The organism is Nocardia blacklockiae (genome assembly GCF_015477355.1).
GTDB classification, from domain to species: Bacteria; Actinomycetota; Actinomycetes; order Mycobacteriales; family Mycobacteriaceae; genus Nocardia; species Nocardia blacklockiae.
On the sequence record NZ_JADLRJ010000016.1, the window covers coordinates 1 to 115343 of the forward strand.

General features: G+C 68.8%; 107 protein-coding genes, 1 tRNA gene and 2 pseudogenes (1 of these 110 running past the window's edge). 36 read left to right on the forward strand and 74 right to left on the reverse strand.

Going from position 1 to position 115343, the window contains the following annotated elements:
- Both IU476_RS31425 and IU476_RS31430 read left to right on the forward strand, forming a co-directional pair.
- Positions 1–187 (forward strand): annotated as a pseudogene (locus tag IU476_RS31425) (TetR/AcrR family transcriptional regulator); the annotation flags it as partial.
- Positions 188–357: 170 nt separating this feature from the next.
- Complete coding sequence (locus IU476_RS31430; RefSeq protein WP_228824625.1) at positions 358–828, forward strand: recombinase family protein; 471 nt, start codon at positions 358–360, stop codon at positions 826–828.
- A gap of 124 nt (positions 829–952) precedes the next feature.
- Here IU476_RS31430 and IU476_RS31435 read toward each other — a convergent pair whose 3' ends face one another.
- Positions 953–1270 (reverse strand): hypothetical protein, encoded by a 318-nt coding sequence (locus tag IU476_RS31435; RefSeq protein ID WP_195105947.1) that lies wholly within the window; start codon positions 1268–1270, stop codon positions 953–955.
- Between the two features lie 80 nt (positions 1271–1350).
- Between IU476_RS31435 and IU476_RS31440 the strand changes: the two genes are divergently transcribed.
- Positions 1351–1518: a hypothetical protein gene (locus IU476_RS31440; protein WP_228824626.1), complete on the forward strand. Its 168-nt coding sequence runs from the start codon at positions 1351–1353 to the stop codon at positions 1516–1518.
- Between the two features lie 429 nt (positions 1519–1947).
- The gene (locus tag IU476_RS31445) at positions 1948–2391 is read left to right on the forward strand and encodes an NUDIX domain-containing protein (RefSeq protein WP_324194473.1); all 444 of its coding nucleotides are present in this window, start codon (positions 1948–1950) and stop codon (positions 2389–2391) included.
- Here IU476_RS31445 and IU476_RS37175 read toward each other — a convergent pair.
- The 6 genes from IU476_RS37175 to folE are packed head-to-tail and all read right to left on the reverse strand — an operon-like array spanning position 2379 to position 7026.
- Positions 2379–3641, reverse strand: coding sequence for a glycosyltransferase family 4 protein (locus tag IU476_RS37175; RefSeq protein WP_195105949.1), 1263 nt, complete (start codon positions 3639–3641; stop codon positions 2379–2381). The two genes, IU476_RS31445 and IU476_RS37175, sit on opposite strands and share 13 nt — an antisense overlap.
- Positions 3638–4306, reverse strand: a complete 669-nt coding sequence (locus IU476_RS36910; RefSeq protein ID WP_195105950.1) for an AAA family ATPase — start codon at positions 4304–4306, stop codon at positions 3638–3640. Before IU476_RS36910 ends, IU476_RS37175 begins: the two co-directional genes overlap by 4 nt.
- Positions 4275–5198, reverse strand: a complete 924-nt coding sequence (locus IU476_RS31460; protein ID WP_195105951.1) for a DUF2797 domain-containing protein — start codon at positions 5196–5198, stop codon at positions 4275–4277. The genes IU476_RS36910 and IU476_RS31460 overlap by 32 nt, the downstream gene beginning before the upstream one ends.
- On the reverse strand, positions 5122–5949 hold the full coding sequence (locus tag IU476_RS31465; RefSeq protein ID WP_195105952.1) for a hypothetical protein: 828 nt from the start codon (positions 5947–5949) through the stop codon (positions 5122–5124). The genes IU476_RS31460 and IU476_RS31465 overlap by 77 nt, the downstream gene beginning before the upstream one ends.
- The gene (locus IU476_RS31470) at positions 5946–6470 is read right to left on the reverse strand and encodes a 6-pyruvoyl trahydropterin synthase family protein (protein ID WP_195105953.1); all 525 of its coding nucleotides are present in this window, start codon (positions 6468–6470) and stop codon (positions 5946–5948) included. Before IU476_RS31470 ends, IU476_RS31465 begins: the two co-directional genes overlap by 4 nt.
- A gap of 10 nt (positions 6471–6480) precedes the next feature.
- Positions 6481–7026, reverse strand: a complete 546-nt coding sequence (gene folE / locus IU476_RS31475) for a GTP cyclohydrolase I (protein WP_228824640.1) — start codon at positions 7024–7026, stop codon at positions 6481–6483.
- A gap of 224 nt (positions 7027–7250) precedes the next feature.
- On the opposite strand from folE, the gene IU476_RS31480 reads away from it, so the two are divergent.
- Positions 7251–8183 carry a helix-turn-helix domain-containing protein gene (locus IU476_RS31480; protein WP_195105955.1) on the forward strand — a complete coding sequence of 311 codons (933 nt, stop codon included), beginning with the start codon at positions 7251–7253 and terminating at the stop codon, positions 8181–8183.
- Positions 8184–8214: 31 nt separating this feature from the next.
- On the forward strand, positions 8215–8784 hold the full coding sequence (locus IU476_RS31485) for a peptide deformylase (RefSeq protein WP_195105956.1): 570 nt from the start codon (positions 8215–8217) through the stop codon (positions 8782–8784).
- 33 nt (positions 8785–8817) lie between these two features.
- Here IU476_RS31485 and IU476_RS31490 read toward each other — a convergent pair whose 3' ends face one another.
- The gene (locus IU476_RS31490) at positions 8818–8958 is read right to left on the reverse strand and encodes a hypothetical protein (protein WP_195105957.1); all 141 of its coding nucleotides are present in this window, start codon (positions 8956–8958) and stop codon (positions 8818–8820) included.
- 156 nt (positions 8959–9114) lie between these two features.
- A complete protein-coding gene (locus IU476_RS31495) occupies positions 9115–9357 on the reverse strand; it encodes a hypothetical protein (RefSeq protein ID WP_195105958.1) in 243 nt (80 codons plus the stop codon).
- Positions 9358–9619: 262 nt separating this feature from the next.
- Here IU476_RS31495 and IU476_RS31500 point away from each other — a divergent pair, with 262 nt between their 5' ends.
- Together IU476_RS31500 and IU476_RS31505 are read left to right on the forward strand one after the other, a co-directional pair.
- Positions 9620–14833: an AAA family ATPase gene (locus IU476_RS31500; RefSeq protein WP_195105959.1), complete on the forward strand. Its 5214-nt coding sequence runs from the start codon at positions 9620–9622 to the stop codon at positions 14831–14833.
- Positions 14830–15912, forward strand: a complete 1083-nt coding sequence (locus IU476_RS31505) for a hypothetical protein (protein WP_195105960.1) — start codon at positions 14830–14832, stop codon at positions 15910–15912. The genes IU476_RS31500 and IU476_RS31505 overlap by 4 nt, the downstream gene beginning before the upstream one ends.
- Before the next feature lie 252 nt (positions 15913–16164).
- Here the strand turns inward: IU476_RS31505 and IU476_RS31510 are convergent, their stop codons facing one another.
- Complete coding sequence (locus IU476_RS31510) at positions 16165–16425, reverse strand: hypothetical protein (RefSeq protein WP_195105961.1); 261 nt, start codon at positions 16423–16425, stop codon at positions 16165–16167.
- A 105-nt stretch (positions 16426–16530) separates the two neighbouring features.
- Between IU476_RS31510 and IU476_RS31515 the strand changes: the two genes are divergently transcribed.
- Positions 16531–16692, forward strand: coding sequence for a hypothetical protein (locus IU476_RS31515; RefSeq protein ID WP_195105962.1), 162 nt, complete (start codon positions 16531–16533; stop codon positions 16690–16692).
- A gap of 510 nt (positions 16693–17202) precedes the next feature.
- On the opposite strand, the gene IU476_RS31520 is transcribed toward IU476_RS31515, so the two are convergent.
- The 11 genes from IU476_RS31520 to IU476_RS31570 all read right to left on the reverse strand — a co-directional run bounded on the left by IU476_RS31520 (position 17203) and on the right by IU476_RS31570 (position 27309).
- On the reverse strand, positions 17203–18024 hold the full coding sequence (locus IU476_RS31520) for a hypothetical protein (RefSeq protein ID WP_195105963.1): 822 nt from the start codon (positions 18022–18024) through the stop codon (positions 17203–17205).
- A 496-nt stretch (positions 18025–18520) separates the two neighbouring features.
- A complete protein-coding gene (locus IU476_RS31525) occupies positions 18521–19543 on the reverse strand; it encodes a nucleoside hydrolase (protein WP_228824643.1) in 1023 nt (340 codons plus the stop codon).
- Between the two features lie 2 nt (positions 19544–19545).
- Positions 19546–20298: a helix-turn-helix domain-containing protein gene (locus IU476_RS31530; protein WP_195105965.1), complete on the reverse strand. Its 753-nt coding sequence runs from the start codon at positions 20296–20298 to the stop codon at positions 19546–19548.
- Positions 20289–21197, reverse strand: a complete 909-nt coding sequence (locus IU476_RS31535; RefSeq protein ID WP_195105966.1) for a hypothetical protein — start codon at positions 21195–21197, stop codon at positions 20289–20291. The genes IU476_RS31530 and IU476_RS31535 overlap by 10 nt, the downstream gene beginning before the upstream one ends.
- Positions 21194–21577, reverse strand: coding sequence for a hypothetical protein (locus IU476_RS31540; RefSeq protein WP_195105967.1), 384 nt, complete (start codon positions 21575–21577; stop codon positions 21194–21196). The genes IU476_RS31535 and IU476_RS31540 overlap by 4 nt, the downstream gene beginning before the upstream one ends.
- Before the next feature lie 125 nt (positions 21578–21702).
- On the reverse strand, positions 21703–22326 hold the full coding sequence (locus IU476_RS31545; RefSeq protein ID WP_195105968.1) for a hypothetical protein: 624 nt from the start codon (positions 22324–22326) through the stop codon (positions 21703–21705).
- 1 nt (position 22327) lies between these two features.
- On the reverse strand, positions 22328–22822 hold the full coding sequence (locus IU476_RS31550; RefSeq protein WP_195105969.1) for a hypothetical protein: 495 nt from the start codon (positions 22820–22822) through the stop codon (positions 22328–22330).
- A 239-nt stretch (positions 22823–23061) separates the two neighbouring features.
- Positions 23062–23280, reverse strand: a complete 219-nt coding sequence (locus IU476_RS31555) for a hypothetical protein (protein WP_195105970.1) — start codon at positions 23278–23280, stop codon at positions 23062–23064.
- Positions 23281–23286: 6 nt separating this feature from the next.
- Positions 23287–24288, reverse strand: a complete 1002-nt coding sequence (locus IU476_RS31560) for an SAM-dependent methyltransferase (protein WP_195105971.1) — start codon at positions 24286–24288, stop codon at positions 23287–23289.
- Positions 24289–24332: 44 nt separating this feature from the next.
- Positions 24333–25631 (reverse strand): cytochrome P450 family protein, encoded by a 1299-nt coding sequence (locus tag IU476_RS31565; RefSeq protein WP_195105972.1) that lies wholly within the window; start codon positions 25629–25631, stop codon positions 24333–24335.
- 76 nt (positions 25632–25707) lie between these two features.
- Positions 25708–27309, reverse strand: coding sequence for an FAD-dependent monooxygenase (locus IU476_RS31570; RefSeq protein WP_228824627.1), 1602 nt, complete (start codon positions 27307–27309; stop codon positions 25708–25710).
- A gap of 473 nt (positions 27310–27782) precedes the next feature.
- Here IU476_RS31570 and IU476_RS31575 point away from each other — a divergent pair, with 473 nt between their 5' ends.
- Entirely contained in the window at positions 27783–29111 is a 1329-nt protein-coding gene (locus IU476_RS31575; protein WP_195105974.1) for an NsdA family TPR-like regulatory protein, read from the forward strand.
- A 76-nt stretch (positions 29112–29187) separates the two neighbouring features.
- A complete protein-coding gene (locus IU476_RS31580; RefSeq protein WP_195105975.1) occupies positions 29188–29487 on the forward strand; it encodes an MTH1187 family thiamine-binding protein in 300 nt (99 codons plus the stop codon).
- Between the two features lie 173 nt (positions 29488–29660).
- Here IU476_RS31580 and IU476_RS31585 read toward each other — a convergent pair whose 3' ends face one another.
- Positions 29661–29999 carry a DUF397 domain-containing protein gene (locus tag IU476_RS31585; RefSeq protein ID WP_195105976.1) on the reverse strand — a complete coding sequence of 113 codons (339 nt, stop codon included), beginning with the start codon at positions 29997–29999 and terminating at the stop codon, positions 29661–29663.
- Positions 30000–30004: 5 nt separating this feature from the next.
- Complete coding sequence (locus IU476_RS31590; RefSeq protein ID WP_228824628.1) at positions 30005–30832, reverse strand: helix-turn-helix domain-containing protein; 828 nt, start codon at positions 30830–30832, stop codon at positions 30005–30007.
- 203 nt (positions 30833–31035) lie between these two features.
- Here IU476_RS31590 and IU476_RS31595 point away from each other — a divergent pair, with 203 nt between their 5' ends.
- The 8 genes from IU476_RS31595 to IU476_RS31630 all read left to right on the forward strand — a co-directional run bounded on the left by IU476_RS31595 (position 31036) and on the right by IU476_RS31630 (position 36410).
- Positions 31036–31521, forward strand: coding sequence for a DNA-directed RNA polymerase subunit beta (locus tag IU476_RS31595; RefSeq protein WP_195105978.1), 486 nt, complete (start codon positions 31036–31038; stop codon positions 31519–31521).
- Positions 31522–31585: 64 nt separating this feature from the next.
- On the forward strand, positions 31586–31864 hold the full coding sequence (locus IU476_RS31600; protein WP_195105979.1) for a hypothetical protein: 279 nt from the start codon (positions 31586–31588) through the stop codon (positions 31862–31864).
- Between the two features lie 279 nt (positions 31865–32143).
- Positions 32144–32794, forward strand: a complete 651-nt coding sequence (locus IU476_RS31605) for a hypothetical protein (protein ID WP_195105980.1) — start codon at positions 32144–32146, stop codon at positions 32792–32794.
- Positions 32795–32808: 14 nt separating this feature from the next.
- Positions 32809–33057 (forward strand): hypothetical protein, encoded by a 249-nt coding sequence (locus tag IU476_RS31610; RefSeq protein ID WP_195105981.1) that lies wholly within the window; start codon positions 32809–32811, stop codon positions 33055–33057.
- 368 nt (positions 33058–33425) lie between these two features.
- On the forward strand, positions 33426–33854 hold the full coding sequence (locus IU476_RS31615) for a hypothetical protein (protein WP_195105982.1): 429 nt from the start codon (positions 33426–33428) through the stop codon (positions 33852–33854).
- Between the two features lie 93 nt (positions 33855–33947).
- Entirely contained in the window at positions 33948–35090 is a 1143-nt protein-coding gene (locus tag IU476_RS31620; RefSeq protein ID WP_195105983.1) for a TetR/AcrR family transcriptional regulator, read from the forward strand.
- A 124-nt stretch (positions 35091–35214) separates the two neighbouring features.
- Positions 35215–35469, forward strand: a complete 255-nt coding sequence (locus IU476_RS31625) for a hypothetical protein (RefSeq protein ID WP_195105984.1) — start codon at positions 35215–35217, stop codon at positions 35467–35469.
- A 149-nt stretch (positions 35470–35618) separates the two neighbouring features.
- Complete coding sequence (locus tag IU476_RS31630) at positions 35619–36410, forward strand: hypothetical protein (protein ID WP_195105985.1); 792 nt, start codon at positions 35619–35621, stop codon at positions 36408–36410.
- 89 nt (positions 36411–36499) lie between these two features.
- Here the strand turns inward: IU476_RS31630 and IU476_RS31635 are convergent, their stop codons facing one another.
- The gene (locus IU476_RS31635) at positions 36500–37708 is read right to left on the reverse strand and encodes a M20 family metallopeptidase (RefSeq protein ID WP_324194477.1); all 1209 of its coding nucleotides are present in this window, start codon (positions 37706–37708) and stop codon (positions 36500–36502) included.
- A 226-nt stretch (positions 37709–37934) separates the two neighbouring features.
- Here IU476_RS31635 and IU476_RS31640 point away from each other — a divergent pair, with 226 nt between their 5' ends.
- Positions 37935–38363: a hypothetical protein gene (locus IU476_RS31640; protein ID WP_195105986.1), complete on the forward strand. Its 429-nt coding sequence runs from the start codon at positions 37935–37937 to the stop codon at positions 38361–38363.
- A 362-nt stretch (positions 38364–38725) separates the two neighbouring features.
- Here IU476_RS31640 and IU476_RS31645 read toward each other — a convergent pair whose 3' ends face one another.
- The 30 genes from IU476_RS31645 to IU476_RS31790 all read right to left on the reverse strand — a co-directional run bounded on the left by IU476_RS31645 (position 38726) and on the right by IU476_RS31790 (position 69013).
- Positions 38726–39415, reverse strand: coding sequence for a GNAT family N-acetyltransferase (locus tag IU476_RS31645; protein ID WP_195105987.1), 690 nt, complete (start codon positions 39413–39415; stop codon positions 38726–38728).
- A gap of 86 nt (positions 39416–39501) precedes the next feature.
- On the reverse strand, positions 39502–40413 hold the full coding sequence (locus IU476_RS37180; RefSeq protein WP_195105988.1) for a DUF4913 domain-containing protein: 912 nt from the start codon (positions 40411–40413) through the stop codon (positions 39502–39504).
- Complete coding sequence (locus IU476_RS31655) at positions 40410–42281, reverse strand: type IV secretory system conjugative DNA transfer family protein (RefSeq protein ID WP_195105989.1); 1872 nt, start codon at positions 42279–42281, stop codon at positions 40410–40412. Before IU476_RS31655 ends, IU476_RS37180 begins: the two co-directional genes overlap by 4 nt.
- 75 nt (positions 42282–42356) lie before the next feature.
- Positions 42357–43646: a hypothetical protein gene (locus IU476_RS31660; RefSeq protein WP_195105990.1), complete on the reverse strand. Its 1290-nt coding sequence runs from the start codon at positions 43644–43646 to the stop codon at positions 42357–42359.
- A complete protein-coding gene (locus IU476_RS31665) occupies positions 43643–44311 on the reverse strand; it encodes a hypothetical protein (RefSeq protein ID WP_195105991.1) in 669 nt (222 codons plus the stop codon). The genes IU476_RS31660 and IU476_RS31665 overlap by 4 nt, the downstream gene beginning before the upstream one ends.
- A gap of 369 nt (positions 44312–44680) precedes the next feature.
- Positions 44681–45481, reverse strand: a complete 801-nt coding sequence (locus tag IU476_RS31670) for a hypothetical protein (protein ID WP_195105992.1) — start codon at positions 45479–45481, stop codon at positions 44681–44683.
- 80 nt (positions 45482–45561) lie between these two features.
- A complete protein-coding gene (locus IU476_RS31675) occupies positions 45562–46506 on the reverse strand; it encodes a hypothetical protein (RefSeq protein WP_195105993.1) in 945 nt (314 codons plus the stop codon).
- Positions 46507–46565: 59 nt separating this feature from the next.
- Positions 46566–47516 carry a hypothetical protein gene (locus tag IU476_RS31680; protein WP_195105994.1) on the reverse strand — a complete coding sequence of 317 codons (951 nt, stop codon included), beginning with the start codon at positions 47514–47516 and terminating at the stop codon, positions 46566–46568.
- Complete coding sequence (locus IU476_RS31685; RefSeq protein ID WP_195105995.1) at positions 47510–48418, reverse strand: hypothetical protein; 909 nt, start codon at positions 48416–48418, stop codon at positions 47510–47512. Before IU476_RS31685 ends, IU476_RS31680 begins: the two co-directional genes overlap by 7 nt.
- Positions 48415–49347 carry a hypothetical protein gene (locus IU476_RS31690; RefSeq protein ID WP_195105996.1) on the reverse strand — a complete coding sequence of 311 codons (933 nt, stop codon included), beginning with the start codon at positions 49345–49347 and terminating at the stop codon, positions 48415–48417. Before IU476_RS31690 ends, IU476_RS31685 begins: the two co-directional genes overlap by 4 nt.
- Before the next feature lie 63 nt (positions 49348–49410).
- Positions 49411–50346 carry a hypothetical protein gene (locus IU476_RS31695; protein ID WP_195105997.1) on the reverse strand — a complete coding sequence of 312 codons (936 nt, stop codon included), beginning with the start codon at positions 50344–50346 and terminating at the stop codon, positions 49411–49413.
- Entirely contained in the window at positions 50343–51428 is a 1086-nt protein-coding gene (locus IU476_RS31700) for a KIAA2012 family protein (RefSeq protein ID WP_195105998.1), read from the reverse strand. The genes IU476_RS31695 and IU476_RS31700 overlap by 4 nt, the downstream gene beginning before the upstream one ends.
- Positions 51425–51790 carry a hypothetical protein gene (locus IU476_RS31705; protein WP_195105999.1) on the reverse strand — a complete coding sequence of 122 codons (366 nt, stop codon included), beginning with the start codon at positions 51788–51790 and terminating at the stop codon, positions 51425–51427. Before IU476_RS31705 ends, IU476_RS31700 begins: the two co-directional genes overlap by 4 nt.
- Positions 51791–51963: 173 nt before the next feature.
- Positions 51964–52533 (reverse strand): hypothetical protein, encoded by a 570-nt coding sequence (locus tag IU476_RS31710; protein ID WP_195106000.1) that lies wholly within the window; start codon positions 52531–52533, stop codon positions 51964–51966.
- A 116-nt stretch (positions 52534–52649) separates the two neighbouring features.
- Positions 52650–53519 (reverse strand): hypothetical protein, encoded by an 870-nt coding sequence (locus tag IU476_RS31715; RefSeq protein ID WP_195106001.1) that lies wholly within the window; start codon positions 53517–53519, stop codon positions 52650–52652.
- A gap of 82 nt (positions 53520–53601) precedes the next feature.
- The gene (locus IU476_RS31720; protein ID WP_228824629.1) at positions 53602–54702 is read right to left on the reverse strand and encodes a C40 family peptidase; all 1101 of its coding nucleotides are present in this window, start codon (positions 54700–54702) and stop codon (positions 53602–53604) included.
- 428 nt (positions 54703–55130) lie between these two features.
- Complete coding sequence (locus IU476_RS31725) at positions 55131–56876, reverse strand: putative type IV secretion/conjugal transfer ATPase (RefSeq protein WP_195106002.1); 1746 nt, start codon at positions 56874–56876, stop codon at positions 55131–55133.
- Positions 56873–58348: an SCO6880 family protein gene (locus IU476_RS31730; protein ID WP_195106003.1), complete on the reverse strand. Its 1476-nt coding sequence runs from the start codon at positions 58346–58348 to the stop codon at positions 56873–56875. Before IU476_RS31730 ends, IU476_RS31725 begins: the two co-directional genes overlap by 4 nt.
- Positions 58345–59808, reverse strand: a complete 1464-nt coding sequence (locus IU476_RS31735) for a hypothetical protein (protein ID WP_195106004.1) — start codon at positions 59806–59808, stop codon at positions 58345–58347. The genes IU476_RS31730 and IU476_RS31735 overlap by 4 nt, the downstream gene beginning before the upstream one ends.
- Positions 59793–60578: a DUF8175 domain-containg protein gene (locus IU476_RS31740; RefSeq protein WP_195106005.1), complete on the reverse strand. Its 786-nt coding sequence runs from the start codon at positions 60576–60578 to the stop codon at positions 59793–59795. The genes IU476_RS31735 and IU476_RS31740 overlap by 16 nt, the downstream gene beginning before the upstream one ends.
- 15 nt (positions 60579–60593) lie before the next feature.
- A complete protein-coding gene (locus tag IU476_RS31745) occupies positions 60594–61223 on the reverse strand; it encodes a DUF8175 domain-containg protein (protein ID WP_195106006.1) in 630 nt (209 codons plus the stop codon).
- Positions 61224–61248: 25 nt separating this feature from the next.
- The gene (locus IU476_RS31750; protein ID WP_195106007.1) at positions 61249–61482 is read right to left on the reverse strand and encodes a hypothetical protein; all 234 of its coding nucleotides are present in this window, start codon (positions 61480–61482) and stop codon (positions 61249–61251) included.
- Positions 61479–62390 carry an alpha/beta fold hydrolase gene (locus tag IU476_RS31755; RefSeq protein ID WP_195106008.1) on the reverse strand — a complete coding sequence of 304 codons (912 nt, stop codon included), beginning with the start codon at positions 62388–62390 and terminating at the stop codon, positions 61479–61481. Before IU476_RS31755 ends, IU476_RS31750 begins: the two co-directional genes overlap by 4 nt.
- Positions 62391–62515: 125 nt before the next feature.
- Positions 62516–62818 (reverse strand): hypothetical protein, encoded by a 303-nt coding sequence (locus tag IU476_RS31760; RefSeq protein WP_195106009.1) that lies wholly within the window; start codon positions 62816–62818, stop codon positions 62516–62518.
- Positions 62815–63477 (reverse strand): hypothetical protein, encoded by a 663-nt coding sequence (locus IU476_RS31765; protein WP_195106010.1) that lies wholly within the window; start codon positions 63475–63477, stop codon positions 62815–62817. Before IU476_RS31765 ends, IU476_RS31760 begins: the two co-directional genes overlap by 4 nt.
- Before the next feature lies 1 nt (position 63478).
- The gene (locus IU476_RS31770) at positions 63479–64162 is read right to left on the reverse strand and encodes a DUF8176 domain-containing protein (protein WP_195106011.1); all 684 of its coding nucleotides are present in this window, start codon (positions 64160–64162) and stop codon (positions 63479–63481) included.
- A gap of 126 nt (positions 64163–64288) precedes the next feature.
- Positions 64289–65827 carry a cutinase family protein gene (locus tag IU476_RS31775; RefSeq protein ID WP_195106012.1) on the reverse strand — a complete coding sequence of 513 codons (1539 nt, stop codon included), beginning with the start codon at positions 65825–65827 and terminating at the stop codon, positions 64289–64291.
- Positions 65828–65832: 5 nt separating this feature from the next.
- Positions 65833–66975: a lipase family protein gene (locus tag IU476_RS31780; RefSeq protein WP_195106013.1), complete on the reverse strand. Its 1143-nt coding sequence runs from the start codon at positions 66973–66975 to the stop codon at positions 65833–65835.
- Positions 66972–68195 (reverse strand): cutinase family protein, encoded by a 1224-nt coding sequence (locus IU476_RS31785; protein ID WP_228824631.1) that lies wholly within the window; start codon positions 68193–68195, stop codon positions 66972–66974. The genes IU476_RS31780 and IU476_RS31785 overlap by 4 nt, the downstream gene beginning before the upstream one ends.
- Positions 68196–68212: 17 nt before the next feature.
- A complete protein-coding gene (locus IU476_RS31790; protein WP_195106014.1) occupies positions 68213–69013 on the reverse strand; it encodes a hypothetical protein in 801 nt (266 codons plus the stop codon).
- A gap of 853 nt (positions 69014–69866) precedes the next feature.
- On the opposite strand from IU476_RS31790, the gene IU476_RS31795 reads away from it, so the two are divergent.
- The gene (locus IU476_RS31795; RefSeq protein WP_195106015.1) at positions 69867–70676 is read left to right on the forward strand and encodes a helix-turn-helix domain-containing protein; all 810 of its coding nucleotides are present in this window, start codon (positions 69867–69869) and stop codon (positions 70674–70676) included.
- A 754-nt stretch (positions 70677–71430) separates the two neighbouring features.
- Here the strand turns inward: IU476_RS31795 and IU476_RS31800 are convergent.
- From IU476_RS31800 to dnaA, 10 genes are all read right to left on the reverse strand, one after another.
- A complete protein-coding gene (locus IU476_RS31800; RefSeq protein ID WP_195106016.1) occupies positions 71431–72396 on the reverse strand; it encodes a coiled-coil domain-containing protein in 966 nt (321 codons plus the stop codon).
- A 100-nt stretch (positions 72397–72496) separates the two neighbouring features.
- Positions 72497–73798, reverse strand: a complete 1302-nt coding sequence (locus IU476_RS31805) for a tyrosine-type recombinase/integrase (protein ID WP_195106017.1) — start codon at positions 73796–73798, stop codon at positions 72497–72499.
- A gap of 114 nt (positions 73799–73912) precedes the next feature.
- A tRNA-Ile gene (locus IU476_RS31810) sits at positions 73913–73986 on the reverse strand.
- Between the two features lie 145 nt (positions 73987–74131).
- Complete coding sequence (locus tag IU476_RS31815) at positions 74132–75064, reverse strand: DUF3566 domain-containing protein (RefSeq protein ID WP_195106018.1); 933 nt, start codon at positions 75062–75064, stop codon at positions 74132–74134.
- 57 nt (positions 75065–75121) lie between these two features.
- Entirely contained in the window at positions 75122–77632 is a 2511-nt protein-coding gene (gene gyrA, locus IU476_RS31820; RefSeq protein WP_195106019.1) for a DNA gyrase subunit A, read from the reverse strand.
- Positions 77633–77728: 96 nt separating this feature from the next.
- A complete protein-coding gene (gyrB, locus tag IU476_RS31825) occupies positions 77729–79768 on the reverse strand; it encodes a DNA topoisomerase (ATP-hydrolyzing) subunit B (protein WP_195106020.1) in 2040 nt (679 codons plus the stop codon).
- Positions 79769–80229: 461 nt separating this feature from the next.
- On the reverse strand, positions 80230–80793 hold the full coding sequence (locus IU476_RS31830; RefSeq protein WP_324194478.1) for a DUF721 family protein: 564 nt from the start codon (positions 80791–80793) through the stop codon (positions 80230–80232).
- A gap of 132 nt (positions 80794–80925) precedes the next feature.
- Complete coding sequence (gene recF / locus IU476_RS31835) at positions 80926–82149, reverse strand: DNA replication/repair protein RecF (protein WP_195106022.1); 1224 nt, start codon at positions 82147–82149, stop codon at positions 80926–80928.
- Positions 82150–82321: 172 nt separating this feature from the next.
- A complete protein-coding gene (gene dnaN / locus IU476_RS31840) occupies positions 82322–83491 on the reverse strand; it encodes a DNA polymerase III subunit beta (RefSeq protein WP_195106023.1) in 1170 nt (389 codons plus the stop codon).
- Between the two features lie 802 nt (positions 83492–84293).
- Entirely contained in the window at positions 84294–86093 is a 1800-nt protein-coding gene (dnaA, locus tag IU476_RS31845) for a chromosomal replication initiator protein DnaA (RefSeq protein WP_195106024.1), read from the reverse strand.
- Positions 86094–86645: 552 nt separating this feature from the next.
- On the opposite strand from dnaA, the gene rpmH reads away from it, so the two are divergent.
- The 9 genes from rpmH to IU476_RS31890 all read left to right on the forward strand — a co-directional run bounded on the left by rpmH (position 86646) and on the right by IU476_RS31890 (position 94220).
- The gene (rpmH, locus tag IU476_RS31850; RefSeq protein ID WP_003936647.1) at positions 86646–86789 is read left to right on the forward strand and encodes a 50S ribosomal protein L34; all 144 of its coding nucleotides are present in this window, start codon (positions 86646–86648) and stop codon (positions 86787–86789) included.
- Positions 86790–86874: 85 nt separating this feature from the next.
- Positions 86875–87288: a ribonuclease P protein component gene (gene rnpA / locus IU476_RS31855; protein WP_195106025.1), complete on the forward strand. Its 414-nt coding sequence runs from the start codon at positions 86875–86877 to the stop codon at positions 87286–87288.
- Positions 87285–87695 carry a membrane protein insertion efficiency factor YidD gene (gene yidD, locus IU476_RS31860; protein WP_195106026.1) on the forward strand — a complete coding sequence of 137 codons (411 nt, stop codon included), beginning with the start codon at positions 87285–87287 and terminating at the stop codon, positions 87693–87695. The genes rnpA and yidD overlap by 4 nt, the downstream gene beginning before the upstream one ends.
- Positions 87696–87699: 4 nt before the next feature.
- Positions 87700–88818 carry a membrane protein insertase YidC gene (gene yidC / locus IU476_RS31865; protein ID WP_195106027.1) on the forward strand — a complete coding sequence of 373 codons (1119 nt, stop codon included), beginning with the start codon at positions 87700–87702 and terminating at the stop codon, positions 88816–88818.
- 81 nt (positions 88819–88899) lie between these two features.
- Entirely contained in the window at positions 88900–89499 is a 600-nt protein-coding gene (locus tag IU476_RS31870) for a Jag family protein (RefSeq protein WP_228824634.1), read from the forward strand.
- A gap of 95 nt (positions 89500–89594) precedes the next feature.
- Entirely contained in the window at positions 89595–90338 is a 744-nt protein-coding gene (gene rsmG, locus IU476_RS31875) for a 16S rRNA (guanine(527)-N(7))-methyltransferase RsmG (protein WP_195106028.1), read from the forward strand.
- A 945-nt stretch (positions 90339–91283) separates the two neighbouring features.
- Positions 91284–92246: a ParA family protein gene (locus tag IU476_RS31880; protein ID WP_228824635.1), complete on the forward strand. Its 963-nt coding sequence runs from the start codon at positions 91284–91286 to the stop codon at positions 92244–92246.
- 4 nt (positions 92247–92250) lie between these two features.
- Positions 92251–93252, forward strand: a complete 1002-nt coding sequence (locus IU476_RS31885) for a ParB/RepB/Spo0J family partition protein (protein ID WP_195106029.1) — start codon at positions 92251–92253, stop codon at positions 93250–93252.
- 227 nt (positions 93253–93479) lie between these two features.
- Positions 93480–94220 (forward strand): GNAT family N-acetyltransferase, encoded by a 741-nt coding sequence (locus IU476_RS31890; protein ID WP_195106030.1) that lies wholly within the window; start codon positions 93480–93482, stop codon positions 94218–94220.
- Between the two features lie 94 nt (positions 94221–94314).
- Here IU476_RS31890 and IU476_RS31895 read toward each other — a convergent pair whose 3' ends face one another.
- The 8 genes from IU476_RS31895 to IU476_RS31930 form a co-directional block, all read right to left on the reverse strand.
- Positions 94315–95514 carry an N-acetylmuramoyl-L-alanine amidase gene (locus IU476_RS31895; RefSeq protein ID WP_195106031.1) on the reverse strand — a complete coding sequence of 400 codons (1200 nt, stop codon included), beginning with the start codon at positions 95512–95514 and terminating at the stop codon, positions 94315–94317.
- A gap of 259 nt (positions 95515–95773) precedes the next feature.
- Entirely contained in the window at positions 95774–96103 is a 330-nt protein-coding gene (trxA, locus tag IU476_RS31900; protein WP_195106032.1) for a thioredoxin, read from the reverse strand.
- Positions 96104–96137: 34 nt separating this feature from the next.
- On the reverse strand, positions 96138–97124 hold the full coding sequence (gene trxB / locus IU476_RS31905; RefSeq protein WP_195106033.1) for a thioredoxin-disulfide reductase: 987 nt from the start codon (positions 97122–97124) through the stop codon (positions 96138–96140).
- A gap of 111 nt (positions 97125–97235) precedes the next feature.
- Positions 97236–98075 carry an RsmA family anti-sigma factor gene (locus IU476_RS31910; RefSeq protein ID WP_195106034.1) on the reverse strand — a complete coding sequence of 280 codons (840 nt, stop codon included), beginning with the start codon at positions 98073–98075 and terminating at the stop codon, positions 97236–97238.
- Positions 98076–98185: 110 nt separating this feature from the next.
- Positions 98186–98782: an RNA polymerase sigma factor SigM gene (gene sigM / locus IU476_RS31915; protein ID WP_195106035.1), complete on the reverse strand. Its 597-nt coding sequence runs from the start codon at positions 98780–98782 to the stop codon at positions 98186–98188.
- Between the two features lie 283 nt (positions 98783–99065).
- Positions 99066–103448, reverse strand: a complete 4383-nt coding sequence (locus IU476_RS31920; RefSeq protein WP_324194481.1) for a murein biosynthesis integral membrane protein MurJ — start codon at positions 103446–103448, stop codon at positions 99066–99068.
- A gap of 538 nt (positions 103449–103986) precedes the next feature.
- On the reverse strand, positions 103987–106542 hold the full coding sequence (locus IU476_RS31925) for a DUF6049 family protein (protein WP_228824636.1): 2556 nt from the start codon (positions 106540–106542) through the stop codon (positions 103987–103989).
- Positions 106539–107090 (reverse strand): NUDIX hydrolase, encoded by a 552-nt coding sequence (locus IU476_RS31930; RefSeq protein ID WP_195106036.1) that lies wholly within the window; start codon positions 107088–107090, stop codon positions 106539–106541. Before IU476_RS31930 ends, IU476_RS31925 begins: the two co-directional genes overlap by 4 nt.
- 221 nt (positions 107091–107311) lie before the next feature.
- Between IU476_RS31930 and IU476_RS31935 the strand changes: the two genes are divergently transcribed.
- Positions 107312–108760: a CCA tRNA nucleotidyltransferase gene (locus IU476_RS31935; RefSeq protein ID WP_195106037.1), complete on the forward strand. Its 1449-nt coding sequence runs from the start codon at positions 107312–107314 to the stop codon at positions 108758–108760.
- A gap of 6 nt (positions 108761–108766) precedes the next feature.
- Here IU476_RS31935 and IU476_RS31940 read toward each other — a convergent pair whose 3' ends face one another.
- Positions 108767–109585 carry a hypothetical protein gene (locus tag IU476_RS31940; protein WP_195106038.1) on the reverse strand — a complete coding sequence of 273 codons (819 nt, stop codon included), beginning with the start codon at positions 109583–109585 and terminating at the stop codon, positions 108767–108769.
- A 138-nt stretch (positions 109586–109723) separates the two neighbouring features.
- Here IU476_RS31940 and IU476_RS31945 point away from each other — a divergent pair, with 138 nt between their 5' ends.
- The 4 genes and pseudogenes from IU476_RS31945 to IU476_RS31960 all read left to right on the forward strand — a co-directional run bounded on the left by IU476_RS31945 (position 109724) and on the right by IU476_RS31960 (position 113179).
- Complete coding sequence (locus tag IU476_RS31945; protein WP_324194482.1) at positions 109724–110128, forward strand: TOBE domain-containing protein; 405 nt, start codon at positions 109724–109726, stop codon at positions 110126–110128.
- A 20-nt stretch (positions 110129–110148) separates the two neighbouring features.
- Positions 110149–110892: a molybdate ABC transporter substrate-binding protein gene (gene modA, locus IU476_RS31950; protein WP_324194483.1), complete on the forward strand. Its 744-nt coding sequence runs from the start codon at positions 110149–110151 to the stop codon at positions 110890–110892.
- A gap of 74 nt (positions 110893–110966) precedes the next feature.
- Positions 110967–111776 (forward strand): annotated as a pseudogene (locus IU476_RS31955) (ABC transporter permease); the annotation flags it as partial.
- Positions 111777–111973: 197 nt separating this feature from the next.
- Positions 111974–113179: a sulfate/molybdate ABC transporter ATP-binding protein gene (locus IU476_RS31960; protein WP_195106040.1), complete on the forward strand. Its 1206-nt coding sequence runs from the start codon at positions 111974–111976 to the stop codon at positions 113177–113179.
- A gap of 113 nt (positions 113180–113292) precedes the next feature.
- On the opposite strand, the gene IU476_RS31965 is transcribed toward IU476_RS31960, so the two are convergent.
- Positions 113293–114963 (reverse strand): glycoside hydrolase family 183 protein, encoded by a 1671-nt coding sequence (locus tag IU476_RS31965; protein WP_195106041.1) that lies wholly within the window; start codon positions 114961–114963, stop codon positions 113293–113295.
- Between the two features lie 167 nt (positions 114964–115130).
- On the opposite strand from IU476_RS31965, the gene IU476_RS31970 reads away from it, so the two are divergent.
- Positions 115131–115343: the 5' portion of a hypothetical protein gene (locus tag IU476_RS31970; protein WP_195106042.1), read on the forward strand. 69 nt of this gene lie beyond the right edge of the window; the window shows 213 of its 282 coding nt (coding positions 1–213); it begins with the start codon at positions 115131–115133; its stop codon lies beyond the right edge, outside the window.

Here is a 115343-nt window from a genome sequence, read left to right on the forward strand (position 1 = left end):
CGGGCGACGCACCGACCACGGCACCGGGGACGAGGCGGCGGTCAGCATGCCGCCGGAAATGGCGATCGTGCTCATCGGCGGCCTGCGGGAACTGATCGCCGTCCAGGTCGAAAGCGGACGCCCGCTCACCGACCTCACCGACGCCGCGGTGGCGATCACCACCGCGCTGCTCACCACCACCGCCTGAAGCCCGCCGAATCGCCTCGCGAGGACTGAGAGCGTTCGGAAAACGAGCTTGATCTCAACCGGGTCGGCGCGGGTATCCGCGCAGGACGCGATGTTCGGAAACCCGCTCGTTTACCGGTACCCTCACACCAGGTTGTCGAACACGTGTGCCGAACGCTCGGGGGACCGGAGATGGCGCTCGTCGGGCTCGTGCGGGTGAGCACCAGTAAGCAGGAGACCGCGCGTCAGCACGACGACCTCGATCCGATCTGCGTGCGAGTGTTCGAGGAGAAGCTCAGCGGCGCACTGAAGCTGGCCGACCGGCCCGGGCTGCAGGCCGCGCTGGACTTCATGCGGCCCGGCGACATGCTCACCGTCCAGGAAGCCGACCGGCTCGGCCGCAACCTCCTCGAAGGGCTGATCGTGCTCAACGATCTGTTCCAGCAGGGCGTGGCCGTGAAGATCCTGCACGGCATCGCCGCCGGGGAGCACACCGAGCGGAGCCTGATCCTTGACCTGGCGCTCGCGCTCGCCGAGGACCGGCGCCTCGACATCGCGCAAGACCCGCGACGGCCTGGACGCCGCCGCGCGCAGCGGTCGCAAGGGGGCCCCGGCCACGCGTGGTCGACGACGACAACGCCGCGCGATCCTCGCCCGCCATGACGAAGGCCAGTCGCTGCGGGAGATCGCGCGCGGTGTCGGCGTCAGCCTCGCGGTCGTGCACGCCGAGGTGAAGGCCGCCGCCAGCGGCGCGGCGGAGGTCGTCTCGTGAACGAGCGGGGCCTGGTCATTCCACCGGGTCGTAGGGAATCGCGAACTCGAAGTCGCGATGGCCGTAAGGGACGAGCTTCTTACCAGCTTGAGCCTTCCGCAGGTACTCGCGGACCTCGGCGGCGTCGCCAGCCCCGAGTCCGGCGCTCAGGCACTGCTCCTCGAAGGTCTCCGGGGTGACCCGCAACCGAGTCCACCGCTGCGGCTCGTTCATCAAGGTCGCCTTCATCTTCGCGAGTTCGTGAATCGACAGTTCGCCACCGGACATCTCCGCATTGCGGGCAAGGAACTCGGCGATACTCACGATGTCCGCGGGAAGTTCCGAAACGTCCATGATCACAGTGTCGCAGCCCCAGGTCAGCGCGACCGCGAATCCGCTCGGCTACTGACATCTCCCGGAAAAACCCTACTGACATGCCGTGGAAACGCGTGGGAACTCGCAACAAACGCCGCGCGATCCGGGGCCGCCACACCGAGGGCCAATCGCTGCGCGAGATCGCCCGCGGCGTGGGCGTCAGCCTGGCGGTAGTACACAGCGAGGTGAAGGCCGAGCAGGCAGCGGAATCCGCAGGTCAGCCCTGACCCCTCACGTTGCATCCACTGAGTTTTCGTGCGGCCTACCGCTGGCATCTGCTGCGGTTTCCCCAGCTCAAGTCATTGACATTCTCGTGCGGCCTCGCACCTGACCGATGCGAAACATACTTGTTTCGCATGGCGTCCATCTCCTCCGAATTGCTTCGGGGATACGCCCGTTAATGGAGAGAAACGGACGCATACAGTGCGCCTTGGCCACACGAGGCCGAGCCATGGCCGTCCGTGAGCGGCGTCGATCCTTTCTCAATTCACAAGCCGGGTCCTGGAATTGCCCGTTCGTTAGGCACGGAGATCGTGGTCCTCGCCGTTCCGGACTGTGTGGCGGCGCGTGTAGCGGCAGTGAGCGTGGTTGGGTGTGCTGCTGTGACAGTCGAGATTTTCCGGTGGGTTCGCGGTCCTGTTCCGGACGGTATGACGGTGGCGCAGGTGTACGGGTGGTTGTTCGACGACACGGGCGCTGTGTTGATCCAAAATGTCGGCGACGGCTACAACCTGCCGGGCGGTTCCCCCGAGCCGCTCGATCAGGGTGATCCGGTGCGAACGCTGCGGCGGGAAGCGTTGGAGGAGTCGCAGGTCACGGTCGCTGACGTCGCGTATTTGGGTTTCGAGCTCGTCGAGCGGGGCGGGTCGATGGTGGCGTTGGTGCGGATGGCCGGCCGGATCGGTGAGTTTCTGCGACGCCATCCTGATCCTGATGGCGGTCGGTTGTTCGGGCGGCTGATGGTGCCGCTCGACGACGCGCCAGGGTTGCTGGGGTGGGGTTTGTCGGGGCGTGAGCAGGCGTCGGCCGCGGAGCGGGTCGCGGTGGCGCGGTGGGATTTGCCGGTGTCGTCGCCGGGCGTGGTCGTCTACAGGGAGTGATCGGCGAGGGGTGTGAGCCAGGGCGCTTGGTCAGTGAGCAGGCGGCGGACCGCGCGACGGTGGTCGAACCGGTCTCGAGCGAATTGTCGTGCGCGGTGGAGCATCTCGGTGCGGGCACCGGGCTCGAGAGTGAGCGCGGTGGTGAGGGTTTCGGCGAGGGCGGCGGGGTGTCGAGGTGGTGTGGTGAATCCGGTGTGGCCGTTGAGGACTTGTTCGGCGAGTCCTCCGGCGGTGGTGGCAATGACGGGGCCGGCGCCGGCGGCGTAGGCCTCGATCGGTATGCGTCCGAAGGGTTCCGCGCGGGAGGGGACGATGACGCCGCGCAGGTCGGGGTGTGTGAGCAGGGTGCGGAGGGCGGGTGTGAATCGGGTGAGCAGGGTAGCGTCGAAGGATTGGGTGGTGATGCGATCGGCGAGGTGGCGCTGGTAGCGGTTGAGTTCCGGGTTGTCGGTGACGGCGGCCAGGACCAGGTGCGGGATGCCGGTGCTGGTGCGGCGCAGGATCGCGAGGGCGTCGAGGAGGTCGTCGAAGCCTTTGTAGGGGTGAGCGCGCCCCATGGCCAGGAGGAAGCCGCCGCGGGCCGCGTCGGGCAGCAGCCGGTCGTCGGCCGATCCGAGTGTCCAGTCGCGGGGTCCCAGGCCGTCGGGGAAGTCGATCAGGGTGTCGTGGGGGATCCAGTAGTGGCTGGTGAGGTGGTGTCGCATGTAGTGGGAGATGGCGGCGATCCGGCCGCCGTGGGTGCTGGTGGCGTGCAGGCCGTAGGACTCCCAGGCGCGGCGTTCGCGGTCGGCGGGTGCGTGGATGGCGGCGGTGGAGCGGGGCACGACCACCATGGTCGACACGACCTCGGCGGGCAGCAGTGCCGCGAGGCCGACGAACGGGACGTCGAAGGCGAGCACCAGCGAGGGCCTGCTGCCGGTGGGCGTGAGCCGCTGCAAGATGTCGGCGGTGTCGGTGACGAGCCGCCGGAACTGCGGTAGTCCGCCGAACCGGGTGCGGCCGCTGGTGCCGTTGTCGACGGGCACCACCTCGGTATGTGCTCGGGCGAGCAGTCGTTCGGTGTCGGCATGCCAGGCGCTGTCGTATTCGGGACTCGATACCGACAGCGACACCGGCAGGACGACGAGCTTCACCTCGGGCGGCAGCAGGTCGATGAGGATGTCGAGGAAGACCCGGTTGGCGTGCCCGGCACCGGACCCGCATCCGTAGAAGCCGTCGTGCAGAGCGACGGTGAGCATCGGCCGGGTCACCGCGGCACCTTCCGGTCGTCGCGACGACACCGCGTCTGGTCGAGTGCCTGGATGACGGTTTCGATCTCGGGGTGGTGCAGGTGGTGCCAGCTCGTGGTCGTCAGGCGTGCGGCCAGGGCGGGGTGGGTGGCGCGGAGGGCGGTGGCGGGGTCGGCGTAGAAGGCGGCCAGCCGGTGCAGGGCCGGCGTGGTGCTCCACGGGTGTGCTGTGGTGAGGCGGTGGCGGCGGCGCCGGAGGCTGGTGTCCACGCTGGTGGTCAGCACGAGGTAGGCGTCGGCGAGTGCCAGGACACCCGCGTCGAGGTGCGCGCAGATCCAGTCGGCCCGGCGTCTCAGGAGGGCCGGGTCGGCGATGCTGTGGGCGTAGGCCAGGATCGACAGCCAGTCGCGGTCGAGATACACGGGGCGGCCGGTGGCGGCGAGCGTGCGGGCCTGCTGGTGTTTGAGCAGGTAGTTGCGGGTGTGGGCGGTGTCGTCGTCGACGCCGGGGTGCTCGGCGAGCGGTACGACCGTTCCGGTGGGGGTGGTGTATTCGCCGATGACGTGACGGCCTTGGGCGGCAAGGAGCTTCGCGGTGGTGGTCTTGCCGGTGCCGGGCATGCCTTCGAGGACGAGCAGCGGTCCGGCCGGGTGGTCAGAACAATGCGGATTGGCCGGTGTCGGCATCGTCGCTCCTGGACAGATCGAGACTGGTGCGCGGTGTCCCGGACGTGCGGGTGGCGGTGGCCCGCTGGATGGGCCAGCCGGCCAGCAGGCGCGTGTTCAGCAGGACCGGGCCGTCGTCGGTGTCCAGCAGCAGCTCCCGGCCGATCAGGCAGCGGACCGATCCGGCGATCCGGGCGCCCGGCCGCAGCTCGGTGATCTCGTCGACGCGGCCGGTGGGCAGGTGGTCGAGGCCGAACAGCGCGGTGTGGTCGACCGGTGTGCACGGCTGCCGTAGGAGGCCGCCCGGCCAGGGGATCACCGCGCCGATCCGGGCGTAGGCGTCACGCAGCTCGGTGAGGTGCTGACCGGGGTCGCTCAGTCGTCCCCAGGCGGCGAGTTTGGTGGGTCGTCGGTAGCGTTCGGCGGCGATCCCGCTGTCGGCGATGGCTTTCTCCATCGCGCGGACCGCCGTCAGTCCTGCGCGGGTCAGCCAGGTGTAGGCCAGGGCGCCTTGTTCGGCGAGGCGGTCGCTGCCGCGGTCGGTGGCGGTGAGGCCGACCTTGAGCAGGCCCGGCCCGAGCCACGCCAGGTACAGGCCGTATTCGCGGCCGTCGTCGACCATCTGGTCACGGGCCAGCCGGTGCCCGGTGTCGGCGTCCGCGCACGCCGAGCATTGGGCGGTGGTCGCGGTGGCGGGGATCGAGGTGGTGAACGGGCACGGCTGGCGGCGGCCGGAGCCGGGCTTCCAGATGCCGACGCAGTGCCGTCGCCCGCCGGCCTCGAGGCCGATCGGTGCGCCGAGGTACAGGGGGCGGGAGCGTTGCGTGCCGGACGGGTCAACCGCGGTGAGGGCCGGTTGGTTGCGGGTCCAGGAGATGCCGGTGGCGGTCCATGCGGTCGGCGGCGTGGTCATGCTCGTACCTCTCATACAGCGCGGTGAGGGTGTCGGGGCCGAACAGGTGCGCGATGTCGCACCAGGCGTCGCCGGGGTTGTCCGGCATGTGCAGGTGGTTGCGCAAGATATCGGTGCCGCCCAGCCGCCGCCGGATACCGGTTTTGATGTCCTTGGCGCTGGCCCGGCCGTCCGGATCGGCGAGGAGCAAAAACGCCCGGACCGGGCCGGAGGTGAGGTAGTCGTCCTGCGCGAGGGTGTATTCTGCGCCGTAGGCGTCGGGATACAGGCGGCGGGCGTCGCTGGGCCGCAGCCGCATCGGTCTGCTGTCGACCATCTGATAGGAGCGCGCCAGCAGCGTGCGCACGGCGTCGCTGTCCGCGCCGGGTTTGGTCAGCGCGCACGACAGCCGCCACGCCGGCCAGATGATCTCGGGCGCCGCGGCGCGCATCGACTGCGCCCACTCCTGCAGGCACTCGCAGGCGCGCGGGCCGAGGATTTCGGGATGTCCGGGAGGCTCCATCGCGCCCAGTTCGGCGGCATCCCGGCGGCACACCGAGCATCCGCTCCGCGCCGGGAGGGAGCCGATTCCCAGGATCCGGGTGCTGGTCGCGGCACGGTAGGACACCCACCAGCTATCCCACACGCTGTCCATCACCACGCCCGGCAGCTGCTCGGTGCGGGCGCAGAGCCGGCGCTCGACGGTCCACGCCAGCAGCGCCTTCACCCGGTCGCGGTGGCCTGCCCGGGCGGGGTCGACCTGGGTGCTCACCGGTGCGCCCTCCTCGTCTCGGCAAGGATGAAGTCTGCTCGCGCGGTCGCCGCCGTGCCCGGAGCTTCCGACAACTCCAGTTCGACACCGTCGACGCCGTGCTCGGCCACGACCGGCAGCAGCTGTTCGAGCAGGTAGGTGGCGAGCAGTTCGGTCGAGGTGTTGGTGATCGGCAGCACCACCGTATCCCCCGCCGGGAACACATACCGTTTGCCCGGGCTCGCGACCCGCACGCTGTCACCCTCGTGTTCGATCACCACGCCCGGACAGTCCGCAGCGAGCAGCACGCGCCGGCGCAGCGGGGTGATCGCGTGGCGCAGCGCCGCTTTCACCGCGCTGAAATCCGCCACCATCCCGGCCTTGCCCATCCCGCCGCGCAACCGCAGGACGGGAATGTAGGTGTGCCCGTGCAACGGCTCGAATTCGCCGTCGTGCCAGCCGGTGTGCGCGGCCGGGAACCGGAACTCCCCGCCACCGATCTCGATACTCGTTGTGCCGCTTACTGTTTCGCTGAGGTTCACGACGTGTCCTTCAGTGCGGGGAGAAGGCGAGGGTGAAGAATTCGCTGCGCGCTCGCGGGTCGCCCAGGAGCCGGCCCAGCAGCGCGGAGGTGACGGTGGCGGTGCCGGGTGCCTGCGCGCCGCGCAGGGTCATGCACAAGTGTTCCGCGCGGACCACCACACCGACCCCTTCCGGGACGAGGTGGTCGGCCAGCCACTGCGCGATCTGCTGGGTCATGCGCTCTTGGGTTTGCGGGCGGCAGGCGAACAGCTCGACCACACGGGCGAGTTTGGAGATGCCGATGATTTGCCCGGCGGGCAGATAACCGACGTGCGCGGTGCCGATGAACGGCAGCCCGTGATGCTCACACACCGACCGGAAACCGATGTCCTGCACCAGCACCAGCTGCTCGTAATGCTCGTCGTTGTCGAACACCGTCAGATCGAACTCCCGCGGTGTCAGCAACTCCGCGTAGGCGCGGGCCATCCGGCCCGGCGTCTCCCGCAACGACGGACCGGCCAGATCGACCCCGAGCGCCCGCAGGAACGCGGCCGCGGCCACCTCCGCCTCGCTCATGTCCCGGTGCGCGGCGTCGGCGCTCACCCGCTGCCGGGCTCGCGGACGGTGCGGGGAGGTCGGGCCGGTCACCAGCGTGTCACTCATGGCGGTCCTCATTTCGTTTACCTTGCGGGCCAACGCGTGTGAGACCAGTGAACCGGTGGCGAGCCCGGTGAAGGAATGATGAACTGGACCTCATTCACGCTTCACTCAACTCACGCCGAAGCCGGGGGAACAGGGCTGTGAACACGCCGTCGGGAACCAGCACCACCGCCGCGCAAGCCGCCGGCGCCTTCGGCGCCGAGGTGGCCTACTGGCGCGAAGTGCGCGGGCTGTCGAAACGGGCCCTCGCCGCACAGATGGGTTTCGATCCCTCCTACATCAGCCACATCGAAGCCGGCCGCCACAAGCCGACCGAGGACTTCGCCCGCAAAGCCGACGCGGCACTCGACACCGGCCACGCCATCTTGAAACGCTGGCGCGACTACGAAACCGCCAAAGCCCACACCCCGCGCACGACCGCCGCCCTCCCCTCGGCGCCGGTATCCGGCTACGCCGGCACCGAGCTGGTCGTCGAACACGACGCCGCGCGCCTGGACTACGACGGCACCGCCTACCGGCTCACCATGCGACGGCTGCTCCGCAACACCGGCACCGACCCGGTCACCCGCTACCTCATCCGCATCAGCGTCAACCGCTACCCCGAGGACCCCGAACGATCGAAACAGCACTACCGCCACCACCCCCTCACCCTCGACGAACTGGCACTCACCGCGACCTGCCGCGACGAACCCATGCGGTGGGAAGTGAAACACGACCAGGACGCGTTCAAAGAGATCTGGCTGCAGTTCGAAAACCAGCACGGACGATTCCCGCTGTATCCGGGCCAATCGGTGTGGATCTGCTACGACTACACCGTGAGCGACGACAAATGGGGCCGCTGGTTCCAGCGCGCCGTCCGGCTACCCACCGAACGGCTGGAAGTGCAACTCGCCTTCCCCACCCACCTCGAGCCCACCGTCTGGGGCACCGAAACCTCCATGACCGCCGATGCCCGCCCGATCCCCACCCCACCGATCCGCCACGACGACCACGACACAGCGGTCTTCACCTGGAACACCCACCGGCCCCCGCTGCACTCCCGCTACCGGCTCGAATGGCGCTTCGGCTCCTGACTCCCCACCACCACGCACGGAAGGAACCACCGTGATCGAGGCCAACCCCAGCGACACCATGCGCGATCTCGGCATCATCCAATCCGGCGCCACCATCCTCACCCGGCCGGCCACCCCCTTCGACCTGCCCGCCGAGGCCGACACCGCCCGCGCGATCGTCGATGACCTGCGATCCGCGATGGACCGCGTGCAACGTGTCCACCCCTTCGCCAAAGGCATGGGCATCGCCGCACCCCAGATCGGCGTCGGCCGCCGCGCCGCCGTCGTCCAGCCCCCCGGTGACAACACCGAGCCGATCATCCTGCTCAACCCGCGCATCGTGGCCCACTCCGACGACGAGGACGAACAGTACGAAGGCTGCCTCAGCTTCTTCGACGTCCGCGGAATAGTCCCGCGCCCGCTGTCCCTCACCATCGAAACCACCACTCTCACAGGCGCACTCACCACCACCGAATACCGCAACGGCCTCGCCCGCCTCATCCACCACGAACTCGACCACCTCGACGGCATCCTCTACACCGCCCGCATGCGCCCCGACCTCAAACCGATCCCGCTCTCCGAGTACCGCCACACCGGACGAGCCTGGAGCTACCAGCAGTAAGCCACTATCGCCCGCCCTCGACACTGGCGGCGGTCACTCAGGTTCGGCGAGCCAGCGCAGCACCGTGCCGAACTTGCCGACCGCCGCGGCGTTGCTCACGACGCCGTCCGCTGATGTCCGGGCCGCTTTGGTGATGGTTCCTCGCGCCGTCGAGTACCGCAGTTCAACGACCACACCCCGGCGTTCTACAACCAGGCGTCCCTCGCCGGTGTCACGGCTGCGCCAGCCCCGATACACGGCCTCCGCGCGTTCCCTATTGAATCGGCATGTTGATACAGGTTGGTGAGCGAGGACGAGTGGGAAGGTGACGTGTGTACTGGGTCGTACAGATCAATGTGCGGCGGCGCTCGCGCGCTTCCATGGGCGAGCGGCCAGGACCCAGGCGGTGGCGTACCCGTACTTCTGAACGTGCCAGTGCCCGCCGAGCCCGGCGGCCGGGGAGGTCAGAAACTTCGCCGATCCGAAGTCATCGTCGAGGCTCATGACCGGCGTGCGGTAATCGCCGGCGGCGGCCTGGGCGGTGATTTTGTGCAGCGCGGCGAGGATCGCGGCCCGGAAATTGGTAGAGGACATGCTGTCCTTCCTTTCACTATTCAATTTTGCATTTCAGTTGTGGTGCACCCCGGGTAGGACCGGCGCCTGTTGTCTCGATGTGGTGTGCGGGGACAGTCAGCACGAGTATCAGGTCGACCCGTCGGTCTCGGCGTAGCGCACGAGCGGCCACTGTGCTGAATGTATTGACATCCCCTTGAGATGGAGGCGAACACGTCGGACCTCCATGCGATCATCGGCCTTGGGTCTCGAACTGACAGAACCGGACGAGTTGAGGATGTGAATGAACCTGAGGGTCACCCATCAGGGGTATGCGTACCAAGATCTCATCACCGGCATCGCTCTTGTCGACCTGATGCTCGGCACGGCCGTCGCTGTCACGGTGGATACCAAAGGATTTGACGGTGACCGGTTCGACGACTTGAACATTGTTTACCGGGCAGGTCGACGTGTCCGTATCCAGATCAAGCACACAGCCCAAGATCGCAAACTCAGCAAGGATACGTTCTCTGCCGACCGGCGAAGCTTGAAACTCGACAAGCTCTTCGACTCGTTACTGCATGACCTCGCGCAGGAACCTGGAACCACGTACCGCGTCGTCGTCCGCGATAACAGCCCCGAAGGAGATCTCGCCGAAGTTCTGAAAACTGTTGACCCCGTTGATGATCCGGGGGACCCGTTGCCCGGCGTCATCACACACAGGTTCAGGTTCGACCCTGAGTCGCTCCGCAGCAGCAATCCGTGGAAAAAGCTAATCGCGCACCTGACAGATGATCAGGTTCAGGCAGCATGTGACCATCTGACGGTCGACACAGGCGCTCCGGCATCGACGTTGGATTTCTCTGCTCCCGGACCTGCGGAGCGTGTGCTTCTTCGCCGTGTTACTGAAGAACTCGGAGCTGGCCGCGCACCCAACGCTGATATCACACCCGAACACGCGGCACTCGCCCTCGCGTACGCGGCCACAGGTGCGCGTGCCCTCGACGGGAGCGTGGAGCGGAAAAGGCTCTTCCCTCAAGTTGGGCTCATCACCGATTTCGGTGCGGTCGCAGAAGGGCACCCTGTCGAAGCGGCGGTCGCCGTACCGCGTATTGATGCTGCAATCGAACTGCGTAGACACGTTGATGCCGTCGCACCGGTGGGCGGGCGGGTTGTGGTCATCGGCGAACCCGGTGTCGGGAAATCGTGGCTCTGTGAACAACTCGCGGATACCTGCCGGGACGCCGACTGGATCGTTGCCCGGCACCATTGCTGGCTGGGTGGGAGCGATGTCGACCACGGCGAGCGCGTACTGACCGATGTTGTGATCGGCAGCCTCCTGCGTCAGCTCGAACGAGTCGTGCCCGAGGTGACAGTCGAGCTTCGACCGAGATTCGCCGCTACACCGGAGGCACTCACGGCAGCGATCCAGACATGCCGCTCCACGCATCCTCATCGGAACGTGCTCCTCATCGTGGACGGTCTCGACCACGTCGACCGAGTAGTGGGTCGGCGCACCAATCAACAAACGGGACCCTCTCGCCTGCTTGTCGACCAACTTGCGGCCATCGACCTGCCCAGCGGCGTTGGCATGCTCATCGCCAGCCAACCCGGCGAGCACCTGGAAAATGCCGCCCCTGCGACGGATGGTCCGATACAGCTGCCCCGGATGTCGTGGGACGAAGTCCGCGCACTCGCGCGAAAGCACGGACTCCTCGATGTACCCATCGGAGGAGATCCGCTCGATGTCGGCGACGAGCAGCGAATTGTCGATCTCGTTTATGACCGCTCGGGCGGCAATGCCCTGTTTGCTACCTACCTGTGCAGGTATGCGACGCGCGTCTCGCCGCTCGACACTGACGACTCAGTACCGGTCACGGCTGACGAGATCGTTCACCGATTGACCCTCGTCCCCGACACAGCCACAGATATCGACTCCTATTACGCATATCTACTCGACGCGATGACCAATGACCAGCGGTTCGCGATCGGGACGCTGGCAATGTGCGGCTTCGCCCTGAGCGCGGACGAACTCGGTGAAATGTTCCCTCAGACAAGACCCCTACTGATGTCGGCACTCCAGACGCTGGCACCGGTTCTGACGTCACATCCCGGCCTCGGTGGTTTGCGCATCCATCACGAGAGCTTCAGCCGACACGTCCTTCGCGACAACGACGAGCAATGGGTCACGTTGATCCGCGAGAGCATCGCTGAGTGGCTGTCCGCTCGCGGATTTTTCACCGACGCCAGAGCGTTCAGGCATCTTCCCGAACTGCTCGCCCAGCTCGACCGATATAACGAACTCAAAGAACTGATCCGGCCAGGGTTCGTGGCTGAGGCCGTTCGCGCGCTCCAGCCGCCCGAGGCGCTCGTGCAGGTCGTCAGTGTGATTGTCCGCGAAAGCCGAGCCCGGCTCGACTGGCCGACCCTTATCGCATGTGTGGAGTCCCGCAAGTCGATCGACACCTACGAAACCGAGTCGCTGTCGAACTCGATCGTGGAATACGCGGACGTCGTAGTCTCGGTTCTCGGCGCTGACACCGTCGCCGAACGTCTTGTCTACGAAGGGCGCCCGACCTTCCCGTCGCAGTGGGGGCTGCGCCTTTGCCGGGCGATCGACCAAGCCGGTGTCGCCGCGCCGTGGAAGGTTTACATCGAAACCCATGACCGGGAAGTAGAACGAGGCGGCGGCGAATACGGTTCGGACCGCGACGGCACTGTGCAGCTCGCCCTGCAGCTCGGGGCGCTGCGTCTGCGCACTCAACGTGACGACATCGGCGATGACCTCGCCGATCGGGTGGCCGAGCACCTCGAATTGGACCACGATGCGTCGCTAAACGATCTCACCGTCGTGTTCACTGCCGGTCTCCCACCGGCAGTCATGCCCGCCGTCGCCGCGGCGATGACGAACCGGGACAAGGCAGCGCAGGTATACCTGACGCTCGCGGACCTCGCAGCCATTGAGACCCCCGGACTGCCGGACCCGGCCGTTCTCGCTCAAGAAGCATGCACTCGCGCTCCAGCGCTCGACATCAGCAGATACCTCCGCCACGGTATCCCCGCTTATGAAATCCTCGCCAACCTCGGGACCACTGATCTCGAAGCAGAACTCCAGAAGATCACCCGCGCGGTCGTGGCCGGCCCTACCGCCGATCACAATGCCGTCCGGCAATGGCTCGGCTATCTCGCACTCGCGCACGCGATCGACCGCAGCATCCCGCTGGCACTCAACCCCACGCTCAGCGGCCCCGGTTTCTACCGCGCGTGGATGCGGTACACCGTCGCCACCATCGGTATCGCCGACGACGTCGCCGCGGGCACCACCTCACCGGAAGCTGCGTCCACCGCAGTGTATGTCGCACTCACAGATCTGGCGGCAGAAGCGCAGCCGTTCACCGGTAAGCCCCGAGCCTGCGATCTGTACTTCGTACACCCGCTCATCCACGAAACTATCGAGAAATCCCTTGTCGTCGTGCAACATTGCGACTTGGATGCCGTTCTGGACCGCCTCATCGCTATCGGCGACGGCACTACCACCTCCTCCAATCTGGGACTGCCCGAGAACGGTCCCCTCGCAACCAACGACCTCCTCGAAATCCTCTCCCGAGTCTCCGGCCGCATCGGAATTGACGCCATCCATGCGCTGATGACTGTGATCCGCGAACGCCGCAAGGACACCGCCACCCAGTATCGAGTGACCGCTGGCTTCGAACTCGCAACGGCCCGCATCTGCTGCGCCGCCGGAGTCACAGACGAAGCAGGCAACTGCTGGAAGCGTGCATGCCTGTTGCTTACCAGCTACGGCGGACACAAAGATCCGACCATCTCTGAAATCATTGACAGCATTGAAGACATTGCCGCGGTCGACATCGACACCGCTCGTGCGGATCTCGCAAAACTAATCGATCTCACGTATCTGGTTTGGCAACACACCGACGGACGCGGCACCTCACACTTCGTGAATTCGTGGTGGGAAAAGGCCGCGAGCATCGACCCGACCGCCGCAGCGATCGACGGCGCCGACATCCTTCTGGGGCATCTCGGATTCGAAGACAGCCGCGTACATTCCGCGCACACGCACCTCCTGGAGAACCGGGTCGAGACCGCCGACCCTGTGGTTCTTGCTGCGCTTCGACTGACTGTCGGGACGGGCTGGCGCCGACCGGACACTGACCTGCGGCTGCTGAGACGCCTTCACCGCGAGGCCGGAGTCGGTCCGCGGATCGACTCGATGCTCGCCATCGTGGCGAACAACATCGCGGCCTCCTACGACGACCAAGCGGTGATGTACTCCAGCGACCAGCCCAAAACGATCGTCACACCCGAGCTGGTTGACGCGATCGTCCGGCTCGGCGGCCCTCAGTTCGGTATCCGGACGCCGCGGGCCGAGCAGGAGGTCCGAAACAGTTTGCCCTGGGGTTCCGGCCCCATGCCTGACTCGACCGAGACCCAGCGGCGCCTGGCCAACACCCAACGTCCCATCATCCCCGCAGGCCGAGCCGGTGCGGTGCTCGCGGCGCGTGACCACAAGCACAAGCAGTACCGCGACGACCCCACAGCACCGCGGTGGGATATCGACGCATTGGCGAATGCCATCGGCTGGCGCATCCTCGAAGTGACCGTCGACAGCGGAGCCGAAGCCGGAATCGACCTCATCGATGACGTCGCCCGCGAAATATCCCGCCACTCCGACAACGAAATCTTCGCCACCCTCGGTGAGGGCCTCGCCCTCCGCTGTGACGGCACATCCGACGCATTGACCACGGTCGCCAGCTACTGCCTGACGCTCGCCTACATCCGCATCCGCGGCGGAGGAGGCTGGCGGACGTTGGCCGGCAGGGAACGAACGCGACTGTGGACCGCCGCCCACGACCTCGAGCCGGCGATCGCAGAACGAACTCTGGCCGCCGCGGTGGCTGCGACGGTCGACGCCGACGCGCAACACACCTACGGCATCACCCAGGCAATTGTCGCGGCATTCGCCGCAAGGCCGACCGACACCCAGGAAGGAACCGCAGCCGCGTGCTGGAACGCTGCGTTTTCCATCATTAAACACCGGCTTCCGGGAACAGCGAGCAGATCCGACCACACCTACCGGCCGACAGCCAACCCCGACACAGAAGAAAATCTGGACCGCGCGATGGCCACACTCGCACTCGCGACGATCTCACAACCGATGCGGGCCGACCTGCGGCGGACACTTCTCGCGACCGCTCTGCTACTCACCTGCCGTCCAGCCATCGGACAAGCGGCACTCGCTCACGTACTCACCCTGGCTCTCGACGCAGGCCGGACAACATGGCTTCTGGACGTCCTTCGAACCTGTCCTCAAAACGAACTCAGCGATGAACTGGCGTCCGAACTGACCCGGCTCGTCTCCACCGACTGGCTCTCGGTACATGCGCTCGCAGCCCGGATCCTGGATATGTACGGCCGCGCGTATCCGGCCCGGCAGGTAACCGAAGCCGCACCGCAGATCGGTACCGCATTCCATCAACTGCCCAGGGAGCATCAGTGACATTTGAGACACCCCAACAGCACGTGGAAGGCCTAGTCGACATGTTCATCGGGGAACGCCTCGATAACGCAGGCAACCCTGCAGGGCTGCGCGAAGCAGTCATCGACCGGATCGCTCGCCGCGTGGACTACTTCGAGCAACGCGGCCCGGCGCAAATCGACAGCCTGCGGTCGCCATCCAGTAGACGCATACCCGACGCGTATCTCGTAGACGAAGAAACCATCGAGAACGAACTCCAAGAAGCGGCCGCAGGCCTTCCGCCCGCCCAAACACACCTCTCATCGAATGTGCAATGGCCACTGCGGTGCGAAGCCTCCCGCGTTCCACGCCCCCCGACACGACCCAGCGTGCTCAGCTGGTCGCTGACACCCATCCCGTGGCTCGACGACGACACCGAATGGCCACCAGCCGGTGCAACCATGCTCGACGATGTCCGGCAACTCACCGGAACCGACGGGCAACCACCACTCGTCGCTGAGGCACCATACCCGGGGTGGGTCCAACTCGGGATGATCGAACACCAAAGAACGCTCGCATTGTCCCATCCTCGTACCCCCGCTCGGCGCATATTGATCATCACCGGACTCGAAATATGCGATGGGCCACCACCATCCGGCAGCACACCGCTGTCCAGCAGCCCACCAAACTCCTGGGCAGTGGCCCACAATCAACTCGCGCCACACATCGACACCGCCTACGCCCGAACAATTCTCAGCACCACCCAAGGACCTCTCGCCGCCCTCACCAACTACGAAGGTCAACCAGGAGCTCCCGACCGCGAACGCGGCATAGGATTACATTGGCCCACACTCGTTCCCCGAATCGAAGTCATCGCCCTCCTCGGCCTCCGGCCCGAAACACCAGCACTCCGGCACCTTCTGATCGACGACAACGGCCCAGCGCTCGTCGGCCGGCACTGGCGCGGCTTCCTCATCCACGACGGCAGCTACCACCCGCTCGAACCAGCTGTCGAGGGCACCGATCTGCTCCTCCGTCCCGACCTGTACACCACTCTCGAACACACCGTCGGCAAAGACCGACTCGCCCTCGGCGTCACCGTCACCCACTCCGAGAGCTAGACATTCCAATTGCACGTCGATATGACTATCCGTGCCTGCCCCCAGCCGCCGCAGCCATTGTCAGCGAATCCGTCGGATCGGCACGGGCTGATCTGCCTCAAGTGACGATCGGCTTCGTCGGCGGCGACCTCCGCCCAGCTCAGAGAAGTTGGTCGAGGGCTCCCCAGGCCGCAGTTACTACAACGTGTCTCAATACACTCGCGATCCATCATCCAGACACCACGCCCCTACGGCACCGGAGATCCCAAAAGTTCAACATGTTGACTTGACAGGAAAAGCGCGCACGCGCTCGACTTGTGTCGCACCGGCTGTGACAGGGCGGTCGCTGCGGGAGACGACGACCAGATCATCCCCGCTGCTCCACAACCGTTCCGACGACAGACCGCCGCTGCCGATCCCGTAGCTGTACCAGTTCCCGTCGTCACCGCGCTGGAACGGCCGCACCCGATCCGACACCTCCGTCGGGCCTTGAACGACGATCGAATCCGCGCCCAACGCCGCCAGCTCGGCCACGCCGGACACGCGCGGCCCCGAGTCCACGCTGGCGCTCTCGGCCCGAGGAGGTTCGGGCGAAGGGCCCGCCGGTGACACGGCTTCGGCGATCGACTCGGCGAGCAGTTGCTCGTCGGCGAGTTAGCGGCCGATTTCGACACTGGTCACCAGCCGCACGAATCCGCCGTGCACCATGGCCGCCAGCTCACCCAGCGCCGCGGCGGTGTCGCGGTCGATCTCGTCCGCGTCGTCTGCGGCCGCGACGTCGATCCGGAGGGTCGTGGCTGAATCGGGACCCGTACATCCGCCCGATGTTGGTGGCCGGAGACGTCTCTTGCAAGAGTGTGTCGAGTGCGCTGGCGATTGCGCTGCCTTCCATCTACGCGCGCACATCGGTCAATAGCGGATGTTTGCCACGTATGCGCTCGGCCGTCAGTAGTCGGGAATTGAGCGGAGCGGTGAGAACAACGATGGAAGAACGGTGACAGATACCGTGATCCGGTCACCCGAAACATCAAACTCGGGCACACCGACCGGTGACAGATATGTTGGTCAGTCACACATGACCAGCCCGCCACCGGGCCGATCCGTGGTGTGATGATCGGCTACCCAGGCATTCACGAAGCGGTTGTGCTAGCAGGTAACTGGATGCGGGCCGGTGCGTCCCGCGAACCACATCCAGCTGCCTGTACCGCTGTCATAAAGGCGAGCTTTGTGGTAGCCCGATCGCGGCCCGACGCCCTCGGTCGTCGTTGAGACCGAGGGCGAGTTCCGGGAAGCAGGTGGGCGACCAGCGTGTCACGGGCCGGGGTATCCGCCGTGTGTGGGTCGGCGGCTGGCGACAGGCGGGTCCTGCCCGGCCGACGCGGCGGGATCCGGGACAGGGACGACGGCCACCACAGCAGCAGTGTGAGGATCCGACGACACCACTTCCGTCGAATCACCGGCACGACGCAATGCCGCGATCTTCTCGTGGAGATCCTTGATCCGCGGCTCGAGTTCTCCTTCCTCGGGGTGCGGCAACGGCCCGCGCCGGCTGTCCGACCACTCTCGCGCCTTGAGCCGCCACCGCTGTGTCTTCGTGGCATGGGCAGGCACCTCGATTGTCCTCCTGATCGGCGTATACACGAAGGAGGACAACCCGCGCACCTGGTAGTAGACCGGATCCAGCCAACCTACGAAGTCGCGTGCGAAAAGGAACAAAAGAACCGCGGGAAGAAAGAGGACCAGGGCTTGAGGGTTCCAGGTTCGCCATTCGGGCGGAATCTGGTTCTCGGGCTCTCCGACCGCGATCAGCAGCCTCGCCCAGACCCCGCTGGCGAGCAACGCGAGGCCCGTGGTGAAAAGCCCCACGAGGACAAAAGTCCACCAGCCCAAAAGCCGGTTGAGATCCCTTCGGGGCCTCGTCTCGTCGAGGCCGTACAACTGAACGCGCAACTCGACATAGTCATTGAGCCATGCCTTGGTCGGGCCCTCGGGCAGATCCTTCGCCAACGCGGCGTCATCTTTCAATGAGGCCCAGCGGCCGTGCCGCCGGTTATTCCACCACTGAACCCCGGCCTGCACCGACGCACCCGCGACAGCGCCGACCAAGCCTGATACAAGGAGTTGGGCTTCCACGAAAACGTATAGCTTCGAGCCGCGCACCGTTACAGAAGCGGCCCGGAGGGCGCTGCCGAATTCGCTCTGCCGCAGTCACTTCCACAGAAGACGCAGCGCAAGGCCAGGAATCAGAGTTCCGGATGAAACAGGCGGGGCGAGTGAAGACGTCACAGTGAACACCAGCGACGGTCCTCACGACAAGAAGTAGTCCTTCCTCCAGGCGGTCGGCCATGCGCGGCAACCACCACACGCCCCTCCTCCACCATGCCGGTGCGACGAAGCAGCGTCCGGGCCAGGCCCTCAGCGTCGATCCACTCCCTCTATTAAGATCCCGCGGCCTCCCTTCCGCCCGGGTCCGTGCGATTCCGCGTTGTCGTCCGCGTCGGTGGCGGCCCGACATCGCTGAGCCTCGCCCGCTGACGTCGTGATGTCAGTGGGTCAGCTGTCCGGATGCATATCGCGGCGGAGGTCGATCATGGTGCGGCTCCTTCCGAGAGAGTGGGTGGACCGGGGGTTAGGGGTGGTGCCAGGTGCAGGACAGGCCGAGCTGATCGACGAGCCACTGCCGGACCGCGGGGTAGTTCGCGGCGAGCACGACCTGGATCGGCAGACCACCCTGTTCGGCGCGCATGCGGCCGTCGGCAGCGAACGCCACCGGCACCCGCACCACATGTGCGAACCACATCCCCAGCGCCACAGCAAGATTCAACGGATCGTGCTGTTTGCTGGTACGGCCGTCGAACGCGGCCGCCCACCGGTCCAGGTGCTCGGCCAGCAGCCGCGCCCACGACGGGGAATCCGCCGCGGCGAGCACGCGATACACCGAGTGGCCGGGGTCGGTGGGAGCGGGCCCGACGGCGATCTCGTCGGTGAAGGTCACATCCGACAAGGTGAGCGTCAGGTGCGGGGCGGTGACCGCGACGAACAGGGCGGCCTCCGGGTCCAGGCGGACGTTGTGCTCGGCCCGGGTGGGGTCGCGGTAGTGCAGGGCCCCACCCATCTGGGTGATCACCAGCCGTCGGGCCAGCTCCGGGCATTCCCGCAGCACCCGGGCGAGATTCGTCATGGGCCCGCACCCGACCCACCGCACCGGCCCCGCGTACCGCGCGCACACCGCGCGCACCGCGTCGACGACATCACCGGCCTGGGCCGGTATCGAGGTGGGGACGAGGCCGTCGACGACCCAGTAGCGGCGGTTGGCCAGGTCGGCTCCGGCGACAACCAGCACGTCGGGGCGCCCGAGGAGATCCAGCAGGTAGCGGGCGAGCCGGGCGCGCTCGCCGTCGATTTCGTCGCTGGTGAGCACCAGGCACAGTTCGGGCAGTCTGGCCGCGCAGGCCAGGGCGAACGCGTCGTCGGGGTCCCCGCCGATATCGAGATCGAGGACGATCGGTGCCGCGACAGCCCACCGGCCGGGCGGGGCCGGGCGCAGGTCGACGGTGTCGATCGCGGCGAGTTCGGGATAGCGGCGCGCCAGATCCGCTGTCGCCCCGGCGATGTCGAGTTCGATACGGTCGTGCCGGGGTGCGGCGAGCATGGTCACAGGCGGCTCCCGTAGGGAGCTGACACTTGCGGCCCGTCGTCGGCTGTCGCTGTGCCCGGCCGTTCGGGAATCGTGGCGTGCGCGCGCAGGAGGTGGGCTGGTGCTGCGGAGGACGTTGGGTTCTTCCGGCGGGCTCGTCGGCGAAGGTCGGCAGCGAGTCGGGTGAGGGTGATCAGCTCGGCGCAGGCGTCGATGCTCGCGTCGGCGTGGGTGCACCAGGCGGCGATCTCGTCCGGGCGGGCCCGGCGTCGCCCCGCTTCGGTGTCGCGGGCCTTCTGCGCTGTCCAGCCGAGCCGGTCGGCGAACTTGTCGACGCTGCATCCGGTGGCCAGTCGCAGCGCCCGCAACCGCGCCCCGACCCGATAGGTCGCGCGCTGCGCCGGTGTGCGTACCCATCCCTTGGGGCGGGTCCATTGCGCGGCCGCGTGCCGCAGCCAGCGCGCACCGGCCTCGGTGATCACCCACGCTTCGTCCACCCGGCCCGTCGCGGATCGACTCGACGCTGCGGCCGGAGCGCTGTCGTCTGCGGGACAGGCCAAGGGGCGCAGGGCGATTCGGTGAGCGAGCCCGCCGTCTTCGAGGGCGGCAGCGGCGCGGGCGATCGCCGTCGGCCGTGCTCCGCGGGTCCGGCGGGCCGCGTGGACCAGCACCGGCCATGGCACCGGCGCGGCGGCGTCGGCGAGTTCGCTCAGCAGCACCCACCGCAGCACCACGGTCTCCGGCACGCTCGACGCACTGGTCACGGCCATCGGCTGCCCCCAAATGTGTGGGGCGGTGCGGACATGCCATGCGAGTTCGCCGCGGCGGCATGAGGGTCGGGCTCGGACAGGATCTTGGCCGGTGCCGGGGAGGGGCCCGGGTCGGCGACGTCGATGCCGAGTCCGGCGACGGCGCAGCGGTCACACAACCGGCACCGGAACCCGGGCACGGGCCGCGCCCGCACCCTCGCAGTCAGGTAGCGACCGGCCAGGCTCGCGAAGATTGTGTAGTGGCCGCCGAGCAGGCACACCATCGCCAGCGTCCAGGTCCGGCGACCATGCAGGGTGACCCCGGTGGCCGTCGGCTCACCGCAGGTGATGCACCGGTTCCCGCCGATGATCGGCAGCGCCCGCTCCCGCTCTCGCCACGCTGGCGGCAGCGGAGGCGGGGTGGTGGAGGGTAGTCGCGGCCGCTGTGCGGGCATGTTGGCCGGGGGATGTCCGGTGCGGAGGGTTTCGTAGGTGTGGCAGGCGCGAGCGAAGTGGTATTCGGCGGGGTCGTCGTGGGCGTGGCCGGTCGCGGGGGCCTCGGCGACCGCGGCGCGCGCATCAGCGAGGTCCTCGATGGCGGCGGCGATCCGTTCGGCGGCGGGATCGTCCGGTCCGCCCGCCGCGGTGATCAGAACCTGGGTCAGGTACCGGGCGACGGTGAGGTCGACGTCGATGCCCAGCGTGCGGAACGCGGTGCTCGCGGTCTCGATATCGCGGACGGTGCCGTCGGGCCGGGTACGGACGATCGCGAGGGCATCGCCGCGGTACCAGGCCGGTACCTGCGCGAACAACCATCCGGCCCGCAGCACGGTCACGGCGGGATGGCCGGGATCGAAGCTCCCGCCCATCGCGGCCAGCAACTCCTCCAGGCTGGGCAGCGGCGGTGGCGTGCCGCTCACGACGCGTCCCCCGGTCGCGATGCGCCCTGACGGCGCAGTGCCGGGCAGTACCGGGACGCCTGGTGACCGGCCTGGGCGGTGTGCTGGTGGTCGTGCAGGTCGGTGCGTAGCGCCGCCTCGAACTGGGCGAGGTAGCCGCACAGCAGGGACGTGGCTTCCTGGTCGTGCAGGCCGCTGCCGGTCAACTGCTCGATCATGGCGAGGAGACCGGCATCGCGGCCGGTCCGGTCCCCGTGACGGCCGACCAAATAGCTGCCGGCGAGCGTGACGACGAATTCGTCGCCGTGGCGGGCGGCCAGGGTCGTGATCAGCTCATCGGTCCGGGGCGTCGCCCTGGACCCGAACGAGTCCGAGACCGCGGACAAGGGATAGGACAGCATAGGTGCCTTTCTCGGGAATGAGGGAGGTACGCCGCCCGGGTCACGCGCACCACGTGCGCGGGGAACGAGCGCACGGGTGGCTGTGGCGGGCGGGCGGTTCGGTGGTGGCTCAGCGACTCAGTGATTCAGTGGCCCTCGGTGCCGGTGCCGGTGTTCTCCGGCCACACCCGGCGGGGCGGGTACTGAGCGCCGTCGTCTTCTGGTCCTTGGTCTTTCGGTAACCGCAACCGGCCCTCTCGTGCCGCGGCGGCGAGTTCGTTGAACGACTCGATGCACCAGGTGAGTGCGGCGGCGTCGCGTGCGGCGTGCCCGGGGTCGTGCTGGCGCAGCGCGTACAGGACGTATCTCCAGATCAGCCACGCCACCCATTGGCCGTAGGTCGACGGACTCAGCGGCGTAACCACTTGGTGGGCAACGGATTTGAGGTGTCCGTCGGCTTCCTGGTCGAGGAGGAACACCGCCAGGTTGAGTTTCTCGTTCAGCAGGGCCACCTCGTCGGGGTCCGTGGGCCTGTGCTCGTGGGTGTAGCGCCACATGCCCACCATTTCGCGGGCGATCCGCAGCATCGCCGTCCCCGGTTCCTCGATCCCCGCGCACACCCGCAGGAACGGTGCCGCGTCGGGCAGCGGGGTATCCGGGGTCGCTTCCACCCCCGGCAGCGAGACAATCAGCGGCCGCTCCGCAGAGAACCCGTAGTAGACGTGACCGGTCCGGCCAGCAGACGATCCGGTCGCAGAATCGGCAGCCATCTCACGGCACCTCCACCGGTCGGGCTGGCGCGGGCAGGTGCGCCTCGCTTGTCTCGTCGTCCGAGCTGCCGCTGGCGCGGGGATCACCGGGCTCGAGGTTTTCCCCGTCCTGTGCGACAACGAGATTCGGCAGCAGGTAGCCGCGGTCGCCGTAGAAGGACATGTACAGCAGGACTGCGCTGACCGTGGCCGCGGAATCGCCGCGATCCCGGATGAGGCGATCGGCGAAGCACGCCATGGTCCAGGCCGGTCCGGCACCATCGACGAGGACGGCTGGTTCGCCGTGGCGCAGGTAGGTGCCGGGTTCGTCGACGTCGTCGAAGTCCAGCAGCCGCCACGTCACCGGACGCGTCTCGTCGGTGGGTTTCATGTATCGGCACGCGGCCGTCAGCTCCTGCGGCGTCACCGACATCGGACTCAGCCCGTGGACATGAGTGGAGAACGTGTCGGCCGACCAATCGACGCCGCTGAGCCGCTCCGCGGTAATCACCCACATCAGCGCACAACCTCCCCTGCGAACCACACCCGTGCGCCCGCACGGCCGGATAGCGAAAACATGTGCCGGAATTCCTTTCACTCGAAATCGGAGAACGACGCCCAAACCGGCCGCGCCACGACCGCCGACGGACCCCGTCGCCGCCCCGCACTGGGTCACAACGCCGTAGAGCCTTCGGTCGACGGAAAAGTATTGCCAGGCAAGCGGTTCGGGCCCTCGATGCGGAGCGCCCGGCTGTCTCAGTCCCATAGCTCGGCGCAGGGCAGCGGCGGAAGATCGCGCCGTACCTGGTCGTCGACGGTGACGCGCAGGTCCAGGCCGGCGAAGGTGCGGACGAGTTCGTCGGCGACGTGCCGTGCTTGTTCGGCGCTGGCCTGATAATCCAGGGCGAGAGCGCCGGATTCGATATGGATGTGCCGCAGATCGCGTGGCGGCCGGGGCGGAGTGGCAGGTGGCATGGCTGATCACCTCCCGGGCAGCAGCCGGTGGCCGGATTCGACCTGGGCGGCCAGGCCGTCATAGCCCGCGCACCGTGCGGTCACGAGGGCCTGGTTGCTGCCACACCGGACAGCGACCAGGGACACGGCCAGTGCGCTCTCCGCCACGGCCACTCCACGGCCTCGCGGCGTATCGATGCTCATCAGCATGTCTCCCGGCTGTTGGTCGGGGTCGGGGATGCGGCCGAGGCCGCACAGGATCAGGCGAGCCTCCATGGGTAGTGGTGTGGCCGAGGCGACCGCGGTCGGCCAGGCCGTGAGGTCGCTGATCCCGGGCGGCAGCAGTTCCAGGCCGTCGAAGCACGCCTCGATCTCCGCGCGGCTGCGGAACCAGCCGGACCCGACGAACGCGGTGAACTGCTGCTGCAGCACCGCCGCGTACAGGTGCGCAGCGCTACGAAGCCCGGGATCGGTGTAGTGACTGGCCACGATCCAGGACCCGGGCGCGAGCATCGCGCGCCACCGGCGCACCACCGTGGCATGGCCAGGGTCGTCGGGGACATGCGGCAGCGAATCCGGCAGCAGCACCGCGACCGGCCGCGACCAGTCCACCACCGAGCCGGCCGCCCGCACCCGGTGCCGCACGTCGGCGGGGTCGGTGAGGTCGGCGCGCACCGCGTGGACGACGACGTGGTCGGCCAGCTCGGCATGGTTGTACAAGGCCGCCAACGGATCCGCCTCGACGTACACCACCCGCGCGGGCCGTCCACCCAGGGCCCGTGACGCCAGCTCGTGCACCGCGGGCTCGCTGGCCACGGGCAGCCCGGCACCGAGCACCAGGAACTGATCCACCCCGGCCGCGGCGAGGTCACACACCCGATGCCGCAGCCACTCACGGCTGGCCCGCACCGCCAGCTCCCAGCCGGTCGCGTACCCAGTCACGTAATGGCAGGCGTCGCGGTCGACCGGGTAATGATCCTTGCCCCGCAACCAGTGGTTGTACATCCGGCACAGACTCGGACGCCCCACGTCCGCACCCACCGCAGCGGCCGGGGCCGTGACCTCGGCCGCGGTCACTGTGCCGGTCCCGCGAACTCACCGACCGCATACAGCCCGGTCGGCGGCCGGGAAGCCGGAGTGAAACACACCGGCAGGGCGGTGAGGGCGCGGTGGAACGGGCCCGGCCGCCACCTCAGTTCATCGGGCGCGACGGCGAGCTGGAGGTCGGGCAGCGCGTCGAGCAACTGGTCGATTGCGTCCTGAGCGATCCGCAGCGCCACATCCTGGGCCGGGCACAGGTGCGGCCCGGCGCTCCACGCCAGATGCGAACGGTTCCCCACGATGTCACCCGCGCGGATCGCGGGATCGGTGTTACAGGCGGCAAGGCTCACCACGACCGGCTGGTGCGCGGGCAGCCACACGTTGTCCAGCAGCACCGGCTGACGGGGGTAGGTGGTGCAGAAGTTCGCCATCGGCGGATCGGTGAACAACACCTCATCCAGCGCCTCCCGCGTCGACAAACTCCCGCCCAGCAAACCGCCGCCGAACCGGCCGTCGGTGAGAGTCAACAAGATGGTGTTGGCGATGAGGTTCTGCAACGCTTCGACGCCAGCGCCGTAGAAACTCATCAGCTGGGCGACGACTTCGTCGCCGGTCAACCCGGTGGCATGGCGGAGCATGATCGAGGCCATATCCCGGCCCGGCTCGGAGTGTTTGGCCACGACCAGATCCGTCAGCGCCTTCTTCAAGATCTGCATGCCCACGGCGGCGGCGCCGCCGGAGTCGAACCGAGCCGCCATCCCTTGCGCGATCTCGTCCCCGATCTCTTCCGGGCACCCGACGAGAACGTTCAGCACCCGCACCACCAGCGGGTGCGCGTACTGGCTGATCACCTCCGCCCTACCCGCGTCGAAGAAGGCGTTGATCAGCGGGACCGCGACCCGTTCCACCAGGTCGTGCAGGGCATGCAGATCGACCGCGTCGATCGCCGCCCGGGATGCTTCGCGGTAGCGTTCGTGGGCGCGGCCGGTGGTGTAGCGGGCAGCGGGGTGATAGCCCATCATCGCCAGCAGCGGCGTATCGGGCGGCACCGTCCGCTGCCACCGGCGCGGATCGGACGGGAAATGCGCCTCGTCGTGCAAGATCTTGACCGCGGTCCGATGCCCGAGCACCAGCGTCGCCGGCACCCCCGGCGCGAGGTCCACCGGCGCCAACGACCCGAACCTCACGCGCATCGCCCGATACGCGTCGTGCGGATTCTGCGCGAAAGCCGGATCATGCAACGGGATTCGCTCATCAGCGGCATCAACCGGCGAGCCGTGCCGGAACGGGCAGCTGCCCGGTGGTGCGGCCTGATCTTCTGGTGTGGTCATTCGATACGACTCCAAAAGCGAAGAGGGAAAGTGGAATTCAGCGACAGCGCATGCCGGGGCGAAGAAGCCGGTCGCGTCAGGTGAGGACGGTGCCGAGGTCGGCGAGCAGGGCGTCGGAGTCCGATAGGCGCACCCGCCCGGCGAGGTAGCCGTCCGGCCGGATCAGGCAGGCGACGTCGGCATCGGGTGCGCCGTAGAGGTCGTGGACCCGGCCGTTGTCGCTGAGCACCGTGCCCGTCGGGGCCAATTGGTCGCCAGGCGGGCACACTGCCACCGTGCGCACGCGCTCGCCGAAACGTTTGCGCACCTGCGACGCCAGAGCCTGGGCCTCCCACACCGACCGGGCCTGGCGGTGCACGGTCAGCAGCGTGTAGCCGGGATCGGTAAACAAATCGTGGACCCCCATCCGTGCGGTGAGCCCGACCTCGGGAGCCCGGTCACCCGCGGCCAGCCCCGCCAGCGCCCGGACATCGGCCGGGGCAGGAATGATGTCGCGGTAGGTGTAGCCGAGCCCGGAGATCAGACCGGTGACCGACTGGTGGAACCCCGGCTCCTCCGCCAGCTCGATCCGCTGCGCCACCGGGGTCGTGTGGTCCATGAGGATCGCGTGCAAACGTCCCGCGACCGCCATCACCTGCGCGTCGGCCGGTACCCGTTCCCGCTCGTAGCTGTCCAGCAGCGAGGGATGGGCTTTGCCGGTCAGGACCGCGGCCAGTTTCCAGCCCAGGTTGATCGCGTCGAGCATGCCGCAGTTGAGGCCCATCCCGCCGGCGATCGAACGCAGGTTGCTCGCGTCGCCCGCGAGGAAGACCCGGCCCCGCCAATACGCGGGACTCTGCCGCCGGTACTGCTTGAACTCCGTCGCCCACACCGGCTCGCCGAGCGTCACCCTGCCCGGGAACCACCGGTCGAACACCGCCTGCAGATCACCACACAGCGCCGCGACATCCACCGACCCGGCCGTGGCCTGGCCGGGCTCGCTGAACACGATCCGGGAACAACCGCCGGGCAACTCGGTCACCATCAACATCCCGACGGCGTCCTCATTCAGGTAGTGAAGTCGATCAGCGTCCAGCGGCAGCCCCCGCACCGCGACATCGGCCATCCGGGTCCGGCCCGCGTACTCGATCCCGTCCAGCGGCAACCCCAACTCTTGACGAACCGTGGAATGCGCACCGTCACAACCGATCACATACTCGGTGCGCACCTCCTGGACCCGGCCGTCCGGCAACGCCAGCATCGCGGTCACCCCACCACCATCAGGATCCGCAGTAACCGACACCAGGCGGGTGCCCCACTTCACCAACCGGCCGCGCGCCGACAACCGTCTCCGCAACAACGCCTCGGTCTGATTCTGATTGCACATCAGCACATGCGGAAACTTCGTGTCCGGCAACCGTGTGAAATCGAAACGCGTCACCCTCTTCGAGCCCGCGTACCAGTAGTCCATCGATCGATGCAGTCGGCCCTGCTCCAGAAATGCCTCGTCCTCCCCGATCCACGCCAGCCACTCCTGCACCCTCGCGTGCACCGTGATCGCCCGGGTCATCTCCGACCAACCCTGGGCCTGATCGATCAGGCAGAAATCCACCCCCCACCGATCCAGTTCCACACCCGCCGTCAAACCCACCGGACCCGCGCCCACGACAAGAACAGGAACCGAAATACAATCAGACATGGAAATCAACCTCCTGAATAACCGCTCTTGCAGACAACGCAGAGAGTCAACGGCACGACTACGGGCATGGTGGGTGCCTGAAATTTGTGATGAGTAAGTAGATGGGTACGTTGGAGCTATTCCTGCGATGGAAACTCCGTGTAGCGGCTAAATAGGGTTTATCTCCATTCGGGTTCCGGACAGGAGGGCTGTTGTGACTGCAAATCGAAGGCATGAACGCCAGGGCTGACGTAGAGGGCTAACGGGCGGGCAATCCGAACGAAGGTCTCGGCCGTTTCCCTGTTCGACATCAAGACTCCCCGACCACGCCTCGCTCCGGCAGGGCGAGCACCCGGTCGTTCTCGACCCTGGCCAGGGCGAAAACGTCCGGTTGACAATCAGGCACGCTTGCGCCTGGACAAACCGTGTGGTCCCGAGGCAGAGTCGTCACATCGGGTGTGATCAGTTACGCGGATCGGAGGAGGCGGGCCGAGGTGGTACACGAGCGGACCCCGAATCTCTATCTCGCACAACATATTTCCGACTCCGGTTGGACAAGGGACGAGGTCGCCGAGTTCGTTAACGACCGTGTTGCAGCGAACACCGGCCAGCGCGGCAGCTACACCGACCGGACGATCAGGAGACTGCTCGACGGTCGCCACACCTGGCCGCACCCGCCCTACCGGCAAGCGATGTGCGAGTTGTTCGAATGCACGCCTGCTGAGCTTGGATTCTTCAACCCGCGCGACACGCGCACCGCTCGCCTCGTGCAGCATCAGGGGGCCGACGTGCGCCGTGACGAATTCCTACTCGGTCTAGCAGCGCTACCGGTCGTCGCAGCACTGCCGCCCAGAGCCAACGGATCCGAAGTCACTGCGAAGACCACCGCGCCAATGCGGGTCGGCAGCGAGCACGTCGACCAGGTAAAGTCTTGGACAGCGTTGTTCCGGCAAGCCGACGACGCCGGCCTGAATCTCGCTGAGGGCATGCAAGCCCAGCTCCACGTCGCCAGCGGGTACCGAACTGCCCAGAAGGCACCACACGTTGCCCGCGAACTCGATGAGGCCATTGCCACGTTCCACCGCGTCGTCGGGTGGGCACACTACGACCGCGGCCAACATCAGCAGGCGCGCGAGAACTTCCGTGCCGGATACGCGCTCATCGCCGACCAAGGCGCCTGGTGGCTGCGTGCTGCGATCCTCACCTGCGCAGCTCGGCAAGCAATCTACTGCGGCGACATCGACGACGCACTCAATAGCCTGGGTGTTGCCTGCTTGCGCCCCGACAAACTGTCGCTGCTGCGCCGAGCCGACATCGCCGCGGTGAAGGCACGCGCCTTCGGACGGCAAGGCAACCATGCCGAGTGCATCCGCTCCGTCCTGGAAGCCGAATCGCTTTTCAGCGAGGCCGGGAATGAGGACCATCCCGATACCCAGCACGAAGGGTTCAAGGACTACTACACCGCCAAACTGCTCAACTCCGACCTCGCCCAAGGGCTTTTCGAGCTGTCTTACACCCGTGGGCTCGAACTGTCGCACACCCTCGAACGCTTGGACACCGCGCGACGACTATCCGACGAACACGCCCGCTCTCGCGTGCTCGCCACTGCCCACCTTGCCCAGCTCCACCTCCGCCGCGGCGACGTCGATCAAGGCGTCGAACTCGCCACCAAGGTGCTGGACAAGGCCCAGGGCATGACGTCAGCACGCGTCACAGACGACGTGAAACGTATTCGCCGCCTGACCAACTCGCAGCGAATCAAGCAAGCAACTGGTGTGCCCGAACTACGCCGCAAGACCGACGATGTCCTGCGTACCCTGTAACCCGAAGCTCACCAGAGCCCGGCGCGCGATGGTCCGATTTGCACGTCAGGCGTTGGTTACGAAGGAGGAGACAACCATGCTTGCAGCGTTCTCGATCACCCCAGTCGGCGTCGGCGAGGACGTCGGGAAAGAGGTCGCCGCCGCAGTCCGCGTCATCCGCGACAGCGGGTTGCCCAGCCGGACCGCCGCCAGCTTCACCGAACTCGAAGGCGACTGGGACGAAGTCATGGCCGTGATCAAAGCCGCCACAGACGCGGTCATGAAGACCTCCGACCGCGCCAGCATCATCATCAAAGCCGACCTCCGCCCTGGACACACCAATACTCTCAACACCAAACTCGAATCCGTCGAGCGGCACCTCGCGGAGCAGGAGTAGTCGCCTGCGGCGATGGGGTCACCGGCCGCGCCCCGGAACTGCAAACAGCTGCAACAGATCCAGTCCTAATTGCGTCCGTGACGGACCGATGGCGGAATCCATGCACCGAGGAGCACCGTCGATACGCGCTACTTGCGCGCTTCGCTAACTAGTTTCCGCCGCTAGGCGAGAGTTCAGCCGCGTCGGTCGAATTGGCCGTCGGCGATGCCTTTGGTGAAGGCGTCCCATTCGGCGGCGTCGTAGACGAGCGCTGCGTGGGGGCCGGTGATGGTTGCGCCGCCGTCGTGGTGGTTGGTGATGGCGATGCCGCCAGTCAGTGCGCCGGAGTTGCCGCTGAGGGCGAGGTCGAGGAATGGTTGCCAGTCTGCGGGCCGGATGGACACGATCGGCTGTTGTGCCGGGTCTCCGGTGTATTTGCTGTCGCGGACGTGAACGGTGTCATCGCGATGGGCGACTTCGACGCAAGTCTTTTCCGAGCCGGAGAATGTCGATTTGAACCAGGTAGTGCCCATGATGTTCACCTTATCTGACGTGCGATCTGACCGATCAGGTCCAGCGATTCGGTGCGGCCGAGGGCGATCGTATGCACCTTGTTGTACAGGAAATCCAGCTCACCGACCCGTCTCGAGTCCTCCACCACCTCGCCGTAGAGCGCCGTCTCGAGCCAGCCGACGGTCGGCAGCCGGGGGCTGGCGAAGTCCAGGAGGTGGAAGGTCGAGGTGTTCACCGCGGCGACCGAGCCTTCGGCGTCGAACGGGATGACGCGCAGATCGAGGTTCTTGCGGTGCTGTTCGGCCACATCGACCAGGTATTCGAGCTGCGCGCGCTGAACGGCCGGCCCGCCGACTTGCTGCACGAGGGCGGCTTGCCCGATGACGATCGAGAGCTGGACGGGTTCGGGCTCGTCGAGGCGGCGCTGACGATGGAGTCGTGCTTGGACGCGTTGTTCGGCTTCGGTCGGTCGCCCGGTTGCGGTGATCGCCGACATCAAGGCGCGGATGTAGTCCTCGGTCTGGAGCAGTCCGGGGATGACGCCGAATTCGAATGAGCGGATGCTCTCGGCGCCGTCTTCGAGGCCGTAGAAGCGCATCAGCTCGCTGTCGAACAGTGCGGAGTACTCAGCATTCCAGCCACGTCCCTCAGCGGTAGCGCGCAGATCCAGCAGCTCGGCCTGCTCGTCGCCGCCGAACTCCAGCACGCCCATCAACGTGCGCAATCGTTCCTCGCTGAGCAGTCCTTTACCTCGGCCGACCAGCGACCAGTACTGCTGGGTGATGCCGAGCGCGGTGATGATCTCCTTCGTCGACACGCCGCGCTGCCTGGCGCGTTCGCGCAGCCGCAGCATGAGTTCCAGTCCCGCAACGGCAGGCGAGGTGCTGGCCATCTCGTTCCTTTCCCTCCGGCGACAGGCCGGGACTCACCGTACCGGACTTGTCTCCACACAATCACCCCAATTTGCTTGAAGACTTGTAACAAGTGACGTAGCGTGCTTGTATCCGACTGTGACACAACTCTCGCTCCACTTGCCGTGGAGGGGATCGAGGAACGATGAGGCTGCCCACCGCGTCCGCGGACATTCAGGAGTCCCGAGCGGACCACTACTGCGGCCAGCTCGGAGTACCGCTGGTACGGCGGGGCGGTGTCCTCGTCGCCAAAGCCGGCGGCGGCCTCGCCGGGCTGACCATGCCTGCCGGGCTCGGTGGCCGGGTGCGGACGCACCTGGACGACCGGGGGATCGCGGTGGGGCCGATCGTCGCGCACGTGCGCGCACACCGGTGGACATTTCTGGTCGACTGGGCGGCCGACGCCGATCCGGGAGTCGGCCTGGACGCCGAGCTGATGCGGTGGAGCGTCACCGTCGTCCGCGCCGGTGGTGAGATCGCGCTGCCCTCACCGGGCGGCGGGTCGATTCGGCGGGATTGGATCACCAACCCGCACACCGTCTACCGGCCGTCGATGGCGACGGTGGTCGAGTCCATCCGGCACTGCGCGGGCACCGCGCGGGCTGCGGGCGTGACAAGACCCAGCGTGTGATGCGCGATGTCCCCGACTTCTCATGACCGCTTCGCCACCGGTACGGCGCGCCCGTCCACGCGCGGTGGGATTCGTTCTTCTCGACCTGAGCAAGGCGCGCCGCAGCCTCGACGAACAGGCAATCCGCAACCGTGCCCGCAAGCTCGGCTACGACCTGGCCGACATACTCGCCTATCGCTCAACCGATTTCGCCGACGTCATCCAACATGTGATCGCCACCGTCGACGCGCAGGGCGCCGCCACGGTGATCGTGCCCGACCTGGCGCACCTGTGCGGCGAGCACCAGCTGGTGCGTCGATTTTGCCGGGTCGTCACCGTGAACCCCGAGGACACGCTGGAGTAGATCGGGTGACACCACGGCCATCCACCGGCCGTGAAACATCGCAGCCGATCGCCGTGCGGCACAACCGTTCTCACGCTGCACAGGAGGACTCATGAGGACGCCGCCGTCCGAGACTCGGAGACCCCCTGCCGGGCGCACCGACCACCCCACTGCCCGGGCTACGAGCATTCGCAGCGGCGATGACGACGCCCGGAGATTTCAGACCTGCTCGGCGAGCCGAGAAGCGGCTTGCTGTCGCCGAAAAGCTCACCGGCACAACAATTTTTCGGAGGTACGACCATGACCATGGTGGCACATCGGGACGGCAGAACGGTCACCGGACAACTTCAGCGGCCGAAGGCGATGGGATTCGACGTATCCTCGCTGGACGCGCCGCGCCGCCGCAACGAGATCCAGCGCCACACCCAGCGGCTCGGCTACCACTACGTCTACACGGTGCGTCCCCCGGAAGGGCACACCGATCCGATCGGGTACGCGATCACCATCGCTGCGGGAATACATGCTGCCGCGATCATTGTCTACGACCTCGAAGCTGTCGGTCACAACCCGGCGCGGATCTGCGAGCGGTTCGCTCTCGAGACGATCTGCCCCGGAGAGACATCGTCACGGGACGTACCGCCCCTCATCGACCCGGCAGCCCATGGGCTGCCGGAAACGGATTTGTCACCGTCGGTGGCACACCGAATATTTCGCCTGCACATCGAGTGCCGGGCGGTGGCATGCCCGCGCAAGGCTGCGGCGATCCGCTACCTGGTGAACACCCGACGACTCCAACTGGCGGCCACGACGCCGCGACGGCGTGCCGAAGCGCGCGGCATCGCGTGGGAACCCACTGCGGACGATCCGCCAGGCATGTCGGACGAGACACGGTCGATGCTCGAGGTCCTCGACGAACTGATCGGCACGATGCGCAGCGCAGCGCACCGCTAGCCCAAGGCGCGACCGTGAGCGAGGACACGACAACCACGCACGTCACCGAGTGTGACGGGCTCGAGGCGAGTTGGACGCTCATCTGGCGTGGTGCCGAGATCGAGGGCATCGCGGTCACCGGGGTCTACGACACAGCCGACGACTTGCCGGTGGTGTCCATCGGGCAGGCTCCCTACCCCGACCTCGCCGAGGCCCGCCGACGGTGGCCCAGGCTGACCGACCTCTGGGACGCGGTCCGGCACGACTTCTGGCACCCACGGTGACAACACCATCAGCCCGAAACAGCAATGGCTGGACCGATTCCGATGCGTTCCCGATTGGCTGACGAGTTGGCCAGGCACGGCCAGTGAACGCACACCGGCACACGCGGGACCGACTCCGCCGTGCCTACCGCGGCCATTCATCCCGACCACTGCTCGGCTCGCCTGTCGGGCCTGCTTCTGCTCGATGACATCCACCAGCGATAGCCCTCGAGCGGGTCGATGTGTTCGTTCTCGAAATCTTCGCTAGCGGAAAGGATTTCACGCTGATGCTGCCTGTTCAGCCGTCTCCGGTGTACGAAGCGCGTTTCGGGTTCACGCCGAAAGGCATACTGGTTCTTCTGTTGTCGGCGGCTTGTGCCCTCACGGCGGTGGCGGCAACGGATTGGCCTGCACTGGCACGGATCCTGGTGTTCGTGCTGGCGGCGTTCGCGGCGGTGACCGTCACCGCCACCATGACCTCGTCGCGCGTGGCACTACGGATCGACGACCACGGCATCACGCTGGGCGGAAACCCACTGTGGCGCTACGACGCCACCACCGTCACCGTGCCCTGGGCCCAGATCACCGGTGTCGTGCTCTCCACGCCCCAGCTGCGATCGGGCCGGGCACCGTCACACATCAAGATCCTGCACCACCGCCCACTCCCATCGTCGGCCACCGTCCCGGTGGGCCCGGAGGCGGTCTGGGAGGAGAGCGTGAGCATCCGCCCGGTCACCGGCTGGCGTCTCGATCGCGCCGCGATCGCGACGGTCCTTGCCTGGCACGCCCCGCACATTCCCCTTGCGCACACCACCTGACCCGGCCCGTCCCGCCGCGCGCTCGTCCACCGTCCCGGCCGCTTGTCCACCGGAAACCGTTGCTTACCAATCTTTTTCGAGGAGTCGACAGACATGGCACGTCTCGTCCGCACCGAACAGCAACTCCGCACGCACGCCCGTGTGCTGGCCGCCGCGCGCACGGAGTTCCTCCGCCACGGGTTCAGCGACACCACCGTCGACGCGGTAGCTGCCCGCGCCGAGCTGACCCGCAGCACGGTCTACTCGGTCTTCCCCACCAAGACCGCCCTCTACCTCGCCGCTCTCACCGACCACACCACAATCGCGGCCCGGGCGCTCGATACGTATGCCGGTCCTCCTTCGCGCCCCGCCCGCACGGCCACTGACGCGGTCCACGCCTTCGCTACTCAGTGGCTACGGCAACTGCAACCCACCGAACCCGGCACCACCGCGACCGGCGGGATGCGGGTGTCGGCGTTGTTCGCCGACCTGGTTCCCCTCGCCGTCACGCGGTTGCGGGCACCGTTGTCCGGGCTGTCCGCCCTCACCGCAGCCCTGGTCGCACTCGCGCTGCGCGACCTCGAGCGCCGACATCCCGCCCGCGACCACGCCGGCCCTGCCCACGACTACCGGCCGGTCTCCGAGGCCACTCTCGCGACCTTGCTCGCGACCACGATCGCGCCGTGGACCGCACCGCAGGCCGACCTCGCTCACATTCCCGACCAGTGCGCCCGCTACGCCGCCCAGCACACCGGCACCTACCCCGCCACATCCGATGCCCAACACGTCAACCACGTTGTGCACGAGGGTGGTTCGGCGGTGCGGCTCCGGCCGTTGCCGTGGAGTCCGCTGCGCGGCCACGACTTGCTCCACGACACCCCAGCCGACCTCTACCGCGACCAGTACGTGCTGTTCACCGGACTGCACGCCGCCCCGGCGATCGTCGAGCAGCTGGCCGTCCTGCCCGCCCGCACCCCACTGACCGTGGTCGTCGTGACCGGTCCCGACCGGGACGTCGAGCCTCTGACACAGCTGTTACTCGGGCTGACCTGCCGGGCGCTGCGCCGTATCTTCCCCGCGGATTTCCTGCCTGTCCTCCAGGTCGTCCTCGACACCTCGGGCACCCTCGCGCTGGCCGCCCGCATCCTCGACGCCACTCCCGACACCCTCACCGCAGTCACCGTCAGCGCCCAACAACTCACCTGGCGCGCCGACGACGCCACCGCACTCGCCGCCCTGCTCACCGGCCGACGGTGAAACACCGTGAGCGCCCGGGGTGTCGCGCCTGGCACCGACCGGAGGCGCGAGCGTGTCGAAAGATGCAGCGCACGTGCGGATTCGGAACAGATCAGCAGTTCATCATCACTGGAAAGGAACCACCATGACGCCACGCTACGGGTACGGGAAGAATCAGCGGAAAGTTCTCTGGGGTCTGCGCGACGGCGTGCCCCGTACCTGCGCCGAGGTCGCCGCCGGCGCGGGTCTGCGGAAACAGGTGGTGATCAACACCATGAACTGTCTGGACGGGCACAAGCTGGTCGCCGCGACCGGCGAACGTGGGAAGCACTCCGCCCGGAAGTGGGTCATCACGACGGCCGGCAGCGACCTCATCGACCGCACCGCAGACAGCGGTTAGCGCCGGTGATCACACGAGGGTCAGGCGACCGAAAGTCGGGATCGCGCCCCCTTTCCCGGACGGTACGGCTCCGGCCACGCGAGGTGCCGTTGACGGAGTGGCCGGCCGAGTGGGGGCGGCCCCGGCCGCCCGGAAAGCTCGTGGCGGCCATGGCCGTGCTCGCGATCATGGGCCTGGTCTACATCCCCTACACCCTCGACCACGCCGCGCGGGGCGACACTGCTGGCGTCGTGTTCGGAATCGCCGCGATGCCGATGGCGGCGGCCTTCGTCGTCGCGTTGGTGCCGCATATGAAGGTGCGGTGGAAAAACTTGCCGCGCACCACCCGCATCGCGGTCGTCGACGGCGGCGCGGTCGGGCTGCGCTGCGAACTGCGGGGATGGGTACGAGCGATGATCGCGATCTGGCTGCTCACCTGCGTGGCATTCCTGGCGGTCGTCGTATGGGGATCGATGGCCGACGCCGCACAGACCAGAGATCCGCAAGATTCCGTGTGGGCGGCCGTGGGCAACGCGGTACCGATCATGGTCGGCGTGGGCTGCGTGGGGTTCATCGTCCACTTCCTCGCCGGACGCCGCAAGCGGTTCTACTGCGCGTTCACCCCCGACGGCGTCGTGCAGCGATCAGGCACCACGACACAGATCCTCGCCTGGGACGACATCGCGGCCATCGAACCGATCACCGAATACCACGTCCGCAAAATCCGGATCAACCCGAAAACCACTGCCCGAGTGACAGTTTCGGGACGACGCACGCTTGCCCACCGGCTCCAAAGCGCACTGCTCAGCCTCCACATCGACCTCACGCCCACCGGCCACGGACTCGACCCCGCCCTCATGTTCCACCTCGCCACCTTCTACTGGAGAAACCCGACAGCCCGCGCCGAACTGGGCTGCGAGCGGGTGATCGACCGCATAACGACTGGCGCAATAGGCGCGTGACCCCCTGGTTGTGATCGCACAGCGTCCGGCCGCCACGACAATGCGCCGACGTAGCCGTAGATGTCCACATCCCGCTGAGAACTGTTGTGTCAGCGACATACTCCCAGCAGCGATAGAGCGGCGTGGTGGTAGGCGATGTGCACGGTGGGCAGGCCGGCGAGGTCGGCGGCCTCGTCGATGCCGTGCAGTCCGTGGTAGTTCATCCCGAATCCCGCTGTAGCCGGGATGCCCTCCGCGGCAAGGAGATTGCCGATATTCGAAGGGCCCGCGATCTTCGTTCGGACGGCGAGTCCGGCTGCTCGTGTGCCTGCGATCAAGGCTGCTGCTGGTTGGTCGTGGCCGGTGAGCCTGAACGGCGGCCAGCTCACGACCGTGTCCATCGTGGTGGGTCGTGGCGCGCGAGTGGTGTTGTCGAGCACGGCGACTGCGGTGTCGAGGAGCTTGGTTGCCGCCTCTTCGCCGAGCACATCGGTCAGGCGAATGTCGATGCCGATAACGCAATGGTCGGGAACAGTGGTGAAGCTGTCTCCGCCCCGGATCTCGGTGACGGTCAGTTTCGGCGGCAACGGGAACCCGCCGGCCACCGGTTCGGGGAGTTCGAGGCCGTCGAGAAGGGCGACGAAGCGGGCGGCGCGGCTGATCGCGTTGCTGGCTACCGGCTTCGACGAACCTGAGTGGGAGGCGTCGCCGTAGACGTGGACTCGTGCACGAAAGACGCCGCGGCCGCCCACGACCACCTCGTCGAGACCGGGGTAGCCGATCATCGCGCCAGCGATCGGTGCCGTGTGGGGCTCGGCGAGATACGCACGCGCTCCGCCGAAGTCGCCGGTGTGTTCGTCGACGTCGAGCAGAACAGCGAGAGTGCCGTGCAGGTCGTCGCAGCGGCGGCTGATGGCGGCGGCGAGATGGCAGAACATCGCGGCGGCGACTTTCGAATCGGCGGCGCCGCGGCCCCGGATCCAGGTTCCTTCGACGTCGCCGGCGGTGGGCGGGAATGTCCACGCGGCGAGATCACCGAAGGGCGCGGTGTCCAGGCACGCGTCCAAAACCCACACCGGACCCGGGTGCGCTCCGGCGATTTCGCAGACGACACCAGCGGGCGCGCCGTCGGCGGTGTGGAGTCGTCGGCGGGGTAGTTCGTGGTCGGTGAGCCAGGTTTCGGCAAGGCCGAGCACGGGTTCGTAGTCGTCGATGCCGCCGCGCGAGGGCTGGCGGATCAGCGCTGAGGCCAGCTCGATCACCGAGGGTGTGTCGGCCTCGGCGGTGCGGCGGAGTTCGTCGCGCAGGGTTGCGGTCACCGGGGCCTCCGCGAGGTTCGCTTGCTGGTGTCGGTCATGAGGGTCGCAGTGCGCGCAGGGCGTGGACGGTTTCGACTTTGTGGCCGCCAGCGTAGAGCTGGCGAGCGGTGTCGACCAGCCGTACGGTTGCCGCCCTCAGCCGTGGCAGGGTGTAGCGGCGTGGCGGTATCGTGCTGGGTGTCAGGGGGGCTGATGTTTGCTCCGCCGCATGAGCTAGGGGGAATTCGTGAGCGAGATCGATACCACATTCAAGTACGCGGAGCTGGCCAGGCTGATGGACTTGCTGGGCATTTTCGATCCGGTCCCGTTGGTCGAGGCTTTCTCGTCGGGCCGCCCAATCTCCGATCTCCCGCAGGAGGCGTACCTGTTTCCCGCGATCAGCGAGCGTACCCGGGCTGCCTACCGGGATGAGATCGACGCATTGTTCGCAGATGTCGTCAGGGCGTCGGGTGTGCATGATCTGCTGGAGTCTCTGAACGACGAACGGCAGCGTCGCGGACCGAGCATCGAACTTCTCGACGAGTTCTTCTTCGGCGGCAAAGTTGATTTGCCACGACTGTTGACAGTGGTCAAACGGAAGAAAGACGCTCCGGGAGGCCTTGCCCAGGTATTCGACGAAGCAACGAAGAACGCAGCAGCTCAAAAGCAGACGTGAACCTCGACAGCCGACCAACGCCTCTCGCGCCACATCCGGCTCATGCCTGGGCGCGAATGTCAGGCGGCGCTCGGCCTCATCGCTAGTAGCGCTGTATGGCTGTCCGGTCCGGACGGCATCCGCGGCGATCGAAACGTGCACGCAGAGATCGAGAGAACGGACGTGGTGGTGCCGCGGGTCGCCCACGTCAGGTGATTGGCGGCACCTCGTCACTTACCCAGGTCACATCCGGGCGCGGAACGGTGCCGTTGTGGCGTGGTCGTGCGCGAAATACGTCGCATGCCGACGAACCCGCTACCGACAACCACCACGTCATACCGCGATACCGACACGACGGCGAGACCCGTTGCTGCCGAGACGATTCAATCCTCCACGCCGGGCTGGCGGTGCCACGGTCGGCTGGGTGATAGGTTCCGGGAGTACAAGGTGGTGCCAGGTCGGGTGGGTTCGGTGGCGGTGATCCCGTGGGTGCTGAACTCCACCGGCTCCGCGAGCGTGTGGGCGGTGAACCCGCAGGCGAAAAGCGGTCCGGCGGGCGCGGTCTCGGTGTCGGCGCGCGCGTACACGAGCATCGTGCCTGCGTTGCCCGCGAGGTTCAGGAGATGGGTGAGCAGGGTGCGGGCGACGCCGCCGCGGCGGTAGTCGGGTTCCACGGCGAGGAGGTGGATCTGCATGGTCGCCGTGATCGCGCGGCGGATCGCGTGGGAACCGGCGGGGGCGAAACGGCGCACGAATCGTGGTGCGGGCCCGGCAGTCAGGCCTGCGACGACCTCGCCGTGGGTGAGCGCGACCAGAGCGAGGGAGCGGGCCAGCACCATGCCCTGTACGTCGAGGATTTCCCAGGCGCGGTCCAGGGAGTCGCGCGCTTGTCGTGGCGGTAGTGCCGAGGCGAGGAGTTTCGCCTTCTCCGCCATCCACATCTCCCTGACTCCGACCGCGAGGCTCGGGTTGCCGGACAGGTGAGCGAAGTGGTGGAAGCGACGGAACTCTGTGCGGCCCCGCGCCGCCCGAACCTCGACCGGCAGATGGTGATCAGCGGAAATGTCGTTCACTTGGGGTAGTCCTTTCACGAAACCGATGTGAGGCTGGCCGACACGACCGACAGACGCGGCGGCCGCCGACGCGGCGCTGGCCTTGGTCAGATGCTCGCGGCCCGCAGGCTGCGGAAGTCGGGGCCGAAGCCGAGGTATTCGACTGGTGTGGGGGTGCCGAGGCCGAACCAGTGCGGTGGCACGCTGGTGGTGGGCAGGCCGGGTTGGGGGACGTGCTTCTCAGGGGTGCAGCGGTGCAGTGGTCCTTGCGCGGCCTCGAGGACGACGCGCAGGTGGGGGTCGATGTGGGAGACGAACAGGGTGGACATCGCGGTTTTGTCGTCGGCAAGGCGGGCAGCTTCGAAAACGGCGTGCAGGGCGGCGAAGCGGACGGCGACGCCGTGGTGGGCCCACCACTGCCGGCACCAGGTGTACTGGCCTTCGCGGTGGTTCCCGGCGACCCGCACTGCGGTTACCGGCAGCAGCCATTGCTCCACCCAGTCCGCATAGTGGGCGAACCGCGGCGGCGGCCGTTGAGCCTTCCCCTCTCCCGCGCTGCCGTCATCACCGTGGGAAGCGGTCGTGCCGGCCTGGCCGGGTGCGGGTGCAGGACGAGCACCGAACCAGTCCGGCGGTACCGGGTCGGCCGACAACGACGGCAGCGCAACATGTTTCGCGCGTGTGCATCGGTGTAAGGGTCCGTTGGCGGCGTCGAGGATGACGCGCATGTGGGCGTCGATGTGGCTGGTCAGATACGTTGAGACGGTGCTGCCGGAGCGGGAGCGGCGGGCGGCTTCGAAGGCGGTGTGCAGGTGCGCGATCCGGACCGAGACCGCGCGGTGGCGCCACCATTGACTGCACCAGGTGTAGGTCTGTTCCCGGTTGGCTTCCGCCAGCCGCACGGTCACGAACGGCAGCAGCCACTTCCGCGCGAACACCACGAAATCCGCATACGCCGGTGCGATCGCCGACCGCGCCCCACCGCCGGCGGCCGGGCGCGAACCGGCCGGGGTGCTCACAGCTCCACTCCCCCGGTCTGACCGGCAGCACCGGCCGCGCCGGGCGGCGTAGGCGCGGGTGGGAGCGGGGTGGCGCGGTGCTCGAAGCGCGACAGTGACTCTGCCACAACGGGTTTGAGAGCGGGGTTGTCCCACCAGAAGACCTTGCGGACCAGGACCGGTTCGTGGCCGGGTAGCCGCACCAGGGCACGGTTCATGGGTAGCCGGGAGAGCTTGGCGACGTTGAGGATCGGCTCCGCGCGCCAGGACACGGTCTTGTTGGTGCCGCCGGGGCCGTGGGAACGGGAGTGGTCGGCGACGTCGTGGTCGTCGATCGCCCGGACCCATTCCTCGAGATAGGAGGGGGTGGCGATGTTGCCGCCGTAGATCTCGATCGATTGCGCGCGCATGGTTCTCACCCCGCCGGCGCCCCAGAGTTCTTCGGCGGGTTCGAGGACCTGCACGATCGTGATCAGGATGATCCCGCAGCCCCCGCAGTAGGTGTAGTACTCCGGCAGCTCGCTGACCCGCGCGCAGTTCGCCGCCTCGTCCAGCACCGCCAGCAGCGGGACAGCGAGGCGCCCGTCGACGCGTTGCCGGGCGGCCGCCAGTCCTGCCTCGAGGACTTGCCCGACGAGTGCGGCGGTGAGCGCGGTCGCCGAGTCGGGGCCCTTCTGCGACAACGCGAACAGCGTGTTGCTGCTGTCCACGAACTCGTCGGGTTTGAACTCCGGCAGGTGGTGATTGATCGTCGGCTCCAAGTCGGCTTGCACCACGATGCCGGTGTCGGCTTCGTAGACGGTGAACCGTTTGCGCACCGGCGGCGTGATCAGCCGTGCGTAGCCTTCGTCGGACAGAGTGTTGAGATACCGGCGCGCCATGTCGTAGAGGCCGTCGCGCTGGCGGGCGTACAGGGATTGGGCGTCGAGGATGCGGGATGCGGCCTGCGCATGGCCTTTCGACCGCAGAATCAGCGCCGGGGTCTGGTCCTGGTCCGAGGACAGCCACTGCGCGGCGTGCAGCAGGTCGCCCCGCGCGCGAGCGGCCGCGAACAGATACAACGCCAGCAACTCCTGGGCACCGCCGTCGAAGTAGTCGTCCTTCTTCGCAGTCGCCGCCTGCGCAGCACTGCCCGACGCGCCGGAGACGAAGAACGACGCCAGCTTCCGCGCAGCAGGCAGATTCGGGACCAGCCGCAGCAGGTCGACCCAAAAATTGCACTGCGGCGTGCCGTCCACGCCTTGCAGATCACACAGCCACACCAGCCCGCGCTTCTCTCGCCCGGCCACGGTGTGCCGGTACAGATCCGGCTTGTTGCTGGTGGCCAGCACCGGTCCCCACGCGCCCAGCGTGGCGGGGATCGCCCACGCCATCGTCTTCCCGGTGCGTTGCCCTGCCGCGATGAACATGCCCAGCTCCGCTGGCAGGAACAACTCGATGCCGCCGACCACGGTTTTGCCCAGCAGGGGGCCGGGCAGGTCCCGCACGTCGGCCGGCGCGTCCTTGAGTAACCGGCGTGCGGCGGCGGCGTTGTCCGCGCGGCGGCCCACGCTGATCTGCCGGACCGGCATCATCGTGCGGGCCGCGCTGTCGATCGCGTCGGCGCGCAGGAACCGCCGCCACACCGCCTTCGCCACACCTGCTGTCACGCAGGCGAATCCGGCGAGAATCACGGTGGATTGCCACGGCCACGCATGATCGCCGCCGATCACTTCCAGCAGCGCGAGGACGGGATGGCGGGTGACGGGGAGCCCGGCCCACCAGCTGCCCAGGCTCAATGCCAGCCATACCGACAGCGTGATGGCCATGGCGGCGAGCGCTAGGAGTAGCAGCCAGGTTTCTTCTCCGAGACCGCCGGTGGAGCGGCGCCGGGTTTCACGACGAGCCATCACGGCTCACCTCCCAAGGTGTGGATAAGCATGTGGATGAATGTGGATAGCGTTGTCCCACACTGGTTTTGACAACTATGTGTAGTAGGTGCGTCCGGTATCGCCGTGCTGGGCGTCCGGTGGTGCGTGGTACGGGTGTGCAACGTGCCAGTCGACGTGGTGGCGCTCTGGCAGGGCCGTGTCGATCGCGGTGCCGATACCCGTGCCGTCGGCACCGACACCGGGTGGTGCCGAAGGCTCGGTGGCAGAGAGGCTTTGCGATTTCGTGTCGGGTGCGCTTGAGAGGTCGAGTTGTCGTTGCAGCTCGGTGACTCGGGTGTGAAGGGTGTCGGTTTCGGCGCGGGCATGGTCGCGTTGTTCGGTGAGTTGGGCGATGCGGCCGAGTCGGTGGCTGCCGGGTTCGACGCTCCAGCGGATGCCGTCGCGGCCGAGCAGGTAGGCGTGGTCGACCTCGGCCTGTGGCACGCCGGCACGGAGCGCGTCGAGGCGGGCTGCGCTGATTGCGGTTTGGAGCTGCTCGAGCCGGTCGATGCGGGCCTGGTCTTCGACAGGGTCCGTTTGGAGGGAGGGGGTGGTCTCGGTCTCGGTGAAACTGTCGACGACGATGGCGTGTTCGGCGGTGAGGTCCTGTAGTTGCCGTAGTAGCAGGGCCTGTCGGGACTCCCACAGGGCGGCGGTGCTGTAGTCCCAATGAATGGGTGCCTCACGGACCTCGCGGGGCAGCAGCCGGGAGCGCTCTTCGGCGACAGCGACGGTCTCCTCCTCTGCCAGCGCGTGCTCGGTGGCAGCGAGCACCGCGTCGACGCGGTCCAGCGCGCTCCAGTCGCGTTCCGGTGCCGTTGTGCGGGGCGCGCCCAGCGTCTTTTGCACCGCGGTCCGGCCGTCGGCAGTGGTGGCGGCTGCGGGTTCGGCACTCACTGATAGCGAGAACTGAGGTCGGTGATATGTGTCTTGGGTCGAGCCGGCGACCGGGGTGGTGTGGTCGTGGCCGGTGATCTCACGGGCTTGACGCGCAGTGCGCCAAGCGATCTGGGCAAGGGATTCGCTGTCCGCGCAGGCTTGCTCGAGTTCTCGAAAAGTTCTGCGGGCGTCGTCGAGGCGTGATTCCCAGCTGGCTTTGGCGGCGTGGGCGTCGGCCCACAGCTGCCGCCACCGGGGGTCGTCGTGCTGCCCCCACTGGGTGGCCAGCTGGTCGGCCCAATGCTGGAATTCGCCTGCCTGCTCGCCGGTTTCGGCGTAGGGCAGAAGCTCCAGCAGGTAGCAGTGGTGCGCGAAGTCCGCGCGCAGCTGGCGCTCGGTGTCGTCGGCGGCGTCGCGGTAGTACTCCGGGTCGGTCAAGCCGAGGCGTTGTTCAGGCCAGCTCACCGTTCGACCTCCGTGCCGCCGTCGGCGGGGGGAACTTCGCTGGGTATCGGCTCGGCGGCGGGGTCCCAGTGGGCTGGTGTGCTGTTGATCTCCGGTGGCCAGGTGGAGTCGAGTGCGCCGCTGATCGCGGTACCGGGACCAGCCTCGGTCCCGACACTGTCTGTGACGACCAGTTCCCGTAGCGCTTTGTCGCGCACGGCGACTCGTGTGTGTAGCCGTTGAATGGTGAGGTTGGAGTCGAGTTCGCGCCGGTGTGCTGCGGAGAGCAGGCTGTCGAGTGCGGCGTTGTCGTCACTAGCCCTCTGGAGCGCCTCGGTGAGTTGTTCGATGCGCCCCAGCAGGCGGTGTGACGGATGCTCCGTCCAGGTCAGTCCACTGCTGCCGACCTCGTGGGCCCGGTCGATGTCGGCGGACGGGATTCCGGCGGCTATGGCCTGGTGTCGGACTTCGTTCAGTGTGGCGGTGAGGATTTCGCATCGGGTGTCGTCGTTGTCGTCGAGGACGACCTCCTCGACCGCACCGGCGAGGACTGCGGCAAGGTTTTGGATATGGCGCAGACGTCGCGCGTGGTCGGCGTCGGCGTCGGCGTCGCGGTAGGTGTGGACGATCGGGCCGTCGCGCAGTGCCGGCGGCACGGCCGCGTCGCGGTACAGGCGCCGCAGCATACGCTCGGCGTCGGTGTCGGGACCAGGTGGGACGTGGCCCGGTACATCAGGACCGATGGCTGGCTGGGGCGGGAAGATGTTGTCGGACATCGTAATTGGCCTCGCGGAACTCGAAGCGGCGCGCCACAACGACGGTGTGGACGTGTTGTGACGGTGGAGATGTCCCTCGCGGTGAAATGTGTGGTGGGTCGTGCGCTGCGGAGGCCGGCGCCAGCGTCACCGCAGCAGTGCGCGCAGGTAGGGCGACGGAGCGTCAGGGTTCCGGGCCCGGTGCCGGGGCGCCCTCCGGCAATGGTGTTGGTGGGTGGTGCTGGCCAGCCCAGACGCGGTCGATGTCGACGGGCACGGCGGCGTCGATCGCGACGCCGGTCACGGGAGTCGACTGTTCCGGGCTGGTGTGGACACGTCGTTGCGCCTGAGTTTGGGAAGCACGGTGTAAGGGGTCGGGAACCCGGTTGTGGGCTGCGCGGGCAGGTGGTCGGGGTCGGGTTCGAGGGTGTCGGTCAGCCGTTGTACGTCGGCTCCGAACCATTGGGAGGCGAACGCTTCCCATTTCCGCTCCAGGGTGTAGTGGTCCAGGCCGCCGGTGACGTGGAGCGTGTGGGGGCGGTCGGCCGCGATCGTGGCCAGGACGCGGTCGCGTTCGTCGGAGTCGGCCACGATGGCGTCGGCGTAGGTGCTGGCAAGCTGCCATTGCAGGTTCATGTTGTGCCGCAGCGTTGTTCGCAGGTAATCGTCGGCCGCGATGTCGACCAATTCCCGTGGCGGGGCGGTGGTGCCGATGCGGCGGTGATGACGTTCGGTATCGACCACGGCCATCTCCTCGAGCGTGGCCAACTGTCCGCGCAACCGGTCCAGCAGGCGCGCGCGGGTGCCGCCGACCGATGGCAGGGCGGTCTCGGATTGCCACGAGCGTCCCGCGTCGCCTTGGAGGCGGGCGAGGTCGATCCACGCGCCGGGGACGCCGAGGATGTCGGCGCGCCGGATGGCGTCCAGGCGCCTGTTGTGCAGGTGTCGTAGGTCCGCGGCGAGCCGGTTGTCGGGATTCTCGTGGTCTGCGGCGGTGTCGGCGAGGTGGGTGCAGTCGGCGCTGAGGGTTTGGATCTGTTCGAGCAGCAGCCGCTGCCACAACGGAATCTCGGTAGCCGGGATCGAGCGACGGCGGGTCATGCGCGCGCTCCTCGATGCGTGTGGTTGCTGGATGTGGTCGAGTTCGGTGGCATGGTGGCCTCTTTGTCATGTGGCGGCGGTCAGGGCTCGGTGCCGGCCGGACCGGCTGTGTGCCCGGATGTGGTGGGCGGGTCCGCGCTCGCGTTCGGCGACGGTTCGGGTGTCCAATTGCGGTCGGCGGCGGGCAGAGCGACATCGACTGCGGTTTGCGCCTGCGGATGGGGCGGCTGTGTCGTGTCGTAGGGCGTGGTGGTGAGGGCGTGGTGGGTCCAGGAGAGGAGTTCGTCGGGGGTGGGCGGAAGGGTGTGAAGCTGGCCGGTGGGGGTGCCGGTGGCAGCGTCGACGGGGATGTAGGGCGGGACGGCTGGGTCGGTGAGAGGGATGGTGTAGCTGCGCCAGGTGTGTTCGAGGGTGGGGTCGTCCCAGGTGTCGACGGTCAGCGCGGCGTAGCGGCGCCACGCGGCGGGTCCGGGGTCGCCCCAGATCTGATTCCCCTCGGCCTCGGACAGTGCGGCGGCAGCGGCCAGCGCGGTGACGCGGGTGTGCAGCAGGCGCATATTGCGGTCGAGGACGGCGCGGTCGCCGCCGTCGCCGAGGCCGTAGAGGCCTTCGGGCAGCCGGATCCGGCGGGCGGTGTCGACCAACGCCATGCGTTCCAGTTCCCACCAGTCCACCGCCAGCATGTCGAGGTAGAACTCCTTCACCGCGTCGGGGCGCGTGATGCTGGGAGGGTCGGGCAGGGACGCGGTGGCCGCTCCACCGCGGATGCCGGCTTCGCGGGCGTCGGTGATGTCTGCAGCGGGGATCCCGGCCGAGAGGGCATCCTGTTCGGCGACCTCGCGGTGCGCTTCGAGGGCGTTCAGGTGGCTGCGCCATGCTGCGGTGCCGTCGCTGTCGGTGCCGTCGTAGCCCGCCGGGCCGGCTCGGCTGATGCGCTGGTGTTCGGAGGCGTAGCGGCGGATCTGCCACAGCAGCCGCTGGTGCCATTGCGGGATCGCGTCGGTCGCCGGGTCGGGTTCGGTCATGACAGCCGTCTCCTCGTTGGTAAGCCCTTGTGGGACTGGTGGTTTGGTCAGGTGCCGAGTCAGGGTTCGCGGTCTGCGCCGGGTTCGCGGGGCGCAGGCGCCGCGTCGTGGCGGTCCTCGGATACGGGGGTCCAGCCCCGGTGGTGGTCGGTGTCAGGGAGCAGCGTGTCGACGGCGGCGCTGATCGTGGTGTCGGTGCCGGGTGCCGGTGGGGTCGCGGTGAGGGTGCACAAGGCGTCGCGGGCTTGGCGTAGCAGGTAGTTGGGTGGTGGGGGGCGGACCTCGTTGCTGGGGGTGGGCGGTGGCGGATGTTTGCGCATGGTGCGGCGCCACCCGACTTGGGAAGCGCGGGCCCGGGCGGCGATGTCGGGGTTGGCGTAGCGCCGCCACAGGGTGTCGACGTCGTCGCGGCGATAGTGGTGCAGGTAGTGGCCGATGTGGTGCTGCCAGTCGGGCGGCGTATCCCACAAGGCACTGCGTTCTTGACTGGTCATGCCGATCGCGCGAGCAACGAGGAGCATCCGGGAGGTGAGCGCGGCCATGTTCCTGTGAAACTGTTGCGCCCGAATGGGTTCGGGATCCTTGTCGACGCCGTCGAGGGCCATGAGATGGTCGCGGACCACGGTGACCGCAGCCATGTCGGTCAGCTGGCCGGTGTCATCGGCAATGGTGCGTTCGCTGCGGCGTCGCCGCCCAGCAGGGGGCGTGGGCAGCATCTGCCGGTCGTCCCATGCTTGTCCCATCCGGCCTCGTTCGCGTACGTGATCGACCCAGACCGCCGGTATCCCGGCGGTGCGGGCGGCGATCTCAGCGAGGACACGGTCGCGGTCGATGGTGTTGGCGTCGTGCAGGATCCTCGACATTTCCTGCAGGTTGTCGGCGTGGGCGTGCATCTGCTCGCGCAGGCGTGCGCCCTCGACGGCGAGGTGTTGGATGCCGCGCAGCATCGCCGCTTGCTCGGCCGGGATCGATCCGGCGCGCACCACGCCCGGCCGCGGCCCGGTCACCATGGCTCTGTCCCGGGGGTATCCGGTGCCGCACGGTCCGTGGCCGTTTCCTCGACGGGCCCGGTGTCGACGTGCCAGCTGCGGTCGGTGCCAGGGGGCAGGACCGCGTCAGTGGCCGACCGCTGCCCGGCGTCGGCCGACATGGAAGCGGTGGTGGGATCGGTTGCGGCGCTCGTGCTGAGCGCTTGATCCGGCATGGGGCGCGGGCGCAGTTCGGGGCCGGTCGTACGGCTACGGATCGCGCGTTCGGTCACGAACGAGGTGAGTTCGAGAGTGGGATTGGCGTAGACGGTCCATCGGAGCTCGACCATCTCGGCGGCGTCGGGGTGCAGGTACCTGACAGTGAAGTCTCTCCGCTGATCCACTGACGCCGACCACAGGCTGGCCCACTGGTCGTCGCTGAGTTCGAGCAAGTCGGCGACCGCTCGAGATCGACGCTCGAGCGCGACGCTGTTCCGCGTATATTGCTCGGTACTGTGCGGGTCCGGATCCGGGGCACCGTCGGTGAGTCCGAGGTGGTGGGCGCGCGCCCGGTGGAGGGCTGCCATGTCCTGCAAGCGACCGATGTCGGATTGTAGTCCGGCCCAGATGCGGTCGCGCAGTGTGATGTCGAGGGCGGCGGGTTTGACGTTCGGCCAGTGCAGCCGCCAGTGCCCGGCCAGCCATGTCAGCGTGATCATCCGGTCGGGTACCCCGCCGGTGCGGGCCTGGTCTTCGGCGAGCGCCCCAGCGGCGAGCAGCCGAGCCAGCAGGGCCCGGTGTTCGGTAGCGATATGCGTCGGCCACGCGGTCTGGCCGGTCACGTCGACCATCGCTGCGGCGGCAGAGACGTGGGCGTGGACTTCTCGCAGCAATTCGGCGTGCTGCGCGGTGAAGGGCTCGTCGCTGGAGGGGCTGTCGGTCATAGCTCGGCTCCGGTGTCGTAGGCCGCCGGTGGCGGGGTTTCGCGCGGGCTGGCCGCATCGATGCCGGGCGCGGCTGCGTGTGCGGGGGGTAGGGCCGCGTCGATTCCGGCGCCGATCCGGCTCCCTGGTGCTGCCGGCGGGGCTACTGTGCCCCGGAGGCGTTGCGGGGCAGTGATGACGGCTTCGGCGGCGGCGACCATCTGGGAGGGTGTCGGTGGGATCGGGCCGCGTTGGCCGTGCGGGGTGACGGTGGTGAGGCTGCGTGTGATCTGGGTGTGGATGGCGGGGTCGGTGTGCGCATGCCAGCGGGCGTACAGCTCGTCGTCGCTGTAGGTGGCGACCGTGGCGGCGATGATCCGCTGCCAGCCGTTCGCGCTGGTGGCCCACAGCTGGTCACGGTCGTGGTCGGACAATCCGATGCTGTCGGCGACGGTGGCGGCGCGCTGCCACAGGATGAGCATGTTGCGGTCGAACTGTGTGTGCCGGGCGGGGTCGGGTTCCTCGAATACTCCTGTGGCGTAGAGATGTTCGCGGCGGGCGGCGTCGAGACAGGCCATGTGCTGCAGCTGCCACACATCTGCGGCGATCCCTTCGACCAGTTCCTCACGCGCCGGCTGCCCGGTGCGGGGTGGTCGGTAGGTGTCGGTGTAGCGGACGCCGCGGTGTCCGTGTATCAGGACGTCGTCGATCCAGGGGCGTTCCAGCCCGGTCGCGATCGCGCGCGCCACCAGGTCGAGCCGCAGCTGCTCGAGCTGGTGTAGGTCTCGGTGCCAGGAGCGCAGAGCGTCTCGCTCGGAGCCACGGTATGTCTCATATCCGTTGCGCAGCACTGTAATTCGCTGAGCGGCGAGATCCTGTATCTGTTGCAGCAGCCGGATCTGCCACGGCGGCCTGTCCTGCCATGGGGGGATGTCGGCGGGGGTGGTCATGACGGTGGTGTCCTTCGAGGCTGGGGTCGTGTCGGGCCGGCGCGGCGAGTCATCCCGGCGAGGTCAGAGGTCGACTCCGAGGTCGGCATCGATCGGTGGCGGGCCGGCCGCTGGGCCGGATTCGGCGGGGTCGAGGCGGTCGGTGGTGAGCCCGCTGGCGTCGACGGCCGCACCGATCGCGGCACCGGGGCTGGTGACATCGATCGACGCGGGGATGCTGTGGTGGGTGAGCAGGTCGCGGATGCGTTGCACGGTGTCGGCGGGCGAGGTCAGGTGATCGGGAACGGTGTCTGTGGGGAATCCGAGGTCGGCGAGCGCGGCGGCTTGGCGGGCGAACCCGGCGGTGTCCAGGCGTGCGGCGTGGCGCCACCGCGCCTCGAGGGTGTCGTGGCGGCGGGCGCTGTCGGCGGCAGCGCGGACCCACGCATCGGCCGAGCCCCACAGCATGTCGGCGTGCGTGCGGTGAGGGTCGAGCAAGTGGGCGACGGCGATAGTGCGCCGCCAGATCGCGCGCAGGTTGCGGTCGAACATCGACGCGGTGCCCGGTTCGCTGCGCGCGCCCCACTCGCCGTAACCGGCAGCGATGGCGGTGAATTCGCGCATCCGTTGTGCGTGCACCCGCAGCTCGGTGAGTAGCCGTTCTCGCTGCACGCGTTCGGGCACCGTCAAATACAGGTCCCGGTGCCAGCGGGTGCCTCGCATCCCGCGGGCGACGACTTGATGGATCCAGCGTTGCGGGATCCCGCCTGCGGCGGCTGCCGCGACCAGCGCATGCTGGTGTTCGACTCGGGCGTCGAGGCGGCGATGCCAGGTGGTCGGCAAGATCTGCCCGTAGGTTTCCCGCAGTCGGCCGCGTGCGCGCATTCGCTCGGTGGTCACGGTGTGGTTCTGCACCGCCCGCAACACCTCGACGTGAGCCCGGGGGACCTCGCGCACCGCTCCTGGTGGTCCCACCGCGGTCACCGCGCCCGCGTCGCCGGCGGTCGTTTCCGCGGTCATTGTTGGGCTCCCGGACCGAGGTCTCGATCGAGGTCCACGGCAGCAGGCGTGTCGGTCTCGTTTTCGGCTCCGAGACCGAGGTGGGGGTCGAGGTCGTGGAGTCCGGCGGCGGCGACCGCGGCGGCGATGCCGGCCCGGGGGTCGTGGTCGTGATCGCTGTCTGCGGGGTCGACGAGGTGCAGCAGGTAGGTTTCGGCGGCGAGTTCGTCGGTCAGGCCCGCGATCGCGTCCAATCCCACCGTGTCGAAGCGGGTTCGGGGGTCGAGGTCGACGATTTCGGCGTCGAGAATGTCCTCGGCGGTGGTGCCGGTGTCTTCGGTGAGTCGTTCGTCGTAGGCGTCGGCCGCGGCGCTGTCCGGGTCGGACACGTCCGCAGCACTGTGGGCGGCGGCGTAGGCGGCAGCGGCGTGCATCGCGGCGGCGGTGTCGGGGCCGTTGTTGGTGGTGAGGGTTTCGGTGAATCCTGCTTGGCGGCGGCGGATATCGATGAGCAGCCGCTTGTATTCCACGTCCAGGTCGTGACGTTCCTGCTCCCACCTGGCGCGGTCGAGCAGTTGCTGATGCCGTAGCGCGTTCAGTTGCGCCTGCTCGCCGCGTTCGGCCGTAGCCTGGCTGCCGCGCCGCTTCTCGTCGGCGTCGCCGCGGTCGAGGATCCGCCGTTTGATCCGTGTTTCGAGCTGGTGGAGTTCGGCGGCGCGCTGCTCGCGCCGTTCGTGCCACTCCGTCTGCAACGTGTGTAGTTCGTCCTTGTCGGCGCGGTCGAGCCGGTCGGCGTTCGCTCGGCGGGCCAGGTCGGCGTCGCCGCGCGCGATCTGGCGTCGCTTGACCTGGATTTCCATGGCGTGCAGTTCCTCGCCCTGGGTCGCCCGCGTGTGGTATCCGGTGACCTTGAGGTCGTGGATCTGCTCGGCTTGGTGTCGCCGGATCGCGGCGTCTTCGGCGCGGCGGTCGAACTCGGCGATTGAGCGCAGCTCGGAATTGCGGCGCTGCATCAGGTTCAACATCATCGGAGCGGTTTGCATCGCCTGAATGAAGCCCTGCCGGACCGCCTGGCCGCCTTCCTCGACGGGATCGCCGGTCATGACATCACCTCCAGCGCCGAAATACGCCATGCCGCAGCGGCATTCGGGCGGCGGAGGTGGGTGTAGAGGGTGAGTGGAAGGGATGCGCCGTGATCGTCGGGTACCAGCGCGACCGCGACGACGCGGGCCGCGCGGGTGGCGGAATCGGCCGGATGGTCATCGCCGGTGACTCGGGCGGTCGCGGTCACGGTCACGCCCGCGGCGGCCCATTGCTGCCACAGCATCGCGGTGACCGGTGCCAGCGCGACCGCGACCGCTGCAGTGCGACGCGCGTAGTCGGCCTCTAGGAGCGGCGCCGCGCGACCGAATGCGATCCGCTGGTCGGGTTCGGCGGACGGCCGGTAGGTGAATATTGTGGTCATCGCCGCGACCACCACGGCCTCCGCCGAGCAACTGTCCACGTGGTCGAAGGGGGCGGCGAACCGTTCAGGACCACAGAGGCCGGCAGGGGCGCGGGACGGCGGAGGCTCGGAGCCGCAGGAGGGCAACCCCGCGCAGACTGTGATCATGGCGGCAGTGAGGAGCAGTCGTGCTTTCATGCCGGCCCCCGCTGCTGGCGGATGAGGGCGGCGAGATCGACTTGCGACCAATGGGTGTAGTGGTCAGTGAGGCAGCAGGCCACAGCCGGGTTGACCGCTCCGGCCACGCCGACATCGAGCATCACCGACGACGCTGTGGCAGCCCGATACAGCGCGTCGAGGTCCACACCCACGACGCACGCCACGACCAGCCGCAGGGCGGCCGTGGCCGCCTCGATGTGTTGCCGGGCACGGCCGGCGACGGTGATGGCATGCAACGCCGCACACTGCGCCGCGGCCTCGTCCGAGGCGATACCCAGGCCCGCGGGGAACCTGGCGTGCCACACCGGCTCGCCGTCACCCCGGCACACTGCGAACTCGGTCCGGGTCGCCGCGCTCCACAACAACAGATGCGGCGCGCGCGCCGCCGCGGCGCGGTAGCGACGCCGCGGCCCCGGTCCGCTCGGCTGGACCACGAGGGCTTCGGTGCTGGGAGACTGGAAATGTACCTGACGCGGCGGCGCATCTGCGTCGGGCCTACTGGGGCCCCCGCTGTGGGCCGGGCTAGCCGAGAAGATCTGCGTCATAGGAATTTTCCTTCTTTCTGGGGCCGACGGCGCCGACTGTGGGTCCGGCGTGGCCGCTGAGCTGGTGTCGTCGGCTCGGGCGCGGACGCCGACCGGTTCGTCGGGCGACAGGGTGGTCATGGGCCGATCCCGCGGTCCGGGGCGGCGACTGGGGGCGCACCGGATGTGGTTGTGGTGGAGTCGGATTCCGGGCCGGTGGTGAGTGCGGCGGCGTCGATGGCGGCGGCGATCTGGTGGCCGGTGTCGGCGGGTGCGGGGTCGGGTTCTGCGTGCAGCAGGCCGCGCAGGCGGTGCACCATCTGGGCCGGTGACGGTGCCCGGCGGGTGGCGAGGTGTGCGGTGAGCCCCGCGTCGGCCAGGGCAGTGGCCTGCTGGGTGCTGATCGTGGTGTCGGCGCGGACATGCGCGCGCCACCGCGCGGCGAGTTCGCCGTCGTCGGCGCCGCGGACGCTGTCGGCCGCGGCGGTCCAGGTGTGCTCGCCCCACAGCTGCTCGGCTTCGGTGTCCGAGGGGTCGAAAACCGCGGTCAGCACGCCGACGCGGTCACCGGAGCGGCGCAGTTCGCGGTCGAACAGGCTCGCGGTGCCGGGTTCGGTGTGCGCGCCGCGCTCGCCGTAGGCGGCGGCAAGGGCGGCCAGGTCCTGCACCCGCTCGATCTCCGCTCGTAATCGTGCGGCCACGACCTGCCGGTCGGTGGGTGTTGTGGCGCGCCAATGCAATTGGGCGCGCCAGCTCATGCCGAGTTTGCCGCGTTCGCGGACCTGCTCGACCCACTCCGGTGGTGTCCCCGCGCTCAAGACAGCGGCCTCGAGTGCCTCTTGGACCCGGACCTTGTGTTCCAGATCGCGATACCACTCCGGTGGCGGAGACGTGGCGGTGTGCGCGTAGGCGCGCTCGGCGCGGCCCACCATTCGGTGGATCTGCGCAGCATGGTTCTGGACCGCCTTCAGTACCTGCACCTGCACTCTGGTCGGCCGGCCCGTCATCGCGGGAACTCCCCCGGCCTGGCCGCTCGTGTTGCCGCGCGCGGCAGCGTGACGTCAGGGGCCGCTGTGCCCGACTCGATGCTCAGCTCCGGCCTGCGGACTCGTCGGCATAGCGGCGGATATCGATCCGTTCTCCCTGCCACGCCGACAGCGGGGTGATCGTGACGGTTTGGCCGGTTTGCGGAGCGTGGAGCACAAGATCCTCGCCACGGTCGTTGCGTCCGTAGAGGATGGCGACGTGGTGGGAGTCCGGGTCGCCGGACGCAGTGAAGAAGACCAGGTCGCCGGGCTGGCGCTCGGTGAACGGAACCACCTGCGCCGAGGGATGGTCCTGCTGGGCCTGGGTGTAGTGAGGCAGCCTGATCCGACCACCGGAGGCTTGGTAGACCGCGTACAAGGTCAGCCCCGAGCAGTCGAACCCGCCCTTGGTCGGGCCGTCGACGTCCCCGCCGCCCCATACGTAGTCGGTGCCGATCCAGCGCTGCGCGGCGCGGATCACCGCCGCACCGAACTCGCTCGCCGGTGCTGGCGCCGGTGGTGGTGTCCCGGTTGGCCCGCAGCTCGCCGCTGTGTGTCCTGGCGCAGTGGCAGGCGCCGGTTCCACGTCGATCTCGGCGAACATGTCGTACAGCTCCTGCGCCAGTTCCAGCTGCCCTCCGTAGGCGGCTGGCGCGGACCGCTCGACCGCCTGCGCCAATTCCGCCGGTGACATGGACTCGGCGCCAGAGGTTTTCGCCGCCTGGTCGTAGAACCAGTTGATCTGGTAGGCGGGGTTCATCAACGCGGCGATTCCCGCCGCGCCCCAGACGCTCGCGCGCATCTGGTGCACCCCGACGGAGTCGTGGTCGTTGCCCTGTCCGTCGTTGCTGTAATGCAGCGACTCCGGCACCGCGGGGTTCGCTAAGTTGCGGAAGGTGGACTCGGTGGCTTGGGCCGCCAGCTCCGCCACGATCACCGCTTCCGGCTGCTGTCGTTGTTTGCCGATCGCCACTCCTTGGCGCGCCAGCTGCAATTGCCGCTCGTTCAACCCCGCTACCGACGCTCCCCCCGCCTTGTCTTCGTGTGGGGGCAGCGCTGCGGCGCACGATGGGGCCGGATCCGCGCCCAGCACCACCACCAGCAGCAGGAGAATCGCCACCGGCAGCGATAAGGCGAGCGCTGTTACCGATTTCGCGTTGTGCATCGCCTGCCCTCCCGACCCGCTGGATCCGTTCGTGCTGACGGGCGGCCCCGTGCTCGACCGCCGAGGACTTCCATCGGGGGTAGCGGTCAGTGAATGCGTGGTGCTGTCGTCTCGTCGGGTCGTCGCTCTCCGTACCCCGGGGTGAGGTCGGGGGTATCCTCCGCGGGCCGCGCAGGAGTCCGGTTCGGTCCTGGATGGGGCTCGTCGCCGCCCGCCGCGAGCGACCGGTGCGGAGATGTACCGGTACGGGGTGCGCGATGTCATCGGATGCTCCGCGGAACTCATCCGGCGCAGCAGGGTTGGTGGCGGCCGTCCTCACACCTGCACGCATGTGGGAGGCGGCGGTGTGGCGGCGAACGGACCGGCCCGGATAGGCGCCAGCGGTGAGAAGACGACCATCCGCCGGACGAGTTGGAAGACAGGCGTGCTCAGCCATGAGCGCCCTCCTCTGTGGCGTGGGAGTGGGAATCTGTTGTGGGGGCGGTCAAGTGGCTGAATCGCCGGTTGGTGTTGTGGATGTCGGCGTCGCGCTCGCGAGGCGTGAACGTCATCCGCACCGGGATGCCGGGTTCGCCCGCTTCGCCGGTCTTGATCAGGAAACATCCGGTGCCGGGCGGGATCTCGCGGACTCGGTCGTCGGTGTCGTCGGTCGGCGGGCGGGGCGCGGCCCAGGACGTGAGCAGTAATTTCTCGGTGTCGGTGATCGACACGGCGGCCCGGATCCGGTCGACTTCGTCAGGGCCGACGGGGCCGATGATTTTGGCGCGGGCGCGTTCGAAGAAGCCGAGAGCTTTGGCTTGGCTGGCGGGGCTGTCGAAGGCGGCGAGGTCTTTGATGGTGTGGCTGCACATGACCAGTCCGGCGCCGAGTCCGCGGTTGAGGCGGGTCAGGGCGTCGGTGCGGTCGACCATGAACGCGCCCGCGCCCAGCACCCGCCAGATTTCATCCATCACCACCTGGAAGGTGCGTGGCGGCGCGAGTCCGGCGTCGGCGAGGGCGTGGGCGGCGGCGATGGCGCCGAATCCTTCCGACCAGCACACCATTAGCGCGGCGGCGAGGAGTTTGGTGTCACCTTCGGGGATGCGCGAGACGTCGATACACACTGCCGGGGCGGCGATATCGAGGGGTGTGCTGGTGGGGCGGTCGAAGATTGCTCCCCATGGGCCCTCGATCAGCGCCCGCAGGGAGCGGCGCAGGTTCTTGGTGCCTGCCCGGTAGGAGTGCTCGTCGTCTTCTTCGGCGAATTGCCGAAGTCGGGCTCCGCCGGTGGCGATGACGGCGAGCAGGTCCGACAGCCGGGGCGGTCGTGCGGGAGTGAAACCTCCTGTGTGACTGTAGAGTTCGCGCAGTCCGGCGGTGAGGAGGGTTTCTTCGTAGTCGGCGACGCGGGTACCGCGGACGAGTTCGATGAGGCCGGCGACGATGTTGACCTGTCCGGCTTCCACACGGGCTGCGACCTGGCGGCGTTGGTCGGGGTCGATGAGCCGGTGCAGGACCGAGCCGAGAGCGCCGACGGCGAGTGGGTTGATGGTGGCGTGCCCGTAGCCGAGGTCGATGACTTGCCCGCCGAGGGTGGTGACCAGGTCGCGGTAGTCGGGTTTGGTGTCGCCCATGCACAGCACGGTCTGTCCGTTGGCGACCGCGCCGGTGGCCAGCCGCCGAATCAAGCTGGACTTGCCGAACCCGTTGAGCGCCAGCACGAACGCGATCGGAGCGGGCAGGTAGCCGCGCAGGAACCACGACATCGGATCGAAGTGCACCGGTGCCCCGGTGACGTAGTGGGTGCCGATCGGGGTGCCGACAGTGGGGGCGGTGGCGCCGACGGCGAACGGCCACAGGCCGGCGACCTGGACAGTGGTCGCCCGCCATTCGGGAGTCGGGGGCACGACCATGGCTCGGCCGCCGCCGGGCCCGCTGTACCCGCGGTCGGTCAGCCGTGCTCGCGGTCGGTCGAAGCCGTCGCACTGCTGGTCCTCGAGCCGCCGCGCGGCGGTGACACGGCGGTGGTCGTCGGCCGACAACCGTGACCGTGCACGCATCGCCCGCAGTCCGCGCCCGGTCGCAGCCTGTTCGGTCTCGGCGCGCGCTTGCGCGGTCAGCAGTCGAATTCCGGCGACCTGCACCGTTTTTCGTGCTCTGCGCGGTCCGTATGCCCGCGTTCTGACATCGGTCATGGCGTGCCCCAGCGCGGCAGGGAGGTGTGCTCGGGCAGGATCACGCCGACGCCGAGCGAGGCGGCGAAGGTGGCGGCTTGGGCTCCGTAGCAGCGGCGCAGGCTCAGCCGCGACGCGGCAGCCATCGCTTTGGCGGTGGTCTCGATACCGGGCATGTCCGCAGTGAGGGTGTCGGTGATCGTGACCAGGGCCCCGACCCGGGTGAGGCCAGCGCCGCGGGCTTGTTCGTGTCGGGCGGCGCGGGTGTTGTCCACGCGGATCGACGCGGCCGCCGACGCGATGCCGCGTTCGGTCTGTTCCGCGGCCACCGCGTCGCGGTAGTCGGCGTCGACGAGGTCGGCGGCCTCAGCCGCCGAGTGCAGCCGATACACCACCGCGACGCGTTTGCGGGGCACGTCGGCGCGCGGGCGTAGCAGGTCTTCGAGGACGGTCTCGATCACCGCGCCGCGCGGGGCGCCGTCCATTTCCCAGGTGATCGACCGGCCGCCGTCGTGCACGTAGTGGTCCCAGCGGTCGTCGTGCGCGACAGGCCCGACGCTGTCCCATGATTGGGTGTCGGTGATCCTGCGGGCGGCGGTCTCGACGTCGCGTTGCGCGGCCAGGTCGTAGCGGGAACGGACCAATCCCAGCACCTCCCACGCCTCCAGCGGGGTTGCTGGCAGCCCGGCGCGCGCCAGCTGCGACAGCACCGCCTGCAGCCGCTGCCCGATCTCGCGGGCCTGCTCGGCGACATCGCGGCGGACCCGGCCTTTCCCGATCGCGCGATAGGTGACCGCGATGCGGGCCTCGACTCGGACACCGACGCCGCCGATATCGGCGGCGGCCTGCCGCATCACCGTCCGCGCGAACTCCGGCGCGTCCTCGCGGACCAAGCGCGCGACCTCGCGGTGTTGTTTGAGGTGGGTTTCCACGACGTTCTCGGTCACCGCGGTCACCGCGACCACGTCCCCGCCGCGTGACTGCGAGGCCAGGAACTGCCCGAATTCGGCGACCCACGAGTCGATCTGGCTCTGGTCCACCAGCTCCCTACCGCGTGGCAGTACGCGCACGATCACCGTGAAGTGGTCGGTACGCCGCACGTGTACCAGTGCGAACCGTCGCCCGCCCGGGGTTTCGTATTCGGCCAGCCGTGAATCCGCCAGCAGCCCCGGCAGTTTCGCCGCGCCGGGTATCCGGGCGAACCGTCCCGCCCGATACATCGTTTCTCTGCGTGCCCACGCCAGCCCGTACTGGATGCGCAGTGCCGCGTACTCCCAGCCCGTCCGGCCGCCGACTGTGACCGCCAGCGGTGTGAACACGACGGCTGCGGCGGCGAGAACCCCGCCGGCGGCCGATAGCGACCGGGTGGCCATGAACGTGACCATCACCGCGATTACCAGGCCGAGCCCGAGCATCGAGGTGGCCCAGGTCAACCCGAAGAAACCGGCCGAACGTGGACGTTCCCAACGTCCGTACATCCGTGTCGCGCTCATCGCCGGACCTCCTGGGGGCCCAGCGCTTCGGGGTCCCACCCCGCTTCAGTGGCGTCGCGCACCTGCGACTCCACCACCGAACCGGCCTGCTGCAACCCTTCTTTCGCGGCCACCATCCCGCTGGCCACCGCGCCGCCAGCACCGGCACTGCCTGCGCCGGAACCAGCCGACGCGGAGGATTTCGTTCCCGCCGCGCCAGCTGCCGGCGACGGCGACCTCGCGGCGACCTGGCCGCTCGCCGAGCCCGTCCCACCGCCGGTGTTGCCGCTTCCGCTTCCGCCGCCGCCAGACGGGGTCGGTCGGCCACCGCCGTTCGGGGCGCCGCCGCCCGGCGGTGGTCCACCAGGTGGAGTCGAGCCGCCGGGCGCGTTGTCGCCTTCGCCGACCTGGCGGGCCTCGGATCTGTCTCCCCCGCCCGCCGTACCCATCGCGATCCCGACCGCGCCGCCGGCCAGGGCGGCAGTAGCGCCGCCTCCCCCGCCCAGCGTCGCCACCGCCGGAGCCACCAGCCGCATCAACGCGGGCAGCACCACAGCCACCATCAGCAGCAACACGAGACCGAGCAGCACCAGTTGCGGGTCTTGTTGTCCAGCAGGGTTGTTCGCGCCTGCGGCGGTGAACGCGATCGCGTAGCACAACGCGCCCACCGGTTTCCACAGCACGAACGCCAACGCCCACGACAACATCCGCTTATAGGCTTGCGAACCCGGCCCGGTGCCACCGGCCGCGGCAGCGATCGGCAACGCGGCGACCACGAGCACCAGCAGCGCTTGACGAACCACGAGCATGACCAGTTGCACCAGCATGCTGAGCATTCCGAGCAGCCCGATCACCAACAGCAGCCCGGTCCCGAGACTCAGGTGGGTGCGTAAGTCGAAAAGACCGAGGCGTTCCACCGCGCCGTTGAGGTCGCCGTGTGTGGCGTCGAACAGGACCCAGTCCGCGTACGCGTCTCCGGCCTTGGTGCCGGTGGTGATGATGGCGGCGAACATCATGGAGGCGAAAACGGCCCGCGCGAAGATGAGAAAACTTTCCTGTGCCTCGCCGGCCAGCCCGCCGCGTTTGGCCAGGGCCAGACGTGCGGCGGCGAACAAGATGCCGCCGGTCATCAGCAGGACTTGCAGCCCGCTGGTGTACTCGCGCACCGACGCCAGGACAGGGCCGGGAGTATGGGAGGCAGATTCGAGCTGCGGTGAGGGCAGTTGCGTCCACCACGACAGCGCGAATCGCAGCACGGTGGCCGTTCCGTCCACCAGCGCGTCGACCAGGTCTTCGAGCACCGAGTTGGCCGCCGCGCCAACCGCTCTCCCGCCGAACTCGTTGAACTGCCGATACTGACACACTGTCGCTGCGGCGCCCGGAAGATCGCACACGTCATTCGTGGTTTGGGTGTGCCAGCCGTCGAGCCTGGTCTGTGCGTCAGCGGGCACCGCTGTGAAGCCGTTCATGCCGTCTTCCATTGCCCGAAGTCGTGCACAGTGCTGAGCGAGGTGGTTGTTCGCCAGAACGACTCGATGTCGTCGGGGACGCGTACTCGCCAGTCGCCGTCGTGCCAGGCCATCGGCCAGGTGCTGGAGGCGTAGCCGTTGCGCGCGCGCACGGCGATCTCGACGACCGCGAAGTCGGATTGATAGCCGGGTAGCACGCGAATGCCGTCGGGGACGGTGGCGTACTGGGCAGCCGAGGGTGTGGAGGCGCGGCTGCGGGCGAAGCGGTCGATCAGCGGTTGCCCGCCGCCGAGATATCGGCCGCGAACGATGGCCTGCCAGGTGCCTTCCGGTGCGGCAAGCGCGCGGGCAACGGCGTCGCAGGCGGCGAGCGCGGCGCCTTGGGGGGTGCGGGCGAATCCGGACGCGACGCCGTCGCTGATGCGGTCGGGCCCGTCGCTGCCGGAGACGGGGAGGGCCGCGCCACCCCAGCCGTGCTGCCATTGCAAGCGCGCGGGTGCGGCGATGAGGTAGGTCGGTGCGGCCGGGTCGGGCCTGCTGGCAGGGTCCTGGGGTAGCGCGGTGCCGCTGTCGTCACCGGTGACTTCGAGGCGGTTGCCGAACAGGTCGGTGGTCGGCGGCCGAGTTCCGGTCGGCGGCGCGGTGGCCGCGGCGAACGGTGTGGTGGTCGGTGCCGGTGACGGTGTGGTGTTTCGCTGGGTGGTGACGGCGAGCGTCACGACGGCGGCGAGCACCAGTACGGCGCTGATCAGGAGGACTAGCAGTAGGCGGCGGTTGTTCACGGGAGCGCTCCGTTCTCACCGCATCGGCAGGATGACGGTGTCGGCGGGCAGGGCGAGGGGCGCGGTGACCGTCGGTGTGCCGGGTGGGTCGGGCAGCAGCAGCCGCCAGTCGTTGTTGCGCCAGACGACGGTGGCGAGGTTGCGGGTCAAGGACGTGTCGGGCTGCACGGTGTAGATGGCGGTGTCGGCCTCGCCGGGGGTGTACCGGGCGATCTGGTAGCCGAGGATCTTCGGCGGGGTGGTGACGGGTTGGGTGAGGGAGATCTGCGCGCGGGCCACTGCCCAGGCGTCGCGGCCGGGACCTGGGGCGAGCAGTTGTTGTCCGATCTGGGGCCATTGGCTGTCGGTGGCGACGGACATGCGGACGGTGGCGTGGATCGCGGCCAGTGCGGCGCCGGCGGGTGTGTGGTCGAACCCGGTGAGTGCGGGCTCGTTACGGCGGTGCGGCCCTTGAGCGGCGAGTGGCAGGGTGATGCCCTGGAACACCGTCGTGGTCAGCTCCCTGGGTGGCTCATGGATGTCGCCGAGGTCGACCGGGATCGGTGTGGCGTGGTGGTCATCGGTGGTGCACCCGGAAACAGTGGCGAGGCAGGCCAGGGTGACTGCCAGCACGGCTGTGGTGGCGCGGCGGTCGAGATTCGGCATGGTTGTCTCCCAATGGTTTTCGTGGTCAATGAGTCGGGAGGAGGGCAGCCGCGAGGCCGCTGGCTGCGGCGGCGAGGACGGCGGCGAGAAGGGCGCCGGCGAGCCCTTCGACGGCCTCGTCGCGGTACAGGCGCATCGCGAGTTGCCCGCCGACGAAGACCGCGCGGGCCACACAGACCAGCAGGACCATCCAGGCCAGCCAGCCGAGCATCTGGGTGATCGGTCGGATCACCTCCGCGGGAAGGGGTGTCGCGCTCATGTCGGTCGGCCCGGCTCGGCCGTGTCGTCGGCGAGCACACCGAGGACCGGGTCGCTGATGGTGGCGTGGTAGGCGACGTGCAGGGCTTCGGTGATGGTGTCGGCGGCGGTGTCGGGTTGGGTGTGGGGCAGGGAGTGCCCGGCGCCGGGGACAACGGTGTAGTCGGCCCAGATTTTGTCGGCCAGCCGCACCGATTGGGTCGGCGGGACGATCTTGTCGCGGTCACCGCTGAGTACGAACGACGGCGTGCTGCGCAGCGGAGCTGCGGCGTCGGCGGTGAGGGTATAGCTGCGGTAGGCGGCGAGCACGTCGGTGAGCACGCGGGGGTCGGCGGGCCGGTCGGCGGTGATGAGGTGGGCCTTGGCGCCGAGGCGGCGGCTGCGGCGGCGGAAGCGGCGCTCGAGGGCGGTGGCGGCTGCGGCGGCGATCGGGTCCAGCGGGCCGCGCCGCCACCGGTGCAACCGCTGCGACCAGTTGCGGAAATGAGTTGGCAGGGAGGGGAATTCGGGGAACTCGCCGGCGCTGTTGAACAGCACGAGCCCGGCCAGGGCGGCAGCGCGGTGGGGGTGCTGTTCGGCCCAGGCGTGCACGGCTAGGGCGCCGGCGGAGTGTGCGACGAGGACGGTCGCGCCGGTGGCGCCGGTCAGCACGGTATCGAGGTCGGCGACGAGGTGGGCCATGGTGGTGCCGGTGCGGCGGTGGGGGCGTCCGGAGGCGCCGTGGCCGCGTTGGTCGTAGGTGATCTGGGCGATGCCGCCGTCGAAGCGGTGGTGCAGGCGGCGGGTCAGTGGCTCCCAGTAGGAGCTGTCGGTGAGCAGGCCGTGGACGTAGATCACCGTCGCCACCGCGCCGGGTCGCCCCAGGCGAGTGCCTGCCAAATGGACGCCGTCAGCGGACACGAAGGTCACAGGGTGATGGTCGAGAGGCATGATCGGTAGCGGTCCCTTGTCACAGGTGTGGGTGAACGGAATTGCGTGCGAAAGAGGCTGGTTCGCGGCGGAGACGAGTGCGGATGGCGAACGGTGCGCAGCGCTCATCGGCGGACCACGATTTCGGACATGATGTATCCGGCGCTGGTGGCGATGATGCCGCCGACCAGGGCACCGAGGACGATTTTGGGGCTTTCGAGCGCGCCGCCGTGCCAGCGTTCCCAGCCGAATTTGCCGCCGGCGTAGATGAGAGCGCCGACGCCGGCGAGCATGACCATCCAGGCCAGCCAGTTCACCACCTTGATCAGTCCCTCGGATCCTGGTGGCGGTACCGGAGTGATCGGTATCTGATTGGCCGGTGTCTGTTGCGCGACAATGGTTGTCGCGTCGAGGAGCAAGGTGATCATGGATGGCTCCCGGGTACGGGATCGGTTCTGTGCGCGGCGACGATCACGGTGGTGATCGCGGTCGCGGCGCGATGGACGTCGGCGGGCACGGCCTGAGTGAGGCGCGCGCGCCGGGGCGGGGCGAGGTCGGCGGGGGTCAGCTGGGCCAGGTCGGTGAGGTCGTGGACGAGCAGGTCGTCGTGCCAGGCGATGTTCCAGACCGCGCCGTCGACAAGGTCGGCGACGGTGCGTCGGTAGCGGCGCACGGCGGCCGGGACGCGGCCGGGGCGGGCGGCGGTGAGGGCCAGGCCGATGACGGTGACGCCGTCCGGGGTGAGTCCGGCGTGCCATTCGCGCAGGCGGTCGGCGGCGGCGGTGAGGCCCGGCAGGCAGTCACGTGCGGCGATGACGACACGCTGGGTGGTGCGCGGGTGGGCGGGCCAGGCCCGGCCGGTATCGGCGGAATGTGCCCACCAGCGCGCGAGAGTCGAGGTGCCGGCGCCGCCGTGAGCGCCTAGGACCGCGAACAGTGGCGGGTGCGCGCCGGTGGTCGGCAGCGGTACGTCACGGACGGGGGCGCGCCGCTGCGGGGCCGGGGCGGCGATGGTGCCGGGTTCCAGACCGGTGCGGGGACGGTCGCTTGTGGCTACGGGGTGCAGGGGAAAGATGTGGGCGGCCATGTCATCCCGCCGTCTGGATGTTGGTGATCATCAACGCGCCGCCGTCTGCGGGACGGGTGTTGATCACCTGGAGGTAGTCGATGCGCTGCCGGTCGGGGTGGAGTTCGACCAGGTGCACAGCCGCAGTGGTGTCGGTGAGCGGCGTGATCGCGACGCAGTGGGTGGTGCCGGTGGGAACGGAGGCGATCCCGGCGGCGAGGGGCTCGGCGGCGATGCCCGTTTCCGGGGCAAGTAGCCGCATCGCGTCCGCGGCCGATCTGAGCCGGTAGTAGGCGTGTTCGAATCCGGCGATGGTCCCGGCCACGGTCGAGGTGTCCCCCGCACCGTCGGTGACCACCGGTCCGCTAAGTCCCGCGCACGCGTCAGCTCCGGCGGACGCCGCCGTGCTGGTCGGGGGCATGGCGGTCTGGACGGGGTCGGCTCGACGTTGTCCGGCCTCGGTGCTCGTGAGCACGGTGGCGAATATCAGCGTGGCTGCGGCCGCGGCGATCACGGCGACGACGAACCGTGTCCGTCGCGGCAGGCCGAGGCGGTGGCGCGGTTCCGATCCGGCGCGAGGCGGGGCGGTGGCCAGCCAGGCCCATTCGGTGCCGCGGCGTTCAGGTGCGCAGGGCGGGTGGCTGGCGAGGGTGTCGGCGAGCCAGCCCCACCCGTGGTCAGTCTCGGTGGTGCTGTTGCGGGGCATGGTGGTCACCTCCTCTGAGAGTGAATAGCGTTGTGCGGTAGTGGGTTTGGTGCCCTTCGGGGAGACCGCCCGCGAGGGACCTGAGTACCCCGGGGCGCCCGGGGCCGGTCTCCGCCGAAGGGCCTTTCACGAGCCCGGCACCGGGGTGAGAGATGTGCCGGGTCGGATCTGGGGTGCTGCCGACGAGGTCGTCGGCAGGGAGGTGATCATGGGTGCGGGTGATGGCGAGATTGCGGTGGGGTGGGTGTCGGCGAGGTCGCGGGCGGCGGCGGCGAACCAGTCGGCGGCCGCGGTGAGGGGTGCGGCGCCGGTGGGTGTGGCAGTGGCGGTGGTGTAGGCGCTGCGCCGGCTGGTGGTGGTGGAGTACTGGGTGCGGGTGGCCAGCTGGTAGAGCTCGTGGTCGTCGGTGACGGTGCTGGCGATCGCGTCGAAGGCTTGGTTCACCCAGCCCAGCGCGGTCTGCGGCGGAATGAGTTCGGCGACCGCTCCGGCGAGCGCGGTGCCGAGGATGCCCAGCGCGGCAACGGGGTTGGCCATGCCGACGGTGGCCAGCTCGGCGATCGTGGCGGGTGTGATCACTTTCTGTGCGACCGAGAGCGCGGTGTTCAAACCGATGGCGCCCATCCGGAACAGCACCGCGAGGGCCTGGTCCGGGCCGGGCATCGGGGTGGCGGGGTCGGCGGCTTCGGCCAGTCGCTGCCCGAGGGTTTTGGCCGGTTGGTACGACAGCTGGTCCAGGCTGTTGCCGGACAGGTCCTCGGTGACCACGCCTGCGGTGGTCTTCCACGCGGTCGCGGCGAGCGCTTGCGCTGCGGTGGTGATCGCGCTGATCGGGTCGCGCAGATCCGATTGCGCGGCAATCCGATTGACCGTTTGCGCCAGTGGCGATCCGGCGTCGGTGTCGCAGGCGACATCGCCGGGGACACAGAAGTCCGCCACCCGCCCGGTCAGCGTGCCGTATCCGCCCGGGCCGGCGGGCGCGGCGACGAGGCCCGCGCCGGCGGTGGGGTGCTCGTCGAACCGGATGGCCGCGACGTGGTTGCCCGAGGTGCCGGGCACCGGAGAGGGAGAAGTTTGGCCGGCGTGGCCGGGCAGTGTACTGGTGTCGGGCGGGCGCTGCGGGTTGGCGAACAGTGCGACTGCGGCAACGGCGTCGGCAGGCAGGCGACTTTGCTTTTCCCCGATGCGGGTGGCGAATGCCGATGCGGCCGCGGCGCCTTGCCCGTAGCCCGCGACCGCGATCCTGGTGGACGGGCAGCGGGCCACGACTTCGGTGGCCATGGTCTCCAGCTGTCCGGCGGCGTCGGGCACGGCCTGTTCATAGGGCAGTTCGGTGCCGGTGTCGGTGTGGCCGTAGCGGATGTAGGCGCGTTGGACGAGGTGTCCGTCGGCGGTGGGCAGCCCGGCGAACAGCTGTCCGAGCGCGCCGGTATCGACTGTCGCCGGGGTGTCGGGTGAGGTTTCGTCCGGGCCTTGCGCGCCCAGTACATATAGGACCGGACAGGTCGTCCCCAGTGGCGTACCACCGCCGGGCTGTGCGAGGGCCGGGACGGTCGCTACAGTCAGCGCCAGCACGGCCGCTCCCCCGCTCGTCGCGGCGCGCTGCCAGCAGTGCACGGGCGTCCAGCGGCGGGTGCCGCGCGTTCTAATACTGTTGCTGGACATCGTTTTCATTTCCGAGGTGCGTGCGGATCGGTCGGAGCGGGGCGCGCGCGGTTCAGCGCGGCGCCGAGGAAATCCAGGGCGTCGTCGAGGCCCGCGGTGGCGGCGCCGAAGTGGCCGATGGGGTAGTCGCGCCACTGGACTTCGACGTGAAGTGCCTGGTAGTCGTCGTACAACTGGCGGCTGTGGGTGATCGGGACGAGGGTGTCGTAGCGCCCGTGGTAGAGGTGCACCGGCACCTGCGGCCCGATGAGCCCGGCGGTTTCGCTGGCGAACACGAATCGCCATAGCGGGTCCCGCCACGGGTCGGAGCGATCGCACCAGTGCGCGAGCGGTTGCCGGTACTGCTCGAACAACGTGGCCGCACTGGCGGTTTCGGCGGCGTCGGCGATGCGGCGGCCGTCCTCGGTGAGGACGTGCCGTAGTGGTAGGTGCCGGTACGCGTGCGACAGGCCGATCAGCCCGGCCAGACTCAGCATCGACCACGGGCCCTCGGCCAGCCATGGGGCCAATGTCCCGGGGTCGGTCACCACCGCGCCCGCGGCGATGCCACGCAGGTCGATGTCGGGGGCGTAGGCCGGGCATATCTCCGCCGCGGCGACGGTGGCCCGTCCGCCGTCGGCGTACCCGCAGGCAATGACCGGGGCCTGGTCGAGATCGAGGTCGGGCAGGCGCTGCGCCGCGCGGGCGAGGTCGAGGGTGACGTGTCCGGCGGCCCGGCTGGCGAGGAACGTGTGGGGTCCGGCGCCGTCGATGCCCAGCCCTTCCCCGTCGGGGACCGCGACCGCCCAGCCGCGGGCGAGCGCTGCAGCGATATGGTCGGCCTCGGGTTCGTGCCCGGCGGCGAGCAGTTGCGATGGCGCGCACGGGCCGCCCAGGCCGTGAAAGTTCGGGCAGTACACCAGCAGCGGCGTGCCTGGGCCCGCCCCGGCAGGGGCGAGCACGGTCCCCGAGGCGGCGATCGGTTCGTCGTAGGAGTCGCTGGAGGCGTATGCGATGCGCCAGGTGTCGGTCACTCCGGTCAATTGCGGGGCGCGGGTCTTCTCCAACTGCAGCAGGTCACCGAGCCGGTGTTCACCGACAAGGGCCTGGGCGTCGGGATCCGTAACCGCGATGCCCTGCTCGGCCGGGGTCGGGGTGTCGTCGGTCATGGTGTTCTCCCTGCGATGTCATGGGCGACAGCGATCAGCCAGGCGATGCCCGAGGCGAGCTGGCCGGTGGCGGCGTAGCCGGTGTGGGCGGCGACGGCACCGGCGAAGCGCCCCCACACGGCGGGGTCGGTGAGGGCGGCGTTGTCGGCGATCAGCTGTCCCCAGGCGGCGGACAGCTGCCCGGCGAGCACCGGCACCACACCGGCCGGGTTCGCCACCGCGGCGGCAGTGATTTGTGCCCACCGCTCGGCCGCGGTTGCGACCTGGTCGGGCCCGGGGGATCCGATGCGTGGGTCGGCGGCGTCGATCAGCCGCTGCGCCAACGGCTTCCGTGGCTGGTAGGTGTCCGAAGGCGGATCGGCAGCGACGTCCTCGGCGAGGATCGTCGTCCACGCCTGCCCCAGCGCCTGCGATAGCAGCGTGTTCAGCGATCCCAGCGCGGCGAGCGGGTCGCGCAGATCAGCGCGGGCGGCGAGGAGCGCGCCGAACCGCAGCAGTGCGGCGTGCTCGGGGGCGGCGCACGCCAGGTCTCCGTCGGTGCAGATCTCCGCGACACGTCCGGTCAATGCGCCGAACTCCGCGCCGTCCGCGGCGATGCCGCTCCCCGGCGCCGACGGACCTGTGATGGTCACTGCCGACACCGCGCTGCCGCTGGTGCCCGGCGCGGGATCCGGCGAGCTCTGCCCCGGGCGGCCGGGAAACGGTGGCGAGCCGGTCGGGCGGTCGGGGTCGGAATACAGCACGATCGCGGCGACCCGCTCGGGCGGCACCGGACCGGCGTGCGCGCCGACACGCTGCGCGAACACCGAAACCGCCTGCGCGCCTTGGGAATAGCCAACCGCGGCCTGAAGCGTGTCCGGGCATACCGCAGCGACCTGCGCCGACGCGGCGGTCAGGTTGTCGACCGCGTCGGTCACTGATTCCACGTAGGGTGCCGGGCTGCCGCCGGGCACCACGCCGCCGAATCCGGCGCCGTAGCCGATGTAGGCGCGCTGCACCAGCCCGGGAACCGCGGCGACGACCGGTCCCAGCACGGCACCGACGACGCCTGTGTCGGCCGTCGGGTCCGCGGTCGGCGAGGATTGGCCGGTACCTTGGACCGCCAGCACGTACAGCGCCGGACAGTCGGGGCCGACCGGGATCGCCTGCGCCGCACTGGGCCACGCCGCACCGGCCAGCACGCTCACACCGGCGGCCAGCACGCCAGCGGTCGTGCGCAACAAGCGAACGGTGGCGGTCAAGGCTGTCCCACCCCCACACCGGCACCGAATCCCGCCCCGACCGTTCCGGCCGCGACGGCTCCCGCGAGCGCCGCGGGAGCACCGGCGATCGCGGCACCGGTAGCGGCACCGGCGACAGCGCCCAAAGCGGTCCCGGCGACACCGGAGGTGACGGTGCCGATCACCGGGACCTCCACCAACGTGCCGACGAGCGCACCCGCGATCCCGCCGACCGTGCCGCCGACCAGACCGCCGACGACCGCGCCGACCGCCGCCGCCGGGACACCCGCCGCCGCGGCGCCGGCAGCGGCACCGACCGCCGCGCCGCCGAGCGTGGCACCGGAAACGCGGTCCGAGCGCCCGGCGGGCAGGCCGATCGAATCCAACGCGGTCGCGATCTGCGCCTCGGCGCCCGCGGCGGCGACGTTGAGGCAGTCGCGCACCTCTGCCGGGAGCCACGGCGGTGCCGGCGATTCCCACTGGCCGAGGCGAATCGTGTCCACGGGCGCCTCGATCGGCGCCACTGGCGCCACCGGCTCGGGAAGATGCAGGTCATTCCACTGCACCGGCTCCACCGGGCCCGGCTCCGGTTCCGGCCGAGGCCCCGCACCGTTGCGGAGTTCCGGCGGCTGCACCACATACGCCGGAACCGGCGGGACTACTGACGTCTCCGGCTCCGCGGGCGCGGCCGGCGGCGGGGGCGGCGCTGGGGTGGCTGTGCCCGGCTGAACAGGCCCGGTGACACCGGGCTGCTCGGCAACGGCATCCGCACCGGACGACACCGTCGCGGCCCCAGCAACATTCGCAGAAGCCGCCATGATCGCCACCGGCACCGCCGCAGCGACAGCGGCACGAGCGCCGCGAACCGCTAGTGTCCGGCGCGGTCTGCGGCCGTTCCAGCGATTGTCGAAGGTTTGTCCCGCACCGTGGAGGGCAATACTTCGACCAGTAATTCGGGCGGGAAAAAGGGGGCCTTTTCGATGTGTGGGCATAGCGGGATAACCCTTCGTCGCGAAGGTGAAGATGAGGACGGAATGTGAGTATTTCGGCGACTACCCGGGCGGTTTCCCGGCCCCGATCGCTGGAGCCGGGAAACCGGTCACACGGGCCCTGCCGCGCTCAGATGAACGGCAAGATCAGCGACAGCGCCTGCGACGCCACCGCCAAACCGTTCGACAGCAACGCCAGTCCGGCGTTCGCCCACGAGATGATCACGAACGGGTCCATTGAATTCCTCCTGTGCGGCTACATCTACCGCACACAACACAACCCCTCCGCAACCCCCGAATCCAGGGTTTCAAGTGCTGCTGTCAGCACTAGTGCTGGGAGAAGCACATTCGAAAACGCTTTCTCACCAGTATTGATACGGGGCAAGTGCTTCTGACAGAAGCGCATCGAAATTTTTTCGAGAAAGGTCGTGGGCGAGGATTCTGCACGTGCTTCTGCACGTGCGTTGCTTTCGCAACCGGACGGCGAACGGCACGAGCTACTTTTCGTTGCCAGTCGGAATGATCTCTGGTAATCCTGGAATGTTCGGGGGAATCACGCAGGCTATCCACGAGATAGCCGTATGCAAAGACCAGGATTGAGGGATACATGAGCAGAAAATCATCCACCGGCCGTCGCCGATACCGGGTTGCCCGACCCGGCCCGCTCGCACGGGTGCCGACATTGCCGTGGTTCTCTATCCAGGTCCGCGCCGAGGCGGACCTGACACGGCGCGACGTCTACGACGCCGTCCAGATCAGCGATTCCTACCTGCGTCAGATCGAGGAGGGCCGGCGCCCCAACCCCAGCCCCGACCTGATCGAACAGCTCATCAAGGCCTATCGGCTCACCACCGCGCAGGCGCGTCACCTCCGCGACCTCGCAGCGCCACCGGTCGACCTTCCATCCACCGACGACCTGCGCAACTGCCTGCTCAGCGATCCCGCGCATCTCGACCACCTGGAAGACCTCGAGCGCCGGGGGGTGCTCGGGGCCTACATCGATCCGTTGTTCAACGTGCTCGCGATGAACGACCTGATGAGCGCGGCCCTGCCCGGGCTCGAGCAGGTCGGCAACGTCGTCGAGTGGTGGCTGCTCCCGATCGCGCAGGAGGTCATCATCGACTTTCCCGCCGAAACCGATTATCTCGTGGCGGCGGTGAAGGGCGCCATGGGCCGCTACCGGGGCGCCCGCCAAACCGTCGATCTCATCCGGTCGCTCCGCAAACACCGCCTTGTGAACCGCCTCTGGACCAGCCGCGCACGCATCGCGTTCGGCCGTCCCACCACCGACGCCATCCGCTGGCGCAACCCCGCTACCGGCGATTTGTTCGCGGCCACGGTGCATATCCAACGAGTCTCCGATTCCGCCCAGACTCTCCTGCTCACCATCTTTCCCAAACCCGACAACGCCAACTTCGAGGTGACCTCACCACCCGCGCAGCCGCAAACGGCACCCACCGACACGGACCACACTGCCGAACCACGGCTCTGACCCCATCCGCATCGGGCCGTGCGTCGTCGCCAGGAAGCATCGACGGCGTACGCCCGACCGGCTTCCGGGAGAAGCACTTCGCCCTAGGGGAAGCACCACGACGGTCGTTTCCATGAACTCAGCAGCCGATCCTCGCTCGGCTCACGAGAGGAGAATCAGCGCCCTGGCCGGACGGGCCGCGATCGCAGCCGACCGCCGAAGACCTCAGCACGCCGACCCGATGAGCTACGCCGTGAGCAGTACACGACCCGATGACCACGAACCCCCCACAGCAAGTCCAGCCGGAGAGCCGACTTATCCGGTGGCCGTCGGTGCGCGCGCGTTACGGAAATCGGAACGCTGGTACCGCCAGCAACTGCGCTCCGGTGCGCTACCGGGGCACCGGGCCGGCCGCACCTGGTTCCTCACCGCCTCCGACATCGCCGCTGCACTGGAACTGACCAAGATCCCCGAGACGCACCCGACTGCATCCGAGTCGGCCGATCCCTCGGCCGACCGAGCGAGGCACCGTAGACGACCGGGCAGGCGACGGCGACGACCGATTCCCCCTCAATCCTGACCTCCCGCTGCGGCTCTGCGGACGCAGCGGGATCCGCGCGGCCCGGCCGGTACCGCACCACGCCCTGGAATGCCGTCCGGCCGGGCCGTGCTTCCCTCAGCCGTTCCCTCTCACCATGCGGGCATCGAGGCGTCCGCGATCGCGATCGCGATTCATCGAAGCGTCACCACCACCGATTGCGGACGCTCTGGCGACCTACGGCGAGCGACGCGGTGGCCTGAGACCGTCCGCCGATGGTGATGGCTGGGTTCTGGTCGCGAGGATCTCGCTGATCTGCTGGCGGTGCTCACGTTCGGACCGATCGGCCAAGGCGCGTGCCGCGGTAATCGCGCGCGCGTATTCGAGATCGCGGGCCTCGATTTCGCGGCGGTGCCTGTCGGTGGTCTCGTCCAGGCGTCGGCGCAGTTCGCTGTTCTCCGTGGTCAATTCGTGAACTCTGGTGAGTGCTGTGTCTCGTTCGCTCTCGGCGCGGGCGGTGTCGGCATGTGCGGTATCGAGGTGCTCCCGCATCCGGCGCAGCGCGGTTTCGGCTTCGTCGTAGGTCTGCTCGCGGTCCGCATCCGCAGCAGTGATCCGTTGTGCCGCAGCCGTTTCGATGTCGCGCGCACGGCTTTCGGCCTCCTCGGCCGCCCTGGTGGCGTCGTCGGCTGCACGCAGCGCCAGTTGTTCGAGTTCGAGCGCCGCGGCGAGCCGGGCCTCCAGCTCGGCGGCCGCGGTCTCGGCAGCGGCGCGGGCTTGCTCGGCGGCGGTGATGCGCTCGGTCGCGTCGAGCCGGACGCGCTCGATCTCGCGATCGACGGCGTCCGGCCGGGTGATGTCGACGAGCGCCTCGGTGGCATCGGTGGCGACGCAGGCGATTTCGTTGCGCAGCTGTTCGAGACGATCGATCAGTCCGGCCACGGTGACCAGGCGGTCACTGATCGGTCGCAGCGGGCGCGAAGCGCGATGTCTGTCGGACTCTTCGGCGGCCCGCCGCTTGATACGGAGTCTCTCCCGGCTGGCTGCCTGCGGATTGTGCTCGGGTTTGTCGCAGTAGGCGCGAGGAGCGCCCGGCCCGGAATCACGCTCGGGCACGGGGGATCCGCAGATGGTGCCGGGGCCGGTCGGGAATTGGCAGCGTTTCGTTCCGGGGTGGGCGTCGATCTCGACGGCTCGGAGCATGAGGCGATCCATTCCGTGGCATCGGGTCCATTCCATTCCGTTCTGTCTCCGGAACGGAATGGAATGAAATGGAATCGGACGGAGGGGTGGTGACGCGCGATCAGGCGGCGAGGGCAAGCATGTCGGCGCGGGCGGCGGGCAGCCGTTCGGCGATGACGCTGGCGGCCTTCTCGCTCGCGTGGCGGTCGTTGTGGCCGTAGCGGCGGTCGGTGACGAGGGTGGATTCGTGACCGGCGTCGCGGGAGACGACGAAGATCGGCACCCCGTCCTGCAGTTTCCAGCTGATTCCGGTGTGCCGCAGCGTGTACGGGGTCAGGCGCTTGCCCCGCAGTGACACGATCGCGGGGCCGAACCGGGCGATCAGTTCCTCGGGGTCGGCACCGCGCCACCGGGCGGCGCGACCGAACGGGGCCAGGCGGCTGCGGGCGAGGATGGGTTTGTCGTCACCGAACGCCGCGAGAGCGGCGTCGAGGGCGGCGAGGCGGCGCAGGGCCGGGATCCAGGCGCCGTCGTAGAAGGCGGCGGCGGTGACCGGGGTGCCGATACCGGTGGTGAACAACAGGTCGGCGGGGTCGCGGTCGAGGTCGAGCCGGGCGGCGGTGCGCAGGGGGATGTTGACGGTGCGGGTTCCGCGCCGGGTCTTCGGCGCGCCGAGGGTGAGACGGCTGCCGCAGTCCTTCCACGCCTTGGTGATTCGCACGGCGGCGCTGGCGGTCCCGACGTGGATGTCGGCGACGCGCAGGGCGCCGACCTCGCCCGGGCGGGCCATCGAGGTGAGACCGAACTCGGCCTGGGCACGCCAGCGGGGGGCGAGGAGCTGTTCGAACAGCTCCCATTCGGCGTTGTCGAAGATGTCGAGTTCACCGATGTCACAGACCGGCAGCCGGGTGTCGGCGCACGGGTTGTAGGCGATCAACGGCTCGGGGCGTTGCTGCGCGGCGGCGCGCATGCCCCCGCTGAAGAATCCGTGCTTGTTGTGGATCGTCTTGGGGGCGTTGCCCTTGTCCTGTTCGAGGTAGACGATCCACGCCGCGTCGGTGTCCTGGGTGACGGCCGTGATCGGCATGTCGCGGTAGAACGGGGCGATGTCGTTGCGGATGTAGCCGAGATACTTGCGGAACACCGGCTCGGAGATCGCGCGGGTGGCGCGGCGGCGGCGGGCGTAGCGGGTCAGCCAGTCCACCACCGAGATCACCTGCGCGCGGTTGCGCTGCGCCTGCAGGACCGCGAGCGCCTGGGTGACGCCGATCGTGTCGATCAGCTCGGCCCACTGCTGGGCGGGCAGGTACTCGTCGAAGGTTTCCGAGCTCTGCCGGCGTTTGCCGGTCTCGTCGTAGTAGTAGAAGTAGACCTGCCAGGCGACGCTGCCGTCGGAGCGGGTTCGGGGTCGGGGGCTGGGCACGGGGCACCTCCAAGTTGCCCTGGAATGCCGCTCGCCGACCGCGGTGATGACGAGAGTGATGACATGAAGCCGGTCTCACCCTGGCGGCAAGGCCCTGACCAGCAAGAATAGGTGTGGGTCTAGGAGGACTTGAACCTCCGACCTCTTCGTTATCAGCGAAGCGCTCTAACCGCCTGAGCTATAGACCCGTGTGGCTCTCGAACCGTGGTCCCCGAGCCGAGAGCAAAGACTACCCGAATGGACCGGCAAGAACCAAAACCGCTGGTAGGAGCCTGTCCGGGACGGAAATGGCCGGTGCCCGCCGCAGCGCGCACCGGCCACCGCCGGTCCGGTCTAGTCCGGGTCGGCGAGGGTGACCTGGATGCCGCCGACCAGGTCGGTGCACTGGTTGTAGATGAAGACGCCGACCGTGGAGAGCGCGGTGAGCAGCACGACGTTGATCAGGCCGATCACCGCCGCGTAACCGAATACGGTGCCCGCGTCGATCAGCGACGAGGACGAGGTGCTGCCGTTGGACATGATGTCGGTGAAGCTGCTGTTCAGGCGGTCCCACACACCCATGCCGGACAGCACGATGTAGAGGAAGCCGACCGCCAGCATCCACACGAAGAACATCGCCACGCTGATCACCAGCGAGATCTTCAGCGTCGACCACGGATCGATGTGGCGCACCTGCACGGTCGCGCGCAGCGGCTCGCCGCCCGCGGCCGCGGCGACCGCCGCCGGAACGGCCGGCGAGACGTGCTGCACCGGCGGGACGCCCGGAGCCTGGGTGGGCGGCAGCGGGTGCCGCAGCTCCGACAGGTCCGGCATGTCCTTGACCAGCTCGGGCCGGGAGATGCTGCGGGTGGGTCCGTCGATGCCGACCGACTTCACCATGGCGGCCTCCTTGCGGGCCGCCTTGGCCGCCAGGTCCGCCGTGGTGCGGGCGTTGGTGAGGCCGCCGCCGAGCCCGACCGGGGCGGCCGGCGGCCGTCCCGCCACCGGCGGCTGCCCCGGACGGTGCAGATTCGATTGCGGCTCCCGCTGCGGCAGCTGCGACCAGCCCTCCTCGAACCGCGAGGCATCACCGCCCTCGGCGGGCGCCTGTGCGTGCGACTGCCCCGCCTCGGTCTGCTGCTCGGACCGATCGGATGTGCCGCCGGAACCGTTGTCCCCAGACCCCGGCCGCGGAATCGGCCGCGGCGGAATCGGGGACGGCGCGATTCGCTCGGTCACACCGTTGGCGTGGTGCCGCTCGTCGTTCGGCTGATTCGGAGTGGTCAATTGGGATTCCTTAGATCCTTCGTGCCGCTGCCTGTAAAAACTAACTGCTAACCGAACCTACTGCTTGTCAAGACCGTCGGCCTCCTCTTCACTGGAAACCTGATCGGGCTCATCGGCGTTTCGGGCTATCGCAAGCAACGTATCGCCCTCGCCGAGGTTCATCAATCGCACACCCTTGGTCTGTCGGCCGGCCCTGCGTACCTGGTTGGCCGCCGTTCGGATGACACCGCCGCCCGACGTGATGGCGTAGATCTCGTCATCGTCGTCGACGATGAGCGCTCCCACCAGGGTGCCACGCTTCGGGTCGTACTGGATGGTCAATACGCCTTTACCGCCGCGGCCCTGTGCGGTGTACTCCTCGATCGCGGTGCGCTTGGCGTATCCGCCCGAGGTGGCGACCAGCAGATACGTATCGTCGCGGACCACGTTCAGCGACAGCAGCCAGTCGTCGGTGTTGAACCGCATGCCCTGCACGCCGGAGGTGGCGCGGCCCATCGGGCGCAGCACCTCGTCGTTGGCGGCGAAGCGGATCGACTGCCCGTGCGCCGACACCAGCAGCAGGTCGTCGTCGGCCGAACACAGTGCGGCGCCGACCAATTCGTCGCGGTCGCGCAGGTTCACCGCGACGATGCCGCCGCTGCGGTTGGAGTCGAAATCGGTCAGCTTCGACTTCTTGACCAGGCCGTTCTTGGTGGCGAGCACCAGGTAGGGCGCGTCCTCGTAGGTCTTGATCTGGATGACCTGGGCGATCTTCTCCTCCGGCTGGAAGGCCAGCAGGTTGGCCACGTGCTGGCCGCGCGCGGTGCGGCTGGCCTCGGGCAGTTCGTAGGCCTTGACCCGGTACACCCGGCCCAGGTTGGTGAAGAACAGCAGCCAGTCGTGGGTCGAGGTGACGAAGAAGTGCTTGACCAGGTCGTCCTGCTTGAGGCCGGCGCCCATCACGCCCTTGCCGCCACGCTTCTGGCTGCGGTACAGGTCGGTCTTGGTGCGCTTGGCGTAGCCGGTCTCGGTGATGGTGACGACCACGTCCTCGCGGGCGATCAGGTCCTCGTCGGCGACGTCGCCGTCGGCCGCGACGATCCGGGTGCGCCGGTCGTCGCCGTGCTTCTCGACGATCTCCTGCAGTTCGTCGCGGACGATCGCGCGCTGCCGCTCCGGCTTCTCCAGGATGTCCTTGAGGTCGGCGATCTCCGCCTCGATCTTGGTCAGCTCGTCGATGATCTTCTGGCGTTCCAGGGCGGACAGCCGGCGCAGCTGCATGTCCAGGATCGCGGTGGCCTGGATCTCGTCGATGTCGAGCAGCCGCATCAGGCCCGTGCGCGCGGTCTCGGTGTCGGCCGAGCGTCGGATCAGGGCGATCACCTCGTCCAGCGCGTCCAGCGCCTTGACCAGGCCGCGCAGGATGTGGGCGCGCTCCTCGGCCTTGCGCAGGCGGTAGCGGGTGCGCCGGATGATGACGTCGAGCTGGTGGGCGACGTAGAACCGGATCATCTGGTCCAGCCGCAGCGTGCGCGGCACGCCGTCGACGATGGACAGCATGTTGGCGCCGAAGCTGGTCTGCAGCTGGGTGTGCTTGTACAGGTTGTTGAGCACGACCTTGGCGACGGCGTCGCGCTTGACCGTCACCACGATCCGCAGGCCCGCGCGGTCGGAGGACTCGTCGTGGACATCGGAGATGCCCGCGATCTTGCCGTCCTTCACCTGCTCGGCGATCGAGTTCACGAAGTTGTCGGTGTTGACCTGGTACGGCAGCTCGGTGATGACGATGGTGGTGCGACCGCGGTTGTCCTCCTCGATCTCCACCACGCCGCGCATGCGAATCGAGCCGCGCCCGGTCTTATAGGCGTCCTGAATGCCCTGGGTGCCGACGATCAGGCCGCTGGTCGGGAAGTCGGGGCCCTTCACGCACTCCATGCACGCCGCGAGGGTGGTCTCCTCGTCGGCCTCGTGGTTGTCCAGCGCCCAGTAGATCGCCTCGGCCACCTCGCGCAGGTTGTGCGGCGGGATGTTGGTGGCCATACCGACCGCGATGCCACCTGAACCATTGATCAACAGGTTGGGGACACGGCTGGGGAGAACCACCGGCTCCATGGAGCGGCCGTCGTAGTTCGGGATGAAGTCGACGGTCTCCTCGTCGATCTCCCGCAGCATCTCCATGGCCAGCGGCGTGAGGCGGCACTCGGTGTAGCGCATGGCGGCCGGACCGTCGTTGCCGCGCGAGCCGAAGTTGCCCTGGGGATCGATCAGCGGATACCGCATCGACCACGGCTGCGCCATGCGGACGAGGGTGTCGTAGATGGCCGAGTCGCCGTGCGGGTGGTAGTTACCCATCGTTTCGGCGACGGGACGCGCGGACTTCACGTAGCCGCGGTCCGGGCGGTACCCGTTGTCGTGCATCGCGTACAGGATCCGGCGGTGCACCGGCTTCAGGCCGTCGCGCACCTCGGGCAGCGCTCGGCCCACGATCACGCTCATCGCGTAATCGATGTAGCTGTTCTGCATCTCCTGCTGGATGTCGACCGGTTCGATGCGGTCGCCGCCCTCGGGAGGCAGTGTGGTCTCGGTCATGGAATCGTCTCCGTAAGAAGTCTTTTGGTGGTCGCCGAGCTGCGCTCTCCGCACGGTCGTCCCGGCGCGCGCTCGGACGCCGGGACGACGGGGCGATTACAGGTCGAGGAAGCGGACGTCCTTGGCGTTGCGCGTGATGAAACTGCGCCGGGCCTCGACGTCCTCACCCATCAGGATGCTGAACAGCTCGTCGGCCGCGGCCGCGTCGTCCAGCGTCACCAGGCGCAGCAGCCGGGTGGCCGGATCCATCGTGGTCTCCCACAGCTCCTTCGGGTTCATCTCGCCGAGACCCTTGTAGCGCTGGATGCCGTCGTCCTTGTTGATCTTCTTGCCGGCGGCGAGACCCTGCTCCACCAGCGCGTCCCGCTCACGGTCCGAGTAGGCGAACTCGGGCTCGCTGCGCTGCCACTTCAGCTTGTACAGCGGCGGGCAGGACAGGTAGACGTGCCCCTGCTCGACCAGCGGCCGCATGAACCGGAACAGCAGCGTGAGCAGCAGGGTGGTGATGTGCTGGCCGTCGACGTCGGCGTCGGCCATCAGGATGATCTTGTGGTACCGCAGCTTCGAGATGTCGAACTCGTCGTGGATGCCGGTGCCGAACGCCGTGATGATCGACTGGACCTCGTTGTTCTTGAGGACCTTGTCGATGCGCGACTTCTCGACGTTGATGATCTTGCCGCGGATCGGCAGGATCGCCTGGTACATCGAGTCGCGGCCGGACTTGGCCGAGCCGCCGGCCGAGTCGCCCTCGACGATGTAGATCTCCGACAGGCGCGGATCCTTCGAGCGGCAGTCGGCCAGCTTGCCCGGCAGTCCGCCCAGATCGGTCGCGCTCTTGCGCCGCACCAGCTCGCGGGCCTTGCGCGCGGCGACGCGGGCCTGCGCCGAGGACACCGCCTTCTGCACGATGGTCTTGGCGTCGGCCGGGTTGGCCTCCAGCCAGTGCGCCAGGTGCTCGTTGCAGGTGCGCTGCACGAACGACTTGACCTCGGTGTTGCCGAGCTTGGTCTTGGTCTGGCCCTCGAACTGCGGGTCGGAGACCTTCACGCTCACGATGGCGGCCAGGCCCTCGCGGATGTCGTCACCCGTGAGGTTGCCGTCCTTGTCCTTGATGAGCTTCTTGTCCTTGGCGTACTTGTTCACCACCGAGGTGAGCGCCGCGCGGAAGCCCTCCTCGTGGGTGCCGCCCTCGTGGGTGTTGATGGTGTTGGCGAAGGTGTGCACGGACTCGGAGTAGCCCGAGTTCCACTGCATGGCCACCTCGAGCTCGTGCCCGGTGCCCTTGCCGGTGAAGGAGACGACCGTGTTGTGGATCGGCTGCTTGGACCGGTTGATGTGCTTGACGAAATCCGCGAGCCCGCCCGGGTAGTGGTAGGTGCGGGTCTTCACCTTGTGCTCGACCGGCTCGGCCTCGGCCTTCGGCGCCTCGGCGGTGTCGCTGACCACCTCGTCGGTGATCTCGGCGTCGGACACGCGCTCGTCGGTCAGCGTGATGGTCAGTCCCTTGTTCAGGAACGCCATCTCCTGCAGCCGGCGCGCGATCGTCTCGAAGTTGTAGGTGGTGGTCTCGAAGATGGCCGGGTCGGCCCAGAACCGCTGGGTGGTGCCGGTGCGCTTGGTGGGCTCGCCCTTGACCAGCTTGCCGGGCTTGGAGTCCTTGTACTCCTGGCTCCAGTGGAAGCCGTCGCGGTCGATCTCGGTGACCATCCGGGTCGACAGCGCGTTGACCACCGAGATGCCGACGCCGTGCAGACCGCCGGACACCGCGTAGGCGTCGGAGTCGAACTTGCCGCCGGCGTGCAGCTGGGTCATGACGACCTCGAGGGTGGGGATGCCCTGGGCGTGCATCTCCACCGGAATGCCGCGGCCGTCGTCGACGACTTCGACGCCACCGTCGGCGAGCAGCGTGACATCGACCCGCGTGGCGTAGCCGGCCATCGCCTCGTCGACGGAGTTGTCCACAACCTCTTGGACCAAGTGGTGCAGACCGCGCTCACCGGTGGAGCCGATGTACATACCGGGACGCTTGCGGACCGCCTCGAGGCCCTCGAGGACCGTGATGTTGGAGGCACCGTAGTCCTGATTGCCCGCTTTCGCCCTGGTAGAGCCGCTTGCGTTGGAGTCGTTGGCAGCCACTGCTCGGTAGCTCTCCTTACTTGCTGATCCCTCGGCACAGCGTCGGGCGGCACGCGCGAGGTCCCGATAGACATCTGCTCGAGGTGACGAACTGCTCGAGAATTACGGGTGCTCGCGCGGGCTTGCCCGGAACGCGCCGAAGGTATCGCCGCTAGTTACTCCCCCATCCTACTGGTACACCCGGCTCAGGATGCACCTATGACACCCCTGAGAGCGTCGTGAGTGCGTGAAATCGATCGCTGCCGGGTCCGGTTGTAGGCGCAGGCGGTCCAGCGAGCCTCAGCGGCCCGTCGAGACGCGGGCGGCCGGGTTTGCGGAATGGTTGGGCGATCTTCCAGCATTCGGCCCTCTCGCCACCGGTCGGGCAAGGACGTCACCCGGCGGCCGGTCCGGGCAGCGGGTTGCCCGCGTGCGGGCGAATTCCCCAGGGGCCGAGACGGTTCCACGTGAAACAGCAACCCCTAGCCGTAGGTGTCGCGGGGGCCGCGGCCTTTGATGTGCCGCTCACCCTTGCGCCAGCTCGGTGCGGCCGGGCCGCTGATCTTCAGTGTCTTGACGACGCCCTGCCCGACCGCGGCATTGATCTTCGCCAGGATCTGGGACTGCAACATACGCAGCTGGGTCGCCCATGCGGTCGACTCGGCCTGAATGCTCAGCACGCCATCGGTCAGCGATACGGGGCTGGCGTGCGCGGCGACGTCCTCGCCGACGACGTCGGCCCAGCGGCCGAACACCATGCCCTCGGCCACCTTGCTCGACCACCCCCGACTCTTGGCGAGCGCGCCCGCCAGCGCCGCCAGCGGCTGAGGATCACGCTGATCGGGACCGGCCCCCGACCAGCCCGAGCGCCGGCGCAGCGCCCGCACGCCGCCCTTGCGCGGCGAGGCCCGGCCTTGGCCGACGGCCTTGCCACTGGCGCGGGCGGCGGCACGCGCCTCCTCCAGCGCGCGGCGGGCCAGGTCGATGCCGCGCGGTTCGGGGCCGGAGTCGGTCGCCCCGGCGTCACCGTGCTCGGATTCGTCCACAGCCACTCCTCCTGTCCTCGGCACACACCGGCCGGGCATTGCGAGACAGGCTAATCGGTCCGCGCCGGACTTCCGGCGTGCCAGGACGGGTGTCACGTGACACATTTGTGCTAATTGCCGCCGCGACCGCGTTCACGGATCGGCGGCGGTGTCGGCGGACAGCGGAGGCGTTGCGCCGGACGCGCATCCGATCCGGGAGGTGCGCTGGTCTGCCTCGCCCGTGGTCTCGACGCGCACGGGCGTGGCCTCGAGTTCCGGGGGCACGTCCTCGGGGACGGCAGCGGTGATGAGAACCTGTTCGGCCGTGGCGGCGACGGCGGCGAGCGCGGCGCGGCGGCGGCGATCCAGTTCGGCGAAGACGTCGTCGAGCAGCAGGACCGGATCGGTGCCGACGCTGCGCAGCAGTTCGAACGCCGCCAGCCGCAGCGCCAGCGCGAACGACCACGATTCCCCGTGGCTGGCAAAGCCTTTCGCGGGCGCCGAGCCGAGCATCAGGTCCAGATCGTCGCGGTGCGGGCCGACGAGGCAGACACCGCGCTCGAGTTCCTTGCCGCGCGCAGCCACCAGCTCGCGCAGCAGGATCGACTCCAGCACCTCGGCGTCGTCGGGCTGCGGCGGCCGCTCGATGGCCAGGAATTCCGGTGGCAGCGCGGAACTTCGGTAGCGGATGGCGGCCGGGCGCGATTCGGGGGCGATCGAACGATAGGCCTGTGCCAGGTAGGGGTGTAGTTCGTGCACCAGGCGCAGGCGCTGGGCGAGCAGCTGGGCGCCGTGCGCCGCGAGATGGCCGTCCCACACGTCGAGCGTGCTCAGCTCGGCCGGGCTGCCCGATCGCGAACGCGCCTGGCGGCCCGCGGTTTTCAACAGCGCGGAACGCTGTCGCAGTACCCGGTCGTAGTCCGAGCGCACCCCGGCCAGGCGGGGCAGCTGCGCGGTACCCAGCTCGTCGAGGAACCGGCGGCGTTCCGACGGGTCGCCGCGGACCAGCGCCAGGTCCTCCGGCGCGAACAGCACCGTCTGCAGTATCCCCAGGATCTCCCGCGTGCGCCGGACCGGCGAGCGGTTGATCTGCGCGCGATTGGCCGACCCCTGATTGAGTTCGACATCGACGCGCAGCTCGCGGCCGGAGTTCACCACGGTCGCGCCGATGCGAGAACGCTGGGCCCCCAGGCGAATCAGCGGTGCGTCTGTGGATACCCGGTGGGAGCCGAGAGTGGCGAGGTAGCCGAGCGCCTCGATCAGGTTGGTCTTGCCGTTGCCGTTGGCGCCCAGGAAAACCGTGCGGCCGGCGGGCAGTTCGAGTTCGGCCTGCTCCCAGGAGCGAAAGTCCCGCAGGCTCAAGGCCCGGACGTGCATCGCTCAATTCACCGTCCCCGCGGTAGTCCCTGTGGAGAACCCGGCGCGGGGGGCCGATTGTGGTCGCGCCCAGAGTTTTTCACAGAGTTATCAACATTGTTCACAAAGTCCCGGACGGGACCGCGGACCCGGCCGGCGGTCACACCGCGGCGGGCCCGGCGGGCGCCGGGACTCAGCCCGGCAGGCGCACCGGCATCAGCAGGTAGATGTAGTTGCCGGCGAGGGCGGCGTAGGCGCCGGAATCGAGCACCTCGGGCTCCTCCTCGCCCGTCGGGCACAGCACGGCGGGGCGGCTGGGGGTGGTGAACCCGAAGGTGACCCGGTCCGAATGCAGCGCGGACAGGCCGTCGTTCAGGTAGCCGGGGTTGAAGGCGATGGTCAGCGGCTCGCCGCGGAACTCGGCCTCCAGCCACTCCTCGGCGCGGCCCGCGTCGTCGCCGCCCGCGGACAGCAGCAGGCCCTGCTCGGAGAACTCCAGCCGGACCTGGGCGCCGCGCTCGGCCACCAGGGCGACGCGCTTGATGGCCTCGATCAGCGCGCTCACCTGGAGAGTGGCGATCGAGGTGTGCTCCTTGGGGAGCAACTGACGGAACTTGGGGAATTCCGCGTCGAGCAGGCGAGTGGTGGTGCGGCGGCCGCCGTTGACGATGCCGAGCAGGCCGTCGGTGCCGGTGCCGAAGGCGAGCTGCACCGGAGCGTCGGAGGGGCCCAGCGTCTTCGCGGACTCCGAGAGGGTGCGGGCGGGCACCAGGACGGCCGTCTCCACGTCCTCGCGGCCCGGCTGCCACTCCAGATGCCGCACCGCGAGCCGGAAGCGGTCGGTGGCCGCGAGCACGACCTTGGCGCCCTCGATCTCCACCCGGATACCGGTCAGCATCGGGAGCGTGTCGTCGCGGCCCGCGGCGACCGCGACCTGGCCGACCGCCTCGGAGAAGACGTCGACCCCGAGTTCACCGGTCTGCGGGGGCAATTCGGGCAGCTGGGGATAATCCTCGACCGGCATGGTCGGCAGCGAGAACTTGGCGCTGCCGCAGGCGATCAGCACGCGGGTGCCGTCGACCGACACGTCCACCGGCTTGTTGGACAGCGCCTTGGTGATGTCGGCCAGCAGGCGGCCGGAGACAAGCACCTGCCCGGGACCCGCCACCTCGGCGGCCACTCGCATCTGCGCGGAGACCTCGTAGTCGAAACCCGAGACGGTCAGCCCGTCCTCACCGGCGACGAGCAGGACGCCGCCGAGCACCGGAACCGGTGGGCGCGACGGCAGGCTGCGGGCCACCCAGGCGACGGATTCCGCGAAATCCTCGCGAGCGACCCGAAACTTCATGCTTGCAAGCTCCATCGCCCGGTATGTCCTCTCCCAGTCTCGATCGGTCGTGATCCGTTCGGCTCAGCGCCGGCTCATGCGGGGGTGTTCTGGAACGGCCGCCCCGACTTCGAAGTCTGGCACAGGCGACCGACAACAAACCGTACCCGCGAGGGCGGCGATTGACTACGGCACCCCTCCCCCGGTGCGTCGCATCGGTTCGGGTCCCGTTCTTCCTCTGTGCCATTCGTTCGAGTGCCGTCGCGCTCGCCCGCGCACCGCTGCGTCCCGAGCCGAGTTTCCACACACCCTGTTTTGAAAGAACTTATTGAAGGAGAAGAACTGAAGCAGTAGTAGGCGCTGTGGATTCTGTGGACTCCGGCCGAATCCGCTGCTCGGAGCGGGTGGCGGCATGGGGATGTCCGGCGGGTGACTCGAGGATGAACGGAGCGTCGCTGTGGAGGCACCGAATCTGTCCCACGGCCGTCCTCGAGTCGTCCTCGAGTTGTTCCATGGCTACGCCCGGTTTGTGCACATATGTGCGCAGAGTGGTGGACAACTCGAGGATTCCTCGAGGACCTGACAAGGACTCCTCGAGGAATCCACAAGCGCAACTCGCGATCGCCGCAGGTGGGGGCCGGTGCATGGATTTGCCTGTGGGAACTGTGCACCGATGGGTGTGAGCGAAGATGTCAACACCCCTGTCGCCGAACTGTGGGTAAATCGGTGGAGAACCATGGGATTCCTCGAGGACTCCCCAGGGATTCCTCGAGGAATCCACAGCACGAAAAAGCCGATCCACCCAGGTGGCGCGGGTGGATCGGCTTGGGGAGGAAGGTCAGCGGGAACGCTGCTTGATGCGGGCTGTGAGTTCCTGAACCTGGTCGTACACGCGCCGCCGCTCGGTCATCTCCTTGCGCACCTTTTTCTCCGCGTACATGACCGTTGTGTGGTCGCGTCCGAACGCCTGGCCGATCTTCGGCAGCGACAGGTCGGTGAGTTCGCGGCACAGATACATCGCGATCTGCCGCGCCTGCGCCAGCGGCCGCGCCTTGCCGGGGCCCGTGAGCTCCTCGAGCGTCGTGTTGAAGTACTCCGCGGTCACGGCCATGATCGTGGACGCGGTGATCTCGATGGTGGTGGTGTCGGGCATCAGGTCGCGCAGCACCACCTCGGCCAGCGAGAGATCCAGGGGTTGCCCGTTGAGCGAGGCGAACGCCGTGACCCGGATGAGCGCGCCCTCGAGTTCGCGGATGTTGCGCTCCACCCGGCTGGCGATCAGTTCCAGCACGTCGTGCGGCACGTCGAGCCGATCCATCCGCGCCTTCTTGCGCAGGATGGCGATGCGCGTCTCCAGTTCCGGCGGCTGCACATCGGTGATCAGGCCCCACTCGAACCGGGTGCGCAGGCGCTCCTCCAGCGTCGCCAGTTGCTTGGGCGGCCGGTCGGAGGACACCACGATCTGCTTGTTGGCGTTGTGCAGCGTGTTGAAGGTGTGGAAGAACTCCTCCTGGATGCCTTCCTTACCCTCGATGAACTGGATGTCGTCGACCAGCAGGATGTCGGTCTCGCGGTAGCGGCGCTTGAACGCCACCTTGCGGTCGTCGCGCAGGCTGTTGATGAAGTCGTTGGTGAATTCCTCGGTCGACACGTACTTCACCCGCATGCCGGGGAACAGCCGCTGGGCGTAGTGACCGGCGGCGTGCAGCAGGTGCGTCTTCCCCAGTCCCGAAGCGCCCCAGACGAACAGCGGGTTGTACGCGCGCGCCGGCGCCTCGGCGATCGCGACCGCGGCCGCGTGCGCGAACCGGTTGGAGGCACCGATGACGAAGGTCTCGAAGGTGTACTTGGCGTTCAGGCTGGCGGCCGAGTTGGCCGGCGCGGTCGGCGTCGGCTCGGGCGTCTTGGTGAAGTAGGTGGGCCAGGAGTTGCGCACGTTGACCACCGGCTCGTCGTCGGCGGCCCGGTCGTCGACGGGCACCGGCCGGCGCGCGGGCACGGGCTCGGGCTCCGGGACGAACAGCGATTCCTGCGCCGTGTTCCGGGGACCGCCGCCGTGCGCGGCGGGTAGGTCCAGATCCCGGCGCGGCGGTGCGGGGTGTTCGGGTTCGGTGCTCTCCGGCAATTCCCCGGCCACCGCCGGTCCGGAGAACTGGGGCTGGGGATAGTCACTCCGGCCGGCGTAGTCACCTGGGGAGAGATAGCGCGGCGCGGGGTAATCCGCACCGGCCGTGTAGTCCGGTTGCGGTGGATAACCCACAGGCTCGCGGGGCGCCTCGCGGACCCGTTCGGGCCGGGACGTGAGCCGCGCGTGCCGGGGCGGACCGGCGGGACGATCCGCCGGCGGGTTGGCCGGCGCGGCGATCCGGACGCCGAGTCCCTCCACCTGCGGACCGAGCCGGCGGGCCAGTGAGCGCAGGATCGGCTCCCGCAGATCGCGTTCGATCGCCTCCTGCGCCAGCGAGGAAGGAACCGAGAGCAGAGCGAACCCCTGGGCCACCGTCAGCGGCTTGACCAGGCCCAACCATGCCTTCTGGGCGTTGGTCACGGGTGGGATGGCGCCGTCGGCGGAACCTGTGGTGAGCTCGGCGACCACCTCGGGCCAGACGGCGGTCAACGCGTTCTGCTCGTCGTCCACGTACGTTTCCTCCCCGGAATAGGTAGATAGGAGCAGACGGTCGGACACCACCCGCGGATCCCCCGGCAGCGCGAGTGCCAGCGTGGCCGTCGGCGATACGAATATGCCACTCCAGGGGTCTTTCCACACAATTATCCACAGATGTGGAGAACCACAGGGATGTGAGCCGCGCTGCCGTGTCCCCCCGGTCAGCGCCTGGACCAGCGCTTCTATAGCTACCTTCTGGCTATGTACCCTAGTGGGGGCCGAACGGGGTCGGCAAGGCCCGTTCACGGCCGTGTCGTTCGTCACCGGCGAGCGGGTGACGGCATCGACCGGTTGTCCCATCGGCCGAGGTCAACAGGGTGCTCGACGTCGCGGACCCCGGTTTGACCCGGCACCAGCCGGTCAGTACTCTCGTACAGTCACCCATTGACGCGGTGGCGGCTGCGCGCTGCCCGGGCCGCGATGGGTATTGCGCCGATGAGGACCTTGGTCGTTCATCGCGACAACAGTTTCACCGACAAAGCTTCGGGCGCCGCCGGGCGCCCACCTACTCGAGGAGTGTTGACCGTGGCCAAGGGCAAGCGGACGTTCCAGCCGAACAACCGTCGTCGTGCGCGGGTCCACGGCTTCCGCCTCCGGATGCGCACCCGTGCGGGTCGCGCGATCGTGTCGGCGCGCCGCCGCAAGGGCCGCTCCTCGCTCACGGCCTGACCCATCGGCACCGGCCTCGGCGCCATGTCGCGTTCGCCGTTCGGTTCGCCGTCCCTCGTCATCCGATACGCGCTCGGACACTCGGGTGTTGCCTGAGCCGTATCGGCTGCATCATCGTGCCGATTTCTCCCGGACGGTGCGGCGTGGCCGGCGAATCGGGAGACGCGACCTGGTCGTGCACGCGGTACTGCTGACTCCGGCGTCCGGTGACGCCGTGGGCGGATCGTCGGATCCGTCGGTTCGGTTCGGCGGTCCGCGTTTCGGATTGATCGTCAGCAAGGCGGTGGGCACCGCGGTGGTACGTCACCGCGTGGCCCGCCGCCTGCGTCATATCTGCGCCCGGTTGGCAGCCGAGTTACCGGCCGAGGCGGACATCGTGATCCGGGCGCAGCCGGGCGCCGCGCAGGCCTCGTCGGCCGAGCTGGACCGGCAGGTGCGCGCGGCCGTGCACAAGTTTCTCCCCGACGCCCGGTTGTCCGAGCCCGGCGGCTCGTCATGAGCCGTCGCACGGTCCTCACCCGGCTACCGGCCGATGCCCTGATCTTCGTCATCGAGCTCTACCGCACCTATGTCTCCCCCACCCGCATGCCGGTGTGCCGTTTCACCCCAACCTGTAGCGAGTACGCGGTGACCGCGCTGCGCACCCGGGGGCTGTTCGTCGGTCTCGGATTGGCAGCCGTGCGACTGGTCAAATGCGCGCCCTGGCACCCTGGTGGGTGGGACCCCGTTCCGGAGCCGAAACGGAAAGGGGCAGCCGCCGATCCGACGCCTCCCGCCTCGCTCGCCGACGAGTCGCACTCGTCGCCCGGCGAGGCCGGTCACGAGAATTCGGAGCCGGCCGCACAGCAGACTTGTAAAGGGTCGCCGCCCGCGGTGACCGGCGACACGACCGACGGGAGTGCATAGAGCCGTGCTCGATTTCATCTACTATCCGGTGTCCTGGATCTTGTGGTTCTGGCACCGCGTCTTCGGGTTCGCCCTGGGCAAGGACAACGGCCTCGCCTGGGCGCTGGCGGTGGTGTTCCTGGTGTTCACCCTGCGCTTGGTGCTCTACAAGCCGTTCGTCAAGCAGGTCCGGACGACCAAGCAGATGCAGGAGCTGCAGCCACAGATCAAGGAGCTGCAGAAGAAGTACAAGAACGATCGCCAGAAGATGGCGCTCGAGATGCAGAAGCTGCAGAAGGACCACGGCTTCAATCCCCTGATGGGCTGCCTGCCGGTGCTCGCGCAGGTGCCGGTGTTCATCGGTCTGTATCACGTGCTGCGGTCGTTCAACCGGACCGGTGGCGGCGTCGGCGGTTTCGGCGGCGGCATGAACATGTCGGCCTACGACAATGCGCACACGGCGAACTACGTCTTCAACGCCGACGACGTGCAGTCGTTCCTGCGGGCTCGTATCTTCGGGGCGCCCATCTCCGCCGCGATCACCACGCCCAAGGCGCAGCTGGAGGCGTTCGCCGATTACGGCGGCATTCCGCATATCGCCAACATGGTGTACGTCGCGGTGCCGCTGATGCTCATCGCCGGTCTGGCGACCCACTTCAACGCGCGCGCGTCGGTGGCGCGGCAGAGCGCCGAGGCGGCCGCCAACCCGCAGGCCGCGATCATGAACAAGCTGGCGCTGTGGGTGTTCCCGCTCGGCGTCATCGTCGGTGGCCCGTTCCTGCCGATCGCCATCCTGATCTACTGGGTCTCCAACAACATCTGGACCTACGGGCAGCAGCACCTCGTCTTCGGCCGCATGGAGAAGGAAGAGGAGCAGAAGAAGCAGCAGGCCAAGGAGCGCCAGGCCGCCAACGCGCCGAAGCCCGGCGCCAAGCCGAATCCGAAGAAGAAGCCGCAGCCGGCGGCCGCGACCGACGCGACGGTCGAGGAGGCCGAGACGGACGGCGAGACGCCGCCCGCGGCGCGCAACGGCTCCGCGCCGAAGACGGGCAAGGCGACCGCGTCCTCGGGTAAGCAAGGCGGACAAGGCAATCGCAAGCGATCCGGAAACCGCGGCCGTGCGAATCAGAAGCGACGCCGGTAGCCCCACGGTGTCGCCGATCCAGCTTCCCGGCGTGTGAACGCCGGACACGACGGATGATGCAAATTGAAGGAAACGACACAGATGACTGTTGAGACCGACGGAGGGGACGCCACAGTGGCCCTCAGCGCGAACGGCACGACGATTGCGGATGATGCGGCGAGCGACGCGGCGGCCGCCGAATCCGAGGCGGAGACGGTGACCGAGGATCCGGGCGACGCCGAGGAAGCGCTCATCGAAGAGGGCGAGATCGCCGGCGACTACCTCGAGCAGTTGCTGGACGTGCTCGACTTCGACGGGGATATCGACCTGGACGTCGAAGGCGACCGGGCCGTGGTGAGCATCGACGGCGGCCGGGACCTGTCGAAGTTGGTGGGCCGCCGCGGCGAGGTGCTGGACGCGCTGCAGGAGCTGACGCGGCTGGCCGTGCAGCAGGCGACCGGGGTGCGCAGCCGGCTGATGCTGGACGTCGCCGGGTGGCGGGCCAAGCGGCGCGAGGAGCTGAGTTCGCTCGGCACCGCCGCGGCGCAGCGCGTGCTGGGGTCGGGCAAGCCGGAGTCGCTGGCCGCCATGACGCCGTTCGAGCGCAAGATCGTCCACGATGCCGTCGCGGAGATCGACGGCGTCGTCAGCGAGAGCGAGGGCGTGGAGCCCAACCGGCACGTGGTGGTGCTGCCGTCCTAGTGGACGCCGAAGATCGGAGGGCCCTCGGTTCGTGGAACCGGGGGCCCTACCCTTGTGCGGGGTCGGTTTCTCGATCCGTCGCCGAATCCGGAAGGATGTTTCACGTGGAACGAGGAAACGGTGTGACCGAACCGGAGTACTCCCCTCCCCCGGGCGCGCCGGCCGAGCCGGAACCGCCCGCCGTGGCGGAGCGGGTGTTCGGGGAACGGCTGCCGCTGGCTCGCCGCTACTGCGCGGCGCTGGCGACCGCCGGAGTGGAGCGTGGACTGATCGGGCCGCGCGAGGTGCCGCGGCTGTGGGATCGGCACATCCTCAACTGCGCGGTGCTCGGCGAGTTGATCCCGACCGCCGCCGCCGTGGTGGACATCGGCAGCGGCGCGGGGCTGCCCGGAATCCCCTTGGCGATCGCGCGACCCGACCTTCGAATCACATTGGTGGAGCCACTGTTGCGCCGGACCATCTTCCTCGCCGAATTCATCGAGCAGGCCGGCCTCGAGGTGACGGTCGTGCGCGGCCGGGCGGAGCAGCCGGATGTGCGGAAGGTGGCCGGCGGCGCGGACGTGGTCACCTCGCGCGCGGTCGCCCCGCTCGCCAAACTCGCCAAATGGTCCCTGCCGCTGGTGCACGACCGCGGCCGGATGCTCGCGCTCAAGGGATCCAGCGCGGCCGAGGAACTGGAGCGCGATCGCGCCGACCTGTCCCGCGCGGGCGGCGGCAACGCGCAGGTGCTCGAGTGCGGCGCCGGCATCGTCTCCCCGCCGACGGTCGTGCTGAGCGTCGAGCGCCTCCCCCGCGCCGAGCGGCGTGCGGAACGCGGGAACGCCAAGCGGAAGCGCTAGCGCGAGAAGGGCGCTTGTTTCACATGAAACATGACGCCTCCGCTCGCCTACGGAAATCGGGCTCGCCGTCTCCGGTACTTGCTGCCGAGACGGCGAGCCCGTTGTTTCACATGAAACCGAGCGGCTGATCGAGTCCGACCGGGCGGCAACATCGGTCGGGTACCGATCCGACGATTCCTTCGGGATCTCCCTCTGCGTGCGGCGCTTCGCTCTCTTGCCCCGGCCTGTTGTTTCACATGAAACGTGCGCGGTTGAGCGGTTGGCGCAGTGCGGGATTCGCTCACGACCGAGACATGGTGGCGGTTGGGCTCGGTGGCTGGTTTCATGTGAAACCTTGCGGCGGATGCCAATAGGCCATGCGGTGTGTTCGCTTCTGCGGGACGTGGTGCGAGTGCCTAGGACCGAGGTTGCCGCGGATTGGGTGAGCCCGTCTGTGTGTCCCGTAGACGGCTCAACGGGTGTGCGCCGTCAGACTCTGCGAGCTGCCGACCGAGGCGGCTCGAACTTCGTGGATGGATCGCTGGTTTCATGTGAAACATCGGAGCGGCTCCGATCGCGCAGCGCTGCTTCCTGTTTCATGTGAAACATGCCGCCGTGCCGCTCCCCTGCCTTCGTGTGGGTGTCCGAGGAGCGTTCCGAGGGCTACGAAAGGCGTTCCGGGTGACAAACTTTGCGTGTCGCGGTGTGATCGCAGCGGTTCAGCTTCCGTATTGCGGCCGGTGCTGGCAAGCTAGGTGTCATCGAGCGTGAGTGCAGATTCGCGGTGTCCGACAGGCTCGTCAGCATGGGCACCGGTCTCGATTCCACTGCGCCGCGCTTCGCTTGCTCGAGCCGACGCGGCATCGATGCTGCTTGGGCACGTGTCTGAAGTTCTCGGGGTTAGGAGCCTGTATGTCGAACGGTCCGGCGAACGTTTCACGGGAAACAACGTCGCGGGTGCCCGGAATGCTGGACGGAAGCGGCTTCGATCTGGATGAGCTCGCCCGCAGTCCGTACGGGAGCATCTCGGCCGACACGCCCATAGCCGCCGAAGCCCAGCGTGCCAGTCAGGTGTTGCATCCTGGTTCGATGACCATCCCCAAGCCGCGTGAACAACGCATCATCACCATCGCGAACCAGAAGGGTGGTGTCGGCAAGACCACGACCGCGGTGAATCTCGCCGCGGCGCTTGCGCTACAGGGGATGACCGTCCTAGTCATCGATCTGGACCCGCAGGGCAATGCCAGCACCGCGATGGGCGTGGAGCACCACTCCGGCGTGCCCTCGAGCTACGAGCTGCTCATCGGCGAGGCCACCGTGCAGCAGGCGATCCAGCGCAGCCCGCACAACGAGCGGCTGCTGTGCATTCCGGCCACCATCGACCTGGCCGGCGCCGAAATCGAACTCGTCTCCATGGTGGCCCGCGAGGGCCGCCTCAAGGCCGCGATCCAGGAAGCGAACCTGGCCGGCTACGACATCGACTACGTGATGATCGACTGCCCGCCCTCGCTCGGCCTGCTCACCGTCAACGCGTTGGTGGCGGCCAAGGAGGTGCTGATTCCGATCCAGTGCGAGTACTACGCGCTGGAGGGCGTCGGTCAGCTGATTCGCAATATCGGTCTGGTGCAGGCACATCTGAATCCGGAGCTGCACGTGTCGACCGTCGTGCTCACCATGTACGACGGCCGCACCAAGCTCGCCGACCAGGTGGCCGAGGAGGTGCGCGGCCACTTCGGCGACGTGGTGCTCCGCTCGGTGATCCCTCGCAGCGTCAAGGTTTCCGAGGCGCCGGGATACGGCATGACGGTGCTGGATTACGATCCGGGTTCCCGTGGTGCGATGAGTTATCTGGATGCCGGGCGGGAGATGGCCGCTCGCAGCGCTGTGGTGGGCACAGCTGGTGGAGTGAACGAGGAAAGGGGCCGGTGAGCCGATGAGTCAGGCGAAGAAGGGTGGACTGGGGCGCGGGCTGGCCGCGCTGATTCCGACCGGGCCGACCGATGTCCAGGGGCTCGGGAGTGCCGCCGCCAATGCCGTCATCGGCCTGGACCCGATCGGTCCGCATCCGGCCTCGGCGTACCTGCACCGGGTGCCCGACCCCGCCGACGGCTCCGACGCGGGAGCGGTCTATCGCGAGATCCCGCCGGAGCAGATCGAGCCCAACCCCAAGCAGCCGCGCCAGGTGTTCGAAGAGGACGCGCTGGACGAATTGGTCCATTCGGTGCGCGAATTCGGCCTGATGCAGCCGATCGTGGTGCGCCAGCTGGCGTCCTCCCCCACCCCGCGCTATCAGATCGTCATGGGCGAGCGGCGGTGGCGGGCCTGCCAGGAAGCCAAGCTGGAATCCATTCCGGCCATCGTGCGCGAGACCACCGACGACGCGATGCTGCGCGACGCCCTGCTGGAGAACATCCACCGGGTGCAGCTCAATCCGCTCGAAGAGGCGGCCGCGTACCAGCAGTTGCTGGAGGAGTTCGACGTCACCCACGAGGAACTCGCCAACCGGATCGGCCGATCCCGACCCGTCGTCACCAATATGATCCGCCTGCTGAAGCTGCCGATTCCGGTGCAGCGGCGGGTAGCGGCCGGCGTCCTGTCGGCCGGGCATGCCCGTGCGTTACTCGGTCTGGAGTCCGGTGCTGAGGCGCAGGAGAAGCTCGCGGAACGCATTGTCGCCGAAGGGCTGTCGGTCCGGGCCACCGAGGAGGCGGTCACCCTCGCCAACCGGTACCCGGGGGAGGAGAAGGAGCGCCGCCCCGCGGACCGCAAGCCGGTGCAGATGCCCGGACTGGAGCGGCTCGCCGAGCGTCTTGCCGATTCCTTCGATACCCGCGTCACGGTGAGCATGGGCAAGAAGAAAGGCAAGATCGTCGTCGAATTCGGTGATCTCGCCGATCTGGAACGCATCGTGAAAATGATGGAGCAGCAGAGCTAGTACCACCGGAGTTCATGGCCGAAATCCGCGCGATAGCGGCCGTTACCGGACCCTGGCGGCAAAACGTCACTGTGACGGCGTCCTTTCGGGCGCCGCGCTGCCATCCTGATGACAGCACAGCTATCGGAAATGAGGCGGTTTGCGTTGATCGCTTATTCTTGCTGGCGAGTAGATATTGATGCGGCGTGAGTGTGGATGAATCGGAAAGCTGGAGGCTGAGTAGAGCGGTGTCGACCAGCGTTACCGCACTGACCCTCGGCGGACTCGACAAACTGCCCGCACATGCCCGCCGGTGTGTGTTCTGGGAGATCGACCCCGCCGTGGCGGCGGACTCTCGCGAATTCAGCGACCCGGTCTTCGAGAAGGAGGCCTGGTTGTCCACCGTCCTGCTCGAGTGGGGGTCGTGTGGTCAGATCGCGCTCGTCGACGGCCGGCCCGCCGGCTGTGCGCTGTACTCGCCGCCGAGTGCGGTGCCGCGGGCGGCGCTGTTCCCCACCTCGCCGGTGAGCCCGGACGCGGTCCTGCTGACCACGCTGCGTCCCGAAACCCCTTACCAGGACAGCGATATCGCGCACCGGCTGATCCAGGCGGTCGTCACCGATCTCATGCGGCGTGGCGTGCGGGCCATCGAGGCCTTCGGGATTCGCCAGGACCCGGCCGCGACCGCGTTGTCCACGCGGTCGGTGCGGTCCATGTTCCTGCTGGAGCGGATCGACACGCCCACGCAGGGTGTGCCGTCGGCGCCCCGGCACAAGGCCGACTCCGGGTGCTCCCCCGAGAGTTGCATGATCGACGCCGATTTCCTGGAGGACGTCGGCTTCACCGTGGTCGCCCCGCACCACCGATTCCCCCGGCTGCGCCTGGAACTCGACAGCGACCACTTCTGGAAGGAAGACGTGGAGCGGGCCCTGGATCAGTTGCTGGCGGCCGCGGCGGTGGAGACGAAGTCGCGGGTGGGGTGTCCTTAGGTGCCCTGTAGTCCCGGCGAAAAGCGTGCCGGGACTACAGGGAATGAGTGGTAAGGCCGAACTACTACAGGGATTGGGAGCAGCAAGCCCGGGGTTACATGCGGTCGGCGGCGGCGAGTTCTTCGGCGAGGAGTTCGGCGAAGGTGTAGGTGCCGGTGGGCTGGTCGTCCTGGCCGAGGAGGTACAGGCGCTTCACGGAGATGAGGATGGCCTCGGCGATCACGTCGCGCATGCGGGGGTTGGTCAGGACCGAGGCGTCGTATTCGTTGGTGAGGTAACCGATGTCGACCTGGACGGTGGGCATCTTGGTGAGGCGCAACAGGTCCCAGGTGCGGGAGTGCGTGCGGCAGTCCTGCAGCGAGGTGCGGGCCACGATCTCGCGCTGGATGAATCCGGCCAGCACCTGCCCGATCATCGACACCGACCCGTGCGAATTGCCGAAGTGGAAGCTGGCGATGCCGTTGGCCAGCGGGCTCGGGTTGTTCGCGCAGCGCAGCGAGATCATCAGGTCGGCGTCGAAAGTGTTGGAGGTCTCGGCACGTTCGGCGTCGGACGGGTTGGCGCCCCACGGCCGGGACAGGAAGGTCTCCATGCCGGTGGCGGCCATCCGGCCCTCCAGCCGACTGGCCAGGTCCCAGAGGATCTCCGACTCGTAGACGTCGCCGAATTCGGTGGGAACCGCGAAACCCTTGTCGGGACCGCCCATTCCGGGATCGATGACGATCCGCTTGCCCGTGAGCTGCGGGCCCGCCCGGTGCACGACCTCCTCCTCCGCGATCCGGTGCGGGTTGCCGCCGGTCACGCGGGCGCCCAGCAGATCCAGCGAGCGCAGCGTGTCGGGACCGCAGATGCCGTCCGCGGACAGGCCGATCTCGCGCTGGAACGCGGTGAGACCGTCGTGGGTGTGCGGGCCGAAATAGCCGTCGACGCGATGCACGTAGAAACCCAGATCCTGCAGGCGCCGTTGCAGAGTGGCGACATCGTCGCCGTACAGCGGCGCGGACAGCTGATAGATCAGCGTGCGCGCGCCGAGGCGGTAGGAGGCTTCCTTGAGCGCCCGGTAGGTGGCGGGGCCGACGACGCCGTCCACCAGCAGGCCGCGGTGTTGCTGGAAGGCGCGGACCGCGGAATCCAGGTCGTGATCGAAGACGGCGTCGGAATCCTTCCAGTACTCACCGTTTCCGTCGGACCGGTCGGTTCCGTGCGGACGGATGTGAAGAAATCCGAGACTTGCCAGGGTGCTCCGAACCTCAGCGACGGCTGGTCCACTATCGCCGTGACGAAGTCGGTGCATGCGTGAGAGCCCTTTCCTTCCGCCAATCCGGGTACCCACTCATGCGACGGCTCACACCCTCGCACGACCGGAGCGTCGCTCGATTGTCTCAGACCCGGACCGAATTTCAGCAATCCTCCGAGTGCAGAGATCCTAACCCCCGGCATTGGTACCGGGGCCCGGAGACGGCCAGCGCCGAAATACTACAGCGCGTTGCCTCGGTGCGAAGGCGGCGGCCGCAAAATCCACGACCGCCGACCCTCGACATGAAGTGATGATGTCAGATGACGCCCTCGAGTTCGCGCAGCAGCGCGGCCTTGCCCTTGGCGCCGACGATCCGTTTGGTCTCCTGGCCGCCGGTGAACAGGATCAGCGTGGGCAACGACAGGATGCCGTAGTCCTTCGCGGTCTCCGGGTTCGCGTCGGCGTCCACCTTCGCGATGGTCAGCTTGTCGCCGTGCGAGGCGGCGATCTCCTCGAGCACCGGCGCGACCATCTTGCAGGGACCGCACCACGCCGCCCAGAAATCGACGAGGACCGGCTTGTCGCTGCCCAGCACGTCCTGTGCGAACGTGGCGTCGGTGACGGTCTTGGTGGCGGTGTCGGACATGGGGAAACTCCTCGAACTCTTGCGACGAGACTGATCAGTTGGCGGAGACTTCGACCGGCTGGCCGGCGTGGTCCAAGGTGTTGGACGTGATGTCGCCCTTCTCGGCGAGCCAGCGCTCGGCGTCGATGGCCGAGCGGCAGCCGGTGCCGGCGGCGGTGATGGCCTGGCGGTAGGTGTGGTCGACCAGGTCGCCGGCGGCGAAGACACCCTCGACGGAGGTGGCCGTGGTCGGATCCTGCACCAGCACGTAGCCCTCGTCGTCCAGGTCGACCTGGCCGCGCACCAGCTCGCTGCGCGGGTCGTGGCCGATGGCGACGAACAGGCCGGTCGCGGCCAGCTCGGAGGTCTCGCCGGTCACCGTGTCGCGCAGGGTCAGGCCGGTCACGCTGGTCTCGCCGTGCACCCGCAGCACCTCGGCGTTGGTGCGGAAGCGGATCTTCTCGTTGTTCTTGGCGCGGTCCAGCATGATGCGCGAGGCGCGGAACTCCTCGCGACGGTGCACGATGGTGACGCTGCTGGCGAACTTGGTGAGGAAGGTCGCCTCCTCCATGGCCGAGTCGCCGCCACCGACGACCACGATGTCCTGGCCCTTGAAGAAGAAGCCGTCACAGGTGGCGCAGGCGCTCACGCCGCGGCCGAGCAGCTCCTGCTCCCCCGGCACGTTGAGGTAGCGGGCCGCCGAGCCCATGGCGAGGATGATCGCGTAGGCCTGGTAGGTCTCGCCGCCGACGGTGACGGACTTGATCGGGCCGGACAGGTCGATCGCGTCGACGTCCTCGGTGCGGATGTCGGCGCCGAAGCGCTTGGCCTGCTCGCGCATCTCCTCCATCAGGTCCGGGCCCATGATGCCCTCGCGGAAGCCCGGGAAGTTCTCGACCTCGGTGGTCGTCATCAGGGCGCCGCCGAACTGGGTGCCCTCGAACAGCAGCGGCTCGAGTTCGGCCCGGGCCGCGTAGACCGCGGCGGTGTAACCGGCGGGGCCGGAGCCGACGATGATCAGATCGCGAACAGGGGTGTTCATGAGACCCTTCCGAGGGAGTGTGTGGCTTGCCAATCAACAACAGGGTAAGCGCTGTTGTTCCCCGCCCCGGCACGCTGCCCCGGACCTCACCTACCGGGCGCGGGCGGCGGTTCAGCCGATGTCGCGCTGGTCGAGGACCTGCGCATCGCCTGGGCCGCAACCGCTTCCGACCACCAGGGCGGTGATCTTCGGCGGCTGCGGGCCGGTGAGGATGATCACCACCGCGGGCCCGCCGCGGAAGGTGACGTTCATCGAGCCCAGCACCGTGCGGTCGTAACCGGCGGCGGCGATGCAGCCCGTCATGGCGGCGGGGGCGGCCAGCGGGCCGGTGACGTCGTTGCGGCCGATGGCGCTCAGCAGCGTCGCGGTGGGCAGGTCCTCGTCGAGCTGGACCGCGGAATCCTTGGCGGGCAAGGCCTTCGGCGCGCTGCCGGGGCCGCGGACGGCATCGATCGCGATCAGGGTGCCCGCCAGCACGGCGATGGCCGCGGCGGCGGCGGTGAGCCAGCGCAGGCGGCGCGATCGGCGAGCCTCGAGGTGGACCGGCTCGGCCTGACCCTCCGGGAGGTCCGGCGCGGCGAGCGCGGGCATGGGGCGGGTGGACGGAGTGTCGGCCGGGACCTCGCGGAACGGCAGGCGGTGCACGGTGGCCACGTGGTCGGCCGAGGCGGGCTCGCCCGGGTGGTCGCCGCGGGCGAGGTCGTCGAGCAGCCGGTCCAGCCGGGCGCCGACCTCCGGGGGCATCTCGTGGATGATGCGGGCGTCGTCGCGGCCGAGGGCCTGGAGTTCGGCGGTGACATCGTCGAGGGAGCGTAGGAAACGCAGGGACTCCGGGTCCTCGCGCACCTGTGGCCACAACTGCGCGGACAACTCCGGGGCGACATTGTCGGCGTGGAGGTCGGCCAGCAGGTCGGTCGAGAACGGCGGCCGCGGCACCGAGCGGGCAGCCATGGCGCCTCCTGTTCCTTCCTCGCCCTTGTCGTCCATCGCCTCTCCGGGTCGGGCCAGCCAAGGCCGTGGTAAGGGTGTATTCGTCCGTCTCTAGTAATGACGCATGCGCACTACATCCGGTTCCCCGGATCCTGCAGGAATTCCAACTCTTGCTGCAACCGCTTGCGACCACGGGAGCACCGGCTCTTGATGGTCCCCTCGGCTACGCCCAGCAACTGCGCGGCTTCCGCCACGGTATACCCTTCCATGTCGATCGCGACAAGGGCGGCGCGCTGATCGCTCGGCAATCGGAACAGCGCGGCGTCCACGACCATCGAGATCTCGCGATGCGCGATGTCGTCGCGTTCGGCGGCCGGCTCGGCGATCCCCTCCTCGGACAGCGAGACGCTGTATCGAGACTTGTTGCGGCGCATGCGGTCCAGGCAGGCGTTGACGACGATGCGGTGCAGCCAGCTGCGCACCTCCGCGTCGCCGCGGAAGCGGGCGGCATTGCGGTGCGCCGACAGCAGCGCGTCCTGCAGGCAGTCCGCGGCGTCCTCCGGGGTGCGGCAGGTGCGCAGCGCGAGCTGCCAGAGATGGTTGTAGTGGCGGCGGAACAGCACCCGGAAGGCGTCGCGGTCGCCGTCGACGTGCGCGGCGAGCAACTGGCGGTCGGTGGCCTCGTCGAGATCGAACGACCGGCGCCGGACGGCAGATGACTCGGACATCCCCCCGCTGGAGCGCTCGACCGCATCAAACGACAACACAAACCCCTAGGATCAGCGCTCACGATGTCCCGGTACCGCGCTCGGCGACACCGTGCGCGGGGCGCGCGATGTCGATGGTTCACTCGCGGGGCATCATCACAAATTCCGCGTCGTCCAGGACCGAAGCACCAGATCCCAGGAAGCTCCCCTGCTGAGAGCGCGGTGTGAATCATATCGGCTGTCTCAGATGAGCAGCAAGCTCAGATGAGCAGCGAACAGAGCCGGAATGCGACGCCCGAGGTCGTCAGGGCGCGGCGTCGAAGCGGAGGTCGGCGATCGAGGTCTGGAACTGGCCGCCGGAGTTGGCCAGGCTGGTGATCCAGATCAGGACATAGCGGGCCGGCTGGCCGGCACGCAGCGGAATCTCGGTGGCGCCGTCGGCCAGGGTGGCCTGGCCGATCAGCTGCGTCTGGTCGAGCGTGGGCGTGGCGGTCGGCGAGGTGCGTACCTCGACGACCGTGCCCGGACTGGGTGAATCGATGATCACCTTGCTCAGTTTGCTGGGGCTGCCGAGGGTGGCCACCACCCCCACGCCCTTCTTGAGCGCGGGGAACTGCTGGAAATACTGGTCGGTGTGCCAGACAGTGGTCGGGTTGCCGTCCAGGACCGAGGCGACGGCGGCCGGGCTGTCCGGCGTGCCCTCGGGCGAGAACACCGTCGCCGCCGTCGGGCGCACCGGGACGGCGCCGTCGGGCGACGCCGTCGCCTCCGGCGCACCCGAATTCGGGTTCACCGGAGCCACACTCGCGGTCGTCAGGCCCAGCTTGCGCTGCTCGTTGAGCGGCGCCTCGGCGTCGCCCGGCGCGAAGATGCTCAACAACCACCAGATGATCACCCCGACCACCAGCGCCGCGAGAACGCCGAGCCCGACGAGGATCCACATCATCCGCTGCGACCGCTCCTTCTCCGCGGCGAGCAGTTCCGGATCGGCCAGCGACTCGTCCGGCGCGCTCGTGGCGCGCTGACCCAGCCGCAGCACCGGGATGAAGTCGGTCTTCTGATCCACCACCGAGGCCTGCTCGAGCACGTGCTGCACGGTGGCCGCCGTGCGCACACCCTTGTTCGACTCCAGCGACCGCACCGCGACCGCCGAGATCTCGAACGGGGTCTCGGGCCGGATCTGCCGCGGCTCCACCGGGGTGCCGTCGGCACCGAAGTCGGCCAGGCGCAGCCCGCCGACCGAGGCCGCGGCCCCGCTGACGCCGCCGGTGCGGATCGGCCAGCGGGCGGTGATCAGCGCGTACAGCATCGCGCCGAGACCGCGCACGTCGGACTGGGCGTCGGCGTCGGACAACGTGCCCGGGAACGCCAGCACGGCGTCGCCGGAGGCGCTGATCCGGACCCGGTCGGGATGGTCGATCGACAGCGACCCGCCACCGCGGTGGGCGAGTTCGGCCGCGGCGGCCAGGGCGCGGATCGAGCGCGCGGCGCCGATCGGCGAGGGCCTGGTCTCGGCCATCTCGCGCAGCGACCGGCCCGGCGTCCACTCGGCCACCACGATGCCGCCCGAACTGCCGCGGACCACATCCAGCACGCGCGCCAAGCCCGGCGAATTGATCCGGCCCAGCCGCAGCGTGCGCGACAGGATCGCCTGCGGGCCGTCGTGGCCGGAGTTGTCGACGGCCTTCTGGTCGGCGTCGACGAAGGTCAGTGCGACCTCGCGATCCAGCTTCACATCCAGTGCCTGCCAGAACTTCAGGCCGCGCGCCCCGCCGTGGTCGGCCAGCAGGCGGTAGCGCCCGCCGGCGACCGAGGCTCCGGGCATCAGCTTGGGACCGCGCTGCGCCCGCCGCGACGGCGGCTCCACCCGCATCGGCGGCATCTCCGGCGAGCCGACCGGCAACATGCCCGTGTCGTAGGCGGAGTCGCGCGGCGGCAACGACTGTTCGTCGCCCGCCTCCGGTGCGCCCTGTGCTGCCGCGGCGTGCTCGGCGTCGCCGGGGTCCGCCGGGGTCTGCCCGGACACGACGTCGTCGGTGCGCACTGTGCCTGCCCCGTCGGCAGGGTCGGCGGCCGGGACGCCGCCCGCCGCGTCGTCGCTCACCCTCGTGCCTCCTTCGCCCTGGTGTGTCGAAGTTCGATAAGTCGGCGTCGCACCGGGGACGTCGCCGACTCGACCGACATCCGGCTCTGCACGGGTACCGGCGTCGCCGACCCCGCGGGTGCCGGAACCGGCGTTTGCGTTTCTCTGCCGAACAGGGTACGGGAACTCACTCCCGCCGGTGCGGTCAACGGCACCGGGGCGGATAACAGGTAGGACCATGGTCTGCTGGCTGTCCAGATACGGGTCGTACCGGTAGTAGTAGGGCGCGTCGAAGTCCGGCCGCGGCAGCACCATGGTGTCGTGCATGTCCGCGTCGGTGTCGTCGAGGCCGAGGTCCGGCGCGGGCGGCGTGATGCCCAGCCGCCGGGAGATCGCCACCGTGATCGCCACGATCTCGGGGATGCCGGCCAGGCGCATCAGACCGAAGGCCAGACCGAACATGACGATGCCGTCGACGGCGACCCGGAACAGCGCGCCGATGCCGTGATGCAGATTCGACAGCCCGATCACCTGGTCGACGATCAGCGCCACCGCGGCCCCGGCCACCGACGCCAGCACCACGCGGGTCACCGTGCGCCCGACGTTGGCCATGCGCAGATCGCCCAGGCTCTGGTGCAGCAGGTACCCGCCGATCACCGCGCCGACGGCGTAGCCGAGGCCGGTCGCCACGCCGAGCACGATCACGACCTGCTCGGCCGAGCTCGCGATCATCGGGGCCAGCGCGGAGAACAGCACCTTGACCGTCGTGATGCCCAGGACGATCCACGTCGGCGTCCACACCTGCTCGCGGGCGTAGAAGACGCGCAGGTGAATCAGCACCAGCGCGTAGGGAATCAGCGTGAACGCCGACCAGCTCACCGCCTGGCCGAGGCGTTCGGCGTCCTCGGCGAAGCGCGCGTACCCGAACAGCGCCTCGCCGACCTGCGGCCCGGCCATCGTCAGGAAGGTGACGACGGGGATCAGCGCGATCATGGTCAGGCGGGTCGCCACGGACAGGTCGTCCACGACGGCCGGGGTGTCGTCGGCGGCGGCGTTGCGGCTCAGCCGCGGCATGATCGCGGTCAGCAACGTGACGCCGAGGACGCCGTACGGCAGCTGCAGCAGCAGCCAGGCGTTCTGGTAGATCGTCGGCCCGGCCGCGTCGGCGTGCGAGGAGATGTTGTTGGCGATGATCATGCCGACCTGGCTGATCAGCACGTACAGGATGATCGCCGCGGCCATCGCGCCGAACTGCTTGAGCCGCGCGTCCAGTCCCCACAGCGGGCGCAGGTCGATGTTGTTGCGGCGGATCGCGGGCAGCAGGCTCGCCGCCTGCGTGATCACGCCGAGCGTCACGCCGGCGCCGAGCAGCAGCAGTTTCGGGTCGCTCATCCGCACCGGGTCGAGGGTGATCTCGCCCGGGGTGAGCGCGTAGAGCGCCAGCACCACCAGCACGACGATGTTGTTCATGACCGGTGCCCAGGCGCCGGGCTTGAACGCGCCGCGCGTGTTGAGCACCGCCGTGAGCAGGGCGGACAGCCCGTAGAACAGGATCGCGGGGAGCAGCAGATAGGTCAGCGCGGTGGTGAGCGTGGTGTTCACCTTGCCGTCCGACGAGACGAACACGTGCGTCGCGAGGATGGGCGCGGCCGCGACGGCGAGCACCGTCGCGATCATCAGGATGGTGGCCGCGGCCGTGACCAGGCGTCGGACGAAGGCCGCGCCGCCGTCGGGGTCCTCCTGCTCCGCGCGCACCAGGGTGGGCACCACGATCGCGGTGAGTACGGCGCCGAGCACCAGTTCGGCGATCATGTTCGGCATCAGGCTCGCCGAGGCGAAGGCACTGGCGATGGCCGGGCCGAGCACGGTCACCAGCAGCAGCTGTTTGCCGAAACCGGTGATGCGGCTGATCAGCGTCGCGATCGCGATGGAACCGGAATCGCGGACCAGGCGGCTGTTCGAGTTCTCCCGCGTCGCGACCGCCGCCTGCGGGGCGGTGCGCGGGTGGGCCGGGCGGGCCTCGCGGTCCGGCGGTGTGCCGCGCCGGGGCGGGCGGGCGTCGGACCGCGCGTCGGCGGGTAGGTCGCGGCGCGGGATCTTGTGCGTCGGCCCGTCCGGATCGATCGGTCCGCGGCCCGGCGGCACCGGCCGACCCTGCGGCGGCATACCGCGCCGCGCACCCGGCGGTCCGGGATGCGGCGCGCCGCCGGGACGAGCGTCGGGCGGCAACTGCCGCATCGGCCCACTCGGCGGCATCCGCCCGTTGGGAGCATTGGGCGGCAGCGGACGCCCGGGCCCGCCCGGCGGCATCCGTCGCGCCGCATCGTTCGGCGGCATGCGCCGTCCGTCAGGATCCGGTGCGGCCATGCGGCGTGCGTCGGGATCCGGTGCGGCCATGCGTCGTGCCTCGGGATCCGGTGCGGCCATCCTGCGTGCGTCGGGATCTGGTGCGGCCATCCTGCGTGCGTCGGGATCTGGTGCGGCCATGCGCCGGGCGTCAGGGTCTGGTGCGGCCATGCGCCGGGCGTCGGCGTCCAGCGGGGGCATGCGGCGCACGTCCGGGTCGTCCGGCGGCATGCGACGGCCGGGATCGACCGACGGCATCCGAGGTGCGTCGGGCTCGCCGGGCGGCATGCGGCGTGCGTCGAGGTCGTTCGGGGGTATCCGGCGCGGGATGTCGTTCGGGGGGACGGGGCGTGCGTCGGGGTCGTTCGGCGGGACCCGGCGGATCGAACCGCTGGGCGGCACTTGGGAATTCGGGCCCGGTGGGACGCGACGCACCGGACCGCTGGGTGGGGGCACGGGAGTGCCGCCCGGTGGTACCGGCGGGATCGGACCGCTCAGCGGGACCGGGCGGCGCGGCGGGTGCGGTGGGGCCGCGCGCCGGGGGTCACCGGGGGGACCGTCGATCGGCGGTGCCGGACGGGGTCGGTTGCGCTCCCAAGGTGCGGCGGGCGCGCGGCGCGGTGCGGGCTCCTCATCGTCGGGACCCGTGCGCCGGGGTCGGTCGTCATAGTCGCTCACCGCGCCTCCCCGGACGACCGGACAGTCCGCGGCCATGCGGTACGGGGGGTGGGCGTGGGTCGATCAAGGTGCGACGGGATGCCCCGTGCGGCGGTGCTCGTGTCCGAGCCGGCGTCGCTCATGGTCCCTCCTGTCGCTGCAGCACCCGCTTCCGCGCGCGCAGGTATCGGTTCAGCCTGCGCCGCTTCCCCGGGTCCAACCCCTCGTCGGCCGGATCCGGCTGCCCCCGGAAGCGCCGCCACAGTCGGCGACCGGCCAGCAGGAGCAGCAGCGCACCGGCACATGCGGTAATTATCGCCAACGCTTGACCGTATGCGTTGGACCGCACCGAGACCGACGTGGCGTTGCCGAGCGCGATCCCGTCCGGTGTGGTAATGGAGATCGGAATCACCAGATTACGGCTGTCGCTGACCTGAGTCGGGATTTGGAACGACCGCGTCCCCTCGGCGGGCAATTGCTGCTCGCCGATGTCGGTGATGTTCGTCTCGGCGGGCGCGCCGATCTCGAACCGGATCCGGATCGCGACGGGAAGTTCGTTGCGCGCCACCAGAAGCAGCGGACTCTGCTCGGACGCCAGCGTGTACACCCCGCCCGGCGGCAGCACCGTGACCGAGCGGAACAGGTTGTCCATCGTCCGCGTGACCTGGTCGACGCGGCGCTGCGCGGCGGTGTCCGCCTGTGTCCCGGCGCTCGTTCGATCCGACATGGTCAGCGACCGCACCAGATCGTTGCGCAGCGGCGTGACGAAGGTGCGCGGCGTCGGTTCCTGCTGCGGCACCTCGACCAGCGCACCGGTCAGGTCGGTGATCCGCCGCGCCTGCTCCTGAATCGGCGCGATGAACTGGTCGGGCACCGCGGCGGCCGCGGCCTCGGCCCGATAGTTCACGTCGAAGGGCCGCGGGTCCGGCGGCAGCGCCAGCACGTCCTGGAACGACCGCGGCGTGGCCAGGCCGCTGCGGAACAGCAGATCGAGCTGCCCGAGCAGGGCGGTCGCCTCGTCACGGCCCGCCCCCCACTGCTGCGGCGGCATGAAGAACACCGACCGCGGCCGCTCGGCCTGCGGATTCAGCGCCGACCACGACACCGCCCCGAGCGCGTCCTGCAACCGGGCCGCGCGCGAATCGTTCGTCACTTCGTAGCGGACGCCGTCGGGGGTGAACGGCGGCGTCGGCGGATTGGAGCCGACGGCAGCCAGCGCGGTGGCCGACCAGGTGTCGAAGGTCGCCACCCGCATGCCGGGCTCGGTCGGCGCGGTCGTCGTCGACGCCGGCGCGGTGATGCCGGGCAGCCGCACCATTTCCGGACTGGGCGTATCGGTCTCCCCCGTCACCGCCGCCGTGCTGCGGACCGTCGCGCCCTCCGCCCGCGACACCCCGGAACCCGTTGCGGTATCGAGGGAATCGGCCGGCGCCACGGCATTGTCGGCGAGCACCGAGGTCTGGTAGCCGTGCCCGGCGAGCAGCGTGGCGCCCTCCGCGTCGAGGCTGCCCGACGCCGGCAGTGCCACTCCGCGCACCGATTTCACCGACAGCAGCGAGTCCACGATGTCGGCCGGTGCGTCGATGGCGCGGGCGGTCAGCTCCGGATCGTGCACCGCGGCCAGCGCGCCGATGTCGACCTGCGCGAACGGCAGCGCCACGGTGCACATCGAGGGCGCCAGTGTGCGCAACCGGTCCAGCCAGGATTGGGCGGCCGTGGAACCGGCGCCGTCCCGGGTCGGGCCGTCGGGATCCGACGGGCTCGCCAGCACGCGATAGCCGTCGATCATGTCCGAAACCGTCAGCAGCAGATCGGGATCGATCGCCAGGCACACCGCGCTCGCCAGACCCGGCCCGGACCGCCCCGGCTCCCGCGCCGCATCGGGCCGCACCGTCGACTCCAGCGCGGACAGCAGCTGATCCAGGCGACCGCCCGGCGCCAGCTCGCCCGCCAGCTCGTCGTCGGTCAGCAGGTCCTTGCCGTCCACCGACCCCGGAATGCCGGCCACCCGGCGCGGCCGATCCGCCAGCGGCCACACCATCGTGGTCGCCACCGGCGCGTCGGTGTTCGGCGGAACCGCTTGCGCCCCCGCCTCTTTCGCATCGGTCGAGGTCGGCGGCAGGCCGACCACCGGCAGCAGGAAGCGGGCGTCGTCGAGCCGGGCCTGATTGCCGTAGGCCGGTTCGCCGTTGACGTTCAACAACAGCGGATACACCCCGGGCTCGGTGATCCCCAGCGACGACGAGACCGGGGCGCCGCCGCCGTGCACGCCGTCGCGCACCCCGATCCGCAGCGAGAACTGCTTGCGCTGCCCCGGCGTCAATTGCTCGGTGACATCCTGGAACGGCGCGACGACGTCGTAGTTGACCTGATCGAGCCGCAACGTCGACCGCAACCCGCTGGGCGTCGTGATGGCGCTCGCGCGCTGAATGCGCACACTCACGTCGTCGACCACCCGGTCGCCGATATTGGTCACCGTCCCCGACACCGTCAGCACCGAATCACTGCTCGTGGTCACCGTGTTCGGCGTCACCGAATCGAGCGTCAGCTTGAGAAATTTCGGCGCCGACGTGGACGAGCCGCTGCCCGCGGGCTGCGCCGCGGCCGGGCCGGCGAACGGTGCGGCGAGCACCGCCAGCGCCAGCGTGACGAGCATCGGCGCCCACCGGCGTCGATGGTGGTCCGCACGCGTCATTGTCTGCCGTTCTCCATCCGGTCGATCAGACGGTTCGCGACCTCCGCCAGCCGGCGCTCGTCGGCGTAGGCGAGCCGGGTGTCGAGCTCGCTCAACGGCACCCACGCCACCTTGGTGACCTCGACGTCGGCATCGGACAGCTCGCCGCCCACCGACCGCATCAGATAGTGATGCACGGTCTTGTGTACCCGGCGGCCCTCGGTGACGAACCAATAGTCGATACTGCCGAGCTCGGCGACGACCACCCCGTTGATCCCCGTCTCCTCCGCGACCTCACGCACGGCCGTCTGCTCGGCGGTCTCCCCCTCCTCGATATGCCCCTTCGGCAGCGACCACAGTAGCCGACCCCGCCGGTCGGTGCGCCCGATCAACGCCGCGCAGCGCTGCTCCCCCGGACCGTCCAAACCGTCGACGACCAAGCCGCCCGCCGACGTCTCACGCACCGTACGCATGCGCGGTTTGCCCCTGCGGGGGTCCGCCGCATTACCGGCCGAACCGCGGCGCCGGGGCTGGCGACGTCGACTGTTCGCGCGATCGGCCGGAGACACTGCGCCAGTCTAGCTGTGTTGAATTGCGCCGCCTTCGGCGTCGCGGGGTTTGCGGCGCTTTGAGGCTCGGTTTTCGACGGCCTCCGCTTGCTCCTTCGTCGCTTGCGCGGAGACCGCCGAAAACCGAGCCCGCGCCGCAAACCGTGCGGGGTTGCTTGTCGGTTTCGGGGGACCAACTAAGCTGCGTTTCCGTGGTTTCGCCGACTTCCGAGGATGCGTCTGTGTCTGATCCGAGTGAGGATCGTCGTACTCGTTTGCTGGCGGCGGCGGCGATCACCGTGGGGCGGTTGGCGGATGTGCTGACTCCGCTGGGTGCGCGGTTCGCGGCGCGGGGGCATCAGCTGTACCTGGTGGGGGGCAGTGTGCGGGATGCGGTGCTGGGGCGGCTGGGGACGGATCTGGATTTCACGACCGACGCGCGGCCTGAGACGGTGCTCGAGATCGTGCGGGGGTGGGCCGACAACATCTGGGACACCGGCGGTTTGGCGTTCGGGACGGTCAGCGCGGCGAAATCGGGCTGGCAGCTGGAGATCACGACGTTCCGCAGCGACAGCTACGACCGGGTTTCCCGCAATCCCGAGGTCACCTTCGGCGACACCCTCGACGGCGATCTGGTCCGGCGCGACTTCACCGTCAACGCCATGGCGGTGCGGATCGGCGCGACGGGCGAACTCGAGTTCGTCGACCCGCTGAACGGGATGGACGCGCTGCTGGCGGGCGTGCTGGATACCCCTGCGGCGCCGGAGGATTCGTTCAACGACGACCCGCTGCGGATGCTGCGCGCCGCGCGTTTCGTGTCGCAGTTGGGATTCGAGCTCGCGCCGCGGGTGCGCGCGGCGATCGCGGTAATGGCCGACGAGATCGAGCGCATCACCGCCGAACGGGTCCGCACCGAACTCGACAAGCTGATCGCCGGCGAACACCCGCTCGAGGGCATCGACGTGATGTGCGAGACCGGCCTGGCCGAACGGGTGCTGCCCGAGGTCCCGGCCATGCGGCTGGAGATCGACGAGCACCACCAGCACAAGGACGTCTACCAGCACTCGCTCACCGTGCTGCGCCAAGCGATCGACCAGGAGGATGGCGATCCGGACCTGGTGCTGCGCTGGGCCGCGCTGCTGCACGACATCGGCAAGCCCCCGACCAAGCGCAACGAGCCCGGCGGCGGGGTCAGCTTCCACCACCACGAGGTGGTCGGCGCCAAGATGGTGCGCAAACGGATGCGGGCGCTGAAGTACCCGAAGCAATTCACCGAGGACGTGGCTCGGCTCGTCTACCTGCACCTACGCTTCCACGGCTACGGCAAGGGCCAGTGGACGGATTCGGCGGTGCGCCGCTACGTCACCGATGCCGGTGAGCTGCTGCCGCGGCTGCACAAGCTGGTCCGCGCCGACTGCACCACCCGCAACAAGCGCCGCGCCGCGCAACTCCAGTCCACCTACGACGACCTGGAAGCCCGCATCGAGCAGCTGCAGCAGCAGGAGAACCTCGACCGCGTCCGGCCCGACCTGGACGGCAACGCGATCATGGAACTGCTCGGCCTGGAACCGGGCCCGCAGGTCGGCCGGGCGTGGCGGTACCTCAAGGAATTGCGCCTGGACCGCGGGCCGATGTCGCGCGACGAGGCCGAGGCGGCACTGCTGGAGTGGTGGCACGCCGGCGCGCCCTAGCTCTGCTCAGAAGATGACGAGCGTGGTGCCCGCGACGATCGCCGAGCGGATCTGCGCGAGATCGAACGACCCGGTGATCTCGGGCAGGTCGATGCGGAACCGCACCCGGTCGCCGTCGCGGTCGGCGCGCACGACGGTGATGTTCTTCGGCAGTTCGGTCAGCGGCAGTGGCGCGACCCGCACCCATCGCCGCGGCACCCGCACCCCGAACCAGCTCGCCCGGTGCACCGCGACGCGGACCAGGTTCTCCGCGACCGACGCGTCCACCACCGCCCGGAGGCCCCGCCGCCGGTGCCGGGCCGTGATCAGGCCGGTGCGCGGATCCACCCCGAGTTCCCAGTCCAGCTGCCAGTCGTTGAGCCACGCGACCAGCGCCGCGGTGGTGACCGTGCCGGTGACGTCGAGATTCGTGGTGCGCACCTTGGTCGGCACGCCCGGAATCAACCGGACGCCGTGCGCGACCACGGTCATCTCCTCGATCGGGTGGCCGTTCCAGGAAAGCTCGGCCAGCTCCGTCTTGCTCTGGAAGTGCGCGCCGCGGCGGCGCACCTTCAGCACCCGCAGCGTCGCCGTCAGCTCGTGCCCGAGCAGGGTGGCATTGACCTCCCGGCCACCGAACTGACTCAGAATCCCCTCGCTGAGCAGGGTCAGCAGCGCGTCGGGCAGCAGCGCGGTGACGGTGCCGGCACTCAGGTCGGCGACCGGATCCAGCCAGGCGCTGGTGAACGCCGCCCACTGGTCCAGCAGACCCGGGTCGAGCAGGCGCCGACCGACGTCGACGGCGCGCAGCGGCGACCAGGTCTTGGGATCGAAGTAGGTGGCCATGATTGCTTCGAGAGTACTGGCCGCGGGTGACAGCACACGCCCGTCGTCGGTGACTTCTCCATAAACACTGGGTCGCACAGCCGCATCCTCGGAGGATCCGCCGTTGTTGCGCCGATTTTTCGGACCTATGCTGCTGGCGTGGCCAGCTTGCGAATCCGTGACGCCGCCGAACTGCTCGGCGTCAGCGACGACACCGTGCGCCGGTGGATCGATACCGGCGCCCTCGCCGCGCACAAGGACGGGTCGGGGCGGCTGGCGATCGAGGGCCGCGACCTGGCGGTGCTCGCGGCCGAGCACGCGCGGACGCCGCGGACGCGGCTGGGCAGTGCCAGTTCGGCACGCAATCGGTTACCCGGACTGGTCACCCGCGTGGTGGCCGACGGGGTGATGGCACAGGTGGAGATGCAATGCGGGCCGTTCACGGTGGTATCGCTGATGAGCAGCGAGTCGGTGCGGGAACTCGGGCTGGAGCCGGGCAGCGTGGCGGTGGCGAGCGTGAAGGCGACCACGGTCGTCGTCGAGACGCCCGCCGCGCGCGGCTGAGGCGGGGCCGCCGGATCGGCGTGGCGGCTGCGGCCGCGGCGCTCACGGTGGCGCTCGCCGGCTGCGGTGCCGCCGACTCCGGCTCCGGCACGACCACGGTGACCGTGTTCGCGGCCGCCTCGCTGAACAAGGTCTTCGGCGAACTCGGCGCCGAATTCGAGGCGGCGCACCCGAATACGAAGGTGGCCTTCTCCTTCGCCGGTTCATCGGATCTGGCCGCGCAGCTGAACCAGGGCGCGCCCGCCGACGTGTTCGCCTCCGCCGATACCGCCAATATGGACAAGGCGGTGCAAGGTGGGCGGATCACCGAGCAGCCGCGCCTGTTCGCCACCAACGTGCTCACCATCGTCACGCCGCCGGGCAATCCGAAACACGTTGCGTCGCTGGCGGACCTGACCCGACCGGGGTTGCGCCTGGTGGTGTGCGCGCCGCAGGTGCCCTGTGGTTCGGCCACCCGAAAGGTGACCACCGCCGCGAAGGTGTCGATCGCCCCCGTCAGCGAGGAATCCGCGGTGACCGATGTACTCGCCAAGGTGACCTCCGGCGAGGCCGACGCCGGATTGGTCTACGTCACCGACGCCGCCGGAGCGAGCGACAAGGTAGCCCAGGTGCCCTTCCCGGAGTCCGCGAGCGCGATCAACTCCTACCCCATTGCGACCGTAGCGGATTCGAAGCACGCGGAACTCGCCCACCAATTCGAGGAACTCGTCACCGGACCACAGGGCCACACCGCGCTCTCGAACGCCGGTTTCGGAGCACCGTGAGAACCGCCGGGATCCCGCGTGCCGACGGCCGCTGCCCGAGCGTAGTGCGGCCGGTGGGGCGTGCTGTGCGGGCGGTGGTGCGCGGGCCTGGGCTGGCGGTGCCGGGGTGGTTGCTGATTCCCGCGCTGTTCGGGTTTGCGTTCGTGGCTGTGCCGCTGGTGGGGCTGGCGGGTGCGGTGGACTGGTCGGGTTTCTTCGAGTTGGTGTCCTCCCCCGCGTCGCGGGACGCGTTGTCGCTGAGCTTGCGGACGGCGCTGGCCAGTACCGCGTTGTGTGTGGTGCTGGGGGTGCCGATGGCGGTGGTGCTCGCCCGGGTGCGGTGGCGGGTGCTGCCGGTGCTGCGGGCGATGGTGTTGCTGCCCTTGGTATTACCGCCGGTCGTGGGCGGGCTCGCGCTGTTGTATCTGTTCGGGCGCAACGGCCTGCTCGGCGGGTGGTTGGAGGCGGCCGGGGTGCGGATCGCGTTCAGCACCACGGCCGTCGTGCTGGCGCAGGCCTTCGTCGCCCTGCCGTTCCTGGTGATCACGCTGGAGGGCGCGATGCGCACGGCCGGGGATCGCTACGAGCGGATCGCCGCCACCCTCGGCGCCGCGCCCGCGACCGTCTGGTGGCGAATCACCCTGCCCCTGCTGCGTCCCGCGCTCATCTCGGGCGCGGTCCTCGCCTTCGCCCGCGCCCTCGGCGAATTCGGCGCCACCCTCACCTTCGCGGGCAGCCTGCAAGGCCGCACCCGCACCCTGCCACTGGAAATCTATCTCCAACGCGAGGCCGACCCCGATGCCGCCGTTGCCCTTTCGCTGCTCCTGGTATTGGTCGCGGTCCTGATCGTGCTGGTCGCCTACCGCCGGGTCGGCGTCGCCGAGAGCCGGGAGTGGGCGGGCGGCCTCTGGCGCTGGGGCGGCCCCGGGCAGGGCAGCAAGGAAGTCGGTAACCGAGCTGATTCCGGGGAGGGCGACAAGGAAATCGGCAACCGAGCTGGTTCCGGGCAGGGCGGCGAGGAAGTCGGCGACCGAGGCGGTTCCGGGCGGGAGCGGTAATGAAGGCGAGGAAGGGCCAGTGCGGTTCCGGGTGGGGAGCGGCGATGACGGCGCGGACTGTGGATGTGGCGCGAAGCAGTGCGGGGCTCGAGGTGTCGGTCCGAGTTGCCGGGCGGGGGCTGGATGTCGAATTGTGCGTTGCGCCAGGGGAAGTGCTGGCGGTGCTGGGGCCGAACGGGGCGGGGAAGTCGACCGTGTTGGATGTGGTGGCCGGGTTGGTGGTGCCCGACGACGGGTTCGTGCGACTGGGCGGGCAGGTGTTGACCGATGTCGAGGCGGGGGTGGTCGTGCCGCCGCATCGGCGTGGGATCTCGCTGCTCGCACAGGATCCCCTGCTGTTTCCGCACTTGACGGCCGCGGCGAACGTGGCGTTCGGGCCGCGCAGCCGAAACGGGCGGACGCGGGCGGCGGCCGTGGCGAGCGAATGGTTGCGCGCGGTCGACGCGGCGGGCCTGGCCGACCGGCGGCCGGGCGAGCTGTCCGGCGGGCAGGCGCAGCGGGTGGCGCTGGCACGGGCGCTGGCCGTCGAGCCCCGCGTGCTGCTGCTCGACGAACCGATGGCCGCCCTCGACGTGACGGCCGCACCGGCCATGCGCACGCTCCTGCGGCGGGTGCTGCGCGAACAGCGGAATACCCCGTCCCCCAGCACGATTCTCGTCACCCACGACCTCGTCGACGCGCTGACCCTCGCCGACCGGGTGGTCGTGCTGGAAGCGGGCCGGGTCGTCGAACAAGGCCCGGTGGCGGACGTCCTCTCGCGTCCCCGCAGCGCCTTCGCCGCCCGCATCGCCGGAGCGAACCTACTGCTCGGCACCGCGGTCGAGGCCGACAGTTCCGCGGCTCCCCATGGCGAACCGGACCACGCGGCCTCGGAACACGCTGGCCCCGTGCTTGTTTCGACCGACCACCCGCCCACGCAGGCGGTGCGCTGCGGCACCGACCTCGTGCACGGCCGCGGTACCGACGACTGGCATCCCGGTCTCCCGGCCGCCGCCGTCTTCTCACCTTCCGCCGTGGCGGTATACCGCGACCCACCGATCGGCAGCCCGCGCAACGTCTTCCGAGCACGCATCGCCGAACTCACCGACCGCGGCGGCATCATCCGGGTCCAGGCCGAGGAACGCACGGACGGCAGCCCCGGACTGTCCGCCGACCTGACCCCGGCCGCCGCCGCGGAACTGGGCTTGGCCCCCGGCCTCGAGGTGTACTTCGCGATAAAGGCGACAGAGGTCCGCGTCTACGCGCGCTGACGGGCGCATTCACGTCAGCGTCGCGTCTGTGCCCGCGTGGTGTAGCCGCGGGTGCTCGCGGCAGGGTGAGCGACAGCTCAACACGGACACCCGGACGCCGAAACCGCGGTCGCTCAGTGTGGTTCGTCCAGCGTCGTGTGCATGAGGTACACGTTGTAGCTGTCCCATGCCGAGATCGTGTAGTACAGGTCCTTCCCCGACGACCAGGGATGGATGAAGCCGCCGTATGCCTTCGGATAGTCCGCGGTGCTCACCAGCGGGATCCCGTCGGTCCAGGCGCCCTGCGGTTCGGCCGCGGTGCGCAGCACGATCGAGCCGCGCGCCGGATCCAGGTACACCATCTGCCACTGGCCGCTGGACTCGTCGTAGCGCACCGAGATCTCGCCCGCGATGCCGGGCAGCAGCGGGGTGGCGTTGTTCTCGGCGGCCGGCGCCCAGGTGCCGTCCACCCAGTACTGGTACGCCGACTTGTTGAGCACCTCGTCGCGGCGCACCCGGGCCAGGCCGATGACGCCGATGCGGCCGTTCGGCGTGCCGAACATGTACACGTAGTCGCCGTGCGGAACCATGGTGGTGACCTGGAAGCGGTTCAGGCCGAACATGTTGTCCCACTTGGCGTACTGGTCCTTGACCCAGGTGCGGCCGTTGTCGTCGGAGTAGGCCAGCCCGCCGTTGTTGGTCCACCACATGCCGGGAATGCGGTCCCAGTGGTTCACCGACATGTAGCTCATGTACTGGCGGCCGCCGAGCGCGAAACCGGAGGTAGGGATGACCGTGGTCTCGTAGTTCTTGATCTTGCGGCTGTCCAGCAGTTCGGCGGCGTGACAGCGACTGTCCTGCACCATGTTGTCGATGACCAGGCCCTTGGACAGGTCGCGTTCGGTGCTGTAACCCATGACGTTGCTGCGCCAGTCGGCGCCCGCGCCGCCGGCGCCGCCCGGCGTCCAGCCCTTGCCGAAGGTGTCGCCGAACAGCACCGCGACCTCGCCCGGCTTGGTCTCCCACATGATGCCCAGGTCGGTGCCGTCGACCTGCCAGCGCATATCGGTGCGGTTGTTCGAGCCGTGCCCGGTCACCTGGTTCACCAGCCGCGTCGACTCGACCTGCCGCGGCGCCACCGGTGCGGCGATCGGACCCGGCTCGGCCGGATGCACCACCGGCGGCGGCGGGGTCTGCGGCGCGGGCGGTTCGCCGCCGGGCACCGGGACCGGAATCGGTTCGGGCTCCGGCTTGATCTGAATCCGGGGCAGGTTGAACGGCCCGCCTTTGGATCCCGACCCCGACTCGGACCCCGAGCCCGAACCCGATTCCGAAGAACCCGAACCCGATCCACCGGATCCGGACGGCGGCGGAGGCGGCGGAGCGGGCGAGGGCTCCGGCTCGAGTTCCGGCGCGGTCTCCGGCTTGGAGTGGTTCGGCTCCGGCGGCACCTCGGTCGGTTCGGGTTTCGGTGTGTCGCGGATGTCGGGGCACGGGTTGCCGCACGGGTCCGGCGGCAGCGGCGCCGGATCGATGCGGGTGTTGTCCGGCTGCGGACCCGGCACCGGAACGGGCACGAACTCCGGTACCGGCACGGGGATATCGATGCTCGGCGGTAGCGGCGGCAGCAGGGGAGGCGGCGGGGCGTTCGGGTCGGGTTCGCGCGCCAGCGGATCGAAACCCGTTTCCTTACAGGCGTTCACCGGCGGGGGCGCCCACGGCGCCGGCGCGGCCGCGGCGGGCGCCGCGAGCCCGGCCGTGGCGAGCAGGACACCGAAAAGCGCAGGCGCAGTGCCTTTTCCCATGCAGTATCAGTTCTCCTAGGTACCGGCCGCGCTGCGGTGACATCGCACAATCGGCCGCCGTCGTCACTGGGGCCGAGCACAGCCCGTCCAATTTAACCGACCGAATTGCCCGTACGCAGTACGGCACGGCGGGGAACCGCCGGCGATTTCTATGCGTCGGAATTGTCATGGCCGACATCGAGTACGTCTTCGGCACCGGCGACGGCGTGCGTCACGTCTGGTCGTCCCCGGCGGACCTGGCGCTGTCCGGAACAGGTCTCTACGACGGGGTCGCCCTCGATTTCGACGGCGACGGCCTGGCCGACGACGCGCTGTGGGACAGCGACTTCGACGGCATCGCCGATATCGCGGCCCTCGACCTCGACGACGACGGCGTCCTG

Coding starts and splice junctions, on each gene's coding strand:
- IU476_RS31430 (WP_228824625.1), top strand. CDS start 358: ATGGCGCTCGTCGGGCTCGTGCGGGTGAGCACCAGTAAGCAGGAGACC.
- IU476_RS31435 (WP_195105947.1), bottom strand. CDS start 1,270: ATGGACGTTTCGGAACTTCCCGCGGACATCGTGAGTATCGCCGAGTTC.
- IU476_RS31440 (WP_228824626.1), top strand. CDS start 1,351: ATGCCGTGGAAACGCGTGGGAACTCGCAACAAACGCCGCGCGATCCGG.
- IU476_RS36910 (WP_195105950.1), bottom strand. CDS start 4,306: ATGCCGACACCGGCCAATCCGCATTGTTCTGACCACCCGGCCGGACCG.
- IU476_RS31460 (WP_195105951.1), bottom strand. CDS start 5,198: ATGACCACGCCGCCGACCGCATGGACCGCCACCGGCATCTCCTGGACC.
- folE (WP_228824640.1), bottom strand. CDS start 7,026: ATGAGCGAGGCGGAGGTGGCCGCGGCCGCGTTCCTGCGGGCGCTCGGG.
- IU476_RS31495 (WP_195105958.1), bottom strand. CDS start 9,357: ATGTCCTCTACCAATTTCCGGGCCGCGATCCTCGCCGCGCTGCACAAA.
- IU476_RS31500 (WP_195105959.1), top strand. CDS start 9,620: ATGAACCTGAGGGTCACCCATCAGGGGTATGCGTACCAAGATCTCATC.
- IU476_RS31525 (WP_228824643.1), bottom strand. CDS start 19,543: ATGCTCGCCGCACCCCGGCACGACCGTATCGAACTCGACATCGCCGGG.
- IU476_RS31530 (WP_195105965.1), bottom strand. CDS start 20,298: ATGGCCGTGACCAGTGCGTCGAGCGTGCCGGAGACCGTGGTGCTGCGG.
- IU476_RS31540 (WP_195105967.1), bottom strand. CDS start 21,577: ATGCTGTCCTATCCCTTGTCCGCGGTCTCGGACTCGTTCGGGTCCAGG.
- IU476_RS31545 (WP_195105968.1), bottom strand. CDS start 22,326: ATGGCTGCCGATTCTGCGACCGGATCGTCTGCTGGCCGGACCGGTCAC.
- IU476_RS31550 (WP_195105969.1), bottom strand. CDS start 22,822: ATGTGGGTGATTACCGCGGAGCGGCTCAGCGGCGTCGATTGGTCGGCC.
- IU476_RS31555 (WP_195105970.1), bottom strand. CDS start 23,280: ATGCCACCTGCCACTCCGCCCCGGCCGCCACGCGATCTGCGGCACATC.
- IU476_RS31565 (WP_195105972.1), bottom strand. CDS start 25,631: ATGACCACACCAGAAGATCAGGCCGCACCACCGGGCAGCTGCCCGTTC.
- IU476_RS31570 (WP_228824627.1), bottom strand. CDS start 27,309: ATGTCTGATTGTATTTCGGTTCCTGTTCTTGTCGTGGGCGCGGGTCCG.
- IU476_RS31580 (WP_195105975.1), top strand. CDS start 29,188: ATGCTTGCAGCGTTCTCGATCACCCCAGTCGGCGTCGGCGAGGACGTC.
- IU476_RS31585 (WP_195105976.1), bottom strand. CDS start 29,999: ATGGGCACTACCTGGTTCAAATCGACATTCTCCGGCTCGGAAAAGACT.
- IU476_RS31590 (WP_228824628.1), bottom strand. CDS start 30,832: ATGCTGCGGCTGCGCGAACGCGCCAGGCAGCGCGGCGTGTCGACGAAG.
- IU476_RS31595 (WP_195105978.1), top strand. CDS start 31,036: ATGAGGCTGCCCACCGCGTCCGCGGACATTCAGGAGTCCCGAGCGGAC.
- IU476_RS31605 (WP_195105980.1), top strand. CDS start 32,144: ATGACCATGGTGGCACATCGGGACGGCAGAACGGTCACCGGACAACTT.
- IU476_RS31620 (WP_195105983.1), top strand. CDS start 33,948: ATGGCACGTCTCGTCCGCACCGAACAGCAACTCCGCACGCACGCCCGT.
- IU476_RS31625 (WP_195105984.1), top strand. CDS start 35,215: ATGACGCCACGCTACGGGTACGGGAAGAATCAGCGGAAAGTTCTCTGG.
- IU476_RS31630 (WP_195105985.1), top strand. CDS start 35,619: ATGGCCGTGCTCGCGATCATGGGCCTGGTCTACATCCCCTACACCCTC.
- IU476_RS31655 (WP_195105989.1), bottom strand. CDS start 42,281: ATGGCTCGTCGTGAAACCCGGCGCCGCTCCACCGGCGGTCTCGGAGAA.
- IU476_RS31665 (WP_195105991.1), bottom strand. CDS start 44,311: ATGCTGCGGCGCCTGTACCGCGACGCGGCCGTGCCGCCGGCACTGCGC.
- IU476_RS31670 (WP_195105992.1), bottom strand. CDS start 45,481: ATGACCCGCCGTCGCTCGATCCCGGCTACCGAGATTCCGTTGTGGCAG.
- IU476_RS31675 (WP_195105993.1), bottom strand. CDS start 46,506: ATGACCGAACCCGACCCGGCGACCGACGCGATCCCGCAATGGCACCAG.
- IU476_RS31680 (WP_195105994.1), bottom strand. CDS start 47,516: ATGGTGACCGGGCCGCGGCCGGGCGTGGTGCGCGCCGGATCGATCCCG.
- IU476_RS31685 (WP_195105995.1), bottom strand. CDS start 48,418: ATGACCGACAGCCCCTCCAGCGACGAGCCCTTCACCGCGCAGCACGCC.
- IU476_RS31690 (WP_195105996.1), bottom strand. CDS start 49,347: ATGACCACCCCCGCCGACATCCCCCCATGGCAGGACAGGCCGCCGTGG.
- IU476_RS31695 (WP_195105997.1), bottom strand. CDS start 50,346: ATGACCGCGGAAACGACCGCCGGCGACGCGGGCGCGGTGACCGCGGTG.
- IU476_RS31700 (WP_195105998.1), bottom strand. CDS start 51,428: ATGACCGGCGATCCCGTCGAGGAAGGCGGCCAGGCGGTCCGGCAGGGC.
- IU476_RS31705 (WP_195105999.1), bottom strand. CDS start 51,790: ATGACCACAATATTCACCTACCGGCCGTCCGCCGAACCCGACCAGCGG.
- IU476_RS31710 (WP_195106000.1), bottom strand. CDS start 52,533: ATGACGCAGATCTTCTCGGCTAGCCCGGCCCACAGCGGGGGCCCCAGT.
- IU476_RS31715 (WP_195106001.1), bottom strand. CDS start 53,519: ATGACGGGCCGGCCGACCAGAGTGCAGGTGCAGGTACTGAAGGCGGTC.
- IU476_RS31720 (WP_228824629.1), bottom strand. CDS start 54,702: ATGCACAACGCGAAATCGGTAACAGCGCTCGCCTTATCGCTGCCGGTG.
- IU476_RS31725 (WP_195106002.1), bottom strand. CDS start 56,876: ATGACCGATGTCAGAACGCGGGCATACGGACCGCGCAGAGCACGAAAA.
- IU476_RS31730 (WP_195106003.1), bottom strand. CDS start 58,348: ATGAGCGCGACACGGATGTACGGACGTTGGGAACGTCCACGTTCGGCC.
- IU476_RS31735 (WP_195106004.1), bottom strand. CDS start 59,808: ATGGAAGACGGCATGAACGGCTTCACAGCGGTGCCCGCTGACGCACAG.
- IU476_RS31745 (WP_195106006.1), bottom strand. CDS start 61,223: ATGCCGAATCTCGACCGCCGCGCCACCACAGCCGTGCTGGCAGTCACC.
- IU476_RS31750 (WP_195106007.1), bottom strand. CDS start 61,482: ATGAGCGCGACACCCCTTCCCGCGGAGGTGATCCGACCGATCACCCAG.
- IU476_RS31760 (WP_195106009.1), bottom strand. CDS start 62,818: ATGATCACCTTGCTCCTCGACGCGACAACCATTGTCGCGCAACAGACA.
- IU476_RS31765 (WP_195106010.1), bottom strand. CDS start 63,477: ATGGCCGCCCACATCTTTCCCCTGCACCCCGTAGCCACAAGCGACCGT.
- IU476_RS31770 (WP_195106011.1), bottom strand. CDS start 64,162: ATGCCCCGCAACAGCACCACCGAGACTGACCACGGGTGGGGCTGGCTC.
- IU476_RS31775 (WP_195106012.1), bottom strand. CDS start 65,827: ATGTCCAGCAACAGTATTAGAACGCGCGGCACCCGCCGCTGGACGCCC.
- IU476_RS31780 (WP_195106013.1), bottom strand. CDS start 66,975: ATGACCGACGACACCCCGACCCCGGCCGAGCAGGGCATCGCGGTTACG.
- IU476_RS31790 (WP_195106014.1), bottom strand. CDS start 69,013: ATGGCGGCTTCTGCGAATGTTGCTGGGGCCGCGACGGTGTCGTCCGGT.
- IU476_RS31800 (WP_195106016.1), bottom strand. CDS start 72,396: ATGCTCCGAGCCGTCGAGATCGACGCCCACCCCGGAACGAAACGCTGC.
- gyrA (WP_195106019.1), bottom strand. CDS start 77,632: ATGACCGAGACCACACTGCCTCCCGAGGGCGGCGACCGCATCGAACCG.
- recF (WP_195106022.1), bottom strand. CDS start 82,149: ATGCACGTCCGGGCCTTGAGCCTGCGGGACTTTCGCTCCTGGGAGCAG.
- dnaN (WP_195106023.1), bottom strand. CDS start 83,491: ATGGAGCTTGCAAGCATGAAGTTTCGGGTCGCTCGCGAGGATTTCGCG.
- yidD (WP_195106026.1), top strand. CDS start 87,285: ATGAGCCGTCGCACGGTCCTCACCCGGCTACCGGCCGATGCCCTGATC.
- IU476_RS31870 (WP_228824634.1), top strand. CDS start 88,900: ATGACTGTTGAGACCGACGGAGGGGACGCCACAGTGGCCCTCAGCGCG.
- rsmG (WP_195106028.1), top strand. CDS start 89,595: ATGTTTCACGTGGAACGAGGAAACGGTGTGACCGAACCGGAGTACTCC.
- IU476_RS31880 (WP_228824635.1), top strand. CDS start 91,284: ATGCTGGACGGAAGCGGCTTCGATCTGGATGAGCTCGCCCGCAGTCCG.
- IU476_RS31885 (WP_195106029.1), top strand. CDS start 92,251: ATGAGTCAGGCGAAGAAGGGTGGACTGGGGCGCGGGCTGGCCGCGCTG.
- IU476_RS31895 (WP_195106031.1), bottom strand. CDS start 95,514: ATGCACCGACTTCGTCACGGCGATAGTGGACCAGCCGTCGCTGAGGTT.
- trxA (WP_195106032.1), bottom strand. CDS start 96,103: ATGTCCGACACCGCCACCAAGACCGTCACCGACGCCACGTTCGCACAG.
- trxB (WP_195106033.1), bottom strand. CDS start 97,124: ATGAACACCCCTGTTCGCGATCTGATCATCGTCGGCTCCGGCCCCGCC.
- IU476_RS31910 (WP_195106034.1), bottom strand. CDS start 98,075: ATGGCTGCCCGCTCGGTGCCGCGGCCGCCGTTCTCGACCGACCTGCTG.
- sigM (WP_195106035.1), bottom strand. CDS start 98,782: ATGTCCGAGTCATCTGCCGTCCGGCGCCGGTCGTTCGATCTCGACGAG.
- IU476_RS31920 (WP_324194481.1), bottom strand. CDS start 103,448: ATGCCGTCGGTCGATCCCGGCCGTCGCATGCCGCCGGACGACCCGGAC.
- IU476_RS31925 (WP_228824636.1), bottom strand. CDS start 106,542: ATGACGCGTGCGGACCACCATCGACGCCGGTGGGCGCCGATGCTCGTC.
- IU476_RS31940 (WP_195106038.1), bottom strand. CDS start 109,585: ATGGCCACCTACTTCGATCCCAAGACCTGGTCGCCGCTGCGCGCCGTC.
- IU476_RS31960 (WP_195106040.1), top strand. CDS start 111,974: ATGACGGCGCGGACTGTGGATGTGGCGCGAAGCAGTGCGGGGCTCGAG.
- IU476_RS31965 (WP_195106041.1), bottom strand. CDS start 114,963: ATGGGAAAAGGCACTGCGCCTGCGCTTTTCGGTGTCCTGCTCGCCACG.